General features: G+C 64.4%; 76 protein-coding genes, 1 tRNA gene and 2 pseudogenes (2 of these 79 running past the window's edge). 42 read left to right on the forward strand and 37 right to left on the reverse strand.

Annotated features, from left to right (window positions below; genetic code table 11):
• From Amn_RS00595 to Amn_RS00605, 3 genes are all read right to left on the reverse strand, one after another.
• Positions 1–151: the 5' end (the start) of an ABC transporter permease gene (locus Amn_RS00595; protein WP_154385284.1), read on the reverse strand. The gene continues 578 nt to the left of window position 1, outside the view; only the first 151 of its 729 coding nucleotides appear in the window; it begins with the start codon at positions 149–151; its stop codon lies beyond the left edge, outside the window.
• Between the two features lie 257 nt (positions 152–408).
• Entirely contained in the window at positions 409–1182 is a 774-nt protein-coding gene (locus Amn_RS00600) for a transporter substrate-binding domain-containing protein (RefSeq protein ID WP_067955609.1), read from the reverse strand.
• A 93-nt stretch (positions 1183–1275) separates the two neighbouring features.
• On the reverse strand, positions 1276–2088 hold the full coding sequence (locus tag Amn_RS00605) for an ABC transporter ATP-binding protein (protein ID WP_154385245.1): 813 nt from the start codon (positions 2086–2088) through the stop codon (positions 1276–1278).
• A 234-nt stretch (positions 2089–2322) separates the two neighbouring features.
• Here Amn_RS00605 and Amn_RS00610 point away from each other — a divergent pair, with 234 nt between their 5' ends.
• The 3 genes from Amn_RS00610 to Amn_RS00620 are packed head-to-tail and all read left to right on the forward strand — an operon-like array spanning position 2323 to position 5280.
• Positions 2323–2970: a TetR family transcriptional regulator C-terminal domain-containing protein gene (locus Amn_RS00610; RefSeq protein WP_192312686.1), complete on the forward strand. Its 648-nt coding sequence runs from the start codon at positions 2323–2325 to the stop codon at positions 2968–2970.
• A complete protein-coding gene (locus Amn_RS00615; protein ID WP_286294247.1) occupies positions 2967–4541 on the forward strand; it encodes a 5-guanidino-2-oxopentanoate decarboxylase in 1575 nt (524 codons plus the stop codon). Before Amn_RS00610 ends, Amn_RS00615 begins: the two co-directional genes overlap by 4 nt.
• Positions 4542–4572: 31 nt before the next feature.
• Positions 4573–5280 carry an SDR family NAD(P)-dependent oxidoreductase gene (locus Amn_RS00620; protein ID WP_286294248.1) on the forward strand — a complete coding sequence of 236 codons (708 nt, stop codon included), beginning with the start codon at positions 4573–4575 and terminating at the stop codon, positions 5278–5280.
• Between the two features lie 50 nt (positions 5281–5330).
• Here Amn_RS00620 and Amn_RS00625 read toward each other — a convergent pair whose 3' ends face one another.
• The 6 genes from Amn_RS00625 to aroA form a co-directional block, all read right to left on the reverse strand.
• Positions 5331–6473 (reverse strand): alpha/beta hydrolase, encoded by a 1143-nt coding sequence (locus tag Amn_RS00625; protein WP_182574492.1) that lies wholly within the window; start codon positions 6471–6473, stop codon positions 5331–5333.
• Positions 6474–6691: 218 nt separating this feature from the next.
• Positions 6692–8389, reverse strand: coding sequence for a 30S ribosomal protein S1 (rpsA, locus tag Amn_RS00630; RefSeq protein ID WP_067955598.1), 1698 nt, complete (start codon positions 8387–8389; stop codon positions 6692–6694).
• 170 nt (positions 8390–8559) lie between these two features.
• Positions 8560–9198 carry a (d)CMP kinase gene (cmk, locus tag Amn_RS00635; protein ID WP_286294249.1) on the reverse strand — a complete coding sequence of 213 codons (639 nt, stop codon included), beginning with the start codon at positions 9196–9198 and terminating at the stop codon, positions 8560–8562.
• A 20-nt stretch (positions 9199–9218) separates the two neighbouring features.
• A complete protein-coding gene (locus tag Amn_RS00640; RefSeq protein ID WP_286294250.1) occupies positions 9219–9920 on the reverse strand; it encodes an SDR family oxidoreductase in 702 nt (233 codons plus the stop codon).
• A complete protein-coding gene (locus Amn_RS00645; RefSeq protein ID WP_286294251.1) occupies positions 9917–10531 on the reverse strand; it encodes a hypothetical protein in 615 nt (204 codons plus the stop codon). Before Amn_RS00645 ends, Amn_RS00640 begins: the two co-directional genes overlap by 4 nt.
• Positions 10518–11867 (reverse strand): 3-phosphoshikimate 1-carboxyvinyltransferase, encoded by a 1350-nt coding sequence (gene aroA / locus Amn_RS00650; protein WP_286294252.1) that lies wholly within the window; start codon positions 11865–11867, stop codon positions 10518–10520. Before aroA ends, Amn_RS00645 begins: the two co-directional genes overlap by 14 nt.
• Before the next feature lie 175 nt (positions 11868–12042).
• On the opposite strand from aroA, the gene Amn_RS00655 reads away from it, so the two are divergent.
• Together Amn_RS00655 and Amn_RS00660 are read left to right on the forward strand one after the other, a co-directional pair.
• On the forward strand, positions 12043–12429 hold the full coding sequence (locus tag Amn_RS00655) for a TIGR02300 family protein (RefSeq protein ID WP_067955590.1): 387 nt from the start codon (positions 12043–12045) through the stop codon (positions 12427–12429).
• 146 nt (positions 12430–12575) lie between these two features.
• Positions 12576–12651: transfer RNA gene (locus Amn_RS00660), tRNA-Ala, on the forward strand.
• A gap of 248 nt (positions 12652–12899) precedes the next feature.
• Here Amn_RS00660 and Amn_RS00665 read toward each other — a convergent pair.
• Positions 12900–13157 (reverse strand): hypothetical protein, encoded by a 258-nt coding sequence (locus tag Amn_RS00665; RefSeq protein ID WP_286294255.1) that lies wholly within the window; start codon positions 13155–13157, stop codon positions 12900–12902.
• A gap of 365 nt (positions 13158–13522) precedes the next feature.
• Here Amn_RS00665 and Amn_RS00670 point away from each other — a divergent pair, with 365 nt between their 5' ends.
• Positions 13523–14410 (forward strand): siderophore-interacting protein, encoded by an 888-nt coding sequence (locus Amn_RS00670; RefSeq protein WP_286294256.1) that lies wholly within the window; start codon positions 13523–13525, stop codon positions 14408–14410.
• Between the two features lie 10 nt (positions 14411–14420).
• Here the strand turns inward: Amn_RS00670 and Amn_RS00675 are convergent, their stop codons facing one another.
• The 7 genes and pseudogenes from Amn_RS00675 to Amn_RS00710 form a co-directional block, all read right to left on the reverse strand.
• Positions 14421–15800 (reverse strand): serine hydrolase domain-containing protein, encoded by a 1380-nt coding sequence (locus tag Amn_RS00675; protein ID WP_286294257.1) that lies wholly within the window; start codon positions 15798–15800, stop codon positions 14421–14423.
• Positions 15801–15899: 99 nt separating this feature from the next.
• Entirely contained in the window at positions 15900–17474 is a 1575-nt protein-coding gene (locus Amn_RS00680; RefSeq protein WP_286294258.1) for an ABC transporter substrate-binding protein, read from the reverse strand.
• 46 nt (positions 17475–17520) lie between these two features.
• A complete protein-coding gene (locus tag Amn_RS00685; protein WP_286294260.1) occupies positions 17521–18387 on the reverse strand; it encodes a MurR/RpiR family transcriptional regulator in 867 nt (288 codons plus the stop codon).
• Positions 18388–18617: 230 nt separating this feature from the next.
• Complete coding sequence (locus Amn_RS00690; protein ID WP_067955578.1) at positions 18618–18959, reverse strand: hypothetical protein; 342 nt, start codon at positions 18957–18959, stop codon at positions 18618–18620.
• Positions 18960–19026: 67 nt separating this feature from the next.
• Positions 19027–20250: an alanine racemase gene (locus Amn_RS00695; RefSeq protein WP_286294261.1), complete on the reverse strand. Its 1224-nt coding sequence runs from the start codon at positions 20248–20250 to the stop codon at positions 19027–19029.
• Positions 20251–20298: 48 nt separating this feature from the next.
• Positions 20299–22178: pseudogene (locus Amn_RS32710) on the reverse strand (ABC transporter ATP-binding protein).
• 260 nt (positions 22179–22438) lie between these two features.
• Positions 22439–23392, reverse strand: coding sequence for a LysR family transcriptional regulator (locus Amn_RS00710; protein ID WP_286294263.1), 954 nt, complete (start codon positions 23390–23392; stop codon positions 22439–22441).
• Positions 23393–23517: 125 nt separating this feature from the next.
• On the opposite strand from Amn_RS00710, the gene Amn_RS00715 reads away from it, so the two are divergent.
• The 13 genes from Amn_RS00715 to Amn_RS00775 all read left to right on the forward strand — a co-directional run bounded on the left by Amn_RS00715 (position 23518) and on the right by Amn_RS00775 (position 38516).
• Entirely contained in the window at positions 23518–25446 is a 1929-nt protein-coding gene (locus tag Amn_RS00715; RefSeq protein WP_286294264.1) for an ABC transporter substrate-binding protein, read from the forward strand.
• Positions 25447–25523: 77 nt separating this feature from the next.
• The gene (locus Amn_RS00720; RefSeq protein WP_286294265.1) at positions 25524–26561 is read left to right on the forward strand and encodes an ABC transporter permease; all 1038 of its coding nucleotides are present in this window, start codon (positions 25524–25526) and stop codon (positions 26559–26561) included.
• Positions 26558–27430, forward strand: a complete 873-nt coding sequence (locus Amn_RS00725) for an ABC transporter permease (RefSeq protein WP_067955573.1) — start codon at positions 26558–26560, stop codon at positions 27428–27430. Before Amn_RS00720 ends, Amn_RS00725 begins: the two co-directional genes overlap by 4 nt.
• Before the next feature lie 37 nt (positions 27431–27467).
• Positions 27468–29144, forward strand: a complete 1677-nt coding sequence (locus tag Amn_RS00730; RefSeq protein ID WP_286294266.1) for a serine hydrolase domain-containing protein — start codon at positions 27468–27470, stop codon at positions 29142–29144.
• Positions 29145–29152: 8 nt separating this feature from the next.
• A complete protein-coding gene (locus Amn_RS00735; protein WP_182574500.1) occupies positions 29153–30244 on the forward strand; it encodes an aminotransferase class I/II-fold pyridoxal phosphate-dependent enzyme in 1092 nt (363 codons plus the stop codon).
• Positions 30245–30261: 17 nt separating this feature from the next.
• On the forward strand, positions 30262–31059 hold the full coding sequence (locus tag Amn_RS00740) for a M55 family metallopeptidase (protein ID WP_067955565.1): 798 nt from the start codon (positions 30262–30264) through the stop codon (positions 31057–31059).
• A gap of 411 nt (positions 31060–31470) precedes the next feature.
• Positions 31471–31737 (forward strand): hypothetical protein, encoded by a 267-nt coding sequence (locus Amn_RS00745; RefSeq protein WP_286294270.1) that lies wholly within the window; start codon positions 31471–31473, stop codon positions 31735–31737.
• A 74-nt stretch (positions 31738–31811) separates the two neighbouring features.
• Positions 31812–32852: an ABC transporter substrate-binding protein gene (locus tag Amn_RS00750; RefSeq protein ID WP_067955562.1), complete on the forward strand. Its 1041-nt coding sequence runs from the start codon at positions 31812–31814 to the stop codon at positions 32850–32852.
• 194 nt (positions 32853–33046) lie between these two features.
• Entirely contained in the window at positions 33047–33871 is an 825-nt protein-coding gene (locus Amn_RS00755) for an ABC transporter permease (RefSeq protein ID WP_067965855.1), read from the forward strand.
• Positions 33871–34659 (forward strand): ABC transporter permease, encoded by a 789-nt coding sequence (locus Amn_RS00760; protein WP_083948334.1) that lies wholly within the window; start codon positions 33871–33873, stop codon positions 34657–34659. The genes Amn_RS00755 and Amn_RS00760 overlap by 1 nt, the downstream gene beginning before the upstream one ends.
• A gap of 6 nt (positions 34660–34665) precedes the next feature.
• Complete coding sequence (locus Amn_RS00765) at positions 34666–35727, forward strand: ABC transporter ATP-binding protein (RefSeq protein WP_286294271.1); 1062 nt, start codon at positions 34666–34668, stop codon at positions 35725–35727.
• A gap of 14 nt (positions 35728–35741) precedes the next feature.
• Positions 35742–37064 (forward strand): amidohydrolase family protein, encoded by a 1323-nt coding sequence (locus Amn_RS00770; protein ID WP_154385229.1) that lies wholly within the window; start codon positions 35742–35744, stop codon positions 37062–37064.
• A 42-nt stretch (positions 37065–37106) separates the two neighbouring features.
• Positions 37107–38516 (forward strand): M20/M25/M40 family metallo-hydrolase, encoded by a 1410-nt coding sequence (locus Amn_RS00775; RefSeq protein ID WP_154385228.1) that lies wholly within the window; start codon positions 37107–37109, stop codon positions 38514–38516.
• Between the two features lie 162 nt (positions 38517–38678).
• Here Amn_RS00775 and Amn_RS00780 read toward each other — a convergent pair whose 3' ends face one another.
• Positions 38679–40553, reverse strand: coding sequence for an adenine deaminase (locus tag Amn_RS00780; protein ID WP_154385227.1), 1875 nt, complete (start codon positions 40551–40553; stop codon positions 38679–38681).
• A gap of 163 nt (positions 40554–40716) precedes the next feature.
• On the opposite strand from Amn_RS00780, the gene Amn_RS00785 reads away from it, so the two are divergent.
• Entirely contained in the window at positions 40717–41640 is a 924-nt protein-coding gene (locus Amn_RS00785; RefSeq protein WP_154385226.1) for a nucleoside hydrolase, read from the forward strand.
• A 262-nt stretch (positions 41641–41902) separates the two neighbouring features.
• On the opposite strand, the gene Amn_RS00790 is transcribed toward Amn_RS00785, so the two are convergent.
• Positions 41903–43081, reverse strand: a complete 1179-nt coding sequence (locus Amn_RS00790) for a M20 aminoacylase family protein (protein WP_154385225.1) — start codon at positions 43079–43081, stop codon at positions 41903–41905.
• Between the two features lie 90 nt (positions 43082–43171).
• Here Amn_RS00790 and Amn_RS00795 point away from each other — a divergent pair, with 90 nt between their 5' ends.
• On the forward strand, positions 43172–43873 hold the full coding sequence (locus Amn_RS00795) for a phosphoribosyltransferase (protein WP_083948332.1): 702 nt from the start codon (positions 43172–43174) through the stop codon (positions 43871–43873).
• A gap of 93 nt (positions 43874–43966) precedes the next feature.
• On the opposite strand, the gene msrA is transcribed toward Amn_RS00795, so the two are convergent.
• Positions 43967–44707, reverse strand: coding sequence for a peptide-methionine (S)-S-oxide reductase MsrA (gene msrA, locus Amn_RS00800; protein WP_067955547.1), 741 nt, complete (start codon positions 44705–44707; stop codon positions 43967–43969).
• Positions 44708–45031: 324 nt separating this feature from the next.
• On the opposite strand from msrA, the gene Amn_RS00805 reads away from it, so the two are divergent.
• Genes Amn_RS00805 through Amn_RS00830 form a run of 6 tightly spaced genes read left to right on the forward strand, consistent with a single transcriptional unit; the run spans position 45032 to position 50029 of the window.
• On the forward strand, positions 45032–45448 hold the full coding sequence (locus Amn_RS00805) for a Rid family hydrolase (protein WP_067955545.1): 417 nt from the start codon (positions 45032–45034) through the stop codon (positions 45446–45448).
• The gene (locus Amn_RS00810) at positions 45445–46665 is read left to right on the forward strand and encodes a pyridoxal phosphate-dependent aminotransferase (protein ID WP_154385222.1); all 1221 of its coding nucleotides are present in this window, start codon (positions 45445–45447) and stop codon (positions 46663–46665) included. The genes Amn_RS00805 and Amn_RS00810 overlap by 4 nt, the downstream gene beginning before the upstream one ends.
• Entirely contained in the window at positions 46662–47453 is a 792-nt protein-coding gene (locus Amn_RS00815) for an ABC transporter ATP-binding protein (protein ID WP_154385221.1), read from the forward strand. Before Amn_RS00810 ends, Amn_RS00815 begins: the two co-directional genes overlap by 4 nt.
• Positions 47450–48178, forward strand: coding sequence for an ABC transporter ATP-binding protein (locus Amn_RS00820; RefSeq protein ID WP_067955541.1), 729 nt, complete (start codon positions 47450–47452; stop codon positions 48176–48178). The genes Amn_RS00815 and Amn_RS00820 overlap by 4 nt, the downstream gene beginning before the upstream one ends.
• Positions 48175–49077 (forward strand): branched-chain amino acid ABC transporter permease, encoded by a 903-nt coding sequence (locus Amn_RS00825; RefSeq protein WP_154385220.1) that lies wholly within the window; start codon positions 48175–48177, stop codon positions 49075–49077. Before Amn_RS00820 ends, Amn_RS00825 begins: the two co-directional genes overlap by 4 nt.
• A gap of 7 nt (positions 49078–49084) precedes the next feature.
• Complete coding sequence (locus Amn_RS00830; RefSeq protein WP_154385219.1) at positions 49085–50029, forward strand: branched-chain amino acid ABC transporter permease; 945 nt, start codon at positions 49085–49087, stop codon at positions 50027–50029.
• Between the two features lie 40 nt (positions 50030–50069).
• On the opposite strand, the gene Amn_RS00835 is transcribed toward Amn_RS00830, so the two are convergent.
• The 5 genes from Amn_RS00835 to Amn_RS00855 all read right to left on the reverse strand — a co-directional run bounded on the left by Amn_RS00835 (position 50070) and on the right by Amn_RS00855 (position 56793).
• Positions 50070–50768, reverse strand: a complete 699-nt coding sequence (locus tag Amn_RS00835; protein ID WP_067955535.1) for a GntR family transcriptional regulator — start codon at positions 50766–50768, stop codon at positions 50070–50072.
• A gap of 106 nt (positions 50769–50874) precedes the next feature.
• On the reverse strand, positions 50875–51840 hold the full coding sequence (locus tag Amn_RS00840) for an ornithine cyclodeaminase family protein (protein WP_067955533.1): 966 nt from the start codon (positions 51838–51840) through the stop codon (positions 50875–50877).
• 52 nt (positions 51841–51892) lie between these two features.
• The gene (locus Amn_RS00845) at positions 51893–53197 is read right to left on the reverse strand and encodes an NAD(P)/FAD-dependent oxidoreductase (protein ID WP_286294272.1); all 1305 of its coding nucleotides are present in this window, start codon (positions 53195–53197) and stop codon (positions 51893–51895) included.
• Positions 53194–55491 carry a molybdopterin guanine dinucleotide-containing S/N-oxide reductase gene (locus Amn_RS00850; RefSeq protein WP_286294273.1) on the reverse strand — a complete coding sequence of 766 codons (2298 nt, stop codon included), beginning with the start codon at positions 55489–55491 and terminating at the stop codon, positions 53194–53196. Before Amn_RS00850 ends, Amn_RS00845 begins: the two co-directional genes overlap by 4 nt.
• Before the next feature lie 27 nt (positions 55492–55518).
• Complete coding sequence (locus Amn_RS00855; RefSeq protein WP_286294274.1) at positions 55519–56793, reverse strand: ABC transporter substrate-binding protein; 1275 nt, start codon at positions 56791–56793, stop codon at positions 55519–55521.
• Positions 56794–57358: 565 nt separating this feature from the next.
• Here Amn_RS00855 and Amn_RS00860 point away from each other — a divergent pair.
• Positions 57359–58150 carry a cyclase family protein gene (locus Amn_RS00860; protein ID WP_154385214.1) on the forward strand — a complete coding sequence of 264 codons (792 nt, stop codon included), beginning with the start codon at positions 57359–57361 and terminating at the stop codon, positions 58148–58150.
• Between the two features lie 210 nt (positions 58151–58360).
• Positions 58361–58915 carry a MarR family winged helix-turn-helix transcriptional regulator gene (locus tag Amn_RS00865; protein WP_154385213.1) on the forward strand — a complete coding sequence of 185 codons (555 nt, stop codon included), beginning with the start codon at positions 58361–58363 and terminating at the stop codon, positions 58913–58915.
• 17 nt (positions 58916–58932) lie between these two features.
• Here the strand turns inward: Amn_RS00865 and Amn_RS00870 are convergent, their stop codons facing one another.
• The 4 genes from Amn_RS00870 to Amn_RS00885 form a co-directional block, all read right to left on the reverse strand.
• Positions 58933–60465, reverse strand: a complete 1533-nt coding sequence (locus tag Amn_RS00870) for an indolepyruvate oxidoreductase subunit beta family protein (RefSeq protein WP_246670767.1) — start codon at positions 60463–60465, stop codon at positions 58933–58935.
• Positions 60466–60482: 17 nt separating this feature from the next.
• Complete coding sequence (locus Amn_RS00875) at positions 60483–62636, reverse strand: ferredoxin family protein (protein WP_154385211.1); 2154 nt, start codon at positions 62634–62636, stop codon at positions 60483–60485.
• Positions 62637–62913: 277 nt separating this feature from the next.
• Positions 62914–63717 (reverse strand): arginine deiminase family protein, encoded by an 804-nt coding sequence (locus Amn_RS00880; protein WP_286294275.1) that lies wholly within the window; start codon positions 63715–63717, stop codon positions 62914–62916.
• Positions 63718–63813: 96 nt separating this feature from the next.
• The gene (locus Amn_RS00885; RefSeq protein ID WP_192312623.1) at positions 63814–64644 is read right to left on the reverse strand and encodes an AraC family transcriptional regulator; all 831 of its coding nucleotides are present in this window, start codon (positions 64642–64644) and stop codon (positions 63814–63816) included.
• A gap of 171 nt (positions 64645–64815) precedes the next feature.
• Between Amn_RS00885 and Amn_RS00890 the strand changes: the two genes are divergently transcribed.
• From Amn_RS00890 to Amn_RS00900, 3 genes are read left to right on the forward strand one after another with little or no spacing between them, the layout of a single operon-like run.
• On the forward strand, positions 64816–66072 hold the full coding sequence (locus Amn_RS00890) for a cytochrome P450 (RefSeq protein ID WP_286294276.1): 1257 nt from the start codon (positions 64816–64818) through the stop codon (positions 66070–66072).
• A gap of 14 nt (positions 66073–66086) precedes the next feature.
• Positions 66087–66407, forward strand: a complete 321-nt coding sequence (locus tag Amn_RS00895) for a 2Fe-2S iron-sulfur cluster-binding protein (RefSeq protein WP_192312616.1) — start codon at positions 66087–66089, stop codon at positions 66405–66407.
• Positions 66408–66466: 59 nt separating this feature from the next.
• A complete protein-coding gene (locus Amn_RS00900; RefSeq protein WP_286294277.1) occupies positions 66467–67420 on the forward strand; it encodes a ring-cleaving dioxygenase in 954 nt (317 codons plus the stop codon).
• Between the two features lie 17 nt (positions 67421–67437).
• On the opposite strand, the gene Amn_RS00905 is transcribed toward Amn_RS00900, so the two are convergent.
• Both Amn_RS00905 and Amn_RS00910 read right to left on the reverse strand, forming a co-directional pair.
• The gene (locus Amn_RS00905; RefSeq protein WP_286294278.1) at positions 67438–68994 is read right to left on the reverse strand and encodes a VOC family protein; all 1557 of its coding nucleotides are present in this window, start codon (positions 68992–68994) and stop codon (positions 67438–67440) included.
• A gap of 127 nt (positions 68995–69121) precedes the next feature.
• Positions 69122–71299: a malate synthase G gene (locus Amn_RS00910; protein WP_286294279.1), complete on the reverse strand. Its 2178-nt coding sequence runs from the start codon at positions 71297–71299 to the stop codon at positions 69122–69124.
• Between the two features lie 184 nt (positions 71300–71483).
• Here Amn_RS00910 and Amn_RS00915 point away from each other — a divergent pair, with 184 nt between their 5' ends.
• A complete protein-coding gene (locus Amn_RS00915) occupies positions 71484–72416 on the forward strand; it encodes a sugar phosphate isomerase/epimerase family protein (protein ID WP_286294281.1) in 933 nt (310 codons plus the stop codon).
• Positions 72417–72547: 131 nt separating this feature from the next.
• Positions 72548–73954: an allantoinase PuuE gene (puuE, locus tag Amn_RS00920; protein ID WP_286294282.1), complete on the forward strand. Its 1407-nt coding sequence runs from the start codon at positions 72548–72550 to the stop codon at positions 73952–73954.
• Between the two features lie 73 nt (positions 73955–74027).
• Here the strand turns inward: puuE and Amn_RS00925 are convergent, their stop codons facing one another.
• Both Amn_RS00925 and Amn_RS00930 read right to left on the reverse strand, forming a co-directional pair.
• Complete coding sequence (locus tag Amn_RS00925) at positions 74028–74738, reverse strand: GntR family transcriptional regulator (protein ID WP_263005487.1); 711 nt, start codon at positions 74736–74738, stop codon at positions 74028–74030.
• Positions 74739–75052: 314 nt separating this feature from the next.
• Positions 75053–75817, reverse strand: coding sequence for an aspartate/glutamate racemase family protein (locus Amn_RS00930; RefSeq protein ID WP_286294283.1), 765 nt, complete (start codon positions 75815–75817; stop codon positions 75053–75055).
• A 477-nt stretch (positions 75818–76294) separates the two neighbouring features.
• Here Amn_RS00930 and Amn_RS00935 point away from each other — a divergent pair, with 477 nt between their 5' ends.
• Genes Amn_RS00935 through Amn_RS00960 form a run of 6 tightly spaced genes read left to right on the forward strand, consistent with a single transcriptional unit; the run spans position 76295 to position 82739 of the window.
• Positions 76295–77872: an ABC transporter substrate-binding protein gene (locus tag Amn_RS00935; protein WP_286294284.1), complete on the forward strand. Its 1578-nt coding sequence runs from the start codon at positions 76295–76297 to the stop codon at positions 77870–77872.
• A 12-nt stretch (positions 77873–77884) separates the two neighbouring features.
• Entirely contained in the window at positions 77885–78928 is a 1044-nt protein-coding gene (locus Amn_RS00940; protein WP_067955494.1) for an ABC transporter permease, read from the forward strand.
• The gene (locus Amn_RS00945) at positions 78925–79776 is read left to right on the forward strand and encodes an ABC transporter permease (protein ID WP_286294285.1); all 852 of its coding nucleotides are present in this window, start codon (positions 78925–78927) and stop codon (positions 79774–79776) included. The genes Amn_RS00940 and Amn_RS00945 overlap by 4 nt, the downstream gene beginning before the upstream one ends.
• 19 nt (positions 79777–79795) lie before the next feature.
• Positions 79796–80809: an ABC transporter ATP-binding protein gene (locus Amn_RS00950; protein WP_286294286.1), complete on the forward strand. Its 1014-nt coding sequence runs from the start codon at positions 79796–79798 to the stop codon at positions 80807–80809.
• 2 nt (positions 80810–80811) lie between these two features.
• Positions 80812–81630, forward strand: coding sequence for an ATP-binding cassette domain-containing protein (locus tag Amn_RS00955; protein WP_286294287.1), 819 nt, complete (start codon positions 80812–80814; stop codon positions 81628–81630).
• Between the two features lie 20 nt (positions 81631–81650).
• Complete coding sequence (locus Amn_RS00960) at positions 81651–82739, forward strand: sugar phosphate isomerase/epimerase family protein (protein WP_067955489.1); 1089 nt, start codon at positions 81651–81653, stop codon at positions 82737–82739.
• A 327-nt stretch (positions 82740–83066) separates the two neighbouring features.
• On the opposite strand, the gene Amn_RS00965 is transcribed toward Amn_RS00960, so the two are convergent.
• From Amn_RS00965 to Amn_RS00980, 4 genes and pseudogenes are all read right to left on the reverse strand, one after another.
• Positions 83067–84421, reverse strand: a protein-coding gene (locus Amn_RS00965) for an IS3 family transposase (protein ID WP_502874739.1) whose coding sequence is annotated in 2 segments (ribosomal slippage) — positions 83067–83942 and positions 83945–84421 — 1353 coding nt in all. Because the reading frame shifts where the segments join, the coding sequence is not laid out codon by codon here.
• A gap of 88 nt (positions 84422–84509) precedes the next feature.
• Positions 84510–84809, reverse strand: a pseudogene (secB, locus tag Amn_RS00970) (protein-export chaperone SecB); the annotation flags it as partial.
• Positions 84810–84862: 53 nt separating this feature from the next.
• On the reverse strand, positions 84863–85885 hold the full coding sequence (gene tdh, locus Amn_RS00975; protein WP_067955487.1) for an L-threonine 3-dehydrogenase: 1023 nt from the start codon (positions 85883–85885) through the stop codon (positions 84863–84865).
• Positions 85886–85902: 17 nt separating this feature from the next.
• Positions 85903–87105: a glycine C-acetyltransferase gene (locus Amn_RS00980; protein ID WP_286294288.1), complete on the reverse strand. Its 1203-nt coding sequence runs from the start codon at positions 87103–87105 to the stop codon at positions 85903–85905.
• Between the two features lie 150 nt (positions 87106–87255).
• On the opposite strand from Amn_RS00980, the gene Amn_RS00985 reads away from it, so the two are divergent.
• Together Amn_RS00985 and Amn_RS00990 are read left to right on the forward strand one after the other, a co-directional pair.
• Positions 87256–87837: a helix-turn-helix domain-containing protein gene (locus tag Amn_RS00985; protein ID WP_067955483.1), complete on the forward strand. Its 582-nt coding sequence runs from the start codon at positions 87256–87258 to the stop codon at positions 87835–87837.
• A 121-nt stretch (positions 87838–87958) separates the two neighbouring features.
• A protein-coding gene (locus Amn_RS00990; protein ID WP_286294289.1) for a hydantoinase B/oxoprolinase family protein crosses the window boundary here: on the forward strand, positions 87959–91079 show its 5' portion. Its footprint extends 647 nt past the window's final position; 3121 of the gene's 3768 nt are visible here — the first part of the coding sequence; it begins with the start codon at positions 87959–87961; its stop codon lies beyond the right edge, outside the window.

A 91079-nucleotide genomic window follows, 5' to 3' on the forward strand; every position in this document is an offset into this window, starting at 1 on the left:
AGAGCTTGCCCCAGGCGCCCGCGATGCCGATGGCGAGGCCAAGCCCGAAGGCGCCAACCGCGATCTGGATCGAATTGGTGAGCCCGCGCAACAGGTTGGCGCCCCAGCCGGGCGGCGAGATCGCAAGCAGCTCGACGGCGCTCGTTTGCAGCAGCGGGTTCAGCAGATGCTCGATGTCAGTGGTCCTTCGCACACGAGGTCGTCAAAAGTCACCCTCACCGTCCGCGCCACCTTTTTCCACTTCGTAAGGGAAAGGTGGCGCCTGTCCAGGAAGTTTGGCGCGACCTTGCAGACGCTCGGTTCCTCGCCCCCAGCAAGTGGGGGAGAGGTGCCGAGCGAAGCGAGGCGGAGAGGGGCTTGGATCGCAAACATCATGGCGGCAGACCAAGGCACCCTGCGCCGGCCCGCTCACTTGCCGTAGATGTCGAAGTCGAAATACTTCTTGGTGATCTCGGCGTATTTGCCGTTGTCGCGGATGCCCTTGATGGCGGCGTTGAACTTGTCCTTCAGCTCGGTGTCGCCCTGGCGCAGGCCGACGCCGACGCCCGGTCCGAGCACTTCGAGGTCTTCGGCGACGTCGCCCTTCATGTCGCAGCAGGCCTTGCCGGCATCGGTGGCGAGGTAGGTGTTGAGCGAGAGCGAATCCGCCTGCACTGCATCGATGCGGCCAGCCGCAAGGTCGGCCTGGGCCTCGTCCTGGGTCTGGTAGATCTTGATCTCGGCAGCGGTGGAACCGAAGTGCTTCTTGGCGTAGGCCTCGTGCACGGTCGATACCTGGACGCCGATGATCTTGCCTTTCAGCCCTTCCGGCGTGGCGTCGAACTTGGCGTCCTTGGAGCCGATGATGCCGGTCGGGGTGTTGTAGTATTTGTCGGAGAAGTCGATCGACTTCTTGCGCTCGTCGGTGATCGACATCGAGTTGATGATGGCGTCGATCTTCTTGGAGTTGAGCGCCGGGATGAGGCCGTCCCAGGCGGTCATGGTGACCTCGCACTGGAGCTTGGCTTCGGCGCAGAGCGCCTCGATCATGTCCATTTCCCAGCCGCCCCATTTGCCGGAAGCGTCGGGCGAGGCGAAGGGCGGGTAGGGTTCGGGCGCCATGCCGACCTTGATCGACTGGGCGCTGGCGCTTCCGGCGCCGAGAACCAAGGCCAGGGCCACAGTTGCAAGCAGAGATTTCATGCTGTCACTCCCGTTATCGTTTGTTTTTGACGTTCCCTTGATTTCGTCCGCTCGTCTGGGTTTTGCGCATGGTCCGTTCCATCGGGGACTACGCTAGCCGATGCTGCGGATGAATTGCTTTAGGCGTTCCGACTTCGGCGCGCCGAAAATCTGTTCGGGCGGCCCCTCCTCCTCGACCTGCCCGTTGAAGAGATAGATCACATGCGTCGCCACCTCGCGGGCGAACTTCATCTCGTGGGTGACCAGCACCATGGTACGGCCCTCGCGGGCGAGGTCGCCGATGACCTTGAGCACTTCGCCGACCAGCTCGGGATCGAGCGCCGAGGTCGGCTCGTCGAAAAGCATGACGCGCGGCTGCACAGCAAGCGCGCGCGCAATCGCCGCGCGTTGTTGCTGGCCGCCGGAGAGATAGGCCGGATAGACGTCGCGTTTCTCGGCGAGGCCGACACGGGCGAGCAGCCGCTCGGCTTCTGCAATGGCGTCCATGCGCTTGATGCCGAGCACATGCACCGGCACCTCGATGACGTTTTCCAGGAGCGTCATGTGGCTCCACAAATTGAAGCTCTGGAACACCATGCCGAGGCGCGAGCGGATGCGCTCGATCTGACGGCGGTCGGCGGGGATGCTGTCGCCAAAACCATTGGGCTTGAGGCGGATCTCCTCGCCATTGACCCGGATGATGCCGCTGGTCGGGTTTTCCAGGCAGTTGATGCAGCGCAGCAGCGTCGACTTGCCGGAGCCCGAGCCGCCGATGATCGCCACCACCTCGCCATCGCGGGCCGACAGCGACACGCCCTTCAGCACATGCAACTGGCCGAACTTCTTGTGCAGATTCTCGACATGGATGGCTTCGGCGGCGAGACCGCTGGTCGGGGCAGGGTGCTTGGCTGCATCGACCGCAACCATCAGCGATGGCCCCGGCGTATGAACGTTGTCACGTCAGCTGGCAATCGGCTGCTCATGGTCGCGTCGCGATGTTCCCCTGGGCGGGGAGAGTGGACCCTTCTGCCTTGCGGCGTCAACGGCGCCATTTCCCGCTTCTTATGCGGCCCATTACGGCACTTGCGACGTTGTTATGCAAGTGTATAAATATTGCGAAAAGCCGGCTTCGGCGATTTTTCTCAAGACGCGAAGGTGGACATGGCAGTCGCTGCGCGGAGAAAATTCCGCCGCGAAGGCGAGGAGCGCCGGCGGCAGGACCTGATCGAGGCGACGCTGGATTGCGTCGCCGAAAACGGCCTGCAGGGTGCCACCGTCAGGGCGATTGCTCTGCGCGCCGGCGTCACCGCAGGCCTGATCAGGCACTATTTCCCGGGCAAGGAAGAGCTGCTGCAGGCAGCCTATGCGACGATCATGGGACGCATGACCGAACTCGCCAAGACAGCGCTTGCGATCGTCGAGGAGGAACCGAGGCTGAGGCTCGCCGCCTTCGTCGGTGCCAGCCTGGTGCCGCCGGTCATCGACGCCAGGACATTCTCTTTGTGGGCGAGCTTCATCGGCCGGGCCGGCTCCGACCCGGCATTGGGCGTGGCGCACAGGGCTGGTTATCTCGGCTTCCGTGACGAGGTCGAGGCGCTGGTGGCCAAGGTGCTGGCCGATGTCGGCCGGAAGGCGAGCGAGGGCGAATTGCGCCGTCACGCCATCGCCATCAATGCGATCATCGATGGTTTGTGGGTGGAGGGTTGTCTCGCCGGCGACATGTTTGCCAGCGGCGAACTGGCGGAGATCGGCATCGGCTCGGTCGAGGCGATGCTGGGATTGAGCTTGCGACAGGGAGACGTGGCATGACGACGATCGGCGAAGCGCTCATCGGGCTTCTGGAGGCGCATGGCGTCGACACGGTGTTCGGCATTCCCGGTGTGCACACGATCGAACTCTATCGCGGGCTGGCGCGCTCAAGCATTCGCCACGTCACGCCGCGCCATGAGCAGGGTGCCGGTTTCATGGCCGACGGTTATGCCCGTGCTTCGGGCCGCCCGGGCGTCGCCTTTGTCATCACCGGCCCGGGCCTGACCAACACCATCACCGCCATGGCCCAGGCACGCGCCGATTCTGTGCCCATGCTGGTCATCTCTGGCGTCAACGCGCTTGGCTCGCTCGGCAAGGGGCTGGGCTTCCTGCATGAGCTGCCCGACCAGCGTGGCATGATGGAGAAGGTGGCGCTGTCGTCGCGGCGGGTGACCGAGGAGGCCGAACTGCCCGGTGCGATTGGCAAGGCCTTCGAGATCTTTGCGACGCGGCGCCCGGGGCCGGTGCATATCGAGATTCCGCTCGATGTCATGGCCTTGCCGGCGGACGGTTTGCGGCAGTTGCCGAAGCGTGGCGCCGCGCATGTTCCGGGCGAACGCGTCATCGCCGAGGCCAGGCCGCTGATCAGTGCCGCGAAACGGCCGCTGATCCTTGCCGGCGGCGGGGCGCGGCGGGCCGGAGCCGAAATTGCGGCCCTGGCGGCAAGGCTCGATGCGCCTGTTGTGACCACGGCCAATGGACGCGGGCTGATGCACGGGCACGAGCTCAACGTGCCGGCAAGCCCGAGCCTCAAGGCTGTGCGCGCGCTGATGGCCGACGCCGATCTTGTGATCGCCGTCGGCACCGAATTCGGCCCGACCGACTACGACATGTATGGCGACGGCGGCTTCGTGATGCCGGAGAAGCTGATCCGCATCGACATAGACGAGATGCAGCTGGGACGGCGCCCGGCACCGGTTTCGATCCGGGCCGATGCGGCGGCAGCGCTGGCGAGGATAGGGGACGATGTCGGCGACGCGCGCAAGGCCGATGGTGCGGCGCGCGCCCGGGCAGCGCGGGAAAGCGCCTGGACGGAGATCGGTCCGGCGATGCAGGCGCAGGTCAAGGCCGTTGAAGTGATCCGCGACGCCTTGCCGGGCGCGATGATCGTCGGCGATTCCACCCAGCCGGTCTATGCCGCCAATCTCTATTACGACCATGACCGGCCGGGCGGTTGGTTCAACGCCGCGACGGGCTATGGCGCACTCGGCTTCGGGCCGCCGGCGGCGATCGGCGCAGCCCTTGCCGTCCCCGATGCGCCAGTCGTCTGTCTCAGCGGCGATGGCGGATTCCAGTTCACTCTGCCGGAGCTGGGTGCTGCGCTCGATGCGGCAGCACCCGTCATCTTCGTCGTCTGGAACAACCGCGGTTATCGCGAGATCGAGACCTCGATGCTCGACGCTGGGGTCGAACCCGTTGGCGTGTCGCCGGTGCCGCCGGATTTCGTGCTGATCGCGCAGGCCTATGGGCTTGAGGCGGAGCGATTGCAGAGTGTCGACCTGCTGGGTGTGGCGCTCAAGAAGGCCCGCTCGACGGGAAAACCCTGTCTGATAGAAGTCACCGTAGAATAGGCTGCGTCGCGGCCCACTACGGGAGTTGATCATGACTAAGAATTTCGAAGGCCGGCATGTGGTGGTTACCGGCGCGACCGGTGCGCTGGGGGCAGCGGTTGCCAGGCACCTGCTGGCCGAGGGCGCCATCTGCCACTTGCCGATCAGCCGGGCCAAGGCTCCTGACGGGTTCGAGTTTGCCGGTCATGATCGCGTCCATGTCGCCACCAGCGTCGACTTGACCGACGCCAAAGCCGTGGATGCTTTCTACGACGCCATTCCGAGCCTGTGGGCTTCGCTCCATTCCGCCGGTGGCTTCGACATGGCCTCCATCGACAAGGTCGATCCGACCCAGTTCGACCAGATGATGGACATCAACGCCAAGACCGCCTTCCTGTGCTGCCGTGCGGCGGCGCGCGCAATGATTGCGGGCCAGGCTGGCGGGCGCATCGTCAACGTTTCGGCCCGCGCCGGCATCGAGCCGCGCAAGGGCGGCGGCATGGCCGCTTATGCGGTGAGCAAGGCAGCTGTTGCGGCGCTGACCCTGGCGCTGGCCGAGGAGTTGAAGGGCGCCGACATCCTGGTCAACGCCGTGGCGCCGTCGACGCTCGACACCAAGGCCAATCGCGATGCGATGCCCAAGGCGGATTTCGCCAAATGGGTCAGCCTCGAAGCGGCTGCTGTTACGATCGCGCAGCTGGCATCGCCGGCCAATCAGGTCACCAGCGGCACGGTGGCAGAGATCTACGGCCGCGCGTAGGCACAATCGCCTGCGACGAAGTCGGGCCGCGAGCAGAATGGTGGCCGCGCCTACTGTGTCAGCAGGCCGCCATTGGGTACGCCAAGCAGTTTGGCCGGCAGGTAGATGACCAGCGAGGCAGCGCCCTTGATGACCTGGCCGCCGTCGGCCAGGATCGTCTCGGCCGGCGCGCCCTCGCCCCTGTCGGTGACGTCGTTCATCAGTCCGCCCGAGGTCGTCAACGCCATCAGCGTCGGCGAACTGGCGAAGACGCCATGGCTGCCGCCGTCGAGGTTGGAGGTGTCGAGCACGGTTATGTTCTCGGCCTGGAGGGCTGCGACGTCGGCGCCGCTGCCGACGCGTGGATGGCCGCCAGTTAGCCCGCCCGACAGGTTGAGCGCCTTGTCGCGCTTCGAAACCAGGATCATGAACGGGTCGGGCAGGTCGTCAATATCGCGCAGCTGGCTCTGGAAGACGTCGATGTCGATATCGGGTGCCGCAAGCACCAGGCCGTTGATGCGGTTGATGTATTTGCCGCGGCCGCTCAGCGACAGGCTGCGCAGCGCCTCCATCACCACATAGCTGCCCATCGAGTGGCCGACGAGCACGATGCGCTTGGCCTTGGTGCGGGCGGCGATCTCGATGGTGTCGGCAAGGCCGTCGCGGCTGTATGCGGCGCTGTCGCGGTCGTAGACATAGAGCGGCAGCGACCCGGCCGACGGCCAGGCGTAATGCAACGCCACCGCCTTGACCTTGTAGTCGTGGACGATCTGGGTGTTGCGGAAGATGCTGTCGGCGAAGTTGTTGTTGTAGCCGTGCACGAAGATGAAGATCTCGCGCTCGGCCTCGGGACGTCGCATCAGGTCGGCGTCGAGGGCGGCGACGAACTGCGTCTTGTCGTCATAGGGCTGGAAGGTGCGGGCGATGAAATTGCGTTCCGGGCTCGGCGTGCGGCTCGTGCTTTCGACCTCGCCGGCGACATGGGTCCTTGGGATGCCGATCTCGAACTTTGCGAAGTTGAGCTGCTTGGCGCGTTCCGCCGAATAGGGCAACGACAGGTCATTCGAGCGGGCGCGCATTGTCGAGACATAGATCTGGACGACGGAAGCGGATTCGCCCTGCTTGCCGTCATTGAGCCCAAGCACGGCCCGGCCGCCGCAGCCTGAGAGGACCAGCAACACGAAAAAGACGGTCAGAAAACGCAAACTGGGCATGGGCAGGCTCTGAACGCGGGCGGCAAGTCTGCGATTAATGCGCAGCAATTCCCTGTCGCGGCAACCTTGGACAAGCCGATCATGCCCGGCCGGGAAGCATTCGGATGAGCCGTGAAGCATTCCGGCATCACTTCTGGCCGGCGACGACAATCAGACAAGAAAAACCCCACCGGATCGCTCCGGCGGGGTCATTCAGTTCACGACAATGAGCTGTTGGCTCAGTTGTTGCGGTTCTTCAGGGCTGCGCCGAGGATGTCGCCGAGCGAAGCGCCGGAGTCGGTCGAGCCGTACTGAGCGACTGCTTCCTTCTCTTCGGCGATTTCCAGCGCCTTGATCGAGACCTGCAGCTTGCGGGTCTTCTTGTCGAAAGCGATGACGCGGGCGTCAACCTTCTGGCCGACGACGAAGCGCTCAGGGCGCTGCTCGTCACGGTCGCGCGACAGGTCGGCGCGCTTGATGAAGGTCTCGATGCCGCTCTCGACAAGACGGACTTCGAGGCCACCATCCTTGATCGCGATCACTTCGCAGGTGACGACGGCGTTCTTGCGCAGTTCGCCAGAGGTCGAAGCTTCACCGACGGCGTCCTTGCCGAGCTGCTTGATGCCGAGCGAGATGCGCTCCTTCTCGATGTCGACGTCGAGAACCTGAGCCTTGACCATGTCGCCACGGTTGTACTCTTCGATGACCTGCTCGCCCGGACGGTTCCAGTCGAGGTCGGACAGGTGCACCATGCCGTCGACGTCGCCGTCGAGACCGATGAACAGGCCGAATTCGGTCTTGTTCTTGACTTCGCCTTCGACTTCGGTGCCGACCGGGTGGTTACGGGCGAAAGCTTCCCACGGATTCTCGAGCGTCTGCTTGAGGCCGAGCGAGATGCGGCGCTTGGCCGGATCCACTTCGAGCACGACCACGTCGACCTGCTGGGTGGTCGACAGGATCTTGCCGGGGTGCACGTTCTTCTTGGTCCACGACATTTCCGAAACGTGGATGAGGCCTTCGATGCCCGGCTCGAGCTCGACGAACGCACCGTAGTCGGTGATGTTCGTGACGGTGCCGGTGATCTTTTTGCCGATCGGGAACTTGGTGCCGATGTCCGACCACGGATCCGACTCGAGCTGCTTCATGCCGAGCGAGATGCGGTGGGTTTCCTGGTTGATGCGGATGATCTGCACCTTGACCGTCTGACCGATGTTGAGGATTTCGGTCGGATGGTTGACGCGGCGCCAGGCCATGTCGGTGACGTGCAGCAGGCCGTCGATGCCGCCGAGGTCAACGAACGCACCGTAGTCGGTGATGTTCTTGACCACGCCCTCGACAACCTGACCCTCTTCGAGGTTCTGGACGATCTCGGAGCGCTGCTCTGCACGGCTCTCTTCGAGAACAGTGCGGCGCGACACGACGATGTTGCCACGACGGCGATCCATCTTGAGGATCTCGAAGGGCTGCGGGTTGTGCATGAGCGGGGTGACGTCGCGGATCGGACGGATGTCGACCTGCGAACGCGGCAGGAAGGCAACGGCGCCGTCCAGATCGACGGTGAAGCCGCCCTTGACCTGGTTGAAGATGACGCCTTCGACGCGCTCACCCTTGGTGAACTTCTCTTCGAGCTTGACCCAGCTCTCTTCGCGGCGAGCCTTGTCGCGCGACAGCATGGCTTCGCCAAGCGCGTTTTCGATGCGCTCGACATAAACCTCGACGGTGTCGCCGACCTTGAGCGAGCCGTCCTTGGCCTTGGCGCCGAATTCCTTCAGCGGAACGCGACCTTCGACCTTCAGGCCGACGTCGATGATGGCCATGTCTTTTTCGATGGCCGTGACGATGCCCTTGACGACCTGGCCTTCGCCCGAATGACCGTCCGAGAAGGACTCTTCGAGCAGGCTCGCGAAATCGTCGCGGGAGGGATTAGCTTGTGACATTGGATCTCCTGGTGCGTCCCGTCTAGCGGGAGCGGCGCCGTGGGTTAGCGTTGCGTTGACCTGCCAACATTCCGGGCCAAAGGCCCTTGGCCGCCTGAAGCGGCAAATCGGCGCAAGAAAAATGCGGACAGGTCGGTTAAGTGGCGAAATCCGAGGATTTCAGCCTGTTCTCAGCTGCCGAGGACCCGATCAACGATATCCCTGGCTGCGGAAAACGCGGCTTCTATATCCATTTCCGACGTATCGAGCAAGTGCGCGTCGTCGGCAGGCCTGAGCGGAGAGTCGTCGCGGCCGGTGTCGCGCTCGTCGCGACGGACAATATCGGCGAGAATGCCTGCGAAATCGGCGACACCACCATTGGCCTCGATCTCGGCGAGCCGGCGCTGGGCGCGGACCTCGGCGCTGGCGGTGACATAGAGCTTCACTTCGGCGTCGGGGCAGACCACTGTGCCGATGTCGCGGCCGTCGAGCACGGCACCTTGCGGCGCGCGTGCGAAGTCACGCTGCTTGTCGACAAGAATCTTGCGCACCTCGGGGATGACCGCGACCTTCGACGCCGCGTCGCCGACGGCATGCGCCGACAGCACCTTGCGGTCGAGATGGCCGAGATCGACCAGCCTTGCCGCCTCGATGGCATGCGCCACGTCGTTGAGCGGCCAGCCCTTCTCAAGCAGCATGTGGGCGACGGCGCGATAGGTCAGCCCGGTGTCGAGCAGCGCCAGGTGGTAGTAGTCGGCGAGCCGGCGGGCGAGCGTACCTTTGCCGGCGCCGGCCGGACCGTCGATGGCGATGGTGATGGAAGCAGGCATGTCCTGGCCCGAACTCCTGGTCAGACGCCGCGCATCAGGCCGCCATCGACCTTCAGGCTCTGCCCAGTGATGTAGGCGGCACCCTCGGAGGCGAGGAAAGCGATTGTCGCGGCGATCTCGGCCGAGGTGCCGTAGCGCTGCATCGGCACGCCGTCGCGGCGCTCGTCGGTCTGCGGCAAGCTGTCGATCCAGCCCGGCAGCACATTGTTCATGCGGACATTGTGCTGGGCGTACTGGTCGGCGAAGAGCTTGGTGTAGGCGGCGAGGCCGGCGCGCGCCACGGCCGATGTCGGGAACATCGCCGCCGGTTCGCCGACCCAGGCGGTCGAAATGTTGACGATGGCGCCGCCCTTCTGGGCGACCATGATGGGCGCCACCAGCCGCGTCGCGCGCACGACGTTCAAGAAATAGACGTCGATGCCGGTGTGCCACTGCTCGTCGGTGATCTCGAGCAGCGGCGCGCGCGGCCCATGTCCGGCGCCGTTGACCAGGGCGTCGATGCGGCCCCACTTTTCCATCGTCAGGTCGACGAAGCGCTTGAGGTCGTCGTTCGACTGGTTGGACCCGGTGAAGCCGAGCCCGCCGAGGTCCTTGGCCAGCGCCTCGCCCTTGCCCGATGAGGACAGGATGGCGACGGCATAGCCGTCGGCTGCCAGCTTGCGCGCCGCCGCAGCACCCATGCCGCTGCCGCCGCCGACGATCATCGCTACTTTGTTGGTCATTGTCTGCCGTCCTTCAGCCCGTTTGATGTTTCGCTTCGGCGTCGCCGCAGCCAATCTCTTGCATGAAGATAAAGAAGTGGCCCGAAGATCACCAAGCTCAAAATGGCGAGCAGGGGATGCATCGGGCCCAATTTTCCAAGTGTAAAGCCTCCCAAGCTCTTCGCGAGATATGTTACGCCGGCCAGCACAAGCAATGCCAGATAGAGCAGCACGCCGAGCCTATGGCGATGGCCAAGCTTGTCGAGCAAATCGGAATGTACCGTCGCCATGGAGGGGAACAATAACTCTCGCGAACTTGGGCGTGCCTGCGCAAGAACCTGCCGCCTTTGTCGGCTGCAATATGAGCTAACGGCGAGATTGATGCCGACATATGCCGCTATCGCAATGGCCGGTACGATGCGTGTCAGGGCATCGCTCAGCCAAGCCACGACCGTGGCTGCGGCCGGCAAGATAGTCAGAATGGCCATCGCCCATTCAGACTTCTTGAGGGATTTCAGGCGCGCAAGTTGTTCCTCGCTGACCGTGTAGGTCTGCGACCAACGGCTTTCTCGATACTGTATCGCGCCGTCGGCAAGTCTTCTCCAGTGCGGGCCGCTCTCAGGCTCCGGCATCGATCTCCGCCCCGAGATCGGCCATCAGGCCCATGAATTCCGGGAAGCTGGTTGCGATCATCGCCTGGTCGTCGATGGTGACGGGCTTTTCGGCAGCCAGGCCCATGACCAGGAAGCTCATGGCGATACGGTGGTCGAGATGGGTCTTGACGGTACCGCCGCCGAGGCCCTTGCCGCCGGGCACGCCACGCACCGACAGCGTGGTCTCGCCTTCGCTGCAGTCGGCGCCATTGGCTTCGAGGCCGCGGGCAACGGCGGCCAGACGGTCGGATTCCTTGACGCGCAGCTCTTCCAGCCCCTGCATCAGCGTTTCGCCCTCGGCGAAGCAGGCGGCGACGGCGAGGACCGGGTATTCGTCGATCATCGACGGCGCGCGTTCGGCCGGGACCTTGACGCCCTTGAGCTCGGAGCCGCGGACGCGCAAATCGGCGACGTCCTCGCCGCCGGCATTGCGGCGGTTGAGGATCTCGATCGACCCGCCCATCTCGATCAGCGTGGTGATCAGGCCGGTGCGGGTCGGGTTCATCAGCACGTTTTCGATGGTGATGTCGGAGCCCGGCACGATCAGCGCCGCGACCAGCGGGAAACCTGCCGAAGACGGGTCGCCCGGCACTGCGATGATCTGGCCTGTGAGCTTGCCCTGGCCTTCGATGAAGATGTGGCGGACGCCCTGCTCGTCGGTCTGGACTTCGATGTTGGCGCCGAAGCCCTTGAGCATCTTTTCGGTGTGGTCGCGGGTCATCACCGGCTCGATGACGGTGGTGATGCCGGGCGTGTTGAGGCCGGCGAGCAGCACGGCCGACTTGACCTGGGCCGAGGCCATCGGCACCCGATAGCTGATCGGCGCTGCCTGCCGCGGGCCGCGCAGCGTCAGCGGCATGCGGTCGCCGGGCGAAGCGTTCAGCACCTGGACGCCCATCTGGCGCAACGGATCGAGCACGCGGCCCATCGGCCGGCCCGACAGCGAGGCATCGCCAATGAAGGTGGTTTCCATGTCATAGGTGCCGACGAGGCCCATGGTCAGGCGCGAGCCGGTGCCGGCATTGCCGAAGTCGAGCGGCGCCTCGGCCTGCAGGAGCGCGCCGTTGCCGGTGCCCTTGATGACCCATTCGTCGCCATGCTTCTCGATATGGGCGCCCATTGCCTTCATCGCGTCGCCGGTGCGCATCACGTCCTCGCCCTCGAGCAGGCCGGTGATGCGGGTTTCGCCGGAAGCCAGGCCGCCAAACATGAAGGAGCGGTGCGAAATCGACTTGTCGCCAGGAACGCGGGCGGTTCCAGACAGGGATTTCGACTTCCGGGCGATGGCCGGCTGCGGCACAGCTTGATGCGACATGGTGGTTCCTCGTGCGGGACGCCCCGCGAAACCGGGCTTTCCCAATGATTGCGGCGGTGTCGTAGCATCGATTGCCGCAACGGTCATCCCCCATCGCCCCTGCCGGGGGATTTGGCTTTGACAGCGCCCCAAACTGCGGCTAAGGGGTCCAAAAAGCGACAAGACGAGGCCTGACGTGGCAAAACCCGAACTTGGCACCAAACGTGTCGACCCGGAAACGGGACGTAAATTCTATGATCTGAACAAGGACCCGATCGTCTCGCCCTACACCGGCAAGGCCTATCCGCGCTCCTACTTCGACGATGGCAAGATCGCCGCCATCATGGAAGAGGAAGAGGAAGCCGACGCCAAGGAGCTCGACGCCGAGGATGAAGGCGCAGAGGTCGTGTCCCTGGAGGACGCCGACGACGAGGCCAAGGGCGGCGACGACCTGCCGGATCTGGACGACGATGATGTCGACCTGGGCGACGATGACGACGACACGTTCCTCGCCGACGAGGAAGAGGAAGACGACGACGTCTCCGACATGATCGGCGTCGGCGACGACGACGACGAGATCTGACACGGCTTTTCGGGAAACCGAAAAAAGGTTTCGATCAAGGCTTGCCAATGGTCGAATGCGGCGCTAGAAGCCGCCCAACAACACCGGCGCGGACGACAAATTCGCGCCGACCTTCGCCGGAAACGGCGCCCGGCCAAGGCCGGTGTGGGGCCATAGCTCAGCTGGGAGAGCGCCTGCATGGCATGCAGGAGGTCAGCGGTTCGATCCCGCTTGGCTCCACCAAATTTCTTCACCAAGTCAGCACGTCAGAGACAGTGGCCAGCAGGCCGCTACGTTGTCCTGACCAAGCAGTTTTCCTTCGTCACATCACGAGTTAGTCCGCATCCGCTCGGTTTGTCGGCGCAGCCATTTCATCCGGATTGAGCGTGCCGGCCAGTTGGGTAGCGCGTCCGCCGTGCATGGACCGCAGCCGGCCATCCGGGCGCCGTCGAGCGCGACCAGCGCCCGATTCGCTGCCTTAGGCGCGGTGCTCAACGCCGGGACGGAAACACCTGCTCCGCCGTCGGTCGGCCAAAACCGTCACTCATCAACTGGATGAGTAGAGATCCTGACGTTCGGCCGCCGGTGACGCTGACCATCTGTCCAGTCGAATCGATGACCGTGCCGGCATGCGCCAGCGTGGTGAGTGCAGCGAGCAGCAGGCAAAGCAGGGCCGCGCGAGCAATGGCGCGCGACCGGAGCAAGGTCTGCGCGTCTGCCAGTAAGCTGAAGGGCTCTACACGGTCCATGTCGTCGGTCCTGTCCTGAGGCTGCGGCAACGATTTAACTTGACTATCATATTCAAGTTTAAATATTCAAGCCCATGACGCGGACAGTACCCGTCGAGCCAGCTCGGTGCGGCCCCGCACATTCAGCCAGCAATTTGCCAGGTGGACGACCTGGGGGTGGAAGCGACACGAACCGGAAGCGAACTGACATGACCGACCTTCAATCCCGCGCCCAACTGCAGCTGCAACTTTCGCCCGATCAACTGTAGAAGATCCGCGATCGGCTGGAGAGCTTTGACGCGAGCGCAAGCGCAGAGGGCGATGCCGTCAATTTCCGCTTCCTCTTTGGCGAAGCCTCGTTGGTGATGCCCAAGGGAGCGCTGATCATGCGGGCCAGGTCATCGCATCCCGACGGCCTGGCCCGGCTCAAGGATTTGATGGCGACGTCGGTGGAGTTCTACGCCAGAGAGAGCCAGCCGCAGATCGTTTGGCAGGGCGACCTATCGGGCCAAGGCGAGCTGGAGCAGTTCCGCCTGGCGACCGTCGTCAACGTGATCGACCTGACGCCGCATATGAAGCGCATCCGGCTCAAGGCGCCCAATCTCGAACGCTTCGCCTCGTTTGGCGGTCTGCACATCCGCATGCTGTTTCCGACGGCCAGTGTGCCGAATCCGGTCTGGCCGGTGCGTGGCAACAACGGCCTTGTGTCTTGGCCCGACGAAAACAGGCGCCCACCATCGCGGGTCTACACCATCCGCCGGCTGGAAGTGGCCGGCGGGCATTTCGACGTCGATTTCTTGATCCACGAAGGCGAGAGCGTCGGTTCCAACTGGGCATCGGCAGCGCGCGAGGGTGACAAGGTCGGCATTTTGGGGCCGGTCGGGCGTCCGCTCAGGCCGGCCGACTGGTTTGTCATGGGTGCCGACGAAACCGGCCTGCCGGCGGTCGGGCGGATGCTGGAGAGCCTGCCGGCAACGACGCGCGGCATCGCCTTCATCGAAGTCGCTGACGAGGGCGAACGCCAGCAGATCGACAATCTGACCGCGGTCGAGGTGAAGTGGCTGTACCGCAACGGTGTAACAGGCGGCGAGAGCACCGCCCTCGCCGATGCGGTCATGTCGGTTGCCTGGCCGGAGCAGGTAACAGGCTTCGGCTGGTTTGCGGCGGAAGCCGCAGCGGCAAAACGGGTGCGCGACCACTGGCGCAGCGATCTGTCGCTGGGCCGAGACCAGACGATCGCCTCGGCCTACTGGACGCGAGGCGACGCCGGCTGATCCCCGGGGATCATTCCATGTGAAAGCGCATCGCGCTGACGCAGCCGTCCGCCTGCCGGTCGACGGTCCAGTGCATGTGATAGCGCCCGGTCGGCAGGCGGTAGCGCCGCTGGCCACGGCCGTCGTCGTCGACGAGTTCGAGCGGCGCCGGGCCGAGGTCGGATTCGCTCTCGACGATGACCTGTTCCAACCAGTGATCGTTCCATAGCTGCCAGGCTTCGTCGGTGAAGGCATCGCGCGGGGCCTGACGCGCGGCGATCATCCTGACCAGGCCGTCGTCAGCCTTGGTGCGGTCCGGCGTGGCGTCGGCGATCGGTTCGTATGGCGCCAGGGCGGCGTCGACGATGCCGGCAATCTGCTGTGCGATGCGTGCGACCTGGGCGTCGTCGACGTTGGCGAGCACAGCGACCGACAGATTCTGCGCCGGAAAGCGCGCGAGCTCGGTGCGGAAGCCGTACCAGGTGCCGCCATGCCTGATCTTGCGCTGGCCGCGCACGTCGGAATTCTGCCAGCCGAGCGCATAGCCGTTAATGGCAGGGCGGCCGTCGCGCATCAGCGCTGGCTCGAACATCTTGGCGACGATATCGGGGCGGAAGACCTGCGGCCGGTCTAGCTCGATGAACCAGCGCGCGATGTCTCGCGGCGAGAAGAACAGGCCGCCATCGCCGGTGCGCAGCAGCGTCGGCGCCGTCCAAAGCCGGTTGCGCAGCTCGCCATTTTCGCGGCTGTAGCCTGCCGAGCGGTTGGGCACAATGTCGGACCAGCTGGCGTCGCGGGCGCTCGCCATGCCAGCAGGCGCAAACAGCTGTTCGCGCAGCAGTGTGTAATAGGGCTTGCCGCTGACGCGGGCGACGATCAGCGATGCCACGATGTAGCTGGTGTTGGAGTAGCGGTAGCTTTCGCCGGGAGCGAAGGCCAGAGGCGACAGGCTGGCCAGTGCCAGCAGCTGCGCGTCGTTGTGGTCCTGCCAGAGATTGAGTGGCACGACGTTCCCTTCGATCGGCGCCGGCGCAAAGGCATCGCCGAAATTGCCGAGGCCACTCATCATCGTCAGCAGCTGGCGGATCGTCATCGCGGCCCAGCTCTCCGGCGTCTCGATCAGGTAGCGCCTGACCGGATCGTCGAGCTTGAGACGCCCCTGCTGAACCAGAAGCAGCACGGCGGCGGCGGTGAACATCTTGCCGGTCGAGCCCGAGTGGAAGATGCTGTCTGATGATGCGGGCACGTTGTGCTCGACATCGGCCAGGCCGTAGCCGCCGATATGCAGGACCTGCCCGTCGCGGACGATGGCCACGCCAAGCCCAGGGATCTTGCTGCGCTCCATCTCTGCATTCAGGTGGTCTTCCAGCGTGGTTGCGAGGTTGGTGGCTGATTTTTCCGTGCTGTGCATTGCGGTGTCTTTCATTGCTGCGTGCGGTGGCAGGCATGCGGCACTGTTGCGCCGCATGATGGTCCGATGCCGTCTTTCGGTTCAGGTGACGTCTGGCCGTCAGTCGGCGGGTTTGACGTCGACGAGCGAGTAGGGCGCCCGGAACGGCTGGGGTACCGAAAGCCTCGTCTTGTTGAAAACCATCGTCTGGGCCGGTTCGTGCACCGGTACACCGACGAAATTGGCGAGCAGCTGGCCGTGGAAGTTCCGGAAGTTGACGACGCGCTCGTCCCACGACTTCGAGCCATACATGGCGAGTTCACGCAACTCCTCCGACTTCGGGTCGTTCCACATCGACAGGTTCCAGGAATCCAGGCGCTTGGCACTGAAGAACCAGTCGAGGATGTCGGCGTTGGTCCAGGAATAGGGCGCAAGCACCAGCTCGCGCTCGGGCTTGAGGAACTGGCTGCGGTAGGTGCCGGCGTCGAACACGGTGATCTCGGCTTTCACGCCGACGGCCTTGAGCTGTGCCTGGATGATTTCGGCCGTGCGCTTGTATTCGGTGTCGGCCCGGGCCCAGAGCTTGACCTTGAGCGGCTTGCCGTCCTTGACACGAACACCGTCGGCGCCGCGAGCCCAGCCGGCCTCGTCGAGCAGGCTGGCTGCCTTGGCTGGGTCATGCCTGATCTGCAGTGCCGGATCGACATTTGCCTCGCCCAGTGCGGCGACCAGGAACTGGTGCGCCTCCTTGCCGACCCCGCCATAGACGCTCTTCAGGATCGAGGCCTGGTCGATGGCAAGTGCTGTCGCCTGCCGCACGCGGATGTCGGTGAAGGGGGCAGCCTGGGTGTTGATGGTAACGAGGGTCACGCCATAGCCGGGAAGCTCCCTCAGATCGATGTCTGCCTCGTCCTTCAGCTGCGGCAGGAAGTCGGTCGGCACGTCGAGCAGCATGTCGACGCCGCCGGTCTTGAGTTCGAGGAAGGCGGTCGAAGCGTCGGGGATTTCGCGCGCGGTCAGGCGCTTGATGTACGGCGCGCTTCTGTTTTCCGTCAGCGCGCTGCCCCAGCTGTAGTCCTCATTGGCGACGAGCACGGTTTCCTGGCCGACGACGAAGCTCTCGAGCTTGTAGGGGCCGGTGCCGACGGCCTCGGTCACGCCGTAGTCCTGGCCGCCCGCCTCATAGGCCTTCGGGCTCGGGACGCCCATGTTCGTCATGGCGAGGTTGAAGATCAGGTTCGGCTCGGGACGCTTCAGGATGAAGCGCACTGTGTGGTCGGCGACGACCTCGACGCTCTCGATGGCATCGACCATGTATTCGTTTTCGGTGCCTTTGAACTTGGGGATCCACCAGGCGATGGTCTGGGCGTTGAACGGCTCGCCGTCGGTAAAGGTCACGTCTTTGCGCAATTCGAAGGTCCAGCTCATACCGTCGGGACTGACCTCCCAGGAGCTGGCGAGATGCGGATGATAGGACTGGTCGGCCGCCTGCTCGACGAGGCGGTCGTAGATCAGCCCGGCGGCCATGTTGAGGGTGACGGCGCGGATCGGATCATAGCTGGCGGCGCCCGACTCCTGGCGCCCGATCACGATCACCGCCTCGGTTTCCGCCAATGCGTGCGCGGGCGAAAACAGCCCGACAGCGATGCCAAGCGAAATAGCGGATGCAGAAAATAGGAACCAGCGACGGTTCATGAACCCCTCCCAAGGTTGCGTTGTGGATCGTGTGGCGGTGTCGGTGCTACGTCTTGCGGCCGGCGTGGCCGACGAAATCGCCATAGAGACCGGACATCCGGTCGAGCCGTTGCTCGACCTTCGGCCCGAGCTCGCCGATGATGCCATTGACCATCAGGTGGACGAGCGTCAGCATCGGCCCGTTGGTGTCCCAGAACAGGTTGATCTCCGAAGGTACTGCAAAGACCTCTGTGGTGCAGTCATGCGCCCAGTCGCAGAACAGGTCGGTGACGAGTGTCACCGGCATGCCGGCGTCGCGGGACCTTTGCGCCAGGAGCGCGGCCTGGCGGGAATAGCGGCGCGCGTCGAACATGACGAGCGCCGAGGCTTTCGGGTCGGCGAGCAGCACCTCGGAAAAAATGCCCGAGGAATGGTCGGCGAGATGCACGCCGTCCCTGACATACTGGAGCAGGTGGGCCATTGTCGCGGCGATGCCGCGCTCGCTTTGGAAACCGGCGATGAAGACGTTGTTCACTGTCGCAAGGCGCTTGACCACGGCGGACCATTGCGGCGTCCGAACCAGCTCATAGACCCGAACGGTGGCGGCGAGTTCGAGCTCGAGGCTTCTTGCCAGGTCGCCGCCACCTTCGCGGGTGCTCGCTTGGAACTCGCGCAGCCGGTCGCCGATCAGCCACGGGCTGTCGGAGACATCGACCTTGAGGTCGGCCTTGAGGTCCTTGAAGTGCTGGTACCCGATCGAGCGGCAGAAACGCCCGACCGTCAGTTCGCTGACGCCGACCTTTTCGGCGACGGTCATCGCGGTTTCGAACGGCAGTTCGCTGAGATTGGCCAACATGTAGGTGGCGATGGCGCGGCTCGCCCCCGCGCCGCTCTGCAGGCTGTCCGTCAATCGCTGGCGTACCGTTCCGCTCATCTGTTCTCCTCCTGCAAATAAGATTGTCAGTTTTCTGAAATCGAATCAATAGTGTTATTTTTCTGACATTGCAGGATATACGGAAGCTTCGCCGATGCGCTGCACCGCCGGCAGTAGCGCTGGGGATGGGCGATTGCATGAGAACGGCGCCGCTGGGGCATTCGTCTGGCAACGTTGATGCCGAGCGGCTGGAAGAGGTGGAAAGTGTCGGCGTGTTGCGCGGCAATTGCCTAGCGGCATTTGCGCTTTCTGACAGAGTCGATGGCGGCCTGCTCCTGCCGCAGGCCGTCGATCCTGGCCGTCTGCCTGTCCTGGATGGCAGTGATGGCCTTGGTGCCGCCCGGCGCCCATGCCGGAACGTTCCACTGGCCGACGGTGCCGCGGCTGATCGCGGTGCGCGAAATGCTTGATGCCGTGGTGCCCATGACGACATCGAGTTCAGCACAGGCCATGGCGTCGTATTTCAGCGGATCAACTGGTCCGACCGAGCCTGGCCCGGATACGCAGCCGGCCGCGGCGGCCAGGGCGAGGAACAGTGTGGTCCTCGCTGAAGCAAGAGCAATTGCCTTCATCGGGCAAGAGTAACAAGCCCGGCCGGAGATTGGAACCAGGTGCCCAGGTGAGCGCTCGCGCGTCAGCTCAGGTCTGGCAGCTGCGGGCGTTGACCGGCAGCGTCAGCACTTCGCCCTCGTCACGGCGGAGGACAAAACTGTCGAAATTGGCGATGGTGGCGCAGGAGTGATTGGGGAACACCCTGACGCGGCTGCCGAGCGGCAGGGTGCGACCTCCCGCGGGTACGAAGCCGTGCTCCTCCGACATGCGTTCGAGCGTCCACACGCCAGCGCCGCTGCCGGCGTCGGCGCCGATGACGATGCCGAAGCCGTTGCCGCCCATGCCATGGGCGCCACGGTCTGAGCTCATCGTCTTGGAGCCGGTATCGATGATGAAATGTGTGTCGTTGGCGGCAACGACACGAGCCACCACCGAAAGCGCCAGATCGTCGGCACTGCAGATGCCGAGGCGGAGGGCGGTGCCGTCGAGGAAGACGTAGTTGCCAGGGCGGATGCAGTCGACTGCCTGCAGCGGCGCGCCGAGACAGGTCGGCGTCGCCCCGACCGACAGGCAGGGTACATCGATGCTCAGGCCCTTCAGCATGGCGGCGAGGCCGGTTAGTGCTGCCGCCTCGGTGCGGGCAACCGCGGCGAGGTTTTCGGAATCGGTAGCGGCATAGGAATGGCCGGCATGCGACAGCAGGCCGGCGAAATGCAGGCCGGGTGCTGCGGCGATCTTTTGGCAGACAGCGATCGCCGCGGGATCGTTCGGCTTGAGGCCGACGCGACCGAGACCGACATCGACCTTGAGGAAGACGCCGATGTCGACGCCGTGGCGCACGGCAGCGGTGGAGAGCGCGTCGACGCCCATTTCGCTTGCGGCAATCGTGCGCAGTTCGGTGCCGTGCGCCTTCACCGCCGGCAGCAGGCGGTCGAGCGAACCGGCATTGACGATCGGATAGGCGACGATGATCGAGGGGATGCCGGCCTCGACGAAGACCAGTGCCTCGCTTGGCTTGGAGGCGGTGATGCCACGGGCGCCAAGCGCCAGCTGCCGCTTCGCCAGGTCGATGCTCTTGTGCGTCTTGACGTGCGGGAACATGACGAGCCCTGCAGCATCGGCGCGGGCCTGCATCGCCTGCATGTTGCGGGCCAAGCGCGTCTCGTCGACCTCGACATAGGGTGTCGGCCATTCCGCCGCAGCCGGGCGCCTAAGGCCCTCGATCTTCAGCTGCGCTTGGGATGCGGCAATGTCGGGGCTTGTGTTGGCGGACGCAGGGGCGGCCGCCAACGACATGTTCGAAGGGGTCATGTTGGGAATGCTCTGATTTGAAATAGGGAATGCTTGATAAGGCAGTCGTCAGCCCGCGGCCACCTGTCTTACGTAGTGGGTGGATGAGATCTGGTGCATCGGCAGCTCGACGGGCACGAAGTCGGGCGCGCGCATGGCGCTCGGGATTTCGTCCGACATTGGCACTCGTCCTTCGGGACGGCGCGTCGGATCGGCGATCGGCACCGTCGACAAAAGCTTGCGCGTGTAGGGGTGCTGTGGGTTGCCGAAGATCGAGCGGCGGTCGCCGATCTCGACGATCTCGCCGAGATACATCACTGCGACCCGGTGGGCGATGCGCTCGACCACGGCCATGTCGTGGCTGATGAACAAAAGCGCGATCTGCATGTCGCGCTGCAAATCCATCAAAAGGTTGATGACCTGTGCCTGGATGGTGACGTCGAGCGAGGCGACCGCCTCGTCGGCGACGATCAGGCGCGGGCGGAGGGCAAGGGCGCGGGCAATGCAGATGCGCTGGCGCTGGCCGCCGGAGAAGGCGTGCGGGTAACGTTCCAGCAGCTCCGGCGCGAGCTCGACCTTGGCCATCAGCTCGGCAGCGCGGGCCCGCATGCTCTCCAAGGAGCCGAGCTTGTGCACCCGCATCGGGTCGATCAGCGACTGCTCGATGGTCATGCGCGGATTGAGCGAGGAGAACGGGTCCTGGAAGACCATCTGGGCTTGGCGTCGAAACTTCGCCACCACTTGCCGCGGCGCGCCGACAAGTTCGACGCCGTCGAAGCGGATCGAGCCGGAGCGTGGCTTGTCGAGCTGCATGATCGACCGCGCGACGGTTGACTTGCCACAGCCCGACTCGCCGACCAGCGCCAGTGTCTCGCCGGGGAAGATGTCGAAGGAGACGTTTTCAACGGCATGGACGCGGCCGGAGACATGGCCGAACAGGCCGGTCTTGAGGTCGAAGCGGGTGACCAGGTTGCGCACTTCGACCAGCGGCCGGCCAACCTCTTTCATTGGGGAGGATGCGTTCATTTGCCTGCCTCGGCGAGCTGGCGCTCCGGTTCGAACACCAAGAGCGGGAACTTTTCGGGCGCGTCCTTGTCGGCCATGCTGCCGAGGCGCGGCACTGCCGAGATCAGCGCGCGCGTATAGGCGTGCCTAGGCTTGGCGAAGACGTCGTAGACGGTTCCCGTCTCGACGATCTCTCCCTTAAGCATGACGCAGACCCGGTCGGCGACCTCGGCGACGACGCCCATGTCATGGGTGATGAACAATACCGACATGCCGATCTCCTGCTGCAAGGCGCGAACAAGATCGAGGATCTGCGCCTGGATGGTCACGTCGAGCGCCGTTGTCGGCTCGTCGAGGATCATCAGCGACGGCCGGCAGGCGAGCGCGATGGCAATCATCACGCGCTGGCGCATGCCGCCGGAGAGCTGGTGCGGATACTGGTCGAGGCGGCGTTCGGCATCGGGTACGCGCACCAGCTTGAGCGTGTTGAGCGCGATCTGGCGCGCCTGCTCCGGTGTCTTGCCCTGATGGTGGACGACGGCCTCGGCGATCTGGTCGCCGACGGTGAAGACCGGGTTCAGGCTCGACATCGGATCCTGGAAGACGATCGAAATTTCGGCGCCCCTGAGTGCCTCGACGCGCTTTTCGGAGAGCTTGGCGAGGTCGGCGACCTTGCCGTCCTTGAGGCGCATCAGTACCCGTCCGCCGGTGATGGCGGCACCATCATATTCGGTCAGCCGCATGATCGTCATTGCCGTCACCGACTTGCCCGAGCCGGACTCGCCGACCAGCGCCACCGTCTCGCCGCGCGAAATGGTGAAGGAGATGCCGCGCACGGCGCGGAAAGGTGCGCGGGAGCGGACAGCGAAGGAGACTTCGAGATCCTCAACCGACAGGATGACATCCTCGGGCAGTTCGGGTGGGGCGGAGTTGGCAGGGATCATCGGCGCATGGACCCGGTTTCAACGACGAGATGTCGTGTCGGGGCATCGAACGCAACGGCGCCGCGTCCTGTCAATAGGCGGGCAGGGGGTAGTGGCCCGCCCTGGAGCGGTCATGTCTGGCCGGTGACGTGACGCGCCGGCGCAAAAGCCAGTGAAATCAAGGCGCCGCAATTGGGTCGGCCAAAACTATGCGCATCACGCATCGTATCGCCTGTCTTCGCATAGCAAGCCGGACCAGCCATTCGGGGCATCCCGATCGGTCAGGCGGCGTCCAGCGTGGCATCGAGACTGCTTCGGTACTGGGGCAGTTCGGCGCATTCCTTGAGATGCTGCCACAGGGCGTCGCCGTCATGGCTGCCCGCGCCGGCGCGCCGGAAAATGCGGATCTCCATTTCCAGCGCCATCTGCTGGCCGCCGATCTGGACGAGCTGGCCCTGCTTCATCGCTTCGGCGACGCAGATCTGCGGCAGCCAGGCGACGCCGCGCCCGGCGACTGCCATGTGCTTCAGGCCGTCGGCAAGCGCCGACTGGTAGACGGTGCTGAGATTGAGCGGGCGGCGCCAGCGCGACTGTACCAGCGTCGCCAGCTTGCCGATGTAGCCGTCGCTCCAGGAGTAGGCGAGGTAAGGAATCTCGGTGCTTTCGGGCACGTCGATGTCGAACAGGGCGCGGCCGTTTTCGTCGGTTCCCGAGACCAGAACAAGCCTGTCCTTGCCGATCTGCAACGATTCAAAAGGTCCGCCTTCAAGAACGGGCGGGCCGTCGGGATGGACATAGGTGATGCAGAAGTCGCACTGCCCCGAGCACAGATGGTCGACGCTTTCGAGAAAATCGGCCGCGTGCATGCTGGTGCGCAGCGGCATGCGCGAAATCAGCGGCGAGCTGATCCACTTCGGAAAAAAGTACATCGCCAGCGTGTGCAGCGCGGTGAAGGTCAGCATTGCCGAGCTTTCGCCGGCGACATTGCGGCAGTCGGTGCGCAACCGGTAGGCCTCGCGCACCAGCCGCTGACAGCCGGGCAGGAACATGTTGCCCGCCCGGGTCAGCTGCACCGGATAGGTGCTGCGGTCGATGAGGTCGGCGCCGATCCAGCTTTCCAGCGATTTGATGCGACGGCTGAAGGCCGGCTGCGAAATGTTGCGCGCAGTGGCGGCGGTCGAGAAATTGCGTGTCGCGGCTATTTCCAGGAAATCTTCAAGCCATTGCAGTTCCATGCCGGCCCTCATGCGTGTTTTGCATAGTCCATCCTATCTACACATTGGACAGACCGGCAAGCGCTCTTCTAGCCTTTCCGTAACGAGAAGAAGAAAACTTCCTCCGCCATCAGAAGGGAACGATGATGAAACTAGCCTTAGCGTTGGCTATGGGCATGGGGCTTGCCGTCACGGCTGCGCCTGTCATGGCCGAGACAAAGAACCCCGGCACATTCGTCTTCATGTGGACCGACGACATCCAGTCGTTTGATCCGGCCTACATCGCCAACACGCCGAGCTCCTATGGCGCACTGAACATCTACAGCCGCCTGCTCAACTTCAACGGTTCGAAGATTTCCGAGTTCGTACCGTCGCTGTCGACGGAGGTGCCGTCGCTGGAAAACGGCCTGATCAAGCAGGGCGACGACGGTTCGGTGAGCTACACCTTCCCGATCCGCAAGGGCGTCTTTGCCCACAAGGTCGGCGTCAAGGGCGCCGACGGCAAGATCACCTGGGAGTATTACGACAAGCTGACCGACGCCCAGAAGGCGGCGATAGCGCCAGGCTACGGCCAGATCACGCCCGATGACGTGCGCTATTCGCTGCTGCGCGCCATCCTGCAGGGCCAGTCCTGGATGTCGAACGCGATTACCGAGGTGATCACGGCGGGCAAATACACCGACATCGCCAAGTGGGTGGAGACGGAAGGCAAGGTCAAGACCTTCGCCGAGGCCAGCCCCGAGACGCTGCGCAAGGTCTATGACCAGCTGTCGGAGCAGATCGTCGTCGACGGCGACAACGTCACGCTCAAGCTGCCGAAGTCGTTCCCGGCGACGCTCGGCGTCATCGCGTTGCCTTTTGGCACCTCCATCCTGGACAAGGAATGGGTCGCCTCGGTCGGCGGCTGGGACGGTTCGGGCGACAACTGGAAGGCGCACTACCGCCCGGAGCTCGGCGCCAATCCGCTGTTCGCCGAGGAAAACGGCACCGGTCCGTTCATGCTCGAGGAATGGGACCGCACCGACCGCCGCATCACGCTGAAGCGCTTCGACAACTACTTCCAGGGTCCGGCCAAGCTCGAGCGCGTGGTCATGCGCACGGTGCCGGAATGGACGACGCGGCGCCTGCAGCTCTTGTCGGGCGATGCCGATTTCGTCGCGGCTCCCGTCGAGTTCATCGACGAGCTCAGCAAGACCGAAGGCGTCAAGGTCATTGACGGCCTGCAGAAGGTGTTCTCGCGCGGCATCTTTTTCGCCTGGCCGCTCGACGACAACGACAATCCCGCTATCGGCAGCGGCAAGCTGGACGGTCAAGGCATCCCGCCTGACTTCTTCGCCGACATCGACGTGCGCAAGGGCTTCAACTACGCCCAGAACTACGACGCGCTGATCAACCAGGTGCTGCTCGGCAAGACGGTGCAGTCGCGTGGGCCGACGGTGCGCGGCATCATGGGCTACCGCCCGGATTCACCCATCTACAGCTACGACCCTGCCAAGGCCGAGGAGCACTTCAAGAAGGCCTTTGGCGGCAAGCTGTGGGACGTCGGTTTCACCTTCACCGCCTATGTGACCGAGGGCAATCCGCAGCTGACGGCAGCCCTGTCGGCGCTGCAGATGGGCCTGTCGCGCATCAACCCGAAGTTCAAGATGCAGATCCAGGCACTGCCTTGGGCGTCCGTCTCTGACAAGCTCAACAACCGCGAAAAGCCGGCGGCGCCGCTGACGGTGATGGGGTGGGGTCCCGACTATTCCGATCCGGGCGGCCCACTCGGTGCGGCATCCTACTACCTCTCGCCCACCGGCCTCGTCGGCGGCATGGTCGGCCAGGGCTACCGCGACCTGATGGCGGAGAAATTCAAGCCGCTGCTCGATGAGGCCTGGGCCTCGAACGACCCGGCCGTGCGTGAGCCGATCTACGCCAAGCTGCAGGACATGTCTTTCGAATACGCCACCACGCAGTTCCTGTGGGAGGACTTCGGCTACGTCGTCACCCGTAGCAACATCGACGGCTATGTCGACAACATGATCCTCTACGGTGCCTGGGACTTCTACCCGGTGACCAAGGCCAACGACTGATTGGCGGCCAATACGCCGGGCGATCCTCTTCGCCCGGCGTATTGCTTGTTTTCCCCGAAACCGGAACCCGTGCACCTGTGCTGACCTACGCCCTCAGACGACTGATGATGCTGCCCATCGTCCTGTTCGCGCTGTCGTTGATGATCTTTGCGCTGCAGATGTCGCTATCGCCGACGCAGCGCCTGGCGGCCTATGCGCCGTCGCCCGACTACCTCAAGGGTGGCCAGGAAAGCATCCGCCGGATGATCGAGCAGTACGGGCTGAACGATCCCTTCTACATCCAGTATGGCCGCTGGATCGGCGGCGTGCTGACCGGCAATCTCGGCTGGTCGGAAACAGCCCGCCAGCCGGTGTCGACGGCGCTGATGTCGCTGTTTCCGGCAACGCTGGAACTGGTGGTGCTGGCGTTCATTCCGTGCCTGCTGCTCGCGGTTTTCCTGGGTTCCCGCGCCGGCATCCACCTCAACCGCTGGCCCGACCACGCCATCCGCATCTTCACCATCCTGGGCTGGTCGTTTCCGGTCTATGTCTTCGGCCTGCTGATGCTTCTGGTGTTCTACTCGGCGCTCGACTGGTTCCCGCCCGGCCGGCTCAGCCAATGGGCGCAGACGACCGTCAGCTCCGGTGATTTCGTCCGCTACACCGGCGCCAACACCGTCGATTCGATCCTGAACGGCAACTGGGCGATCTTCGTCGATTCGCTGCGCCACCTCGCAGCCCCTGTCATCACGCTGACCTATGTCAACGTTGCCTCGATGACGCGGGTGATGCGTACCTCGATGCTCGAGACGCTGCGTCAGGATTATGTCCGCACCGCCCGCGCCAAGGGCCTGCCGCGCCGCGTGGTCGAACTCAAGCACGCCCGGCGCAACGCGCTTTTGCCGGTGGCGACCATCGCCGGCATGGAGCTTGCCGTCATGATGGGCGGCGTCGTCATCACCGAGACCATCTTCGACTATGCCGGGCTCGGCCAGTTTGCCGCCAAGACCGCGGCCAATCTCGACTTCCCGGCGGTTCTCGGCTTCGGCCTCTATTTCGCGGTCGTTTTGGTGCTGATGAACCTGATCGTCGACCTGATCTATCCGCTGCTCGATCCGAGGGTGAAGACGCAATGAAGTTTCTTCGCTACCTCGCGCGCAATCCGGTGTCGCTGCTCGGCGTCGTGATCCTTCTGGCCTTCGTGCTGATTGCCATCTTTGCGCCGATGCTGGCGCCGCCGCAGAGCTTCCAGCTGTCGCCCTACGACACGCCGCGCGCCGGCTTTCTGGCGACGCCGATGCCGCCGTCGCGTGATGCGTTGTTCGGCACCACGCAAGGCCAGTACGACATCTTCTACGGCGTCGTGTGGGGCACCCGCACCGCCTTCAAGATCGGCCTCGGCGTCGTTGCCATCTCGGTGCTGATCGGCACGGTGATCGGTGCTGTCGCCGCCTATTATGGCGGGCTGGTCGAAGAGGTGCTGATGCGCATCGTCGACGTGTTCATGGCTGTGCCGTTCCTGATCGCCGCAATGGTGCTGACCGCACTGCTCGGCAAGGGCATCTGGCCGATCACCATCGCGCTGACAACCTTCGGCTGGATGAGCTACGCCCGAATCGTGCGCAGCGAGATCCTCAGAATCCGCGAGATGGACTACATCCACGCGGCGCGCGCCTATGGCGCCAGCGACCTCAGGCTGATCGTGCTGCACATCCTGCCCAATGCCATGTTCCCGGTGCTGGTGCTGGCGACCATGGCCACCGGCTCGATGGTGCTGTCGGCGTCCGCGCTCAGCTTCCTCGGTGTCGGCACCGAGGAAGGTTATGCCGACTGGGGCCAGTTCATCGCCTATTCGCGCAACTGGATCGTCGGCCAGCCCGGCAACCCGTTCCAGTTCTGGTACACGCTTGCCTTCCCAGGTGCTGCCGTCTTCCTGTTCGTGCTGTCGTGGAACCTTGTCGGCGACGCGTTGCGCGACATGCTCGACCCCCGCCATTCCCACTGAAATTTCCCCCATCTTTTCAGCTCAAGGAGCATTTGCCATGCCTTCCCTGTCCGCCGCATCGATCGAGCTGTTCGAGGACCTGATCCGCTACGAGGTCGAGGACAAGGCGATCCCGTCGATCTCCTATGCACTCGTCGACCGCGACGGCGTGCTGGCTGAGGGGCACATCCAGCGGAGCGACCGCCATTTCGACATGCGCGAAGACACCTGCTTCCGCATCGGTTCGATCACCAAGACCTTCACCTCGCTGGCGATGATGCAGCTTGTCGAGAAGGGGCTCGTCGACATCGATGTCGACGTCTCGACCTACCTGCCCGGCTTCCATCCGATCAACCCGTTCGCCGGCGCCGAAGCTGGTCCGCATGGTTCGGTGATCAGCCTGCGCAAGCTGATGACGCACACCTCCGGACTGGTGCGCGAGCCGAAGAGCGGCCACTATCTCGACGCCACCCGGCCGCCGCTCGAGGATACGGTCAATGAGCTCGCCAGCTCGACGCTGAAGCAGGATCCGAGCATCGGCATCATGCATTATTCGAATGCCGGCATCGCCGTGGTCGGGCGGGTCATCGAGGTGGTGACCGGCCAGAGCTATTCCGACTATGTCTCAGAAAACATCATGAAGCCGCTCGGCATGAACCAGTCGTCCTGCGGCATGGCTTCAGGCATCCGCGAACGCTTGGCGCCCGCCGACATGTGGACCCTGGACGGCGACACGCCGGCGCCGGTGTTCAGCCTCGGCGGCTCGCCTGCGGGCAACATCTTCTCCACGACCGGCGACATGGCGCGCTACGTCCAGTGCCTGCTGCGCGGCGGCTTCAATGCCGAGGGCAACTCGATCATCTCGCCGGCCTCGCTGCGCGAGATGTGGGCGCCATTCGGCAAACGCCCCGACAGCCTTGACAAGTCGATGGCCGGATATGGCCTGTGCTACGGCGCCGGCGAGGTCGACGGCTGGGAGTCGGTCGGCCATGGCGGCGCGGTCTATGGCTATGCCTCGCACATGCTGATCCTGCCCGGTGCCGGCATCGGCGTGCTGATGTTCGCGACGCTCGATTTCGCCAACCAGATCGCCTCACGCCTCGGCGTCGATGGTCTGCGCATAGCCCTTGCAGAGCGCAAGATGGGCAAGCCGTTGCAGCGCCTGCAGCGTCCGCCCGTCATCGCCGACGAGCAGTTCAGGACCCTGCCCGGCTATTACAGCGACGATGCCACGCAGGAGGTCGTCGAGGTCAAGGCGAAGGCTGGCAAGCTCTATCTGATGGGCGACGGCGTGCCGCTGCAGATCCGGCCAGTATCAGGCAAGGACTTCGTCATCGACGGCCGCATCTATGGCCGCGGCGCCGGCTATGCGCACATGAACCTGTCCTTTCCCGAGCCGGGCAAGCTGGTCTGGAAGGATGCCAGCTGGACGCGCATCGAGGCGCCTGCCGACGAGACCGTGCCGGAGGAGATCGAGCCGCATCTCGGCGAGTACGGCCCTGACTTCAACATCACCTATCTCAGCTACAGCCATGGCGGGCTGAAATGCCTGATCGAGTATTTCTGCACCCACAGCTGCGAGCCGGTGGGCGAAGGGCGCTTCCGCATGCATGGCAAGCTTTATGAGGACGAAATCCTGGAGCTCGATGCCGTCGACGATCACGGCAGGCGCGGCATCCGCGTCGGGCCGATGTTTCTCGAGCGGCGCCCCTTGTCCCGGGCGGAGGCGGCCTGAGCAGCAGCATGACCGCACCTTTCAAGATGGAGTCGCCGATCGGCTCCCGCATGGTCATCGCCGGGCGCGAGGTCGACTATTACTGCGGCACCTCCTATTTCTGCCTGCACGGCCACCCCGAGGTGATCGAGGCGGCCTGCGCTGCCACCAGGCAGTATGGCATGGGGCCGGGCACGCTGGCTCACATGCAGGTCTATGCCGATTTGCAGGAGCGGCTGCGCCAATGGTTCGGCACCGAGGAGGTCGTTTACATGATATCGGGCTACACCAGCCCGATGGTGCTGCTGCAGGGGCTGCGTGAGGATTTCGACCTCGTCTTCATCGATGCCGCGACGCATTACAGCACCCGCGACGCGATCCCGACGCTGGGCAAGCCAGTGCATGAGTTCCGCCATGGCGATGCCAATGACCTGGCAGCGCAGCTGGCGCTGCATGTCGGGGTCGGGCAGAGGCCGGCCGTGCTGACTGACGGGGTGTTTCCGTCCTCCGGCCGGTTGGCGCCGCTCAACGACCTCAGGCAGGCGATGGCACCTTACGACGGCGCGTTGCTGTGCATCGACGATTCCCACGGTGTCGGCGTGCTCGGCGAGACCGGGCGCGGGTCGCTGCAGCATGCCGGGCTCGAAGGCGAGGGCAACTTCCTCGCCGGCACGATGAGCAAGGCGTTTGGTGCGCTGGGCGGGGTCGTTCCCGGCGACGCGACCTTGGCCGAAAAGATCACCCGCAACGCGATGATCATGCGCGGCGCCTCACCCGCACCGCCCGGATTGGCTGCCGCCGCCGCAGCGTCGTTGCGGATCCTGCAGACGACGGACAGGCGTTCCAGGCTGTCCCGCAATGTCAGCCGGATGCGCAGCGGCCTGCGCGGCCTCGGCTTCGAGGTCGCCGACACGCCGGTGCCGATCGTCACCATCAAGGGCGTCACCGACCTCGAACTCCTGCGCGATCGTCTTGCCGAGCGCGACATCATCGTCAGGGTCCAGCAGCCGGGCGGCTATTCCGACGCGTCGGATGTGCCGAGCATGCGGCTGGCGGTGTTTTCCGAGCATTCCCCCGACCAGATCGACCGGCTGCTGCGGTCGATGGCTGAGCTTCTCTAGAACCGAGGATTACGATCATGAAGGTGTTCATCAGCGCCGACATCGAAGGCACCGCCGGCATTACCGTGTGGGACGAGGCCCGCAAGGGACATGCCGCCTACGAAGAATTCCGCGAATACATGACCGACGAACTGGTGGCGGCCTGCGAGGGCGCCAAGGCTGCCGGCGCGAAGGAAGTGCTGGTCAAGGACGCGCATTCCACCGGGCGCAACCTGATCCTGTCGAAGCTGCCGGCCTATGTCACGATCGTCAGGGATTGGAGCGGTCACCCGGATATGATGATGTTCGGCATCGACGACAGCTTTTCGGCGGCGCTTTACACCGGCTATCACAACAAGGCTGGCACCGACACCAATCCGCTGGCGCATACGCTGACCGGCACCGTATCGCGGCTCCTGATCAATGGCGAGGTGGCATCCGAGTACACGCTCAATGCGCTTTGTGCGGCGCGTTATGGGGTGCCGTCGGTGTTCCTGTCAGGCGATGCCGGCATGTGCGCGGAAGCCAAGCTTCTGGTGCCGCGCATCGGCACGGTTGCGACGAGCGAGGGGTTTGGCCCGGCCACAAGATCGCTGACCCCAAAAGCCTCGGTCGCTGCGATCCGCGCCGGCGTCGAGGAAGCGCTGTCGCGCGACCTCAAATCCTGCCTGCCGAAACTCGCCGACAGCTTCGAGCTGGTGGTCGAATACACCAACCCGCACGAAGCCTATCGCGTCAGCTGGTATCCCGGCGTCGAGCATCCGGCGCCGCGCACATTGCGCTTCCGCGCCAGTGATTTCTTCGAGATCCAACGCGCCATTCGCTTCATCGTGTAGCGGAAACGCTTACGGCCGGCGGCGCCTGAACGGGTGCGCCAGCCGCTTCGCCCCGGCCTCCTCTGTTCGGCCCGGGGCGAGCGGCAAGCATCGCGCATTAGGCGCGAGCTTGTCCGACGCTCCGTCCGGAGGATTGGCGAGCATGCGGGCAACGATGCTCTTGCGGAGCCGGCGCCGGTCTTCGGCGTCGTTAGCGCGCGAAGGGCGATGGTCCAATGATGGAACGGACAATGGAAAGGGATCGTCCACGCACAGTCGGCGGTCAACATCACGGCGCTACCGACCAGCCTGAGCTCGGGATCTTCATCGAGCGCCGCCACCAGGCGACCGACCCGAGCCGGCTCGGAAATGGCGTTGGCGTCGAGTCTTACGATGATGTCGGTGGGTGGCGCCTCGATGCCGAGGTTGGCCATGGCGGCAGTGCTGATGATGGTCGGATGGATCGCCACGGATGCGGGTATCGCGACGGGCGGCTCTGTCGAACAGCTCCTTCTGGCCAGTAAGGTCGACGACGACGATGAATTCAAGATCACGATAATCCTGGGCGAGGATGCTGTCGCCCGCGGCAACGTTGAGTTGACCACCGAACATGGTCGGCAACGCCAGAATAGCGCCTATCCGCCTCAGGATGCAGCAGATTTTGATGTGCGTTGCACAACATTTGGAGTTGCACCTTAGCTGTCACGAAAATAGGCTGAATTGTCCCTCCGTGCGCCCCCAGGTGCCAGGGCGTCAAACAACAGAGGCTTTCCATGACACGATTTCACACCCTCCTCGCGGCTGGCGTTGCCGGCCTCGCGACGACCCTCGTCGCTGCGCCGGCGTTCGCCCAGGGCAAGACCCTGACCATCTCCTGGTGGGGCTTCAACGGCGACAAGCTTGACGAGTACATCGTCAAGCCGTTCAAGGAGAAATGCGGTTGCGAGATCGTGTTCGAGACCGGCAACAACGCCGACCGTCTCAACAAGATCAAGATCCGCAATGGCGAGGGCGTCGACGTCGCCTACTTCACGGATGCCTACTCGCAGATCGGCATCAAGGAAGGCCTGTTCCAGCCGATCGACAAGTCCAAGGTGCCGAACCTTGAAGGTCTCTACGATCTTGCCAAGGCACCGCAGGGCGAATTCGGCCCGGCCTACACCATCGGCCGCGTCGGCGTGATCTACGACAGCGCCAAGGTCAAGGCGCCGATCACCTCGTGGAACGACCTCTGGAAGGAAGACTTCAAGGCCTCGCTGTCGCTGCCCGGTATCACCACCACCGCCGGCCCGATGGCCGTCATGGTGGCCGGCACCCACGCCGGCGTCGACGCCTTTGCCGATGCCGACGCCGCCTTCAAGGCTGTCGAGGCGCTGAAGCCGAACGTCGTCAAGAACTACAACACCGGCTCCGAGCTGGTGAACCTGTTCTCAACCGGTGAAATCTCGGCGGCTGTCGCGCAGGACTTCACGCTGGCCCAGATCCAGGCCGCCGTGCCCACCGCTGCATGGGCCAATCTCTCTGATGGCGCGATCGCAACGCTGAACACCATCAACATCCCGAAGGGCGCCGCCAATGTCGAGCTGGCGCATGAGTTCATCAACTTCGTGCTGTCGAAGGAAGTGCAGCAGAAGACCGCCGAGAACGGCGTCGATGCGCCCGTCGTCAAGGCCGTCGAGCTGACGCCCGAGCAGGCCAAGCTGTGGACCTACGGCGCCGACATGATCGCCTCGCTGAAGCAGGTCGACTACGAGAAGATGAACACGGCCAAGACCGAATGGGTCGACCGCTGGAATGAAGTGTTCGGCATGTAATTGCTTTCAGGGCGGGAAGGCATGGCTTTCCCGCCCGCCACTGTGTGACGGGGGCAACGCCCCGAACGTTTTCTTGCCGCTGTCACAGCCCTTGCGGCATTCTGCGCCTTTCGCGGCCGCCCGATGAGGGGTAGCACGCCGCAACAAGATCTCCCGGACGCCATCTGTCCGTGGAAACTGGAAGAGATTTCATGCTGAAACGCTTTGCCGGATGGTGGCTCGCAGGGCCGGCTACGCTGGCCGTATTGGTGTTCCTGATACTGCCGGTGGCCGCGACCATCGCCACGACCTTCGGCGAGGATGGCGGCATCTTTGCGCCCTACATCGCCTTCTTCAACAGCGGCTTCCGCCGCACCGTGCTCTGGCGCACCATCGAGATTTCGCTGGCGACCACAGCGATTTCGCTCGTCGTCGGCTTCCTCACCGCCTATGTCGTGTCGAAGTCGCCGGGCAAGCTGAAGAGCCTTCTGATCATCGCGGCCGTCTTCCCGCTGTTGACCGGTGTCGTCGTCCGCTCCTTCGCCTGGCTGATCATCCTCGGCAAGAATGGCATCCTGAACAATTTCCTGGTCGGCATCGGCGCGATCTCAGAGCCGCTGTCGATGCTCTACACGCAAGGGTCGGTCATCGTTGCGATGGTCTATCTTTTCGTGCCGCTGATGATCCTGACGCTTGTTGGCGTGCTGGAGAACATCCCCGACGACGTCGTCCAGGCCTCGTCATCGCTTGGCGCCACGCCGGCGGCGACCTTCCGGCAGGTCATCCTGCCGCTCGCCGTGCCCGGTCTGATCGTCGGCGCCGTTCTCGTCTTCACCGGCTCGTTCACTGCCTACGCCACGCCCCAGCTGCTCGGCGGCGAGCGCCAGATGGTGATGGGCACGCTGATGTACCAGCGTGCCATGGTGTCGTTCGACTGGGTCGGCGCTTCCACAATCGCGGCAATCATGGTGGTGATCACCGTCGCCGTCGTTCTTGCCATGAGCCGCGTTGCGCGGCGTCTCAACCCGATGGCGACATGATGACCAGCCGTATCAATCCCCTGCTCATCCTGTTCACCGTCCTGGTCTACATCTTCCTGATGGGGCCGCTGATCATCGTGCTTGGCGCCTCGGTCAGCGACACCACCTATCTGACCTTCCCGCCGCAAGGCCTGACTTTGCGCTGGTTCGAGAACATCTTCGAGATCAGCGCCTTCAAGCGCACCATCATCACCAGCCTCGAGCTCGCTTTCCTGGCGACGGGACTGGCGCTGTTGATCGGCATTCCGGCGGCCTATGCGCTCAACCGCTACCGCATCAAGCTGCCGTCCTGGCTGTCGACCGTCTTTGTGCTGCCGATCCTGGTGCCCGAGATCGTGCTCGGCTTCTCGTTGCTGAAATCGGTGGCGGTGGGCATGCAGACGCCGATCTTCCTGACGCTGCTCGTCGGCCACATGCTCTTGGTGCTGCCCTATTGCGTGCGTGTCGTTTCGGCGAGCCTCGCCTCGTTCGATTTCTCGATCGAGGAAGCCGCCGTCAGCCTCGGCAGCCCGCCGGTGAAGACCTTCTTCACTATCGTTTTGCCCAACGTCCGCTCTGGCGTGATCGCGGCCTTCATCCTGGCCTTCATCACCTCGATCAACGACGTGTCGACGTCGCTGTTCCTCACCGGACCCGGCGTCTCGACGCTGCCGATCCAGATACTCGCCCATGTCGAGCAGTTCTTCGATCCGACGATCGCGTCGGTGTCGGTGCTGCTGATGCTGCTGACCGTGGCAGTCATGGCCATCGTCGAGCGCACGCTCGGCCTCACCTTCCTTGCGAAGTAGACCCATATGACCCAGGCACTTACAGTCCAGAATCTCACCGCCCACTACGGCGCCACCAAGGTGCTGGAGGACCTGTCGCTCTCGGTCGGCAAAGGCGAGCTCGTCTCGCTGCTCGGCGCCTCGGGCTGCGGCAAGACGACGACGCTGCGCCTCATCGCCGGCTTCCTCGAGCCGACCTCCGGCTCGATCCGCCTTGGCGACAAGGACCTGACCCGGCTGCCGGCCTACAAGCGTGACATCGGCCTGGTGTTCCAGAACTACGCGCTGTTCCCGCATCTCTCGGTGCTCGACAATGTCGGCTTCGGATTGAAGCAGCGCGGCGTGGCTCCAGGTGATCGCGAGAAGCGCGCCAGGGCAATGCTCGAACGCGTCGGCCTGTCGCAGCTCGCCGACCGCCTGCCGGGCGCGCTCTCCGGCGGCCAGAAGCAGCGCGTGGCGCTTGCGCGTGCACTCGTCATCGAGCCGCCGCTTTTGATGTTCGACGAGCCGCTGTCCAACCTCGATGCCAAGCTGCGTGTCGACATGCGCGTCGAGATCCGCCAGCTGCAGCGCGCCAATGGCACCACCTCGGTCTATGTCACCCACGACCAGGAAGAGGCGTTCTCGATCTCCGACCGCGTCGCCATCATGAATGCCGGCCGCATCATGCAGTTCGACACGCCCGAGACGCTGTACCAGCGCCCGGCCAACACGTTTGTCGCCCGCTTCGTCGGCTTCGAGAACCTGGTGCCGATGACGGTTTCCGCACGCGACGGCGCTGAAGTGACGGCCGTGACCGATGGCGGATCGCAGCTCAAGCTGTCGCAGGACCGTTTCGGCGCGATCCCAGACGTGTTCGTGCTGGCCGCACGCGCGGATGGCCTGGCCGTCTCGACGGACGCCAACGCCGAGGGCATTCCCGCAACGCTTGGCCTGCGCACCTATCTTGGTCGCGCCTACCAGTACCAGGCGGACACTGCTGCCGGCCAACTGATCGCCAACGGCTCGCTGTCGGCGCCGCTGGAACCGCGCGCGCGGGCCAAGCTGGTGCCGGTGCCCGACCAGTGCTGCGTGCTGAAACCGGAGTGACCCGAGGAGCGACCATGTCCATCCTCATCACCAACGCCACCGTCCTCCCCTGCACGGAGGACATGCCCGTCGTCGACAAGGGCTGGGTCCATGTCGAGGGCGAGGTCATCGAGGCTGTCGGCGTGGGCGAGGCCCCCGCAATCGTCGGCGCGGAAATTGTTGACGCCGGCGGCGATGTCGTCATGCCCGGCATGGTCAACCCGCATTGCCACATGGCGATGACGCTGTTCCGCGGCCTCGGCGAGGACGTCGACGACCGGCTCTACCGCTACATCCTGCCCTTGGAACGCAAGTTCGTGCGGCCCGAGGCAGTGCGTGCGGGAACGGCACTTGCCGCGCTCGAGCTGATCGAGGGTGGCGTCACCACAGTCGCCGACATGTATTACTTCGAGACCGAAGTCGCGCGGGTTGTGGCCAATGCCGGCATCCGCGGCGTGCTCGGCCAGACCATCGCCGACTTCGATCCGCCCGACCACAAGTCGGTCGACGAAGGTTTTGCTCTCACCGAACAACTCGTCTCCGAATTCGCCGGACATGATAGGGTCATCCCGTCGATTGCCCCGCATGCGCCCTATTCGACCGGCATGACGACGATGGAGCGCATCGCCCGCTGGGCGGACGACCATCCCGACGTGCCTGTGCAGATGCATCTGGCCGAGAGCGATGCCGAGATGGCGTGGGCTGAGAAAACCCACGGCATGCGACCGATCGAGGTCGTCGAGAAGGCGGGCCTGCTGCGCCGGGGCCTGATCTGCGCGCACTGCCTGCATGTCGATGAGACCGACATCGAGCGCATGGCGCATGCAAAAGTCTGCGTCGCCCACAATGCCCGCTCCAACGGCAAGGCCGGGCGCGGCATCGCACCCGTCGAGGCGATGCGAAAGGCCGGCATTCCGGTAGGGATTTCGACCGATGGCGCGATGAGCGGCAACACGCTCGACCTGTTCTCGCAGTTCGCGCCGGTGTCGATGTTCCAGAAATTGCTCGGCCACAGCCGCAAGCCGATGGCCTCGGTCGACGTCGTGCGCATGGCGACCCGTGATGGCGCCAAGGTGCTGGGCCTGGATGCAAAGGTCGGCTCGCTCGAGCCAGGCAAGCAGGCCGATCTCATCCGCGTCAGCCTGGCCTCGCCGCGTCAGCAGCCGGTCTATGACATCTATTCCACGCTGGTCTTCGCCACCCTGCCGACCGACGTGTGCGACGTCATGGTGGGCGGCGACTGGCTGATGCGCGGCCGCGAGGTACTGAGCCTCGAACGCAAGAAGGTGCTGCGCGACGCGCTGCAGGTGGCGCACAGCTTCAAAGCCGAGATGGCCCGCATCGACGCTGCGGGCTGAGGTCCGGACGAGCGTCCGGGACGTACAGGGAAGGACAAAGCAATGAACCGATCAGAAGCCTCGACGCATCTCGACAAGGTGCTCGCCAATGTCGACGCCAATATCGACGCAAGCCTTGCGCGCCTGTTCGACCTGATCCGTATTCCATCTGTCTCGACCGATCCGGCGCATGCCCCGGACTGCAAGCGCGCCGCCGAATGGCTGAAGAAAGAACTCGGCGAACTCGGCTTTGACGCCTCGGTGCGTCCGACCGCGCGCCACCCGATGGTGGTCGGCCACGACCGCACGGGGCAGGGGCCGCATGTGCTGTTCTACGGCCATTACGACGTCCAGCCCGTCGATCCGCGTGGTCTGTGGCACTCCGACCCGTTCGAGCCGAAGCTCGTGCCGCAGCCCGATGGCGAGACCCACATCGTTGCCCGCGGCGCCTCCGACGACAAGGGCCAGCTCTTGACCTTCGTCGAGGCGTGCCGCGCCTGGAAGGCCGTCGTCGGCAGCCTGCCGATCCAGGTGTCGGTGCTGTTCGAGGGCGAGGAAGAGATCTCCAGCCCGAGCCTGCCGCCCTTTCTCGACACGACCGGTGCCGAACTCAAGGCTGATGTCGTGCTCGTCTGCGACACCGACATGTGGGACGCCGAGACGCCAGCGGTGACCACCATGCTGCGCGGCGTGCTGAAGGAGGAGATCGTTATCTCCTGCTCCAACCGCGACCTGCATTCGGGCATCTACGGCAACGCCGCGCGCAATCCCTTGCAGGTGCTGTCCGACATCGTCGCCAGCCTGCGCACGCCAGACGGCGGCGTGGCTGTCCAAGGTTTCTACGACGGCGTCACCGAACTGCCCGACGCCATCAAGGCACAGTGGCAGCGCCTGCCTTTCGACGACAGGGGCTTTCTGGGCGATATCGGCCTCTCGATTCCCGCCGGCGAAAGCGGCCGCTCTGTGCTCGAGCAGGTCTGGGCACGCCCGAGCTGCGAAATCCACGGCATCATCGGCGGCTACACCGAAGAAGGCTTCAAGACGGTCATACCGGCCAAAGCGCAGTCCAAGATCTCCTTCCGCCTCGTCGCCGGCCAGGATCCGGAAAAGATCCGCGATGCCTTCCGTGCCCATGTCCGAGCCCGCATCCCGGCCGATTGTTCGGTCGAGTTCATCGACCACGGTGCGAGTGCCGCGACCGTCATGCCGATCGACGGCGCGTTTCTCACCAAGGCGCTCGGCGCGCTGACCGAGGAGTGGGAGCGCGAGGCGGCAGTGGCCGGCAGCGGCGGCTCGATCCCGATCGTCTCCGCCTTCAAGGAAAAGCTCGGCATGGATTCTTTGCTGATCGGCTTCGCCCGCTTCGACAATCGCATCCACAGCCCGAACGAGAAATACGACCTTTCGAGCTTCCGGAAAGGCATCCGGTCCTGGGCCCGCATCCTCGCGGCGTTTGCGCACGACAAGGGCTGAGGCTGCAGGTGGGGCGTCCTTCGACGCTCGCCCGCTGATGTTTCACCAGTTCCGGAGCGGCGGGCGATTGGCTTTTCCTCGCCCCCGCAAAGCGGGGGAGAGGTGGCACGGCGAAGCCGTGACGGAGAGGGGGGCGCCTCGAAGGACGCACCAAAGTCTCGCCTACCAAACCACCTTGTGGCTCTCACCCGTCTGCACGTTCACGAACCCCTCGGGCACCGCATCCGTCGGCGCCACAAGCACCCAGCGCCAAGGTGCGCAGGTCAGCGTGGCGAACTGCAGGCGCTCGGGGAAGCCGGGGAACCAGCGCGGCGAAAACGTTGGTTCATAGAGCCAGTCGATCTTGTTGGCTTCTGCATAGAGCGCCTCCATCTCGGCATCGAGCGCCTCGGCCGGGCGGTTGGTCATCAGGCCGCCGACCTCGTAATGCACGTCGGCGACGACCTTGCCTGATGTGACCAGCGCCCAGCCGCCCTGGTTCTGCGAGATGCGGTTGACCACCTCGGCCATGGCGGCATCGGACGAGCCGACGACCCAGATGTTGTGCTGGTCGTGCGCCACCGTGCAGCCAACGGCCGTGTCAGGCGTCTTCGGGCCACAGCCGAGCCAGAACATCTTGGCGACGCGGCCCTTGCCTGAATAGCGGTCGACGACGGCAAATTTGGTTATGTTGCGGTCGCTGTCGCGCTGTACGGCGCCATCGGCCACCGGAAGTTCCGTGGTGATGAAGTTGTCATCCCAGTGGAACGGACGCAGCAGTGCCGCCTGCATCGTCGCGCGGCCCGGCTCGGCAGCGACGGCGAAGTCTGCGGCGGTCAGCTTTCGGTCGACATTGACCGTCTTCGTCGCCCAGTCAGGCCAGTCGATGGCAGGCAGGTGGCCGGTGAAGCGCTTGCCCTCGGACACCTGTTCGCCATCGGCCCAGACCTCCGCGATCGACACGGTCGCTGCCTTGTCGAGCAGCACCATGTCGGCGAAGCGCCCGGGGGCGATGGAGCCGACAAAGGGTGTCAGCCGCATGTGCCGCGCCGGGTTGATCGACACGCATTGGTAGGCGATCTCCGGCGACAGGCCGCTTTCGATGGCGAGGCGGACATTGTGGTCGGTCGCGCCCATCTTCAGCGTGTCGGAGGCGCTGCGGTCGTCTGTGGCGAAGGCCACCTGGCTCCAGTCGCGCAAGCCGCGTTCGAGCAGGCCCTTGATGATGTCGGGCATCGAATGCGGACGGACCTCGATGAAAATGCCGTGCCGGAGCTTGTCCCATGCCTCCTCGGGCGTCCACGCTTCGTGGTCGGAGGATAGGCCGGCGGCGGCGAACGCATTGATCGACGGCAGGTCGCGCAGGCCGGCGCCATGGCCCTCGACCACGCCGCGCTTCTCGAATGTCGCCTGGATCATGCCCCAGAGCCTGCCATAGGAAGGGTTCTCGGGGTTCCAGACGGCCGGCCAGTCCATGACCTCGTCGAGGCCGGCGACCATCGTGCTCTCGCCGAGGAAGCCGATCTGCTCGGCATAGCCGAAATGGCCGCCGCCGCCTTCATAAGCCGTCGGCGGAACCGCCGAGCCGGGCAGCGGAAAGATCTTCATCGGCGAGCCGGCACGGCGCGCCGTCAGCCAGAATTCGAGATTGTTGGGGCCGTTGACGTTGGAAAATTCGTGGCTCGCCTCGCAGGTCCAGGTGTTGCCGCGCGGCATGACAAGGGCTGCCTCGTGCTCTGGCGTCAGGTGCGAGCTTTCGATGTGCTTGTGCACCTCGCCGAAGCCCGGCACCGCCGCAAGATGCGTGCGGTCGATGGTCTCGCGCGCCGTGCCCGCGAAGCTGCCGGCGGGGCCGACATAGGCGATGCGGCGGCCGCGGATCGCCACCTCGCAATCGTCCATCCAGGTGCCGGTGTGCACGTCGAGCACGCGGCCGAGCTGGACGAGGCGATCGGCTTCGCGCTTGCCGAGGGCAACAAGCACGAGGTCCTGCCTGATCAGGATTTCGTCGGCGGGATCGATGAGGAGGTCGGCGGGCAAAGGAGCTGTCTTGGTCATGGCCTCGCCTCTACTGCATCACCAGCGAAATCGGAACCCGTTTCCACTGTGCCAGCAGTGAGCGGTCGAGCGGTGCTGGGACAAGCATTTCGGCTTGATTCCCCTGATGCGATGATGTGAAGCCAGACGGACTTGATTTGAGACTGGAACGAAAGGTCGCGCCATGCAGCTGAAACCCACCCGCAAGGTGATCATCGACACCGATCCCGGCATCGACGATGCAGTGGCGATCCTGCTGGCGCTGAAGTCGGCCGAGTTCGACGTCATCGGAATCACGACGGTCGCCGGCAACATCGGCATTGCAACGACGACGCGCAATGCCGGCCGCATCCTCGCGCTTGAGGGCCGGGTCGACGTGCCTGTCATCGCCGGTGCCGCCGGGCCGCTGTCGCGCAAGGGTTTCGACACCGCCGACATTCACGGCAATGACGGCCTCGGCGGTGTGGCCTTCCCCGATGCGCTTTCACAGCCCGTGGCCGGCGACGCAGTCACCTGGTTGCGCGACACGCTCCGGGCCGCGGAAACCGGCAGCATCGACATCCTGGCGCTCGGCCCGCTGACCAACATCGCTCGCCTGGTTACCGAGTACCCGGAGGCCGCTGGCCGCATCGGCCGCGTCATCGCCATGGGTGGTGCGGTGCACGAGCCGGGCAATATCGGCCCGCGCGCCGAGTTCAACATCGCCGCCGATCCGGAGGCCGCCGAGATCGTCTTTGGCGCCGGGCTCGACATGACGCTGATCCCGCTCGACGTTACCCGCAAGGTCCGCGCCACGCGCGACGACACGGCCATGCTGCAGGCATCCGATGTACCGGCGGCTGTCGCTTCGGGTGCGCTGATCGACGCCTATTTCCAGTCGACCACTGGCGGCGAAAGCCGGCCGCTGCACGACCCCTGCGTGATGCTGCTGGCGCTGGACGAAGAGTTGTTTGGCTGCGAGACGCTGAAGCTGGCGGTCGACACCGGCACGACTCGCGATGCGGGCGCGCTGACGGTTTCAGAAGATGGGGCTGCGGTTTCGGTGGCATTGAAGGTCGAGAGCGCTGCGGTGCTGAAGCTGCTCTATGCCAGGCTGAAGGCGGAGTAGCGCTTCGTAGCAGAAGGGAAGGCCCCCTCTCCGTCACGGCTTTGCCGTGCCATCTCTCCCCCCCCCACTTCGTGGGGGTGAGGAACCCAAGTTCTGAGGTCCGGATATCGTTGCTGCAGCAAAGCTTGGTTCATTCTGGGTGAACCTATGTGTTCAGGGCATCGCTGGCGATTAGCATTTCCTCGCCCCACGAAGTGGGGAGAGGTGGCACGGGGAAGCCGTGACGGAGAGGGGGCTTTCAGCGCGCGCTGACGACCAACAATTACGCCGCCAGCTCCTGCTCGACCAGCGTCGTCCAGAACTTCACGCCGCTCGCCAGTGCGTCGTCGTTGAAGTCGTAGTGGCTGTTGTGGTGCAGGGCGCCGTCGACGGCGGGGCCGTTGCCGAGCCAGACATAGGCGCCGGGCACTTCCTGGCTGAACATGGCGAAGTCGTCGCCGGCGGTCGATGGCGGAAACTCGGTCATCACCTTGTCGATGCCCAGGGCCGCCTGGGCCGCAGCCAGCGCGCGGCGTGTCGCGTCCCTGTCGTTCACCACGGGTGGCATCTGGCGGAAGTAGCGATACTCTGCCTCGATGCCGTAGAGCTTCGCCGAGCCCTCGGCCAGCGCGCCGATCTCTTTTTCCAGCTGGTCGCGCACGGCGGCCGAATAGGCGCGCGAGGTGCCGCCGATCTTGACCAGATCGGGGATGACGTTGAGCGCCTCGAAGCTGCCCGCTTCCATGGCGCAGGCGCTGACCACCGCCGGCTGGAGGGGATCGACGCGGCGTGCGACGATGGTGTGGAGTGCTGTCAGGAACTGGCCGGCTGCCGTCATCGCGTCGCGGCCGAGATGCGGCTTGGCGCCATGGGTGCCGATGCCCTTGAAGGTGACGGTCCAGCGGTCGGACGAGGCGAGCTGCGGCCCTGAAACAACCGCCATGCTATCGGTGGCGATGCCGGGCATGTTGTGCAGACCGTAGACGGCATCGACCGGAAACTGCTTGAAGAAACCGTCCTCGATCATCGCCTTGGCGCCGCCACGACCTTCCTCGGCCGGCTGGAAGATGAAATGCACAGTGCCGGAAAAGCTCTTGCGACGGGCGAGTTCGCGGGCGGCACCCAAAAGCATGGCGGTATGGCCGTCATGGCCGCAGGCGTGCATCTTGCCTGACACGGTCGACTTGTAGGCCCGGTCTTCGGCCATCTCGGGCATGGCGAGCGCGTCCATGTCGGCGCGCAACGCGATGCGCCGCGAGCCGTCGCCGAGCTTCAGCGTGCCGACGACGCCGGTCTTGCCGAGCCCGGTCTGCACCGAGATGCCGGCCTCGGCCAGCATCTTCTGCACGATGCCTGATGTGCGTAGTTCCTCGAAGCCCAGCTCGGGATGGGCGTGGATGTCGCGGCGCAGCGCCGTCAGCAGCTCGATTTCGCCCTTGTCGTGCCCGGCCGTCGATGTCATCACGCAAACTCCGTTCGGCCCGGTTCTGCAATCTCAGGCGCCCAGGGCCATCGGCGCCGCATGTCCCCTTCTGCAACAGAAAGGCCCGTTGTGCCACTCGCTCCGCATCAATTCTGGCAGACAGTTTATCCCGCGGACACGTTCGACGCTGCACCGGCGGACGGCTTCCACGACCTCTATCCGGCATCGCTGCCCGACGGACGTCAGATCGCGCTGCCCGTCCGCGTCCTGCCGGGCGACGGTAGCCAGGCAGTGGCCTCGATGATCGTCAACCAGGCGAGCTTCGCCGTCGAGGATGCGCTGTCGGATGCCATGGCGGCCCATGCCCGGGTCTACGCGCCCGAGGTCGTCATCGGCGTGCCGACGCTCGGCCTGCCTTTGGCCAATGGCGTTGCCCGGCGTCTCGGGCATGACAGGATGGTGGCGCTCGGGACGTCGCGAAAGTTCTGGTACAGCGAGGACCTGTCCGAGCCGATGAGCTCGATCACCAGTCCGGAGCACGCCAAGCGGCTTTATCTCGACCCGCGCATGCTGCCGCTGCTCGAGGGACGGCGAGTGCTGGTCGTCGACGATGTGATAAGCTCCGGCACCTCGATGCTGGCGGTGCTGAAGTTGCTGGCCAAGGCCGGCATGCGGCCGGCCGCCGCCGTCTTCGGCATGCTGCAGGGCGACGTCTGGCGCCGGGCGATCACCGAGCTCGATGCCAGCTACATCGCCCATATCCACGGCGCCATTACCTCGCCGCGCCTCAGCCGCAGCTCCAGTGGCGGCTGGTTCCCGAAGCAGGACTAGGCTTCACCCACGCGGTTGTTCCAGGCGCCTGCTTGCGACGTTCCGGTCGGGCACATCGCGCCAAGATGCTGCCTGCTGGAACGCCCATTGTTATCAGTTGGATGCCTTGGCCTCCGAGACCAGCACCGGGTCATTGCGGTAGCGATCCGGGAACAGGCGCTTGAGGTTCTCGATCTTCGGCAGGTCGTTGTAGACGATGTAGGGGTAGGTCGGGTTCAAGGTCAGGAAGTCCTGATGATAGTCCTCGGCCTTGTAGAAGGCGCGTCCGGGTTCGATCGTCGTCGCGATCGCCGCGTCGAAGACCTTGGCCTTGTCGAGCTGTGCGACATAGGCCTTGGCAACTCTCGCCTGTTCGGCATCGGTCGGGAAGATGGTCGACCGGTATTGCGTGCCGGTATCTGGACCCTGGCGGTTGAGCTGGGTCGGGTCATGCGCGACCGAGAAATAGACCTGCAGGATCCGACCATAGCTGATCTTGTGCGGGTCGAAGGTGACCTTGACCGCCTCGGCATGGCCGGTCGAGCCGGTGCCGACGACGTTGTACTGAGCCGTCTGCTTGTCGCCGCCGGCATAGCCTGACACGGCGTTCGTGACGCCCTCGACGTGCTGGAACACACCCTGCACGCCCCAGAAGCAGCCGCCTGCGAGTACCGCCACCTCCGAATTGCCTTGCGCAGTCGCGTCGATCGCCGGCGGCGGAATCTTTATCCCCTCCTGCGCCACGCCAGGGGTCGTCAGAGCCCAGGCGCCAAATACGGCAGCCGCGACCGAAAGCCAGAATGCCGGGCGACAGCCGGCAACGGTCCGTCTTGCCGCAACGAGTTTCCTTGTCATCGAACTACTCCCGTTTGTCGTTCCGGGACCATGCCGCTTGCGGGACGCCCGGGGACCTGTTCGGCCCGCCAGTAGAGGATACGGAGATGGAGGTGGCTTTGTTACGCGAAATCGCCGTGGGTCACGCGCATTTGACTGCCGCGCCGGTCAGGCCGGCGGTCGCGAGTCGGTGTCCGGCAAAGGGCTACCGACCGTTTCAATCCCTGCAACCTCCGTTCATCAGGGCAAAACGCCGACACCATTCCGAGGCAGTTGATCTCACCGCGAACTTACGTTATCACGATGATGGTTTGATCAAATGAGCGCGAAAGGCAGAGGCGACTAATGACCCGAAAAGCGATCTATTCAGGTTCTCCCTTCGAGGAACTGGCTGGCTACTCACGAGCCGTGGTCGATGGCGACTGGATTTTCGTTTCGGGTACGGCGGGATACGATCCCGAGATCGGCGGCTTCGACCCGGACGCGGCGGTGCAGACGCGCCGCGCGCTCGACATCATCGCCGCCGCCCTGGCCGAGGCGGACTCCAGCATGCGCGACATAGTGTCGGTGCGCGTCAATCTTGCCAGCCGCGACGACGTCAATGCCGTCTCGCGCCTGCTCGGCCAGACCTTCTCCGATCCGCGCCCGACCAACACCACCGTCATCGTCGGTTTCGCCGTCGAGGAGATCAAGGTCGAGCTCGAGGTCATCGCGCGGCGTCAGGCCGACACCGCTGCAGATGTTGCCAAGGTGGGACAATGAGGCGGGTCGCGCGGCGTATCTCCGGGACGCCACAGAAATCATTCGGCATGTACCAGAAGGCTGCGGCACTCGCCGGCAGCGGGCGCGACCTCATCCATCTCGAACTCGGCCGCCCGGCGGCCGACACGCCCGAACACATCAAGCAGGCGACGATCGCGGCGATCCTGGCCGGCGACGTCCACTACAGCGACCTCAAAGGCACCGCGAGCTTTCGTGAGGCGCTCGCCGAAAAGCTGCGCAACCAGAACGGCATGGATGTGAGCGCAGCCGACATCCTGGTCACCAATGGCCTGACGCATGCCTCGTTCGCGGCGTTCCTTGCCTTGCTCGATCCGGGCGACGAAGCGATCCTGCTCGACCCATTCTATCCCCAGCACATCGGCAAGATCGAACTGGCCGGCGCCAGACCGGTGTTCGTGACGCTGGATGCAGCCGACGACTTCGCCCTCAGGCCCGAGCTGATCGAGGCCGCCATCACCGAGCGCACCCGGATGATCGTGCTGGTCAATCCGGTCAACCCGACCGGCCGCGTCTACTCGCGCACCGAGCTCGAGGGCCTCGCCGAACTGGCGATCCGGCGCGACCTGCTCGTCGTCTCCGACGAGGTCTACGAAGACATGGTCTATGATGGCCGCGAGCATGTCAGCATCGCGGCACTGCCCGGCATGGCCGAGCGCACCATCACCGCTTTTGCATTCACCAAATCCTTTGCCATGGATGGGTGGCGTCTCGGCTACATGGCAGCCCCTTCCTGGGCGATGCCCGGGCTGCTGAAGATCACCGCCAACGACGCCACTCACGTCAATACATTTATCCAGGCCGGTGGTCGTGCCGCGATCACCGGCCCTTCCGCAGTGCTTGCCGAACTGGTCGACCACGACCGCCAAAAGCGCGATCTCGTCGTTCGCCGCCTGAACCAGATGCCGGGTGTGAAGTGCCCGTCGCCGCAAGGCGCCATCTACGCCTTCCCCGACATCTCGGCCTTCGGCATCCCGTCGCAGGCGCTGGCGGAGAGGATCCTCGACGAGGCGGATGTGGTCGTCGAGGCCGGCAGCTTCTATGGTCGGTCGGGCGAAGGCCATCTTCGCGTCTGCTTCGGCTCCGAAAGCCTCGAGCGGCTGGACGAAGGCATGGATCGGCTGTCCAGGTTCTTCAACAATCTATGGGACGGCCGCGATGGCGCGCCGGCCAGCGGCGAAAGGCGGGGCAGCGCATGACACAGACCGGCGATGTCATCCTGCAGACCCGGGGCCTCTCGAGGAGCTTCGGCGCGCTCAAGGCCGTGGACGGTGTCGACATTTCGGTCAAGGCGGGCCAGATCACCGGCCTGATCGGTCCCAACGGCGCCGGCAAGAGCACGTTGTTCGGCCTCGTTGCCGGCGAAGTCCAGCCGAGCGCCGGCGAGGTGATCTTCGACGGCAAGCCCATTTCGGGCCTCAGGCCCGACAGGATCTTCCGCGCCGGCCTGGCGCGGACCTTCCAGATCCCGCGGCCGTTTCCCCAGATGTCGGTACTCGAGAACGTCATGCTGTCGGCCACCGCTCAGTCGGGCGAGACATTCTGGAACAACTGGTTCCGCAGCGGCCTTGTCGCCGCCGAGGAGCGCCGCTCCCGCGAACGGGCGATGGAGGTGCTCGCCTTCACCGGCCTCGCCGACAAGGCGCGCGACCTCGCCGGGGTGCTTTCGGGCGGCCAGCAAAAATTGCTCGAACTTGCCCGCGTCATGATGGTCGATCCGCCGCTCATCCTGCTCGACGAGCCGACGGCCGGCGTCAACCCGACGCTCATCGAGACGCTGATCGACAAGATCGTGGCGCTGAACGAACGTGGCGTCGCCTTCCTCATTGTCGAGCACAACATGGACATGGTGATGCGCATCTGCCGCCACATCGTGGTGATGGCGCAGGGCCGGGTGATCTTCGAAGGTGACCCGGCCGGCGTGATGAAGGAGCAGCGCGTCGTCGACGCCTATCTCGGTGACGTCAGTGTGGGAGAACTGGCATGAGCGCACCCGTCTGCGAGGCGCGCAACCTGCGCGCCAGCTATATCCCCGGCATGCCGATCGTCTTCGACATCTCGGTCATCGTCGATGCCGGCGAACTGGTCACGCTGATCGGCCCGAACGGGGCCGGCAAGTCGACTTTCCTCAAGGCGTTGGCCGGCCTGGTGCTGGTCGAGGGCGGCGAGGTCAGGCTCGGCGGCCAGCGCATTTCCGGGCTGCCGACGCATGAGATCATCGCCGCGGGCGTCGGTTTCGTGCCGCAGACCAGCAACGTCTTTTCGTCGCTGTCGATCGAGGACAATCTGATCAGCGGCGGCCACACCTTGCCGCGTTCGCTGTTGCGCGAACGCGTGCAACGGGCCTTCGAGCATTTTCCTGCTCTGGCGGATCGCCGCCGCGCCGCTGCCAACGTGCTGTCGGGCGGCCAGCGCCAGATGCTCGCGGTGGCACGCGCGCTGATGACCGACCCGCGCGTCATCATGCTCGACGAGCCCACGGCTGGCCTGGCGCCCAAGATCGTGCACGAGGTGCTCGACGACCTGCGCCGCCTCGCCAAGAGCGGGGTCGCGGTGCTGATGGTGGAGCAGAATGCCAAGGCGGCACTTCGGGTTTCCGACCGTGCCTATGTCCTGGTCGAGGGCCGCAACCACATGACAGGAACGGCGGCCGACCTGCTCGACAACGACGCCATTGCCGAAGCATTCCTGGGCTTCCGGAGGAAATCATGATCGGACAAGCCATCGCCGACGGTCTCTTGACCGGCGGTATCCTCGCGCTCGGGGCAATCGGCTATTCGCTGTGCGCGCACATGCTGAAATTCGCCAACTTCGCCCATGCCGAAATGCTGACCTGGGGCGCCTACATGGCGCTTGCCGTCGTCACCGTCCTGCCCGCCGGTCAAGCCATCGGCCCGTTTTCCTTCGGCTGGCCGCTGCTCGTGGCAATCGTCGTCTCCTGCATCGGCACCGGGCTGATCGCCATCGCCGCCGACACGCTGGTGTTTTCCAGGCTCAGAAAGCGCCGCGCAAGCAGCCTGACATTGGTCTTCGCCAGCTTCGGCATCGCGCTGATCCTGCGCAATCTGGTGCTCTTCGTCTGGGGTGCCGACGCCCACTATTATGGCCAGGAGCTGCAGATCTCGCTGGAGATCCTGCCCAACGTCAGGATGATGCCCGACCAGGTGCTCGTCCTGGCGCTGACCGTGGCGCTGGTCGTGGCACTGCACCTGTTCCTGAAACACAGCCGCATCGGCGTCGCCATGCGATCGATGGCCGAGAACCCGGCATTGTCGCAGGTCTGCGGCATCGACATTGCCAAGGTGGTCCGCTGGACCTGGATGCTGAGCGGCGCCCTTGCCGCAATAGCCGGCGTATTTGCTGGCCTGACCGTGCAGATCCGTCCGGAGATGGGCTTCAACATGCTTCTGGCGCTGTTCACGGCGGCGATCCTCGGCGGTACCGGCAGCCTGTTTGGCGCGGTCGCCGGCGGCCTGATCGTCGGCCTCACCGAAAGCCTGTCGGCGCTGGTCATTCCGACCGGCTACAAGGCGGCGGTGCCCTTCGGCCTGCTGCTCATCATCCTCTATCTCAGGCCGCAGGGCCTGTTCTCCAGGTCGGCACGCGTGTGAGGCTCAGATGATCGGATTTGTTTCGTATCTCGTATTCTTCCTCACCGTTGCGCTGATACTCGGCATCGCGACGCTTGGGCTCAACTTGCAATGGGGCGGCACCGGCCTGTTCAACGCTGGTATCGTCGGCTTCTACGCCATCGGCGCCTACACCTTTGCGATCCTGACGGCACCACCGCGGCCGGAACTGCTTGGCAATTTCGAACTGCCCTGGATCGTCGGCGTGGTCGGCGCGATGGCTGCCGCAGCACTTGCGGCGCTCATCACCGGACTGGCAACGGTCCGGCTGCGCGGCGACTACCTCGCTGTCGCCACCTTCGGCATCGCCGTCACCATCCAGCTCGTCGCCACCAACTTCGAGGCACTGACCGGCGGCACGATGGGCATCGCCTCGATCCCCAACCCGTTCCGCGGCCTGTTTGCCACGCCGCTGGCCAACAATCTCGGCTACCTCGCCGTCATCGTTGCGATCCTTGCCGTCGCCTATGTCGCGCTTGAGCGCATCGCGCGATCGCCATGGGGACGCGTGCTCAAGGCAATTCGCGAGGACGAGGTCGCGGCCGAGACGCTGGGCAAGAACACCCGCAGCTTCCGCCTGCAGGCATTCGTCATCGGCTCGACGCTGATGGGCCTTGCAGGCGCGCTCTATGCCAGCTTCATCGGCTTCGTCAGCCCGTTCGACTTCCTGCCGATCCTGACCTTCCAGATCTGGGCGATGCTGATCATCGGCGGCAGCGGCAACAATCGCGGCGCCATCCTCGGCGCGATCGTCGTCTGGGGCATCTGGAGCGTCATCGGTGCTGTGGCGTCGAAGATGTTGCCGGTGCAGCTCCAGATCTATGGCGGTGCCGCCCAGGCGATGATCATCGGCCTGGCGCTGGTGCTGGTGCTTCTGCTGCGCCCACGCGGCCTGATCGGCGAGCAGCCGGTCACCTCGCGCCACGCCGTCTGAGTGGCCTGACAGCAAGGGCCGGCGCCGGCGCGCCGGCCCGTCAGTTCGTCTCGACAGTTTCCTTGCACAGGCGGCGCAGCAACGCCTGCGTCGTCTCGATGTCGCCCTTGATCGCCTTGGCGGCGCCACGCGCGTCACCGGCATCCATCGCCTCGATCAGGTCGCGATGGTGCGAGCTCGGCTGGTACTTGCCGGAGATCAGCACCGGCTCGATATGGCCGGACAACATGCGCATGTAGGGGCCGAAGCGCAGCCACAGGCTCTGGATGAACTGGATGATGACGGGCGAGCCGCAGCACTCGTAGATGGCGAAATGCAGCTCCTGGTTCCGGACCATCATGTCCTCGAGGTTGCGGTCGTTGGCGGCCGCCTCATGCTCTTCGACGAGATGCCGGAAGGTCTTTCGGTCGGCGGGCGTGGAACGCTCGGTGGCGAGCTTGGTCGCCAGCGTTTCCAGTGCGATGCGCGTCAGGCACAGATCGTCCAGGGCGGCCAGGCTGACGGTGGGAACCTGCGCCGAGCCGGTGGTCAGCACCACAAGCGCGTTTTCCGCGATCAGGCGACGCAGCGCCTCGCGCACCGGCATGTGGCTGGTCTTGAACGTGTCCGACAGCATGGCGATGGTCAGTGTCTGGCCGGGGTCGAAATGGCCCGACATCAGCGCCTTGCGCAGCTGGCGATAGATACCGTCCTGAATCGTCGAGCGCGACGACACGGGCTCCAGGAAATCGACGCTCATCCAGCATCCTTTTTTGATCAAACGATGAATTCGTACATAGCATAGAAATCGCGCCGTACGGTATCAAGCCGGCACGGCGCGCATGAACTGTTTGCCCGCGATGGCTCTACCAGTCGATCCTTTGGCCGAGGCCCCTGTCGGTCGCGTTCTTCACGGCGCGGATGGCCGCCGCTGCATCCTCCACGGCAATGCCGAGCGACTTGAACACCGTAAGCTCCCGCGGTGACGACCGCCCCGGATGCAATCCGGCAAGCACCTCGCCGAGCTCGGCACGGGCATGGTCGGGACCGATCACGCCGCGCTCGAGCGGCTGCAGCAGCTCGCCGCACTCGACGGCGGCCTGGCTGCGCGAATCGACGAAGAAGGCGGAAGTGGCGACGATGTCGTCGCCAAGCTCGCGGGCCGCTCGGTTGCTCGAGCCGACGGCATTGATGTGGCAGCCCGGCTTCAGCCAGCCGAGCTCGACGATAGGTTCCTTCGAGCCGGTCAAGGTGCAGACGACGTCGGCATCTGCGACCGCGGCCTGCGCGCTGTCGGCCACCGCGCCGCCGCTCTTGCGGGCAAGTTCCACGAGCTTGTCGCGCGAGCGGCCCCAGAGCACGAAGGCTGCGTCCGGTATGACATGGCGCAGTGCCTCGATATGCGTCTCGGCCTGCGTGCCGGTTCCGAGGATGGCAACCGTCCTGGCGCCGGGCCGGGCCAGGGTCGCGGTTGCCACGGCAGAGGTCGCGGCGGTGCGCCGGGCGGTGATTTCGGTGGCGTCGAGCACGGCGCGCAACTGGCCGGTTTCGCCGTCATTGAGCAGCACGGCGCCCTGGTGGTTGTCGAGGCCACGCGTCGCATTGTCGTGAGCGACCAGCACATCCTTCAGGCACCAGAGCTTCTCGCCGCCTGCTTGCGAGAATGTCGGCATCAGCCCCATCAGCACCTCGCCGGGGCCGGCATTGAGCTGCTGGCGCGGAAACAGCCGGTAGCTGCCGGTGGCAAAGTCCGACAACGCTGTACGCATCGCATCGATGCAGTCGGCCATGGGCAAGGCGGCGGCGACAGCCTGCCGGTTGAGGATCAGCATCGAAACGGCTCCTTTGCGAGGCCAGACAGAGATATGCCGCGCTAGCGGGCGATTACAATCCCTGGCGCCGGTCCTGCCACCTGGCCTGGGCGATGGCGACTGACGGGGCTGCAGCGGCGAAACTGCGAAACGGCAGGGCGCGCGGCGAAGCCTCGGGGATCGGCAACGCGTCGAGCGGCGTGCCTGACGCAGCGTCGGCCAGCACCTCGCCGAGCATGGCGGTCAAGGCGATACCTCGGCCGTTGCAGCCGATGCCGCCGATGAAGCGCGGGCCGAACTCATAGACATGTGGCAGGAAGTCGGTGGTCATGGCGGCGGTGCCGCGCCAGATGCTTTCGACGGCAGGCGGTCGCGGCAAGCCGAGCTCGGCCTGCAGGCGCCCGGCGACCATCGCGGCCATGCGCGCCTCGGCGCCAAGCGGAAGCATCGACATGCCGCCGCTGATCAGCCGGTTGTTGCGGTCGAGCCTGAAGGTGAAGAGATTGGCACGCGTGTCGGCAACGGGGTTCCGCTCCGGCGAAATGCGCCGCACAGTGACCTCGTCGAGCGGGGCGGTGGCAATCTGATAGACGCGCAGCGGCACGACGATGCGGCCGAGGCGGCGGGCGGCGCCCTGTTCCGAGGCATTGGTGCACAGCAGGACCTTATCGGCGTCGATCGTGCTTTGTCCGCTGGTCAGCCGCCAGCCATCGTTCGACCGCTCCACGGCCTGGACAGGTGTGTGTTCGTGGATCGATGCACCGGCCTTGATGGCAGCACTCGCCAATCCATAGGCGTAGTTGAGCGGGTGCAGTGTGCCGCCGCTCTCATCGATGAGGGCGCCGGCATTGTGCCTGAGGCCGGCGCGGCGGCGCGCCTCGCCGCCATTGAGCATGCGCACCGGACGGCCCAGTGCCTGCCAGGCCTGCGCCCGGCGTTCGAGGGTGCCGAGCATCGTTTCCGAATGCGCGACATGCATCCAGCCGACCTGCTCGGCATCGCAAGCGATGCCATGTTCGTGGATGGTCGCGTAGACGCGATCGGCGCCGCCACCGATCATCTGCAGCAGTCTGTAGCCGCGTTCCTCGCCAAGCTTGCCAACCACCGCCGCAGGGTCGGCCTTGGCGAAATTCGGCACCACGAAACCGGCATTGAGTCCGCTCGCGCCGCTGCCGATCGTCTCCGCCTCGAGCACGGCGACACGCGCGCCGCGTCGGGCGAGGTGGAGTGCAGCGGTCAGGCCGGTGAAGCCGGCGCCGATGATTGCCACGTCGACCTTGCTTGCAGCGCGCAAGGGCTGGGTGACAGGGGCCGGATTGGCGGTTTGCCACCACACGGTACGCATGTGTTGGTGCGGCGCGCTCTGTGCGGTGGTCATGATGTCGCGAAGTCCGGCAGGCAAAAGGCGGTGACAGGTGGAAGCGGGCCGGCAAAGGCGGCGATCTCTACAAGGCACGTCTGGGCGCTGCAGCCTTGCGACAGGCCGGACGCCGGCATGTCGAGCGTCAGCACGTTCGGGTTGCCGTGCTTTTCGAGCCCGGTCACGGGGTCCGGATCGAACCAGGCGCCGGTGTTGAGCCGCACCACGCCGGGCATGATGTCGCCGGTGATGGTGACGGCGGCCAGACAGCGGCCGCGGTCGTTGAACAGCTCGACGATCTGTCCTTGTTCCAGCCCGCGTTGCGCAGCATCCCGAGGGTTCATGTAGACCAGCTCGCGGCCATTCGACTTGCCGCCGGCGCTGTGGGGGCTGGCGTCGAGCTGGCTGTGCAGCCGGCGCGCCGGCTGGTCGGTCAGAAGGTGCAGCGGATATCTGGTGGCGAGCCCGGCGCCCAGCCACTCCACCGGTGCCATCCATGTCGCATGACCGGGGCAGTCGTCCAGGCCGAAGCCGGCGATACGCTGCGAGAAGATCTCGATCTTGCCCGACGGTGTACCGAGCGGTTTGCGCTCCGGATCGGCGACGAAATCGGCAAGCATGGTGACCGGCTGGTCGAGTGGGGTCAGGTCGATCAGCCCATCGCGCCAGAAGGTTTCGAAATCGGGCAGGTCGAGCCCGCGCGCGCGATTGAGCGGCCGGCATTCCTCGTAGAGCCGCGACAGCCAGCCCGTCGCGTCGAGCCCTTCGGAGAAGGTTTCGCCGCAGCCGAGCCGCTCGGCCAATTCGGCGAAGATGGCGTAGTCGTCGCGCGCCTCTCCCGCCGGCGGCACTGCTTGCTTCATGGCGACGATGAAGGCCTCCAGCGTGGCGGAACCGATATCGTCGCGTTCGAGCGAGATTGTCGCCGGCAAGACGATGTCGGCGCGCTTGGCTGTCGGCGTCCAGTACTGCTCGTTGACGATGACGGTGTCGGGCTTCTGCCAGGCCTTGAGCAGGCGGTTGAGATCCTGGTGATGGTGGAACGGGTTGCCGCCGGCCCAGTAGATCAGGCGGATGTCGGGGTAGGTCTGCGTCTTGCCGTTGTAGGTGAAGGGCGCGCCGGGATTGAGCAGCATGTCGGCGATGCGGGCGACCGGAATGAAGTCGGGAATGCCCGGCTTGAGCTGCGACAGCGTCGGCCCCTTGATGCGGGTGTGGGCGCTGCCGACAAGATTTGCCGCGCCATAACCGACGCCGAAACCGCCGCCAGGTTTCCCGATCTGGCCGAGCATTGCCGCCAGCGTCACCACCATCCAGTAGGGTTGTTCGCCATGGCTGGCGCGCTGCATCGACCACGAAACATTGAGCATCGTGCGTGCCGATGCCATATGGCGGGCAAGATCGACAATGGTTCCGGCAGGCACGCCGCTGATCTCTTCGGCCCATTCGGGTGTCTTCGGCACACCGTCGGTGGCTCCGGTGAGGTAGGGGACGAAGTTCTCGAAACCCGTGCAGCAGCGGTCGAGGAAGGCCTCGTCGTGCAGGTCTTCGCTGTAGAGTACCCAGGCCAGCGCGAGCATCAGGGCGGTGTCGGTGTTGGGTCGGCAGGCGATCCATTCGGCCACATCGGAGACGGCGCCGAAATTGTCGCGCACCGGGCCGATATTGACGAAGCGGGTGCCGGCCGCGCGCATGCCGGCAAGGCCCGCCGGCACGCCGTGCAGGGCGACGCCGCCGGCATTGATCTGCGCATTCTTGACCGGCACGCCGCCGAAGCTGACGAACAGCTCGCAATGCGCGGCCAGCGTGTCCCAGGAGGAATGGCCGGCCATCAGTTCGTCCATGCTGGCCACGATATGCGGCAGCACGACATTGGCGGCGCCCAGGCTGTAGGAATCGACATGCCGGACATAGCCGCCGGCAGAGTTCAGGAAGCGGTGCACCTGGCTTTGCGCGTGGTGAAAGCGGCCGGCACTCGACCAGCCATAGGAGCCACCGAAGATCGACGCATTGCCGTGGCTCGTCCGGACCCGGTCGATCTCGGCGGCTGCGAGGTCGAGGGCGAGGTCCCATTCGACCTCGACGAAGGGATCGCTGCCGCGTCGTTCCGCTGCAGTGCCAGGGCCGTGATCGAGCCAGCTCTTGCGTATCGCCGGGCGCCGGACCCGGAGCCTGTCGAGCGCCGGGTCGAGTTGGTAAAGGCCGATCGGGCTCGGGTCCCGATCGCGCCTGAACGGCTTGAGGGCGGGCAAGCCGTTCCCGCGGGGTTCGACCTCGTAGGTGCCCCAATGGGAAAGCGTGTAGCTGGTCATGCCCGTCCCGTACCTGTTGCTGCTGCCTTAGCCGTCGATTTCCGCCAGCAGCTTCGCCATATCCTCGGCGCTGATGGTCTTGTCGATGACCAGTTCCCCGCCCTCGATGTGCCAGGTCAGCGCGGGGCCGCTGATGTCGCCGTTGACGTCGAACTCGATTGGACCGAGCGCGCCGACATACTTGATCGGCTTGCCGGCCTTGACCAGCTCCAGTGCCTTCTTGAACTCTGCCGGGCCGGTGCCGATGACCTCGCCGCCAGGCGTCTGGGTCTTGCGGATCGCATCGCGGATCGCAGGGCCGGACAGGTCGGGCGCGATGTTCATGGCAAGGCCGAGGATCGTTACGGCATCATATTCGTTGGAAATGCCAGGGCCGTCGGCGCTGATGTTGTAAGCCGCCTTGAACGCCGCCTTGAACTCGTCGAGCGTGGCGCTCTGGGTCGAGGTGTTGTCAGTGCCGAACGCCTTGGTCAGGTACTTGGCGCCGACCGCCTTGACGAAGTCGGGGCTGCGCAGCGCGTTGTTGAGGATCAGCTGCTGCGTGCCGCCGAGCGAGATCCATTCGCGGGCGATGGTGGCGCCGTCCTGTGGGAAGGCGACGATGAACATCGCATCGGGCTTCTCGGCCAGCGCCGCCGAAACTTCGGCGCGATAAGACGCCTGGTTTTCGTTGAAGGCGACAGCCTTGACCACTTCGCCGCCGAACTTCTCGGTCGCCTTGGTGAAATCCTTGACCAGGCTCGCGCCGTAGTCGGTGTTCACATAGATCATCGCGATGCGCTTGAGGCCGCGGTCGGCCGCGATCTTGGCCGGCAGGTAGGAGAGGTTCTTGACCACCGGGAAGGTGCGAAAGAAAAAGCCGCCGGTCTTGCCTTCCTGCGCCATCGTCGTCAGCACCGGGGCTGACGAGCAGCAGGCGATCTGGGGGATCTGCGACGGAGCCGATACCGAGGTCAGGATCGGGATGGTGACGCCGCTGCCGATGCTCGCCGACAGTGCCTTCACGCCCTCGACATCGACGAGATATTTGGCGGCGTCGACGCCGACATTGGGCTGGCCCTGATCGTCGCGCAGCACGAACTCGACCTGGCAGCCCTTGACGCCGCCGCCTTCGTTGATGTTGGCGATGGCGAGCTGTGCGCTGTTGCCGATGGCCTTGCCCACCACACCCATCGATCCCGTCAGCGACAGCACGCCGCCGATCTTGACCGGGCAAGCGGCGTCCTGGGCCATTGCCGAGGTGGTGGAAAATGCGGTGGCTGCAAGCAGGCTGGCCAGCATCAGGCCCTTGGTTTTGTTCATCAGTCCGTTCCCCTTGTTTGGATGATGGCAGCCGCGTGCTCGTCTCAGGCCTTGGTGCCCCGTTGGTCAAGCCGTCGCGGAAACGTTCCTCACTTCCATCATTTGATCATAAGCGCACAAAATTTTGCGGTTGTAAAGCGAGGCCGGAAGACGTGGAGTTGAGACCGAAACGGCGGAGGAAATGCCGAAATACGTGATTGTAATCAGACGTTTGATTTATTTAGCAGCGTCTTTCGTAGCCGCCTAACGCAGGAGAAAAGCGAAGCGTCCGATTTTCGGATTTTTGTCGAATTTGTGCCGGCTCGGAAAATTTTCACCTGCCCTGAAGGCGAAAGCAGGCACAATGCAGCGGCCTGCCGGGGTCAAAATCAGGCCCGCTGGCATCTCGACAGCTGCCCCTTGGTCAGTCAAACCGCGCCGAAACCATGCATGCGGGGATATTCGAGCTTGAAGGATGCCAGCCTTGTTGGCATCTAGGCAAAAATAATATTTGCAAATGCATATGACTTGATTAGGCTGAAACAAACCTGGCCTTCCGGACCGGGCAAAGAGGAGGAGAGCCAAGATGACAGCCAACCAGACGCTGGCGGATTTCGCGTCGGCAATCGCCACGGGCGCGGTCCAGATCGTCGACCTCACCGCACCGCTGGGGCCAGATACGCCGGTCCTGTACCTGCCGCCGGACTTCGCCAGGAACACGCCGAAGTTCAAGATGCACGAGATCTCGCGCTATGATGCCAACGGTCCGTGGTGGGCCTGGGGCTGGATGGAGCTCGGCGAGCACACCGGCACCCATTTCGATGCCCCGGTGCATTGGATCTCCGGCAAGGATGTCGCCCAGGGCACCACCGACACGGTGTCGCCGCAGTCATTCGTAGCACCTTGCGTCGTTATCGACTGTTCAAAGGAGGTCGCCGGCAATCCGGACTTCCTGCTGACCGCCGATGGCGTAAAGGCCTGGGAGGCGGTGCACGGTCAAATACCGCGTGGCGCCTGGGTGCTGATGCGCTCGGACTGGTATCCGCGCAACACTTCGTCCGAGGCCTTTCTGAACGCAGACGACAATGGCCCGCATACGCCCGGGCCGAGCGTCGACTGCGTTCGTCTGCTTGTCGAGCGCGGCGTGCTCGGTTTCGGCAACGAATGCGTCGGCACCGATGCCGGCAGCGCGGTGGCGATGGATCCGCCGTTCCCCGCGCACAGCTTGCTGCTCGAAGTCGGCAGCTACGGCCTCGCCAGCCTGTGCAACCTCGACAAGCTGCCGGCCACCGGTGCCGTTCTGGTCGTGGCGCCGCTCAAGATTGTCGGCGGCACTGGCAGCCCGGTGCGCGCCTTCGCGCTCGCGCCACGCGCCTGATCGAGCCTCAGTGGGGACTGCGGCGGCTCCCACCGCCGCTGTCGCCTCGAGATGGATGGGTACCAGCCATCACGAGGCGTAGGGCCGGGTTGCCTTGTGGCGCCCGGCCTTTTCATTTGATGCCAGGTGAGACGCTCTGGACGGTTGCCGGATAATCGGCTTCATGGCAATCCGGACAGCGTCGAACTCCATCGAGCCGAACGGGTAGCAATGGTCACGAAATACTTCACCGGGTCGTTCAGGGAAGCTGGAGATGGCAACCGTCTGCCCAGCCTCGGCGAAATCGGGCTCAACCGCTTTGCCCCGCACCTCATCAACCGCCTGTCGGCAAGCTACAACGCCAACCTGCAGGAACGGCTGCGCCCGCTCGACCTGACCACGCCGAAGATGCGGGCGATCGCCCTTCTGACGATCTCGCCCGGGCTTACCGTCAACGAGCTGTCATTCCTCGCGGTTGTCGAACAGTCGACGATGAGCCGTACGCTCGACGCGCTGGAGGAGCAGGGCTTTGTCCGGCGCCAGTCGCGCGCTGACGACATGCGCGTGCGCGAAGTGCACATCACCGACGCCGGCCGCGATGTCTTCCAGCAGTTCTGGCCGGTGCTGTTCGGCATCTTCTCGCAGCTGTTCGAGGGCATCGAGCCCGACGAATACGACGCTTTCATCGTCACGCTGCACAAGGTCCTGCGCAACATCGACCGGATCGGCGGCGGCGGTGACGCAACGGTCAAGAACGGCGACGGAAAGGCCGACGCCGAGACTTAAGCTACGGCGCGAGCGCGTCAGACGAAGCTGCGGACCGTCGCCAATGCGCCGTCGAGCGACTTGCCGGCCTCGTCCTGCAACGCCGCCTGCACGAGGCGCTTGAGCCAGGTTCCGCCATCCTCACGCCCCTTGAGCAGGGGCACTGCCGACAGCACCTTGTCGAACTTGCCCTGGCCGCGGCTGTGGGTGTCGGAATAGCCCTTCACCAGCCGACGGCTGCCGACCACCGCTGACGCCAGCTCATAATTGGCGGGCAGCAGGGATGACGCCATTTCCAGCCAGCTTGCGATATGCGCCATCTCGCGCTTGTGGCGCAGCATGGTGCGGCGTATCGGCTTCAGGCTGGAGAGCGCATAGAGGGCCAAAAACCAGCCGACGGTACCGGTGCGCACGCGCCGGCCCTTGCTGAACAGGCGCTCCAGCAACTTGAGCAGCGCCGGGCGGTTCTCGATGAACTGGCCGAGGGACGCCGGCATCGTGCCGACAACCTCCTCGGCGCGCGGGTGCATGTATTCGGTGGTGTAGACGAGTTGCTCGCCGGTAGCGCCGATCTCCTTGCGGACGCGTTCGAACCGCGTCGCGCGCGTCTTGAGGTCGGCGACCCGCACGACATCGTCATAGGCCATGGCGATGGCGAGATATTTGGCGATCTCCTGGCTGAAGCCGAAGTTCCTCGTTTCGCCGCCGGCGTTTCGGTCAAGCGTGAGCAGGCGCGACGCGGTGTCGAGATACTCCTCGGCATAACGCGGGTCCTGGAAGTCGACGAGCTTCTTCGCGCCGGCATAAAGCATCGGCGCCAGCACTGGCGGGAACTCGGAATGGATGCGGTCGAGCAGCCGGTCGAGCTTTGGATGGCCGACCGACAAAGGTGCGTCCGGCAGCAGCTTTTCAGGCTTCCTGGCCAGTTTATCAGGCGTGCCGTCGCGGGCTCTGTCGAATGCGGCGCCAAAGGCACGCAGGCTGGCCTCGACGCCCTTGCCGCCGGCGCGCACCGCAGCCTCGAAGGCCTGGCGCGTGAACGGCAGGACATTGGCGCCGGCCAAGGCGCCGAACATCGCCGACGAGATGACGCTGCCATTCTTTTCGGCCAGCGTCTGCATGTCGAAGACAATAGTCTTCCTGGCCGCGACGCCGAAAGCATCGGCGACGGCGAGCGGATCGCCGGTGCCGTCGCCCGGCACTTCCTTTTCGCCGACCGCATAGGATCGATGCGTCGAGGCGATCAGCGTCGTCTTGTCCGGCGTGACCAGTCCACGCAGCATCGAGCGGCCGGCTTCCATGAATTCGGCTGCCAGCACGACATCGACGTCGCCGGGCGTCGGCATCAGTGACAGCACCGGCATCTGGCCGTCCTTCGGCTTGAGCATCTCGACATAATAGATCGTGGCACCGGTGCGCTGGGCAACACCGGGCACCGAGGTCGACTGGGCGACCCAGCCCTCGGCCTCGGCGAGCGCCACCACCCAGTCGGCGAGCACGCCGCCGCCTTGCCCGCCCATGGCGAGGATGGCAATCGAGATCGGCTTGTCGTCGGCGGCTATGGTGGTCATCGGACTGCTCATGTCGTTCACCCGAAGACCACGCGCCTGGCTTCGCGGCGGCGCTGCAGGAAGCCGATGACGGCGTTGCGCAGTCTGGCTGCTAAACGGTCGCGCCGGGTGGGGTTGTAGATGATGTCGGCGCGATAGAAGGACGGGCACAGCACTGCCGCCTCCGAGACCTCGCCGCAATTGCCACAGCCGACGCAAGTGTTGTCGATCGCCACCACCGGATCGTCGCGCAGCGGGTCGTCGGTATGCTTGAGCGACAGCGACGGACAGCCTGACAGGCGGATGCAGGCATGATCGCCGGTGCAGGTGTCCTCGTCGACGCCGAAGCGTTCGCGCACCATGCGCTGGCCCGACTTGACAGCCTTGGAGAATAGCGGCTTCTCGCGCCGCTGACGGTTGAGCATGCATTCAGAGGAGGCGACGATGATCTTCGGCCCTTCCTCCTTCGAGGTCAGCGCCTCCTTCAGCGTGTCGCGCATCTTCGCCACATCATAGGTGCGGTCGATCTGGCGCACCCATTTGGCGCCGATGCCCTTTACCGCCTTGACGATCGAGTTGTTGGTCGAGCGCTCCGGATTGTCGGCGCGTGACGACAATATGTCCTGCCCGCCGGTCGCCGACGAATAGTAGTTGTCGACGACCATGATGACGCCGTCATGCTTGTTGTAGACGGCGTTGCCGACCGAGGTGGTGAGCCCGTTGTGCCAGAAGCCGCCATCGCCCATCACCGAGATGGCGCGCTTGCCGGCGTCGACATTGAAGGCCGAGGCAGAGGCCGGCCCGAGGCCGTAGCCCATGGTGGAGCCGCCGATGTTGAACGGCGGCAGGATGGAAAACAGGTGGCAGCCGATGTCGGCCGAGACGTGGTGTTCGCCGAGCTCCTGCTCGACGAGCTTCATGGCGGCGAAGATCGGCCGTTCCGGACAGCCGGTGCAGAAGCCAGCGGGGCGCGCGGGCACGACGGCGTTAAGCGCCTTGACCTTCGGATCGGCAAGCACCGCATCGGCGCTGGGCAACGGCGGGCGGTTGCCGAGAAGGGCTACGGCATGCTCCTCGAGAAACGCCTGGATGCCGTTCATCAGCACGGCCGCCGTATAGTCGCCGCGGATCGGCAGCACACCCTTGCCGGCGAGCCTGGTGTTGATGTCGCGCCGGCGCAGGATCGAGTTCACCGCCTGCTCGAGATAGTCGGGGTGCCCTTCCTCTACCATCAGCACGGCGCGCTTGCCGGCGCAGAATGCCGACACCTCGTCGTCGATCAGCGGATAGGTGACGTTGAGCACATAGAGCGGGATTGCTGTGTTGCCGTAGGCGTCGGCGAGCCCCAGCAGTTGCAGCGCCCGCATCACCGAATTGTACATGCCGCCTTGCAGGATGATGCCGACATCACCCGCGTCGGGGCCGAACCATTCGTTCAACTTGCGGCTCTTGATGAAATCGATGGCCGCCGGCCAGCGTTTCTCGATCTTCTCGCGGTCATGCACGGTGATCGACACCGGCGGCAGCACGATGCGGTCGAGATCGCGCACCGGATTCTCCAGCGCCTCCTTGATCGTGAATTCGGGACGCTTGTTGTCCTTGGCGACGAACTGGCCATGCACGTGGCAGGCGCGGATGCGCACCTGCATCATCACAGGCGTGTTGGACGCTTCCGACAGCTCGAAACCGTCTTCGACCGATTTGACGATCGATTCGAGATTGGGGCGCGGGTCGAGCAGCCACATCTGCGACTTCATAGCGAAGGCATGGCTGCGTTCCTGCGGGATCGACGAGCCCTCGCCATAGTCCTCGCCGAGGATGATCAGCGCGCCGCCCTTGACGCCGCTCGACGCCAGGTTGGTCAGCGCATCGCAGGCCACATTGGTGCCGGCGGTCGATTTCCAGGTCACCGCGCCACGCAGCGGGTACATCACCGAGGCGGACAGCATGGCGGCCGCAGCGGCTTCGGAAGCGGAAGACTCGAAATGCACGCCGAGCTCGTCGAGCACCGGCTTGGCATCGGCGAGAACGTCCATCAGATGCGAGATCGGCGAACCTTGGTAGCCGCCGACATAAGAGACGCCGGACTGCAGCAGCGCCTTGGTGATGGCGAGGATGCCCTCGCCGCGAAAGAGATCGCCCTCACCGAGCTTGAGGTCTTCGACCTCCCGCGCAAAAGACCGTTCCGCCATGTCGACCCTCCCAGGCGTGGCAAGACCGCTGCCACCATGGCTCGACGCCCCTCAGGGCCGCCAGGCTTGCCGGGCGTCGAGCTGCATATCTATGAAAATGCATATTCATGAAAATGCATGGATCTGTCAATCGCTGCGGGGTGGATCAAAGGGTCGAAAGATTAAGCAGTCGAACGAGTAGCGATCTTCCTTGATCGATACGTGTGATGCATGTCTGTGCATATATAAAACGATCGCCCAGCGTCACGGCGTGCGACTGCAACGCCAAAAGCTCCGCTTAGCTGGCTGGCCGATGCCAGCGCAGCGACATGCAGGATAGGCCGGCGTCGATCTTGCCGATCTCGGTCGTCTTGAGCGACACCACATTGTAGCCGAGCCGGTCGAGCATCTCGATTGTGCGTGGATAGTCGGAACCCACCATCACCACGCCGTTGACACGCAGCGCGTTGGCGGCTGGCTCCTCACCTGCCGGGATGGTGACTTGCCGGAAGCCATCGAACACACCAGAACGGCCGAGCCTTTCGGTGGTCAGCATCGTCTCTTCGTCGAGCAGCGAGCAGTCGGTTTTGAAATGCAACACGCCTTCCGGGGTCTGCACGATCTCGCCCTTGCGTCCGAGGCGGTCGAGGCTGGCGACGAGGCCTTCGGCACCGGCGCGGTCGGTGCGGGCCGACAGCCCGATCATCACGCTCCGGGGCGTGGTCAGCACGTCGCCACCGTCAGCGAAGCCTGATGACGGCAGGTCGAGCACGGTGCTGAACATCGCCTTCAGTGTCGGGGCGATTTCTGCGGTTTCCCCGACCCGGGTCTCGGCGCCGGGCCGGAGCAGGATCGCACCCTCAGGGAAAACCAGTGCGGGGTCCTCGACGAAGATCGAGTCGGGGAAGTTATCCAGCGCCGGCAGCACCGTGACCTCGACGCCCGCCGCCTGCATGGCTGTGATGTAGGCCGCGTGCTCCGCCTTGACGCCATCATAGGTCGGGTTGCCACGATCGTCGGCGCGCAGGCCGTTGACCACCGAGCGCGCCGGCTCGCGCACGATCGCCGCGTTGAATTCGTAGACGGCTGGCTTCGATGTCATGCGGCGTGCTCATCTTGCTGGTTTGGATTGACGGCAGCCTGCCCGAAACCATCTGGCATGTCGACGGGCAGGACATGGGCCAGGGTTGCGGATGCGTCACTGCCCGCGTGCGCGTCGAAACTCGCTCGGCGACTGGCCTGAAATGCGGTGGAAGTCGCGGCTGAAATGATAGGGATCGGCATAGCCTGAGCTCAAGGCCACCGCCGAGATCTTGGCATCGGAGGAGGTCAAAAGCCGCTTGGCGAAGTTCATGCGTTCGTGGCGCATCCAGTCCATCGGCGTGGTGCCGGTCTTCTGGCGGAACTGGCGGTGCAGCTGTGAGGCGCTGAGGCTGGAAATGTCCGCCATGTCCTCGATTTGCCAGTTGCGGGCGATGTCGGCCCTCAGCGCCCGCATCAGCCGCTGGATGCGCTCGCTGCTGTCTTCCTCCTGCTCGCCGCGTTCGGCGACCAGCAGCGCGATCAGCTGGCCGACAATGGCGCTCGACAGCGCGTCGGTGGTCTGGCTGCGATGGCCGAGCGTGCCGATCGCCTGCTCGAACAGCGGCTCGGCGGTGACAGATCCCGAAAAGACCGGCGACTGGCCGACACGCAGGAAGGCGAACACCGCGTCGAGGCCGTGGCCGTCGATACTCATCCAGAAATAGTGCCAATGGTCGGCCTCGGCGTGGCAGCCATGGGCATATTGCATCGCCGTATCGAGCCAGACGACGCTTCCGGCTCCGGCGGCGAAGCGCTGACCGGCGATCTCGATCAGGCCGCGGCCTGAGATGGTCAGGATCAGCGTGTGGTGGTGGAAGCGCCGCGTCACCAGCCCGTCGTTTTCGGTGAAGTGCGTGCGCCCGGCGACCAGGATCTTGTAGGGATAGGCCTCGGCGTGCCGCCCAGGTGTGTGGAACAGGATCTCGTCGCGGTGGTCTTTGGTCATTTTTGCGCAGGCCGGTAAGCTCGTCCGTTGCCAGCGTTGTAATGGCATGTCGCCGACGATGCGAGTTTTATCCATCAAGGCGCGACTGGGGTGCATTCATATCGGCGCCGTTGGCGCTAGCCTATGACGACAGCTGCCGCATCGTGGCGGCAATCCAGTTGGAGCGACAAGATGGCGACCGCTACCCCAAAGGCAAGCGTATCAGGCACGGCATTCGAGCCGCTGTCGCGCGCCTTCGCCCAGAACCCCTATCCGGCCTATGCGGCGCTGCGCGACAAGGGGGAGCCGCAGTTCTTCCCTGACTTCGACATGTGGCTGGTCGCCGGCTTCGACGACGTCGCCGGCATCGCCCGCGACAACTCGATGGTGCGTTCGCCCGAATTCTTCATGTCCGAAGAAGAGATCACTGAGCAGAAGCGCCGGCAGAACTGGCTCGACATGCCACACCATCAGCGCTTCGTGCAGTTCTCCATGCTCGACAGCGACGGCGACGTTCACGACCGGCTGCGCAAGCAGGTGTTCCGCGAGTTCACGCCTGTTTTCATCGCCCGGCAGCGTGGCATGATCCAGAGTTTCGTCGACAAGTTGGTGGACGGCCTGATCGGCAAGGGCGAGATCGATTTCGTCGAGGACCTCGCCGCCCAGGTGCCGGGCCACATTATCGGCCGCGTGCTTGGCGTGCCTGATGAGGATTGCCCGCAGCTGCGCGTCTGGTCGGAACGGGTTGTCCAGTTCTTTGACATCAATCGCTCCGACGAGCGCAAGGCATTGGCCGAGCAGGCGACGACCGAATTCTACCATTACCTGCTCAAGCTGATGGCCGAGCGCCGCACCGCACCGCAGGAAGACCTGCTCACCCGGCTAATGGCGGCGCAGGATGCCGGTCTCCTCAATGAAGACGAGCTGGTCTCGACGTGCATGCTGATCCTGATGGCCGGCCACGGCTCGACCATCGACGTGCTCGCCTCCGGCATGCATGCGCTGCTGCGCTTTCCCGACCAGATGGAGCGTCTGCGGCAGGATCCGGGCCTGATCCACACAGCGATCCAGGAGATGTTCCGCTTCGAATCGCCGCTGCCCTTCTTCCACCGTTACTCGACCACCGACTGCATGGTCGGCGGCAAGGCGTTCCCGCGCGGCACCAAATTCGGCCTGCTCTATGGCGCCGCCAACCGCGACCCGGCAGCCTTCGGCGAAGACGCCGGCAGCTTCGATGTCGGCCGCAACCCCAACCGTCACCTCGCTTTCGGCGGCGGCGCCCATTTCTGCCTCGGCAACCATCTGGCGCGCCTCGACATGGAGGTGATCTTCACCACGCTGATCAAGCGGCTGAAGTCGATTTCGCTCGCCGAAGCCGAGCCCCAATACAAGCCCGGCCTGTCCGTGCGTGGCCCCAAGGCGCTGCGCCTGACGCTGACCCCGGCCTGATCCAGGAGAACAACATGTATCGCGTAACCTTCGTCGACGCCGACGGTCTGGCAACCGAACTCACGGCCAATGAAGGCCAGAGCGTCATGTCGGTGGCCGTTGCCAACGGCATCGACCAGATCCTCGCCGAATGCGGCGGTTCCTGCGCCTGCGGCACCTGCCACTGCTATGTCGACGAGAGCTGGACCGAAAAGCTGCCTGCAGCAGACGATTCCGAGCAGGGCATGATCGAATGCCTGATGAACCCGACGGAGCGGAGCCGGCTTACCTGCCAGCTCAAGATGTCAGCCGCCCTCGACGGCCTCGTCGTGCACCTGCCGCGCGAGCAATATTGAGCGTGGCCGCCACGGCCCAAAGGCGCTATCTCTAGGCTTCCCGGTAACAGGAGGCTCTGATGACGCTGCAACTGACGGGCATTCACCACCTCACCGCCATTACTGCGGATGCGCCTGGTAACCTGCGCTTCTACACAGGGACGCTGGGCATGCGGCTGGTCAAGAAGACGGTCAACCAGGACGACACCAGCGCCTACCACCTGTTTTATGCCGACGGAAAGGCAAGCCCGGGCTCGGACCTGACCTTCTTCGACTGGCCGGTGGGGCGTGAGAAGCGCGGCACCCACAGCATCTGCCGCACCGGCCTGCGCGTCGCCGGCGAAACGTCGCTCGACTGGTGGCGCGAGCACCTTGCAGCCAAGGGCATCGACGCCTCGGAGACAACGGACATTGGCGGCTACAAGTCGGTCGACTTCGAAGATCCCGAGGGTCAGCGCCTGCGGCTGGTCGACGACGGCGGCAAGGGACCGGCCAACGAGTGGTCGGCAAGTACAATTCCATCAGAGCACCAGATCAGGGGCCTCGGGCCGATCACCATCAGCGTGCCCGACCTCGCCAACACCGAGCTGGTGCTGACTAGGGTGATGAATCTGCGCAAGCTGCTCGATTTTCCCTCGCCCGATGGCGAAGGCCATGTCCATACCTACGAAATGGGTGAGGGCGGGCCTGCGGCCGAGTTGCACGTCACCGTCCAGCCAAAACTCAATCCGGCGATGCAAGGTGCAGGCGGCGTCCATCACGTCGCCTTCCGCACACCAGACGTCGAGCAGATCCACGAATGGACAGCGCGGCTGCAGGAGTTTCGGCTGCCGTCGAGTGGCGAGGTCGAGCGTTACTATTTCCGTTCGCTCTATTTCCGCGAGCCCGCCGGCGTGCTGTTCGAGATCGCTACCGACGGCCCGGGTTTCGCCGTCGATGAGCCGATGGAGACGCTCGGCGAACGCTTGTCGCTGCCGCCGTTCCTCGAGGACAGGCGGGCGTCGATCGAGGCCAGGCTCAAGCCTCTGGTATGACCCGGCAAGGCGCGCCGTTAGAGATTGCGAGCGGCCAGCCAGTCTCTGACGATCTCGATATCGGCCGCCTCGAAAGCGTGGCCTGAGGATATGGTGCGGGCATCGACCTCGGCGCCGGCGTCGCGCAGCAGGTCGGCGAGTTCGGGGCCGAAGCTGCTGAACACGTCGACGTCGCCCGCGATCGACAGCACCTCGGTATTCGACAGGTCGGCCGCCGGCGGTTGTTCCAGCACCATCGCTGCGCGCAGCAGCGCCGCCCGCCTGATGGCGCCAGGATGCAACAGCATGGCGGCAGCCAGCATGTTGGCGCCGTTGGAGTGCCCAAGAAACACTAGCTTTGCCGGATCGAGCCGGTAAGCCTCGATGGCTCCCTCCACGAAGGCGACCAGCGCCTTGGCCTCCGACCTGATGTCGGCCTGGTCGAATTTGTTGGCCGAGAAGCGGCGAAACCAGCGTGGTGCGCCTTCGTCGGTGGCGCGGCCACGCAGTGCCAGCAGGGTGGCATTCGGCGCGGCCTTGGCGGCGAAGGCGAGAAGGCTGGTCTCGTTGCCGCCCGAGCCGTGCAGCAGCACGATCGTCGTGCCATCTGCATTTTCGGGCGTATAGAAGCGGTGCACGAAAGGCAGTTCGCGATAGATGACGCGCTCCTCGCCCGGCCAGGCGAATTGCGGCAGCATCGTCTTCAGCTCATCGATCTTGTCGGCGCGGTCGGGCGGCACGAACAGATGCGTGCCGAGTTCGTCCAGGGCTTCGTCCACCGCCATTCCGGGCGCATCGGTCGCCAGCTCGATCAGCGTGCCGCCCGGTTCGCGCACATAGAGCGAGTAGAAATACTTGCGGTCATGCACGTTGGTGATCGAGGAATTGCTGGAGCCCAATTCGCCATGCACCCGTTCGACCTCGGCGACGTCTTGGGCACGGAAGGCGATGTGGTCGATGGTGCCGGTACCCGGCGCGCTCGACCAGAAACCCTTGGCGTCGCGGATATCGACAACGTCGCCGGAGTCGGAAATCAGCCGGCGGATGAACTCGGTGCTCGTCTGGGGCCGATAGCCAAAATGCTTGGCAATGAAACTTTCGGTCAGCTCGGGCACCTCGGTCATGATGGTGGCGCCGCGGATGCGGCGGATGGCGTGCTCGACCGGAACGCTCGAACCGTCCCAATCCACCGGGGCCGGGAAGCCTGCCACCCCGACCAACTTGACGATCACTCCGTCGGGGTCTTTCAGCCTGAGCGTCGGCTCGCCCATCTCTTCCATCGGGCCCGAAATCTCGATGTGATGCGACAGCGCCCGCGTCAGCCAGAACCCTATGCTGGCCGGATCGATGGCGAGCGATATCTCGCTCGCCTGGCCGTGGCCGATGCGGCCGGGTCCGCCGTCCTCCCAGACGAGGAAGGTGATCAACGTTCCCGGCTTGGCTGCGCCATCGCCATAGAACAGGTGAAGCTGGGTCGCGTCTTCATAACCGCCGGTCTGCTTGACCAGCCGGAGCCCGAGGAAACCGACATAGAAGTCGACATTGGCCTGCACCTTGCGGGTGATGAGCGTGATGTGATGGATGCCTGCGCCCATGATGCACCTCCGGCCGATTTGCTTTCGGCCGACATTCCCTCAGCCGGGCAGTCGGTGCAACCGATGTTCGATTGGCCAAAAAGAAAGGCCCCGACAAGCGGGGCCAGTCGATCTGGTCTTGCGGGCCTCAGGCCGACAGCGCCTTGGTCTCGCGGCGCCTGACATGGAGCACATGCTCGGTGTAGCCGCTCGGCTGCGTGCGTCCTGTGAACACCAGGTCTTCGGCCGCCTTGAACGCCGGGCTGTCGAAGTTTGGCGCCAATGGAGCGTAGCCTTCAGTTTCGGCATTCTGCCGGTCGACGACAGCTGCCATGCGCCGCATCGTTTCGCGCACCTCTGTTTCGCCGACGATGCCGTGGCGCAGCCAGTTGGCGACGTGCTGGGAGGAGATGCGCAAGGTGGCGCGGTCTTCCATCAGCCTTACATCGTCGAGGTCGGGTACGGTCGACACGCCAACGCCCTGGCCGACCCAACGCACGACATAACCGAGCAGGCCCTGCAGGTTGTTTTCGAGCTCTGCCTTGACCTCGTCTGCGCTGTAGCTGCGGGGCGCCAACGGAATGGTCAAAAGGTCGGTCAGCGAGGCATGCTCCTTGCCGCGCAGTTCGTCCTGGACGGCTTCGACGTCGACGAGGTGATAATGCATGGCATGCAGCACGGCTGCCGTCGGTGTCGGCACCCAGGCGGTGCTGGCACCGGCCAGCGGATGGGCGATCTTCTTGTCGAGCAGGCCGGCCATCTGGTCGGGGGCCGCCCACATGCCCTTGCCGATCTGGGCGCGGCCGGGAAGGTTGCGGGCAATGCCGACATCGACATTGTTCGCCTCATAGGCCTTCAGCCAGGTGGCGCTTGCCATCTCGGCCTTACGCATCATCGGGCCGGCTTCCATCGAGGTGTGGATCTCGTCGCCGGTGCGGTCGAGGAAGCCGGTGTTGATGAACACCGTGCGGTCGCGCACCTTGGACATGCAGGCGGCGAGGTTGACTGATGTGCGGCGCTCCTCGTCCATGACGCCGATCTTCATCGTGTATTTGGGCAGGCCGACGAGCTCCTCGATGCGCTTGAACAACAGGTCGGAGAGGCCGACCTCGTCGGGGCCGTGCATTTTCGGCTTCACGACATAGACCGAACCGGTGCGGCTGTTGCGTATGGCATTTTCGCCGCGGATGTCTTGTGCCGCACTGGCAACGGTGATCGCCGCGTCGAGGATTGCCTCGGGCACCGGCTTGCCGGCCGCGTCGAGCACGGCGTCTGTGAACATGTGGTGGCCGACATTGCGCACCAGCATTGTCGAACGGCCATGCAGCACAAGCGTGCCGCCGCCGGGTGCGGTGAAGACCCGGTCTTCGACCAGCTTGCGGGTGACGGTCTTGCCGTCCCGGACAAATTCCGAGCTCAGGCTGCCGTCCATCAGGCGCTGCCAGTTGCGGTAGACGACAATCTTGTCTTCGGCGTCGACGGATGAAACCGCATCCTCGAGATCCATGATGATCGAGATCGCCGCCTCGATGACCACGTCTGATATGCCGGCGGCGTCGAGCGCGCCGACCTGATGCTCGCGGTCGAGCACCAGCTCCATATGCAGGCCGTTATTGACCAGGAGCACGCTTCTCGGCTCATGGCGCGGGCCGGTGAAGCCGGCAAACTGGCTGGGCGAACGAAGGCAGATCTTCTTGCCGTCGGCCAAGGTCACCTGCAGCTTGCCGCGCTCGACGATGTAGCCGACAGCGTCGGCATGGCGGCCGGCAGCCAGCGGCACGACCTGATCGAGGAATTCGCGGACACGGGCGATGACCAGCCTGGCACGGGCCGGGTTGAACGCCTTGCTCTTTTCGGCGCCACCGGTCGCGGGAATGGCATCGGTGCCGTAGAGCGCGTCATAGAGCGAACCCCAGCGCGCATTGGCGGCATTCAGCGCGTAGCGGGCATTGGACAGCGGCACCACCAGCTGGGGGCCGGCAATGGTGCCGATCTCGGCGTCGACGTTCTTGGTCGCCACCTGGTAGGCGTCGGCGGCAGGTGCCGGCACCAGATAGCCGATGTCACGCAGGAATTGCTCGTAGGCGGTGCCGTCATGCGGCTTGCCCTTGTGCTCCAGATGCCAGGCATCGATCTTCCCCTGCAGTTCGTCGCGAATGGCGAGCAACTCGTGATGCCGGGGCGCGAGGTCGCGAATGATATCCGAAAGCCCGCTCCAGAACGCCGTGGGTTCAAGCCGGGCGCCGGGCAGCACCTCCTGCTCGACGAAGGCGCGCAGCGCCGGGTGGACTGAAAGGCCGGCGACGCTTTCATAGGTCTGGGTCATGGGATGGCTCCTTCGATACGCGCGAGGCGCGGCAATTTCGTAGAATGCTGATGACAGTGATTGTATCCATTGACAAGCATTTTTTGATACAAGATAGTATCCAAGTGCTTGGGTCGCCAGGCTGGCCGCTGTCCAACGCGCCCAGACGGCTGCTGCGCACCATTTTTTCCGGCGAGGCGTCAGCATGATCGGCATCATCAAGAGTTCATTGCCGGACGGCCGCAGCCTCACTGCTGTCGAGGCGCTGCAGGCCGCCGCGAAGCTGGGGCTGCAGGGGCTGTTGTTCAACTCACTCTTCGACGTCAGCCCGACGCTCGATCCGGCAGAATTGGCCGCTGCCCGGGCCGAGGCGAACCGCTTGGGCCTGGAAATCTCGTCGATGCTCGGCATCGTCAATCCGGCGCTGCCCGCCCGCAGCCGGCCGATCGTCGACGCCGGCGGTGGCGACATGCAGGCAGGTATCGAGAGACTGGTCGATCTCGCCGCCGGCATCGACATCCGCGACATGTTCTTCATCATCGGCATGATCGAGGACCGCTTCGAGGCCGATGTGAGCTGGCAGGCCCAGCTCGACGGCGTAGCTGAGCTGCTTGGCCGCTGCGCCCCGGCCCTGCGCCGGAATGGCTCGAAGCTGCTGCTCAAAACGCATGAGGAAATAGCAACATCAGAGATCGTGGCGCTGGTCGAAAGGATCGGGACCGATGTGCTCGGTGTGGCCTTCGACCCGGTCAACGTGCTCTGCCGGCTGGAGGATCCTGTCGCGGCGGCCCGGCGTGTCGCGCCATACGCTACTCAGCTTTATGTCGATGATGCCGTCATGCGCTTCCAGGAGAACGGTATCCGACGCTTCCTGGCACCGCTCGGCGAAGGTTTTGTCGACTGGAATGGTATCAGGCCGCTGCTGCCCGACGCGAAAGTCTGGATCGAGATGCATGCCGGCCAGTTCGCCATGCCGGTGTTCGACCGGCACTGGCTCAACAACCAGCCGCCGGTTGCCGTCGGAGAATTTGCCTCGGTGCTGGCGATGGCAGCGAAGTTTGGAACGCGCCAGGTGCCGTGGGACCAGGCGGCGCCTGTCGCGCGGCTGACAAAGGCATTGCGTAGAGGCCTGCCATAGTCCTTTCGCCGAATTATTGGATACGATTTTCACAGTGAACCGAATATGAGGCGCCGGGCTTATGCCGCGACGTCGGACGTCAAAACACAGTCATTCGCGCGGGAAGCGACCGCGCACCCAAGGAGGCCTTCATGCGTTACCCTCGCGACATGCGCGGCTACGGCGAGAACCCGCCCCATGCCAACTGGCCGGGCGGCGCCTACGTTGCCGTGCAGTTAGTGCTCAACTACGAGGAAGGCGGCGAAAACAACATACTGCATGGCGATGCCGCCAGCGAGGCCTTCCTGTCGGAAATCCCGGGTGCTGCGCAGTGGCCGGGCCAGCGCCACTGGAACATGGAGTCGGTCTACGAATATGGCGCCCGCGCCGGATTCTGGCGGCTGCATCGCCTGTTCACCGACCTCGACGTGCCGGTCACTGTCTATGGCGTCGCAACCGCGCTGATGCGCGCACCTGAACAGTTGCGCGCCATGCAGCAGGCCGATTGGGAAATCGCCAGCCATGGCTACAAATGGGTCGAGCACAAGGACATGCCGGCCGATGAGGAGCGTGCCCAGATAAAGGAAGCGATCCGCCTGCACGCGCTGGCCACCGGCGAGCGCCCCACCGGCTGGTACACCGGCCGCTGCTCGGTCAACACCGTTGACCTGGTCTCCGAGGAGGGCGGCTTCGCCTATGTCTCCGATACCTATGACGACGACCTGCCCTACTGGCGCGAGCACCAGAGCCGCGCGCAACTGATCATCCCCTACACGCTCGAAGCCAATGACATGCGCTTCGGCACGCCGAACGGCTTCAATTCGGGCGACCAGTTCTTCGCCTATCTCAAGGACACCTTCGACTATCTCTATGCCGAAGGTGCAGCCGGGCGGCCGAAGATGTTCTCCATCGGCCTGCATTGTCGCCTCGTCGGCCGGGCCGGCCGCATCGCGGCGCTCAAGCGCTTCATCGAACATGTACAGAGCCACGACAAGGTCTGGATCGCCCGCCGCATCGACATTGCCCGGCATTGGGCAAAGGAACATCCCCACGTGAAGCCGAAGCTGGTGCCGTCGAAGATGGACAAGGTTGGGTTTGTCGAGACCTTCGGTCAGTGCTTCCGCAATGGAGAAGTGCTGGCCGAACGCGCCTTCGATGGCGAGCTGGCGCCTGTCAATGATAGCCCCTATGGCCTGTTCTTTGCACTGCGTACCCAGTTCCGTGCTGCCGACGAGGCCGAGAAATTCGAGGTGGTGAAGGCCTACACGCCACTCGATCCGCGCATCAAGGCCGCAAGGATTGTCGCCGACGAGAAGGACGCAGAGAGCCTCGACGCCATGACCGCCGGCCAGCAGCAGTTGCTGCTGGAACTGCTCGGCGCCTATGAGGAAAAATTTGGCTTCGGCGCCATCTTTGTCGTGCGCAACTACACCACCGCATCCCTACTGGCTTCGCTGGGCGCGCGGATCGAGACGGACCGCGACACCGAACTGGCCGTCACCTATGGCGAGGTCGAGCGGCTGGCGGAGATCCAGGTCGAGGCACGGTTCTCGGCCTAAGGATCTATGGCGAACACGTCGCTCGAGACCCGCAAGTGGTTTTCGAGCGACGCGTCAAGAATGCCGATTTGCCTCAGGCGTAACGTGACAGGATTTCGCTGAGGTTGCGCTTGGTGCGCTTGGTCTGGCCGATATTGGCCTGCTCGAACACCTGCTGCAGATGCTCGATGATCGCGTCGGCGCTGGCCTTGGGATCGCGGGCCCTGAGCGCCTGCAGAATCGCCACATGTTCGTCGACGCTGCAGTCGGTTTCCTGATGCGTGCTGTGCTGGGCGAGGATCAGCGACGTCCGCGAGATCAGCGATTTGAGGAAACCGGCGAGCACCTCGTTGCCGGCCATCTGTGCGGCGAGTAGATGAAACTCGCCCGAGGCGACGATCGCCGCCGTATGGTCGCCGGCGTGGCGGATGCTGTGTTCCTTTTCCAGATGCTGTTCCAGCATTGCGATCTGCTTGTCGGTGACGACGGTCGCCAGCTTGGAAAAGATCTCGCGTTCGATGGCATTGCGCGCCTCGAACACCTGGCGCGCCTCGTCGGGTGTCGTGCTGGCAACGAAGGCGCCGCGATTCTGCCGGAACTCGACCAGTGATTCGGTGTGCAGGCGGTTGAGCGCGGCGCGCACGATGGTGCGGCTGACAGAAAACAGCGCGCCGATCGATTCTTCGCTGAGCTTTGTGCCGGGTGTCAGTTCACGCGCCAGAATGGCCCTGAACAGAGCTTGATAGATCGCATCGATCTTCGATCCGGCTTTCTCGTCGAGATCAGTATTCGCAGCTTTCGCCATTCCCTCACCAGCCAGAGTTGTACAGGCAGCGCGCAACAATGCTACGTCTCAGATGCATCGGCGCACGGCGGAAGACAAGAGGAATGCAAGCCTTGCTTCGTTATTCGTTTTATATTAGCCGGTGTCGTACGACGCAGCGGGCGTGCCATTGCCGCCGAATTCCCTCCGCTGCAAGCCAGCGCAGGCGCCTTGTTTATATTGCGGCCACTCTAGCACATGTTTTCTAATACAATAGCGAAAACTATTGCGCGCAATCGTAAGGACTTTTGAATACGATTTGAAAATGAGCTGATTTTCGTCTGATCGGCAGTCGCTCAGCTCCCGCCACTCCGGCGCTGCAGTTGGGGTGCTGGCTGGCCCAGTGCCTGCTTCAGGAAGGGCGACAGGCCGAAGGTTTCGGTCGCAGGCGCGGGTGCATCCGCCGCAGCCGGCAGTGGGTCTGCCGCCAGGCGTAGCGCCTTGCCGATGGCGATGCGGTGAGGGTCGACAACCGGCACTTCCGCAGCCGCGATGACCTCGGCCAAAACAGGGATCAGCCCGGCGCCGCCCAAGACGACACGTTCAGCCCCGAGTGCCTTGGCTTCCATCGCCAGGAAGCTGGCGATGGATCGTGCATCGTCGGCCACAGACTCGATGGACCGGATACCGGCTATCTTGTCGCCGAGGCCGAGTTTCAGCACTAGTTCGCCGAGCATTTCGCACCAGACCGTGCCGTTGGTCGAAACGAGCGAGGTTCCCGGCATAGCCGCTGCGGCCAGCAGGCCGGCTTCGGCAAATCCGATCACCGGCAGCCTGGTCATCTCGGCGAGCGCCTCGCGGCCGGGGTCGCCAAAGCAGGCGAGTACGATTGCGTCGGGCCTCGCACCCTCACCAATGGCCTTGGCGGCTGCGTCAAGCACGGCGTGTGCGGCGATCGAAACCGCGACACGGGTCGAGATGTAGCTGAAGCCGAAACTGGCGGTGACGGTCTGCGTCTCTGCGGCGCCCGCCACCTCTTCGCGCACGAGTGCGTCGATGACCTGGCTGACGCCGGTCGAGGTGTTGGGGTTGATGACGAGCAGGCGAGGCAGGCGGCGCATCGAATTCCTTTGATATCACGGTCTTTGCTTCCGCCCCTCGTGCAACAGCACGATGGTTTGAGAGTCGGGACGCGGACGCCTTTTGTGAAGCATCTTCAGCTCGGCCTGATATCATTGTATCAGATAAGATGTAAAGTTTGTATCCAAAAATTGGATGCAGTTCGGCCCAGAAAGCGAGCAATCTCCCCGCGAAACCGGCATCCTGTCGGATGAAAAATGACAGATCGATACCGGGTTGGATCCATCATCGCGGCTGCACCGAGGAACGCATTTTTCACGAGGCGGGCGCAGAGGTCTTCCGGATGGCATCTTAAGTAACTGTTTTTATGCAATGTTTTTCACGAAGGCTGGAAGTCGTTGGCGTGTGCACACATCACTCAACATTTATGTATCCACTGGGGAAAAAATCGGATACAAAAGTGATGGGAGCGCCTTTGCGAAAAGGCAGAGTTAACTCAGCATATGGGAGCGACAATCATGCATGCTTTCTTCTCGGCCTTCTCCGCGCTGTCAGGCAGCCGGCGACAGTTTCTGGCGACAGTCGGGGGCGCGGCCCTTGCCGTGGCGGTCGGTTTCGGCGGCTCGGCGGCCATTGCCGCGGATCGCGAGCACACGATCATTGTCGGCCTCGGTGGCCAGATCAACACGCTCGACCCATTGCGCGCCGACTACAACCAGACCAACACCATCATCAGCGCCGTCTACGATACGCTGGTGACTTACGACGACACCAAGCTCGTCGGCTCGCTGGCGACAGAATACGCCTATGCCGATGACGCCAAGTCGATCACGTTTACGCTGCGTCCCGATGTGAAGTTCCATGACGGCACGGCGCTGACTGCCAAGGACGTCGCCTACACGCTCGACCGGTTGAAGCGCCTCGGCACCGGCGTCGCCTCGCTGATCGACGGCTATGTTTCGACCACCGTCACCGACGACACCCATCTGACCATCAACCTGTCCAAGCCGAACACGCTGTTCCTGCCGTCGCTTAGCAAGGTCTACATCCTGAATTCGGCACTGGTTGAAGCCAACAAGGGCGCCGATGACGGCCAGGGTTGGCTCCAGGCGCATGATGCCGGCTCCGGCGCCTACGTGCTGGGCGACCAGTCGCAGGCCGTGGTGATCGACCTGTTCCCCGGCTACTGGGCAGTCGAAGCCGGCCGCCCCGAATCCATCGTCTTCCGCCGCATCGACGAAAGCTCGACGCGCCGCGACGAACTCCGCGCCGGCAACATCGACGTCGCCTTCGGCTTTGCCGACCGCGATGCCGCCGCCATGGCCACCGACCCGGCGCTGAAGGTTGTGCCGATCAACACCAGCTACCAGACGGAAGTGTTGTTCAACACCAAGGTCGGTCCGACCGCCGATCCCAAGGTACGCAAGGCGCTGCGCATGGTCTACGACTATGCCGGCGGTCTGCGTGGCATCCGTGGCGGCAACGGTAAGATCGCCAATGGGCCGCTGCCGGCCCGCCTCGACTGCCGTCCTGAACTGCCAGAGGTGAAGCGCGATCTCGACGCCGCCAAGGCGATGCTCGCCGAAGCAGGCGCGGCCAATCTTAAGCTCAAGATGAACTTCCAGCCGGTGTTCGAGCTGCAGAAGCAGGAAGCGACGCTGTTCCAATCCAACCTGCGCGAGATCGGCGTCGAGCTCGAGCTCGAGCCGATCGCCTTCCCGAACTATCTCGCCAGCCTGAAGGATCCGAATTCGATCCCGCAGATGATGCTGCTCGAGGACTTCGCCCAGTTCCCGGAAGCCGGCATCATGCTGGTCAAGGGCTACAAGTCGGATGCGATCGGCACCAACCGTACCGGCTATGCCAATCCCGAGGTCGACAAGCTGCTCGACACGGCCCTTGCCACCGCCGACGAAGCCAAGCGTTGCGGCATCTACAAGCAGGTCCAGACCATTCTCGACAATGACTCCGTGATGGTCGACATGTATGGTGTCTACAAGCCAGCCGCCTACCGTGTCGGCACGCTTGCAGACCTCAAGGCCAGCATGCTCGCCACGCCCGCCGAGCCGGCGGACTTCCGGCTCGCCAAGCCGTAAGCGAGGTCTGAGATGCTCGCGTTCCGCGCCTATTCCTGGTTCCTCGGCCGACGTCTGGGCCTGACACTGTTGACCCTTTGGGGATTGGCCTCGCTGGTCTTCCTGATGATCAAGCTGATGCCCGGCGACGAGGCCCAGATGGCCGCCGGCGCGGACGCCTCCGCCGCCCAGATCGAGGCGGTGCGTGAAAGGCTGGGGCTCGATGCCCCGGTCATCATGCAATATCTGAGCTTCCTGGGTCGCCTCCTGCGCGGCGACCTGGGTACGTCGATCGTTACCCTACAGCCTGTTCTGGCCGATCTCGAAAAGGTGCTGCCGAGCACGCTGGAGCTCGTCTTCGTTGCCATGCTGCTCAATCTGGCGGTCGCCATCCCGGCCGGCATCATTGCCGCCTACCGCCAGGGTGGCGTCTTCGACACGACCAGCCGCGTCACCGCCGTCATGCTCGGCGGCATGCCCGCCTTCTGGCTCGCGCTGGTGCTGCAATATGTGCTGGGCAGCGTCTGGCGCGTGGTGCCGATCTCGGGCCAGCAGGGCTATGGCATGAACTCGCCGGTCGTCACTGGTGCGCCGACCGTCGATGCCCTGATCGCCGGGAATTTTGCCGGCTTCTTCGATACGCTGCACCACATCATCCTGCCGGCGGCCGTGCTGGCGGCGCTGTTCGCTACCCAGATTTTCCGCACGTTGCGGGCCGCCTTGCTCGGTGTACTACGCTCGGACTTCATCATGGCCGTGCGCGCCAAGGGCGCCACCGCCCGCCATATGTTGGTGCGCCACGCCTTGCCCAACAGCCTCAACCCGGTGCTGACCCTTTCGGGCACCCAGGCCGGCGCGATGATCGGCTCGGCAGTGCTGGTCGAGACCGTCTTCGCTCGCCAGGGCATCGGGGCCTACATGTTCAATGCCGTCGCCCAGAAGGACGCCTTCGCCGTGCTGGGGTCGGTGATGTTCATCGGCACCGTCGTCTGCCTCGTCAACCTGATCGTCGACATCCTCCAGCTTCTTGTCGACCCGCGCATTCGCGCCGCACAACTGGGGAGCCAGGGCCAATGACCGCCATCGCCCAGCCGGCAACTACCCGCCGCAAGGAAGGCTTCAGTGCCTTCGAGATCTTCGTCTTCACGCTTGTCATCGCGCTGCTGGTGATCGCCGTCTTCGGTCCGTTCCTGGCGCCGGACAGCATCTACAATTCCGACATCGCCAACTCACTGATGCCGCCGAGTGCGGCCAACTGGTTCGGCACCGACGACCAGGGCCGCGACGTGTTCTGGCGCCTCATCGTCGGTGCCCAGACGACCCTGCTCTCGGCCTTCCTGGTGGTAACGCTCTATTCGCTGATCGGCGTCACGCTTGCCACAGTCGCTGCCGCCGGTCCGCGCTGGCTCGACGAGGGCCTGATGCGCATCACCGACATCGGCCTGGCACTGCCCGGCATGATCGTGGCGCTCGGCTTCGCCGCCGCCATGGGCGCCAGCCTGCGCTCGGCGATCATCGCCATGGCCATAACGGGCTGGCCGATCACCGCCCGCATGCTGCGCGGCATCATGTGCCAGACCATGGAGCAGCCCTTCGTCGCCGGCGCCCAGGTGCTGGGCGTGTCGAAGTGGCGGCTGATGACCAAGCATGTGCTGCCCAATTCGCTCGACGTCTTGATCGTCAAATGGGCCGGCGACATCGGCACGACGGTGCTGGTGCTGGCGAGCCTGTCCTTCATCGGCGTCGGCGCCCAGCCGCCGAGCGCCGAATGGGGCGCCACCATCGCCGCCGCCCGCGGCTATGTCTCGACCGCCTGGTGGACCGTCGTCGCTCCCGGTGCGGCGGTTGCCATTACCTCGATCGCCTTCGGCCTGCTCGGCGACATCATCCAGGTCCGTCGCGATCCGTCCTTGAGGGGCAACTGAGATGAGGACCGTGCACCCCATGCCCGACCAGTCCACTGTTACCCCGCTTCGTCCGCCTCTCGTCACCGTCGACAAGCTGACAGTCGACATGCCGCTTGGCCGCAGCGGCGCGAGCGTCCGCATCGTCGATGGCGTCGATTTCAGCATCGGTGTCGGCGAGCGCGTCGCCTTGGTCGGCGAGTCAGGCTCGGGCAAGTCGCTGACGGCACGCGCGTTGATGCGGCTCGACCGCCTCGCCAGGCTGTCCGGCCGGGTCGACTTCGACGGCACCGACCTGCTCAAACTGTCGGACCGTGACATGGGCAGGCTGCGCGGCAGCTCCATTGCCATGGTCTTTCAGGATCCGATGAGCTTCCTCGATCCGCTGATGACCATCGGCGACCAGGTCGCCGAGACGCTGCGCATCCGAGGCATCGGCAAGGCCGAGGCGCGCAAGCGGGCGCTCGCCGTGCTCGATGAGCTCGGCGTCGACCGCGCCGCCCAACGCCTCGATGCCTATCCGCACGAGTTCTCCGGCGGCATGCGCCAGCGCGTCGTGCTGGCGATGGCGCTGATCGGCGAGCCGCGCCTGCTGATCGCCGACGAACCGACGACGGCGCTCGACGTGCGCGTGCAGGACCAGGTGCTCGACCTGCTCGACGACGTGTCGACGCGCCGTGGTCTGGCAGTGCTGTTCATCACCCATGACCTCGGAGTCGTCGCCGGTTTCGCCGAACGGGTGATGGTCATGTATTCGGGCCGCATCGTCGAGGATGGCGAAGTTGCGAGCGTATTCGCCAAGCCGAGCCATCCCTACACACAAGGGCTGATCAAGGCGGTGCCGCGCATCGACCAGGATCTCAACACGCTCTACGCCATCCCAGGTGCGCCGCCGCCACCACTGGCGCGGCCGGGCGGTTGCCCATTCCATCCGCGCTGCGATCAGCGCTTCGAACGCTGCGACAAGGACCTGCCCATGCTATTGCCGGTCGGTCTGTCGCGCGTCGCCTGCCACCTGCATGACGGCCACCAGCATGACAGAAAGGGCGCCTGACCATGCTCATGTCCATCGACAGCATCAGCAAGTCATACAATGCCTTCCCCAACCCGCCGGCCAAGGTGCTGCACGACGTCACGCTCAACATCGACACCGGCGAGGCCATCGGCCTCGTTGGTGAATCGGGATCCGGCAAGTCGACGATCGCCAAATGCATGCTGGCGCTGATCAAGCCGGAAGACGGTGCGATCACATATGACGGCATCGACGTCATCCATGCCAAGGGCGAGGAGCTCAGGCGTTTCCGCCGCGAAGTGCAGATGGTGTTCCAGGACCCCTATGGCAGCCTCAACCCGCGCATGACGATCGAGGAGCTGATCGGCGAGGGACTTTTGATCCACAAGCTCGAGCCGACGGCGGCTGCACGCCGCAAGCGGGTCGCCGAGATCATGGACATGGTCGGCCTCAACCCCAACGACATGGACCGCTACACGCGCTCCTTCTCCGGTGGCCAGCGCCAACGCATCGCCATTGCGCGCGCGCTTGTCATCCGCCCGCGCATCCTCGTCTGCGACGAGCCGGTGGCGGCCCTCGACGTGTCGGTGCAGGCGCAGGTCATCAACCTGCTGCAGGACATGCAGAAGAAGCTGAACCTCGCCATCGTCTTCGTTGCGCACGACTTGGCGGTTGTCCGCCATCTCTGCGAAAAGATCGTCGTGCTGCACAAGGGCAAGGTCGTCGAGCAGGGTTCGCGCGACGAAATCTTCGGCAACCCCCGCATGCCGTACACCCAGTCGCTGCTGGCGGCGGTGCCGGTACCCGATCCCGTCGCCGGCCGCGCCCGCCGTGCAGCGCGCCGCCTCGAAACCGCAAACTGACATTACCAAGGAGACTGCCGATGCGTATCGGTGTCGATGGCCGCAAGATTCCCGAAGCCACCAAGCGCGGACCTGTGGCCAGCTTCGATCATGCCAAGGAGCTGGGCATGGAGGGCCTGTTCTTCCGCACCGTGCTCGACATGAGCCCGACGCTGGATGCCGGCTATCTCGGCGAGATCAAACAGCGCGCCGACGAACTCGGCATGTATCTCGAAACCGGCCTCGGCAAGGTCAATCCTTATGCCACCCCCGAGGCGCCCGAACTGCGCCTCATCGGCGACGGCGACATCGTGCTCGGCTTCCGCCGCATGATGGAGGCCTGTGCCGCCATCGACTGCCGCGAACTCTGGGTGGCGACCGCCAACTACAAGCCGGCCTATACCGGCCGCTTCGCCTACGACCGTTTCCGCACCGACGTGACCTGGCAAGAGCAGCTCGACGCCACCGCGCGCTTCCTCAAGAAGCTCGCGCCGATCTCTCGCGACCTCGGCATCCATCTGAACCTCGAGACGCATGAAGAGATCACCTCCTTCGAACTGGTGCGGCTGGTCGAGGAAGTCGGGCCGGATACGACGGGCATCGTCTTCGACACGGCCAACGTGCTGCAGCGCGCCGAGCACCCGGTCTGGGCGGCCAGGCGCGTGGCGCCTTATGTACGCCAGTCCCACATCAAGGACGCGCTGATTGCCTATGATGGCGAGGTGCTCGATTTCCAGATGCGCCCTTGCGGCGGCGGCGTCGTCGATTTCCGCGCCATCATGCCGATCCTGGCCGCCGCCAATCCCGGTCTCAACCTGTCGATCGAAAACTACGAATCTTTCTCGGACCGGCCGCGCAACCCGCCCAAGATGATCATCGAGATCGCCGATCCCAAATGGCTCGAAGGCCACCCCGACCTCAGTGTCGAGGAGTATGCCGACTATATGAAGATGGTGCAGGACTACGCTGCCCGCATCGCCAGCGGCGAGGTCCTGGACCGCGAAAGCTTCGCTGCCTGGGCTGTGAAGAACTACCACTATGCCGAGACGGTCGACTACATCAAGACAAGTGCCGCCCACGTCAGGGGCATCTGCCAGGAGCTCGGCCTGCCACTGCAGAAGGCGGCGTAGGCCGGTTTATCGACTGCGAACGGCAAAACCCGCGGAAGCAGCTTCCGCGGGTTTTTCTTTTTGCCGCTGACTGTTTGTCATCAAACCCCTCTCCGGCCCTTCGGGCCACCTCTCCCCAGAGGGGCGAGGAACCCAAGCTGGACAGGCGCTGGCACGTATCCGAAGTCTCGTTGAGCGTTCAGAACCTGGGTTCCTCGCCCCTTTGGGGAGAGGTGCCGAGCGCAGCGAGGCGGAGAGGGGTTGCTGGGCGAACACGTCAATCGCTTGCGAACGTGCCCCAACAAAAAGGCCGCGCAGTCGTGAACTGACCCCGTAAAGTTGGACGGTTCATTGAGCTGGTAGATTTAAGGGCTGGGTCCTGTATTGCACAGGGGCCAGCCCTTTCAGTTTCAGTTTGATGCGGCGGTGGTTGTAATAGTCGATGTAGCGCTCGATGGCCTTATCGAGGCTTTGGACAGTTTCGAACCTTTCCGGGTGGAAGAGCTCGGACTTGAGCGTGGCGAAGAAGCTCTCCATCGGTGCGTTGTCGAGGCAATTGCCTTTGCGTGACATGCTTTGTGCAAGGCCTCTGGTTTCCAGCCTGCGCTGGAATGCCGACATCTGGTACTGCCATCCCTGATCGGAATGCAGGGTCGGCCGTTCGTCCTCATTGAGCCGGGCGAAGGCTTTTGTCAGCATATTGTCCACCAGTTTGAAGCGCGAGCGGCGCGCCGTCTCGAAGGCGACGATCTCGCCATTGTAGAGGTCCATGATGGGAGACAGGTAGAGCTTGTCGCCGGCCACGCTGAACTCCGTCACGTCGGTCACCCATTTGCAGTTGGCGCGGTCGGCGCTGAACTTGCGCTGCAACAGATCGGGAGCGGTCCGCCCAACCTCGCCCCTGTAGGAACGATACTTCTTCGGCCTGACCAGCGACTTCAAACCCATCCCGGCCATCAGGCTCTGGACGGTCTTGTGGTTGACGCCTTGACCCGACTGGCGCAGTTGCGCAGTCACCCGGCGATAGCCGTAGCGGCCCTTGTGGCTGTCGAAGATGGCCTTGATCGCCTCCTTCAGCGCCACATGGCGGTCCGGGCGCGAGGCTGCCTTTTGCCTGTAATAGAACGTGCTGCGCGGCAGCTTCGCCAGATCGAGCAGGCCCTCAAGCGGATGCAACGGCCTTAACGCCTGGACGGCTTGTGCTTTTTGGGCGCGTGTCCCTGCGTTAAGGCCTCCAGTTTTTTTAGGTAGGCGTTCTCCATCCGCAGTTGCTTCAGCTCGGCCAGCAGTTCTTCCCGGCTTTTGGCTTCGTCACTGGGTGCAACAGGCACTGCGGGGGCCGGCGGCTTCGACATGGGGCGTCCTCCGGGACGTGGGCCGAGTGCCTCTATCCCACCCGCATGATAGCGCTTCTCCCAGCCCGCCAGGCAACTGGCATTGCGGATATTGAACAACGCCGCCGTCTGGCGATACGACAGACCTTCTCGCCACATCCGCTCGAGCACTGACAGCTTGAACGTCGCGTCGTAATGATCGTATTTGCCCGACAGTCCCGCCCAGCCATGCGCCTGGTAAAAAGCCACCCACTTGCGGACAGTCGCCGCGTCAACTCCACGCTTCGACGCCGCACTCGCGTAGCTTTCATCCCCGCACAAATAGCTATCGACAACCGAGCGCTTGAAACGCGCACTGTGTTTGGACATGCAAAACCCCCGAAGGTTGTGTCCAACTTTCGGGGGTCAGTTCACTGAGGCCGGGCTTTTGATTGATGACGCTTGAAGGCGTGGGGTCTTAGCTGACCTTGACCTTGGAAGCGGCCTGTTCCTCGGCGATCTTCTGCTGGAACATCTGGGCGAAATCGATCGGGTCGAGCATCAGCGGCGGGAAGCCGCCGTTGCGGGTCGCTTCGGCGATGATCTGACGAGCGAACGGGAACAGCAGGCGCGGGCACTCGATGAAGAGCAGCGGCAGCATGTGCTCCTGCGGAAAGCCGTCGATGCGGAACACGCCGCCATAGACCAACTCGACGTTGAACAGCACATCCTTGTCGAAGGCAGCCTTCGCACTCAACGTCAGGTTGACGTCGAACTGCTTGTCCGTCATGTCGGCGCGGCCCTTTTTGTCTTCAGCAGGCGTGTAGTAGCCTACCACTCGAGCACGATCTTCCCCGCTTCGCCATTGGCGGCGTTATGGAAGGCGGCCTGGTAGTCGTCGGCCTTCATGCGGCTGGTGATCACCTTGCGGATGTCGAGGCCGCTTTCCAGCATCGCCAGCATCTTGTGCCAGGTCTCGAACATCTCGCGGCCATAGATGCCCTTCAGCGTGATCATCTTGAAGACGATCTTGGAAAGATCGATCGGGAACGGCTTTGCCGGCACGCCGAGCAGCGCGATACGGCCGCCCATCAGCGTGTGTTCGATCAGTTGGTCGAAGGCGGCGGGCGAGCCGCTCATCTCGAAGCCGACGTCGAAGCCTTCGCGCATGCGTAGCCGCGCCATGGCGTCGCGCAGGTCTTCCTCGGCGACGTTGACGGGCGTGACGTCGGCGACCTGGGTGGCGAGTTCGAGGCGCTTGGGGTTGACGTCGGTGATGACGACATGGCGCGCGCCGCAATGCCGCGCCACCGCAGCACCCATGATGCCGATCGGGCCGGCGCCGGTGATCAGCACGTCCTCGCCGGCAACGTCAAAAGACAGCGCCGTATGTACGGCGTTGCCGAGCGGGTCGAGGATGGCGCCGAGCTCGTCGTCGATGGTGTCGGGCAGCGGCACCACGTTGAAGGCGGGGATGCGGACATATTCGGCGAAGGCGCCGGGCAGGTTGACGCCGATGCCTTGGGTCTCCGGATCGAGATGGTAGCGGCCGGCGCGGCTGGCGCGGCTGCGCATACCGATGACATGGCCTTCGCCCGACACGCGCTGACCGACCTTGAAGCCGCGCACATGCGAACCCAGCTCGACGATCTCGCCGGCATATTCGTGGCCGGTTATCATCGATACCGGCACGGTCTTGGCCGCCCATTCGTCCCACTTGTAGATGTGGATGTCGGTGCCGCAGATGCCTGTCTTGTTGACCTTGATCAGCACGTCGTCGGGGCCGACCTCCGGTACGGGCCGGTCTTCCATCCAGATGCCGGGTTCAGCCTTGGCCTTGACCAGTGCGCGCATGGGAAAACTCCTGAAACTCAGATGATGCCGAGCGACTTGCCGGCGTCGGCAAAGGCGTCGATGGCGAAGGTGATGTCCTGCTCGTCGAGCGCTGCCGACATCTGGGTGCGGATGCGCGCCTTGCCCTGAGGCACCACTGGATAAAAGAAGCCGGCGACATAGACGCCGCGCTCGTCGAGCGCCTTGGCCATTCGCTGCGCCAGCACCGCATCACCCAGCATGACCGGGATGATCGGCGTCTCGCCGGGAAGCAGCGTGAAGCCGGCTTGGGTCAGGCCATCGCGGAAGCGTGTGGTGTGGCGGCCGAGTTTTGCACGCAGATCGTCGGCGCCACGCGCGATCTCGATCGCCTTCAGCGAGCCGGCGGCAACGGCTGGCGCCAGGCTGTTGGAGAAGAGGTAGGGGCGCGCGCGCTGGCGCAGCAGGTCGATGATCGGCTGCGACGCCGCGATGAAGCCGCCCATCGCGCCGCCCAGCGTCTTGCCCAGCGTTCCGGTGACGATGTCGACGCGGTTGCCGGCGCCCGTCAGCGCCGGCGTGCCGCGGCCTTCTTCGCCGATATGGCCGGTGGCATGACAATCGTCGACGGCGACGATGGCGCCATAGCGCTCGGCGAGATCGCAGATCTGCTTGAGCTTGGCGACGTGGCCGTCCATCGAGAACACGCCGTCGGTGACGACCAGCTTGAAGCGCGCGCCGTCAACTGCGGCCTGCTTGAGTTGGGTCTCCAGGTCGTCCATGTCGCCCTGGGCGTAGCGGAACCGCTTGGCCTTGGAGAGCCTGACGCCGTCGATGATCGAGGCATGGTTCAGACTGTCGGAGATGATGGCGTCCTCGGCGCCGAGCAACGGCTCGAACAGCGCTCCATTGGCGTCGAAGCAGGCAGCGAACAGGATCGCATCGTCCTTGCCGAGATAGTCTGATATGGCGTGCTCAAGCTCGCGGTGCAGCGTCTGGGTGCCGCAGATGAAGCGCACCGAGGCCATGCCGAAGCCAAACTCGTCGAGAGCAGTTGCCGCCGCCTTGCGGATATCGGCATTGTCGGCGAGGCCGAGATAGTTGTTGGCGCAGAGATTGACCATCTGGCGTTCGCCATCCGGACCCTTCACCTTGATACGGCCGGCCTGCATGCCGGAGATATGGCGCTCACGCTTGTAGAGGCCGTCGGCCTCGATGCCCTGGAGAACGGTCGAGATGTGGGAAAGGAAATCCTGGTTCAACGGTCTCTCCATCCATTAAGGTGGAAATTCCGATATAATGGATATGATGGCAAGTCTAGTGGAATCCTGTTGGGCCAGCGAACCAGACGCAAATGCCTCGCAGGACGGCCAAGCCGGTGCTATCAGTGGGCCGCTTTTGGGGGAGGCGACATGGAAGTGAACGACGCGCCGAAGATCGGCCCGGTAATCCAGAAGGAACGCAAGGAGCGCCACCTGACGCTCGACCGGCTTGCGGCGATTTCGGGCGTTTCGCGCTCAATGCTGTCGCAGATCGAGCGCGGCGAGGCCAACCCGACATTCGCCGTTCTGTGGTCGCTGACCCAGGCCCTCGGCATCGATTTTTCCCAGCTCATCGCGGGCGGCATCACCCACCAGCGTAAGGCAGAGGCCATCGAACTGGTGACGCTGGCGCTGACACCTGAAATCAAGAGCCCTGACGGGGCTTGGCGGCTGCGTATCCTGAGTTCGCCGGCCCTGGCCGGCCGTATCGAATGGTACGAGGTCGAGATCGCGCCTGGCTGCAAGCTGCAAAGCGCGCCGCATGCGCCCGGCACCTTCGAGCATCTGACTGCCAACACTGACGGCCTATCGGTGGAAACCGAGCTGGGACGGCAGGCGCTGAAGACAGGCGAGACGGCACGCTATCGCGCCGACGTATCCCACGAAATTGCCAATAGCGGCTCGGAAACCGCCCGAGCGCTGATGGTGGTTCTGTACGACCAGGACAACTAATCCCATCAGGCACGGACTGGCGCGGATTTTCTGCTCTTGACGGGGCAGCAAGCCTGCCGCTTCCTCCCAGCCAAGCGGCACCGTTCGTCGACGCGCCGCGACCGCGAAAAGGGAGAGCGTCATGTCCGGCAGGTGGGATTTCTGGGTCGACCGTGGCGGCACCTTCACCGACGTCATCGGTCGCGACCCTGATGGTCGCCTCCACCCCCGCAAGTTGCTGTCGGAAAATCCCGAGGCCTATCGCGATGCTGCCATCCAGGGTATCCGCGACCTGCTCGGCCTGGCGCCGGGAGCGGCCATTCCGCCCGGCAGCATCGGTGACATCAGGATGGGCACGACAGTTGCCACCAATGCGCTGCTCGAACGCAAGGGCGACCGCGTCCTTCTTCTCATCACCAAGGGTTTCCGCGATGCCCTGCGCATCGCCTACCAGGCCCGGCCGGACATCTTCGCCAAGGAAATCATCCTGCCCGAGCAACTCTATGAACGTGTCGTCGAGGTCGACGAGCGGGTGCGGGTCGACGGCACCGTCGAGCGCCTTCTCGATATCGCGGAGATCAAGCCGCAGCTGCTGCAAGCCAGGGCCGACGGCATCGATGCCGTCGCCATCGTCTTCATGCATGCCTGGAAGTTCCCCGAACACGAACGCGCCGTCGCCGCCGTTTGCCGCAAATGTGGGTTCTCCCAAGTGTCGGTCAGCCACGAGGTTTCGCCACTGATCAAGTTGGTCGGGCGTGGGGATACGACTGTCGTTGATGCCTACCTGTCGCCGATCCTGTCGCGCTATGTCCGGCAGGTGGCAGGGGAATTGGGCGTTTTGCCGTCCCCCTTGTGGACAGGGTCGGACGGCGAAGACGGACGGGGTGGGGGTGACAGTGCGACGGGGGCTACCTCCGCCCCGGTGCTGCGCCCCGACCCTGCCCACAAGGGGGAGGGCAAAAACCCTCGCCTCATGTTCATGATGTCCTCCGGCGGCCTCACCGCCGCCGAACTGTTCCAGGGCAAGGATGCGCTTTTGTCAGGCCCCGCCGGCGGCGTCGTCGGCATGGTCGAGACGGCCAAGCTTGCCGGCTTCGACAAGGTCATCGGTTTCGACATGGGCGGCACCTCGACCGACGTCGCCCATTATGACGGCGAATACGAGCGCAGCTTCGACACCGAGGTCGCCGGCGTGCGTGTCCGCGCCCCGATGATGCGCATCCACACCGTTGCCGCCGGCGGCGGCTCGGTGTTGCATTTCGAGGCTGGCCGCTTCCGCGCCGGGCCGGATTCCGCCGGCGCCAATCCCGGTCCCGCCTGCTACCGCCGCGGCGGCCCGCTCGCCGTCACCGACGCCAATGTCATGCTCGGCAAGCTGCAGCCCGATTTCTTTCCGGCTATTTTCGGCCCTGCGCAAGACCAGCCGCTCGACGCTCGCGTCGTACGCAAGAAGTTTGCGGCACTCGCCGAAGAGATCGGCGATGGCCGCAGCCCCGAGGCGGTCGCCGAGGGTTTCGTCACCATCGCCGTCGAGAACATGGCCAACGCCATTAAGAAGATCTCGGTCCAGCGCGGCTACGATGTCACGGAGTATCTGCTCAACTGCTTCGGCGGCGCCGGCGGCCAACATGCCTGCCTGGTGGCCGACGCACTCGGCATGGAGGCGGTGCTGATCCACCCCTTCTCCGGCCTGCTGTCGGCTTATGGCATCGGCCTGTCGTCTGTCTTCGCCTCGCGGCAGCAGGCGCTGCTCAAGCCGCTGGCCGAGGAATCGCGCGCCGAGATCGAGGCCTTGATCGGCAATCTGCGCGCCGAGGTGCTGACTGAGCTCGCCGGTCAGGCCATCGCCGAAGACGATGTCGCCCTGCGGCCTGTCCTGCATATCCGCTACGACGGCACCGACACCGCCCTGCCGGTCGGCTTCGAGCACGGCTCGATCGCCGTGGCCAAGGCTGCCTTCGAGGCTGCCCACAAGGCGCAGTTTGGCTTCATATATAAAGACAAGCCGACCGTGGTCGAAGCGGTGGTGTTGGAGGGTCGCGACGGCAGCGCCCGCGGGCTCTCGGAACAGGAGACCCTGCTTGAAGAAAAGCCGGCCACCACCGCCGAGACGAGAAAGATATTCACCGAAGGCGCCTGGCATGAGGCCGGCGCCTTCCGCCGGGCTGGCATGAGGCCCGGCCACAAGGTCCCAGGTCCTGCCCTTATCATAGAGAGCCACCAGACAATCGTTGTCGAACCCGGCTGGACCGCGGAGATCAGCGCCCGCAACCACGTCGTCATGCGGCGCGTCGAGAAAAAGCAGCGTCGCGCCGCCATCGGCACCGCCGCAGATCCCGTCATGCTCGAGGTGTTCAACAACCTGTTCATGTCGATCGCCGAGCAGATGGGCGTGACGCTGCAGAACACTGCCTATTCGGTCAACATCAAGGAGCGGCTCGACTTCTCCTGTGCCGTCTTCGACCGCACGGGGGCGCTGGTCGCCAACGCACCCCACATGCCGGTGCATCTCGGCTCGATGGATCGCTCGGTCGAAACCATCATCCGTCTCAACGAGGGCGACATCCATCCCGGCGACGTCTTCGCGCTGAACGCTCCTTACAATGGCGGCACACATCTGCCTGACATTACGGTGGTCACGCCGGTGTTCGACGAGGAAGGGCTCTCCCCCGCAAGGGGGGAGAGCAGCCAGTCACGAAAGATCCTCTTTTGGGTCGCCGCGCGTGGCCATCACGCCGATGTCGGCGGCACTGCACCCGGCTCGATGACCCCGCTGGCAACGACTGTCGACGAAGAAGGCGTGCTGTTCGACAATTTCCGTCTCGTCGAGCGCGGCACGTTCCGCGAAAATGAACTCCACCGCCTGCTGACCGACCACGCCTATCCCGCCCGCAACCCGCAGCAGAACATTGCCGACCTCAAGGCCCAGATCGCCGCCAATGAAATGGGCGTGGCCGAACTCAGGAAGATGGTCGGTCATTTCGGCCTCGACGTCGTTGAAGCCTATATGGGCCATGTCCAGGACAACGCCGCCGAAAGCGTGCGCTGCGTGCTCGACCGCCTGCCTGACCATGCTGAGTACGAATACCCGACCGACACCGGCCAGGTCATCAAGGTCAGGATCTCCATCGACCGGGCCGAGCGCAAGGCGACCGTCGACTTCACCGGCACCTCGCCTGTGATGAAGAACAACTTCAATGCGCCCGAGCCGGTGGCCCGCGCCGCCGTGCTTTATGCCTTCCGCGTCATGGTCGAGGACAACA

It is taken from the genome of Aminobacter sp. Y103A (assembly GCF_030294925.1).
GTDB classification, from domain to species: domain Bacteria; phylum Pseudomonadota; class Alphaproteobacteria; order Rhizobiales; family Rhizobiaceae; genus Aminobacter; species Aminobacter ciceronei.

Excerpts from the sequence above, each read along its gene's own strand:
- Amn_RS00930 (WP_286294283.1), bottom strand. The coding sequence starts at position 75,817 with ATGCGCCGCCTGCCTCGCCTGCTCGTCATCAACCCCAACACCTCGACC.
- Amn_RS00615 (WP_286294247.1), top strand. The coding sequence starts at position 2,967 with ATGACGACGATCGGCGAAGCGCTCATCGGGCTTCTGGAGGCGCATGGC.
- Amn_RS00890 (WP_286294276.1), top strand. The coding sequence starts at position 64,816 with ATGGCGACCGCTACCCCAAAGGCAAGCGTATCAGGCACGGCATTCGAG.
- Amn_RS00825 (WP_154385220.1), top strand. The coding sequence starts at position 48,175 with ATGATCGGACAAGCCATCGCCGACGGTCTCTTGACCGGCGGTATCCTC.
- Amn_RS00950 (WP_286294286.1), top strand. The coding sequence starts at position 79,796 with ATGCCCGACCAGTCCACTGTTACCCCGCTTCGTCCGCCTCTCGTCACC.
- Amn_RS00885 (WP_192312623.1), bottom strand. The coding sequence starts at position 64,644 with ATGACCAAAGACCACCGCGACGAGATCCTGTTCCACACACCTGGGCGG.
- Amn_RS00610 (WP_192312686.1), top strand. The coding sequence starts at position 2,323 with ATGGCAGTCGCTGCGCGGAGAAAATTCCGCCGCGAAGGCGAGGAGCGC.
- Amn_RS00880 (WP_286294275.1), bottom strand. The coding sequence starts at position 63,717 with ATGACATCGAAGCCAGCCGTCTACGAATTCAACGCGGCGATCGTGCGC.
- Amn_RS00750 (WP_067955562.1), top strand. The coding sequence starts at position 31,812 with ATGACACGATTTCACACCCTCCTCGCGGCTGGCGTTGCCGGCCTCGCG.
- Amn_RS00670 (WP_286294256.1), top strand. The coding sequence starts at position 13,523 with ATGCGGGCCAGGTCATCGCATCCCGACGGCCTGGCCCGGCTCAAGGAT.
- Amn_RS00690 (WP_067955578.1), bottom strand. The coding sequence starts at position 18,959 with ATGAAGGCAATTGCTCTTGCTTCAGCGAGGACCACACTGTTCCTCGCC.
- Amn_RS00870 (WP_246670767.1), bottom strand. The coding sequence starts at position 60,465 with ATGACCACCATAGCCGCCGACGACAAGCCGATCTCGATTGCCATCCTC.
- Amn_RS00725 (WP_067955573.1), top strand. The coding sequence starts at position 26,558 with ATGAAGTTTCTTCGCTACCTCGCGCGCAATCCGGTGTCGCTGCTCGGC.
- Amn_RS00805 (WP_067955545.1), top strand. The coding sequence starts at position 45,032 with ATGACCCGAAAAGCGATCTATTCAGGTTCTCCCTTCGAGGAACTGGCT.
- Amn_RS00680 (WP_286294258.1), bottom strand. The coding sequence starts at position 17,474 with ATGAACCGTCGCTGGTTCCTATTTTCTGCATCCGCTATTTCGCTTGGC.
- Amn_RS00775 (WP_154385228.1), top strand. The coding sequence starts at position 37,107 with ATGAACCGATCAGAAGCCTCGACGCATCTCGACAAGGTGCTCGCCAAT.
- Amn_RS00685 (WP_286294260.1), bottom strand. The coding sequence starts at position 18,387 with ATGAGCGGAACGGTACGCCAGCGATTGACGGACAGCCTGCAGAGCGGC.
- Amn_RS00745 (WP_286294270.1), top strand. The coding sequence starts at position 31,471 with ATGGCGGCAGTGCTGATGATGGTCGGATGGATCGCCACGGATGCGGGT.
- Amn_RS00900 (WP_286294277.1), top strand. The coding sequence starts at position 66,467 with ATGACGCTGCAACTGACGGGCATTCACCACCTCACCGCCATTACTGCG.
- Amn_RS00850 (WP_286294273.1), bottom strand. The coding sequence starts at position 55,491 with ATGACCAGCTACACGCTTTCCCATTGGGGCACCTACGAGGTCGAACCC.
- Amn_RS00600 (WP_067955609.1), bottom strand. The coding sequence starts at position 1,182 with ATGAAATCTCTGCTTGCAACTGTGGCCCTGGCCTTGGTTCTCGGCGCC.
- Amn_RS00935 (WP_286294284.1), top strand. The coding sequence starts at position 76,295 with ATGCATGCTTTCTTCTCGGCCTTCTCCGCGCTGTCAGGCAGCCGGCGA.
- Amn_RS00875 (WP_154385211.1), bottom strand. The coding sequence starts at position 62,636 with ATGGCGGAACGGTCTTTTGCGCGGGAGGTCGAAGACCTCAAGCTCGGT.
- Amn_RS00710 (WP_286294263.1), bottom strand. The coding sequence starts at position 23,392 with ATGGAACTGCAATGGCTTGAAGATTTCCTGGAAATAGCCGCGACACGC.
- Amn_RS00695 (WP_286294261.1), bottom strand. The coding sequence starts at position 20,250 with ATGACCCCTTCGAACATGTCGTTGGCGGCCGCCCCTGCGTCCGCCAAC.
- Amn_RS00625 (WP_182574492.1), bottom strand. The coding sequence starts at position 6,473 with ATGCCCAGTTTGCGTTTTCTGACCGTCTTTTTCGTGTTGCTGGTCCTC.
- Amn_RS00760 (WP_083948334.1), top strand. The coding sequence starts at position 33,871 with ATGACCAGCCGTATCAATCCCCTGCTCATCCTGTTCACCGTCCTGGTC.
- Amn_RS00830 (WP_154385219.1), top strand. The coding sequence starts at position 49,085 with ATGATCGGATTTGTTTCGTATCTCGTATTCTTCCTCACCGTTGCGCTG.
- aroA (WP_286294252.1), bottom strand. The coding sequence starts at position 11,867 with ATGTCGCATCAAGCTGTGCCGCAGCCGGCCATCGCCCGGAAGTCGAAA.
- Amn_RS00665 (WP_286294255.1), bottom strand. The coding sequence starts at position 13,157 with ATGGACCGTGTAGAGCCCTTCAGCTTACTGGCAGACGCGCAGACCTTG.
- Amn_RS00915 (WP_286294281.1), top strand. The coding sequence starts at position 71,484 with ATGATCGGCATCATCAAGAGTTCATTGCCGGACGGCCGCAGCCTCACT.
- tdh (WP_067955487.1), bottom strand. The coding sequence starts at position 85,885 with ATGCGCGCACTGGTCAAGGCCAAGGCTGAACCCGGCATCTGGATGGAA.
- Amn_RS00820 (WP_067955541.1), top strand. The coding sequence starts at position 47,450 with ATGAGCGCACCCGTCTGCGAGGCGCGCAACCTGCGCGCCAGCTATATC.
- Amn_RS00770 (WP_154385229.1), top strand. The coding sequence starts at position 35,742 with ATGTCCATCCTCATCACCAACGCCACCGTCCTCCCCTGCACGGAGGAC.
- Amn_RS00730 (WP_286294266.1), top strand. The coding sequence starts at position 27,468 with ATGCCTTCCCTGTCCGCCGCATCGATCGAGCTGTTCGAGGACCTGATC.
- Amn_RS00905 (WP_286294278.1), bottom strand. The coding sequence starts at position 68,994 with ATGGGCGCAGGCATCCATCACATCACGCTCATCACCCGCAAGGTGCAG.
- Amn_RS00810 (WP_154385222.1), top strand. The coding sequence starts at position 45,445 with ATGAGGCGGGTCGCGCGGCGTATCTCCGGGACGCCACAGAAATCATTC.
- Amn_RS00645 (WP_286294251.1), bottom strand. The coding sequence starts at position 10,531 with ATGCCGGAGCCTGAGAGCGGCCCGCACTGGAGAAGACTTGCCGACGGC.
- Amn_RS00940 (WP_067955494.1), top strand. The coding sequence starts at position 77,885 with ATGCTCGCGTTCCGCGCCTATTCCTGGTTCCTCGGCCGACGTCTGGGC.
- Amn_RS00620 (WP_286294248.1), top strand. The coding sequence starts at position 4,573 with ATGACTAAGAATTTCGAAGGCCGGCATGTGGTGGTTACCGGCGCGACC.
- Amn_RS00715 (WP_286294264.1), top strand. The coding sequence starts at position 23,518 with ATGAAACTAGCCTTAGCGTTGGCTATGGGCATGGGGCTTGCCGTCACG.
- Amn_RS00855 (WP_286294274.1), bottom strand. The coding sequence starts at position 56,793 with ATGAACAAAACCAAGGGCCTGATGCTGGCCAGCCTGCTTGCAGCCACC.
- Amn_RS00945 (WP_286294285.1), top strand. The coding sequence starts at position 78,925 with ATGACCGCCATCGCCCAGCCGGCAACTACCCGCCGCAAGGAAGGCTTC.
- Amn_RS00640 (WP_286294250.1), bottom strand. The coding sequence starts at position 9,920 with ATGACCAACAAAGTAGCGATGATCGTCGGCGGCGGCAGCGGCATGGGT.
- Amn_RS00840 (WP_067955533.1), bottom strand. The coding sequence starts at position 51,840 with ATGCTGATCCTCAACCGGCAGGCTGTCGCCGCCGCCTTGCCCATGGCC.
- Amn_RS00815 (WP_154385221.1), top strand. The coding sequence starts at position 46,662 with ATGACACAGACCGGCGATGTCATCCTGCAGACCCGGGGCCTCTCGAGG.
- Amn_RS00925 (WP_263005487.1), bottom strand. The coding sequence starts at position 74,738 with ATGGCGAAAGCTGCGAATACTGATCTCGACGAGAAAGCCGGATCGAAG.
- Amn_RS00985 (WP_067955483.1), top strand. The coding sequence starts at position 87,256 with ATGGAAGTGAACGACGCGCCGAAGATCGGCCCGGTAATCCAGAAGGAA.
- Amn_RS00865 (WP_154385213.1), top strand. The coding sequence starts at position 58,361 with ATGGTCACGAAATACTTCACCGGGTCGTTCAGGGAAGCTGGAGATGGC.
- Amn_RS00895 (WP_192312616.1), top strand. The coding sequence starts at position 66,087 with ATGTATCGCGTAACCTTCGTCGACGCCGACGGTCTGGCAACCGAACTC.
- puuE (WP_286294282.1), top strand. The coding sequence starts at position 72,548 with ATGCGTTACCCTCGCGACATGCGCGGCTACGGCGAGAACCCGCCCCAT.
- cmk (WP_286294249.1), bottom strand. The coding sequence starts at position 9,198 with ATGCCTGCTTCCATCACCATCGCCATCGACGGTCCGGCCGGCGCCGGC.
- Amn_RS00845 (WP_286294272.1), bottom strand. The coding sequence starts at position 53,197 with ATGACCACCGCACAGAGCGCGCCGCACCAACACATGCGTACCGTGTGG.
- Amn_RS00765 (WP_286294271.1), top strand. The coding sequence starts at position 34,666 with ATGACCCAGGCACTTACAGTCCAGAATCTCACCGCCCACTACGGCGCC.
- Amn_RS00780 (WP_154385227.1), bottom strand. The coding sequence starts at position 40,553 with ATGACCAAGACAGCTCCTTTGCCCGCCGACCTCCTCATCGATCCCGCC.
- Amn_RS00955 (WP_286294287.1), top strand. The coding sequence starts at position 80,812 with ATGCTCATGTCCATCGACAGCATCAGCAAGTCATACAATGCCTTCCCC.
- Amn_RS00960 (WP_067955489.1), top strand. The coding sequence starts at position 81,651 with ATGCGTATCGGTGTCGATGGCCGCAAGATTCCCGAAGCCACCAAGCGC.
- Amn_RS00740 (WP_067955565.1), top strand. The coding sequence starts at position 30,262 with ATGAAGGTGTTCATCAGCGCCGACATCGAAGGCACCGCCGGCATTACC.
- msrA (WP_067955547.1), bottom strand. The coding sequence starts at position 44,707 with ATGACAAGGAAACTCGTTGCGGCAAGACGGACCGTTGCCGGCTGTCGC.
- rpsA (WP_067955598.1), bottom strand. The coding sequence starts at position 8,389 with ATGTCACAAGCTAATCCCTCCCGCGACGATTTCGCGAGCCTGCTCGAA.
- Amn_RS00785 (WP_154385226.1), top strand. The coding sequence starts at position 40,717 with ATGCAGCTGAAACCCACCCGCAAGGTGATCATCGACACCGATCCCGGC.
- Amn_RS00910 (WP_286294279.1), bottom strand. The coding sequence starts at position 71,299 with ATGACCCAGACCTATGAAAGCGTCGCCGGCCTTTCAGTCCACCCGGCG.
- Amn_RS00860 (WP_154385214.1), top strand. The coding sequence starts at position 57,359 with ATGACAGCCAACCAGACGCTGGCGGATTTCGCGTCGGCAATCGCCACG.
- Amn_RS00735 (WP_182574500.1), top strand. The coding sequence starts at position 29,153 with ATGACCGCACCTTTCAAGATGGAGTCGCCGATCGGCTCCCGCATGGTC.
- Amn_RS00675 (WP_286294257.1), bottom strand. The coding sequence starts at position 15,800 with ATGCACAGCACGGAAAAATCAGCCACCAACCTCGCAACCACGCTGGAA.
- Amn_RS00605 (WP_154385245.1), bottom strand. The coding sequence starts at position 2,088 with ATGGTTGCGGTCGATGCAGCCAAGCACCCTGCCCCGACCAGCGGTCTC.
- Amn_RS00790 (WP_154385225.1), bottom strand. The coding sequence starts at position 43,081 with ATGACATCGACGGCCGGGCACGACAAGGGCGAAATCGAGCTGCTGACG.
- Amn_RS00835 (WP_067955535.1), bottom strand. The coding sequence starts at position 50,768 with ATGAGCGTCGATTTCCTGGAGCCCGTGTCGTCGCGCTCGACGATTCAG.